This is a genomic window from Streptomyces sp. LX-29 (assembly GCF_029541745.1).
Lineage (GTDB): Bacteria > Actinomycetota > Actinomycetes > Streptomycetales > Streptomycetaceae > Streptomyces.
On record NZ_CP089746.1, the window covers coordinates 6,026,512 to 6,141,854 of the forward strand.

Sequence of the window (115,343 nt, forward strand, 5' to 3'; positions counted from 1 at the left end):
GGGCGCCCGCGCGATCTGGCGCAGGGCCGCAAGCTCATCGAGAGCGGCGCGGCGATCGACCGCACCGCCGCGGTGGATCCCTCCGTGGCGCTGAAGTCGGCGGTCCTGTGACCCCCGCGCCGCGCCGCGCCGTGACTCCCCGGGAGGCGGTGCGTTCGCCGAGTGTCAGTCCCAGATGGCAGGCTTGTTCCCGTGACCGAGATTGACACCAAGATCGATGCTCTCGTGCCCGCCTGGCTCAACGTCCCCGAGATCGCGGAGCGGCTCGGGGTCGAGGTGACCCGCGTCCGCCAGCTGATCAAGGAGGGCCAGCTGATCGCCGTGCGCCGCGGGGAGAACCGAGTGCTGATGGTCCCCGCCGACTTCATCGGCGATGGGAAGGTCGTCAAGGGGCTGGTGGGCACCCTGACGCTGCTGCGGGACGACGGCTTCACCGACGAGGAGATGCTCGAGTGGCTGTTCACGGCCGATGACACCCTGCCCGGCACCCCCGCGCAGGCGCTGCGCGAGAATCGCGGCACGGAGGTGAAGCGCCGCGCCCAGGCGCTCGCCGTCTGATCCAGCGAACCGCAACGGCGTACGGGCCGCGGACGGCCCGTACGCCGCCGACCTCGGGGGAAGCACCCATGGCCATCGACGCCGCCACCGCACGCCGGCAGCTCGCGGACGCCCGGCTGTACCTGTGCACCGACGCCCGCACCCGCCAGGGCGACCTGCCGGAGTTCCTGGACGCGGTGCTCACCGGCGGGGTCGACATCATCCAGCTGCGCGACAAGGGCATGGAGGCGGGCGCCGAGCTCGACCACCTCGCGGCCTTCGCGGACGCCTGCCGCCGGCACGGCAAGCTGCTCGCGGTCAACGACCGCGCGGACGTGGCGCACGCCATCGGCTCCGACGTGCTGCACCTGGGCCAGGGCGATCTGCCGGTCCCCGCGGCCCGCGCGATCCTCGGTGAATCCGTCCTCGTCGGGCGCTCCACGCATGCCGAGGCCGAGGTGGCCGCCGCCATCGCCGAGCCCGGCGTGGACTACTTCTGCACCGGCCCCTGCTGGCCCACCCCCACCAAGCCGGGGCGCCCGGCCCCCGGCCTCTCCCTGGTGCGCCACACGGCCGCGCTGGCGCCCGAGCGTCCCTGGTTCGCCATCGGCGGCATCGACGCCTCGAACCTGGACGAGGTGCTCGCCGCGGGTGCCCGTCGGGTCGTCGTGGTGCGGGCCGTCACCGAGGCGGAGGACCCCGGGGCGGCGGCGGCCGAACTGGCCAAGCGGATCCGCGCGGCCTGACCGCTCCGCGCGGCGCCCTGATCGGCTTCGTGACGGCAGTGTGTCCGGAGTGTGGACACGAGCCCGATAAAAGGTACATATCACCCACGTCCGCTGGGCCTGCACCATAGCGCTGGCTAACCTGCCGGTATGGCTCTTGGGACAGCTTCGACCAGGACAGATCGCGCCCGGACGGTGCGCGACCTGCTCGCCTCCGGTGAGCAGTCATATTCGTTCGAGTTCGCCGCGCCAAAGACCGAGAAGGGCGAGCGGACTCTCTGGAACGCCATTCGCCGGATCGAGGCGGTCTCACCCACCTTCGTCTCCGTGACCTACGGAGCGGGCGGCTCCTCACGCGACGGCACGGTGCGCGCCACCGAGCGCATCGCGACCGACACCACGCTCACCCCCGTCGCCCACCTCACGGCCGTCAACCACTCCGTCGCCGAACTGCGCAACATCATCGGCCAGTACGCCGACGCGGGCATCAGGAACATGCTGGCCGTGCGGGGCGACCCGCCCGGCGACCCGATGGGCGAGTGGGTGCGCCACCCGGAAGGAGTGCGCTACGCCGCGGAACTCGTTCAGCTGATCAAGGAGTCGGGCGACTTCTGCGTCGGTGTCGCGGCCTTCCCCGAGATGCACCCGCGCTCCACGGACTGGGAGACCGACGTCCGGCACTTCGTCGACAAGTGCCGCGCGGGCGCCGACTTCGCGATCACGCAGATGTTCTTCTACGCGGAGGACTATCTGCGGCTGCGCGACCGGGTCGCGGCGGCCGGCTGCGACACCCCGATCATCCCCGAGATCATGCCCGTCACCAACGTCCGGCAGATCGAGCGGTTCGCCCAGCTCAGCAACGCCGCCTTCCCTCCGGACCTGGCGGAACGGATCCTCGCGGTGCAGGACGATCCGGCGGCTGTACGCTCAATCGGAATCGACTACGCCACGAAGCTGTGCGCGCGGTTGATGGCCGAGGAGGTCCCCGGGCTGCACTTCATCACCCTGAACCACTCCACGGCGACTCTGGAAATCTACGAGAATCTCGGACTGCACCAGCGGTCCGGGTGACGCGGTCGACACGAGCGGCCGTACGAGAGGGGCGTAGATGGGCTGGACGGTCCTCTACATCGCGTTCGGCGTCGTGGCGCTGTGGCTGCTCGGTGAGGTGTTGCTGCAGTACAAGGCGCGGCTGCGCTGGCGGCTGCTCGCCTTCGTCGGATTCCTGGGCGTGGTGGCCGGGGTGCTCATCCCGTCCGTGCCGGTGATCGGGGTGGGCGCCGCCGCCTTCGCCGTGGGCCAGACCTACGTCACACTCTCCTTCCGGAGCGGCTTCGCCTCCGGTTGGGCGGTCGCCGGACGAGGCTCCACCGGCGGCGGCAGCAGCAAGCGGCGCAAGGCGACCCCGGCAGCGGAGCCCACCCTGGAGGTCTCCGACCTCCAGGCGGGGCCGCTCGCCGAGCAGCCGACGCCTCCCATGTACCACCCGGAGCCGCTGCCCGACGAGGACACCGGCGGCTACGCGGCGTACAAGCAGCCGGAGCCCGCCCAGGCCCCGTACGGGGACGAGGGGGCCGTCTACGGCGGATACCAGCCCTACGGCGGCTACCAGCAGCAGGAGGGCTACGACGCCGGCCAGTACGGCTACGGCGCCGAGGGGTACGCGGACGTCTACCCCGACCCGTACGGCAACGCCCAGCAGCCCGCCCAGCAGGCGTACGAGCCGTACGGGCAGCAGTCCTACGCCGGCTACGGCCAGCAGCAGTACGGTGCGGGCGTCGACGACCACTACGCCGCCGAGGCGAGCTACGACCCGGACGACGTCTGGGTCCCCCAGCAGCGCGACGGAAACCAGCCGCCCTACCCGTACCAGCCGGAACAGGGCACGGGCTACGGCGAGCAGTACCGCTACTGAGCGCGGCCCGGCCCCGGTGACGCGGTCGACGCCCGGTCCCGCTACTGGGAGCCCCGCCAGTCCGCCCCCTCCACCAGCAGCCCGGCGACCAGCGCCCCGGACATCCCGGCGTGCGCCAGCCCGCCCCCGGGGTGGGCCCAGCCGCCGGCCAGGTAGAGCCCCGGCAGCCGGGTGAGGTTGGCGGGCCGGAGGAAGCGGCCGTCCCCGCCCGCCAGCGCGGGACTCGGGACCGAGCCGTCCGGGACCCCGGTGTCCGCCGCGGTGTCGCGCGGTGTGCGCACCTCGCGCCACAGCATCCGCTCCCGCAGCCCGGGGATCGCCGCCTCGGCGGCCGCGACCAGCCGGTCCGCGGCGGCCGCGGCCACGCCGGGCTCGGACCAGTCGACCGGCCCCCGCGCGCCGTGGGGGGCCACGGTGGCGGTGAGGGTGACGGCCTCGTGGTCGTCGTCGGGGCGTGTGGCGGGATCGTCGGGGCGCAGCACCGTCACCGTGGGCCGCGCGACGCACGGCTCGGGCCGCCGCCCGGTGCCGTCCCCGCCCGGTCCGGTGTCGAAGATCGATGCCAGTTCGGCCGCGCGGTCGGCGGCGTGCACCACGGTCCGGTGCGCGGCGTCGGCGTCCCGACCGTCGCGCAGCGCCAGGAAGACGGTGAGCCGGCCGGCGGACGACGTGTCCGCGCCCCGGCCCGCCCCGGCGGCGGGCGGCTGGACGTCGCCGTCCCGCCAGGGCGACGAGTCGCCCAGCAGCGCCCGCAGCGCCATGGGGGAGACTCCCGCGACCACCGAGTCGGCCGCCACGGTCGTGCCGTCGGCCAGGGTCAGACCCGCCGCTCGCCCGTCCTTCTCCAGGATCGAGGTGACGTCGGCGTCGAAGTGGAACTCGACCCGCCGCGCCCGGCAGCGCTCGTACAGCGCGTCCGCCAGGGCCCGCAGCCCGCCGCCCACATACCAGCTGCCGAAGGTCTGCTCCAGGTACGGCAGCACGGTCGCGCCGGCGGGCGCGGTGCGCGGATCGAGGCTGTACGCCAGCGCGTGGCTCTCCAGCAGCGCGGTCAGACGCGCGTCCCGCAGCTCGCGCGAGGCGACCTCGGCGAGCGTCCCGGGCCCCTGGCGGCCGCGCCGGAACCAGCCGCGCCGCGGCGGCGCCGGGTACGGGTCCCGGCCGAGCGCGGACCAGTCGGCGGACAGCGGCTCTTCCAGCAGCGGCCGACGGGTGGCGTCCCACGCCTCGCGGGCCCGGTTGATCAGGTCGCTCCAGCGCTCGCCCGCCCCCGCGCCGACGGCCTCGTCCAGGGCGCGCACCACGCCCGCGCGGGACGCGTTGGGCAGCCGCAGGTCGGTGCCGTCGACGAACAGGTGCCGGCCGGCCGGGTCGACCTGGCGGAGCTCCACGCGGCTCTCCAGCGACTCCTTGCCGGTCTTGAGGAACAGGTCGCGGTAGACGGCCGGGAGGTGCAGCAGCCCCGGCCCGGTGTCGAAGGTGAAGCCGTCCCGCGCGAAGCGCCCGACACCGCCGCCGTGGCTGCTCCCACGCTCGTACACCGCCACCTGGTGGCCCGCGACGGCCAACCGGGCGGCCGCCGCCATGGCGCCCATCCCAGCGCCGATCACCGCAATCCGTGCCATGTCCGCGACTTTATCCGCCGTCACCGGCGGCGCCGGCCGGCAGGTGCGCCCCGCCGGCCGGGAGGGGCGTGGCTGGGGACGCGCACGGTGGCCTGAGTACCCGTACCTAGGCCCCGAGATGAGTAGCCGCACGGATGGGCCGGGACCCGCGCGAACGGAAGAGTGGTGGTCACGGAAGGGCGCGGCGCCCGCACCGCCGACACGGGGCGGCGGAGCGACGCGGTGCCCGGACGATCGGGGGAAGACCGCCGCCCGTGGGAGCGAAGGATGCTCTCACGAACGGCACGGGGGATATCGGGGGAACAGGGGGAAACGGGGTACGGGGAGCGCTGTTCCGGCGCGGGCCGGTCGGGGGACCGAGCCGCACCGGGACAGCGCGCTCTCCCGCCCACACCCGGCCGCGTCGAGGCGGTCGGTGTCTCGATGCCCTACACGTGTCGATGCCTCTGTGCGTATCGATGCGTCTGCGCCGGTCGATACGCCTGCGCGGGGCGACGCCTGTGCACATGTCGATGTATCGACACGGGCGCCCTACACCCCTTCCGGCTGCGGACGTCCGCTCACCCGGCCCTGCAACAGCCGGGAGAGGGCGGCGTGCACATCGTCGATGGAACGCTGCGGCTGGTACGACTGCCAGTCCAGCGCGGCCACCAGCACCATCCCGAAGAGCGCGGAGGCGGTCAGCGGGATGTCGATCTCGTCGCTCAGCTCGCCCTCGGCCACCGCCTCCCGCAGCACCGACTCCACCACGGCGAGCGCGTTGCGCCGCCCCACCATCAGCGTGGACTGCCAGGCCCGGTTGGTGCGCCACAACTCGGCCGCGTAGAGCTGGGTGAGCGCGTGGTAGCGGGAGACGAAGTACAGCCCGGCACGGATCATCGCGTCGAGGGCGTCCACCCTGCTGCCGCCTCGCTCGGCGGTCTCGTCGGCGGCGCGCTGGAGCGAGTCCGTGAGCAGTTCTATCCCGTGTCGCAGCAACTCCTCGAAGAGCACGGTCTTGCTGGCGAAGTTGTAGTACACCGTGCCCTTGGCCACCCCGGCCCGCTCGGCGATCTCGTCCACGGTGGTGCGGGAGAAGCCCTGCTCGGCGATGAGGGTGACCGCCGCGTCGAAGAGTTTCCGACGAGTGGCCTGACGGCGCGTGCTGCTGCTGTCCATGACGCTGATTCTGCCCGGTGAACGATCTCTCCCGCGCGGCCCCCCGTCTCCCGTCACAGGCTGAGCTCCGGGTGCAGCCGGTCCACCGACCACACCTGCCTGCGCCGCGCCGACAGGGCCGTGAGCACCAACGCCCCGACCGTGAAGGCCAGGAGCACCGCGCACCCCTGCCAGACCGGTCCGAGCCCGCCACCCGTGATCAGCCGCCGCAACCCGACCACCACGTGGCTCATCGGCAGGAAGGGGTGGACGGCGTTGAAGAACCCGGGGCTGGTCTGCACCGGATAGGTGCCGCCCGCCGAGGTCAGCTGGAGCATCAGCAGCGCCAGGACGAGAATCCGCCCGGCCGGCCCGAAGTGCGCGTTGAGCAGCTGCACGATCGCCGCGAAGCAGGCGGTGACCAGCACCAGGAAGCCGATCGTGCCCGCCGCGCGGGCGAGCCGTAGGCCCAGGCCCCAGTGCAGCACGGCCATCAGCGCGGCCGCCTGCGCCACCCCGATCGCGGCGACCGGCAGCCAGCCGGCGAGCGCGATCCGCCAGGCCGAGGCGCCGGTGGCGAGCGCACGCCGGTTCAGCGGCTGGACCAGCATGTAGGCGACCATCGCGCCGACCCACAGCGAGAGCGGGATGAAGTACGGCGCGAAACCGGTGCCGTAGTTGGGCGCCTTGTGCAGCGACTGGGCGGCGAGCCGCACCGGGTCGGCCATGACCTCGCTGCGCGCCTGACGGTCCCGCTTGTCGTGGTCGGGGATCCGCGCGGCGCCCTGGTGGAGCTTTCCGGAGAGCTTGCCCGAGCCGTCGACGAGCTTGAAGATGCCGCCGTCGAGCGTGTCGGCCCCGTCGTGGAGCGTGCCGACGCCGCTGTCGACGGATGTGGCGCCGTCCTTGGCGGTGCTCACTCCGGTGTGGACGCCGTCGGCGCCCCGGGCGACCTTGTGGGCCGCGGTGTTGAGGGCGTTGACGTTGTCGACCGCGGTGTCCAGGTCCGAGCTCAGACGGGGCGCGCTCCGCGCGAGCAGCAGCGCCTTGTCGTGCAGGTCGTCCAGGTGCCCGCCGAGAGCGCTGAGGCCGTCGGCGTTGTTCTCGACGAACCGGTCGAGGTCCTCGGCCACGCCGGCGGCGGTGGCCGCGGCCTCGGCCGACTTCCTCAGCGCGCCGCAGTCGGGTCCGGCCCCGGGTTCGGCTCCGCCCGTCGGGGCTCCGGTGGTCGGTGCGGACGGGGCGGGCCCATGCTGTCCGGGCGCACCGGACCCCTCGGGCTCACCGGGCTCATCCCCGGACCCCTCGGGCTCACCGGGCTGCTCGGACTTCTCGGGCCTACCGGGCTCCTCGGGCTCCTCGGACGGCGTGGGGGTGGGCGAGTCCGTGGGAGCGGGGTGCCGCGGGGCCGGCGGCACCGCGGCGCAGCGCTTCCGGTAGTCGGCGGCCAGCGTGTCGGACGCCTTGCGGGCCTGGGTCGCGGCCGTCGCCGCGGTCTCCGGAAGCTCGGTCAGGTTCCGGGACGCGGTCGAGGAGGCGTCGGCGACGAGCCGGGACATCTCGCCGATCTCCTTGCCGTTCTCCTTCAGGAACGGACCGGCCTTCTCGGCCATCCCGTTGACCTTGTCGGCCAGCGCCTGGGTGCCCTGGGCGACGCCGCCGGCGCCGGTGTGCAGGGTCTCGGCGCCCTTGTCGAGCCTGGTCAGGCCGGACGCGAGGGAGCTGCTGCCCTCCTTTGCCTCGGCCAGCCCCGAAGTGAGGCTTTCCGCGCCCTTCTTGGCCTTGCCGATGCCCTCGCCGAGCCGGTCCGCGCTCCTGGCGGCCTTCTCGGTCTGGCCGTGGATGTCGGAGAAGGAGATGAAGATCTTGTCGTAGAAGCCACGGGAGGTCTTGGCGGAGGCGGCGGCGCGCACCTCGGAGAAGACCGTTCGGGAGATCGATCCGACGATGTAGTTGTTGGCGTCGTTCGTCCGCACCTGGAGCGCGCCCGCCCGCGGGTCGTCGCCCGAACTGGACGCGATCCGCTCGCTGAAGTCCGCGGGCATGGTGAGCGACAGGTAGTACGTGCCGTTCTCGACCCCCGCGCGGGCGTCGGCGGCGCTCGTCTCGTGCCACTCGAAGGTGTCGCTGTCGAGCAGCTTCTTCGCGATGTCGTCGCCGGCCCTGAGCCGCTCGCCCTCGACTGTGGCGCCCTCGTCGGCGTTGACGAGGGCGACCGGCAACCTGTCCAGCCGGCCGTACGGATCCCAGAACGACCACAGGTAGAGCGCGCCGTACAGCAGCGGGAGCAGGAGCAGCGCGACGAGCGCCGCGCGGGGCAGCCGTCCCCTGCCGAAGCGCTTCAGCTCAAGCGCGGCCAGCCTCGGAGAACGCATCCCCCGCCCCTTCCTCGTCCGTTGACCCGTCGGATGCGGACTCCCGCGCTGGAGCGGTCTCCTGGCGCGTTCCGGTGGGGATGACCAGCGCCCCGCCGGGCGGCTCGCTGCACACGGCGAGCACGGTGGTGCCGTCGGCGGCGAGGCCGCGCAGCAGTGCCCACGCCTCGTCGCGCTCGGCGTCCGAGAGCTTGAGGTCGACGTCGTCGACGGCCAGCAGCCGGGGGCGTCCGATCAGGGCGAGGGCCACCGACAGCCGCAGCGCCTCCAGGCGCTCCAGGTCCCGTACGGCCGTGCGGTGCCCCTTGGGCAGTGCGGCCAGGTCGAGGCCGGCGGCGGCCACGGCCGCGTCGATCCGGGACCGTGTCTCGGCGGCGCGCTCCGCGCGGGGACGCAAGAACGCGAGCGGCGAGCCGGTGAACCGCCGCTCCAGCAGCGCGCGCTCGCGCAGGTGCTCGGCCACCGTCAGCGCCGGTTCCAGGTCGCTGACCCCGGGGACGTGGGCGAGGGCGCTGAGGCGTCGCACGGCCGACATGCCCTTCGGCAGCCGCGTTCCGGCCACCTCGGCGTGCCCGGCGGCGATGCGCATGCGGCCGGTGAGGGCGAGCAGCAGGCAGGTGCGGCCGGAGCCGGAGGGCCCCGCGACGGCGATCAACGAGCCGGGCTCGGCGGTGACCCGGGCGTCGCGGAAGGCCCACCCGCGTGGGCCCCGGACGCCGACTCCCTCGGCCAGGACCGCCGCGCCGCCCGCCGCGCGACCGGGAGAACCGCCGACGTCGGCCACGGTGGCGGCGCCTACGGCAGCCGCGGTGGGGGGTGTCGGCTCGGTCCTGGCGGCGGCCGCGGTCGCGGCACTCGCTCTGCCGGCCCGCCGCTCGGCGGCGTCGTTCCGCGAGCCTGATGAGGTGCTGTCCACGAGGCGAGAACCTCCCTTGAAGCCGAAGAAGCTGAAGCGTCAAGTTTTTGCACTGACCGGTCAGTCCAAATGGATTATGCAGCACCCTTCCACGCCCCGGAAGACGACCTTCGCGTTGCCCGTGCGATGCGGTATCCGTGCAGGTCGGCGGGATTGTCAGTGGTGTGTCCGACGATGGGTGCAGATGGCGGGCACACCCTCAGCCGGTGGGTCCCACACCCTCAGCCGGTGGGCCCGCCCCACGACGACAGGAGGTTCGTCATGGCCAGTACCGCCGCTGCGCGCCGGCACCGGGCCGCCGGCCCCACCCCTTCGTTGACCGGTCCCGCGAGCGATGTCCACCCCGTGCTGCGCCGGGCCACCGCCCCGGCCGCCGCGCTCGATCTGCTCGCCCAGGCCCATCAGGGGCTGGCGGAGGCCGTCACCCTGGAAACCGCCAACGAGCGCTTCGCCGCCGCCCACCTGGCCGCGCTGCGCACCGCCGCCGCCGTGCTCGCCGTGCGCGGCCGCCCCGAGCCCAGCGCGCGGCGCCGCGCCCGCATCCGCAGCGCCTGGGAGGTACTGCCCGAAGTCGCCCCCGAACTGGCCGAGTGGAGTGCCCTCTTCGCCTCCGGAGCCGAGCGTCGCGCCCGGGCGGAAGCGGGCATCCCGGGTGCCGCGAGCTGCCGCGACGCCGACGACCTGGCCCGCGACGTCGCCCTGTTCCTGCGGATCGTGGAGCGCATGCTGCTGCCGCAGCCCGCGGTCCCGCAGCCCGCGCTGCCGCGGTAACCGGCCGCCCACCGCGCGGCGTCGGACGCCTGATCGGCCGTGAGGCGCCCGTGCCCCGGCGGGGCGGGCGTCCTCCGCGCGGCCGCCCGCGCCGAGGCACGGCGCCCCGCGCGGCGGCGCCCCTCCGCCAAGGCAATAGGCTGGGGGCGTCACGTCAGTCATCGCCGCGACCGCCGCACGCGGTGGCGGCACCGCCGAGGAGCCATCCGCCGTGTCAGACCCGCTGCGCCCCCGCGCGTCCCTCCGTACCGCCGTGGTGTGGGAGGTCCTCAAAGACGCCCTGGACCGCCGGGTCAAGGCCGCCGACCCGGCGGCCGGGGGAGTCCTCGACGTGCTGGACACCGGCGGCGGCACGGGCAACTTCGCCGTCCCGGTCGCCCGCCTGGGACACCGGGTCACCGTGGTCGACCCGAGCCCCAACGCGCTCTTCGCGCTGGAGCGCCGCGCCGCCGAGGCCGGGGTCGCCGACCGGGTACGCGGCGTCCAGGGTGACGCCCACGGTCTCTTCGACGTGGTCGACCGCGCGGGATACGACGTCGTGCTGTGCCACGGCGTGCTGGAGTACGTCGACGATGCGGCCGAAGGTCTGGGCAACGCCGTCGCCGCGCTGCGCCCCCAGGGGACGCTCAGCCTGCTGGCCGCCGGGCTCGGCGGCGCCGTGCTCGCCCGCGCGCTCGCCGGACACTTCACCGAGGCCCGGCACGCCCTGACCGACCCGGCCGGGCGCTGGGGCGCCGGCGACCCCGTCCCGCGCCGCTTCACCGCCGAGCAGCTGACCGAACTGGTCACCCAGGCCGGCCTCGAGGTCGGCGCGGTGCACGGCGTGCGCGTCTTCGCCGACCTGGTGCCCGGCGTCCTGGTGGACACCGAGCCCGGTGCCGTGGAGGCCCTGCTTCAGCTGGAGGCTGCCGCCGCCGAGCTCCCCGCCTTCCACGCCGTGGCGACCCAGCTGCACGTTCTGGCCGAGCGCGACTGACCGACGACCGACCCGATCAGGGGCTTCGCCCCGTATGATCGGGGGACACCGTCCGGCATGGCGGATCGGCGGGTGGGGAATGCACGTCTCAGCACCGAATCCACCATGGCGGTAGCGGTGGGTGAATTGGCGCAGAGGGGCGGGTTTCATGGGGGCGATTCCCTGCCTATCCTGAAAGGGTCGCACCCCGGTCGCCCCCCGCGACCGACGAGTAGGAGGACTCCGTGCCGCTCTCGGAGCACGAGCAGCGCATGCTCGAGCAGATGGAGCGAGCGCTGTACGCCGAAGATCCCAAATTCGCCACAGCGCTTGAGGGCAGCGGCCTGCGCACGTACACCCGGCGACGGGTCTACCAGGCGGTCGCGGGTTTTCTGGTGGGCATCGCGCTCCTCATGGTCGGCGTCGCTGTCCAGCAGATCTGGGTCAGCGTGGTGGGCTTCCTCGTCATGCTCGGATGTGCCGTGCTCGCGGTGACCGGCTGGCGCAAGGCGCCCAAGCCCGGTGAGCAGCAGCCCGCCGGCAGGCGGGGCGGTGCGGTTCCGGGGCGTCGTCAGGGCCGTCAGCGACGTTCGATGATGAACCGGATCGAGGAGCGGTGGCAGCGCCGCCGCGATGAACAGGGTCACTGACCCGACACGACGTTTCCTGTGGGGCGGGCGCCGACCGGCGCCCGCCCCACACGCGTACCCGGCCTCCGCGCCCCTGCCCGGCGCGTGCATGTGCTGATGGCGTGCATGTGTTGATCGCGCGGGTAGGGGGCATCTCGCGCTCCGCTGCCCCACGGGCACGCCTCCGCGGTGCACGGGCATCGCTCCCGAGCGCGTGCGCGCCCTCTGCCCGTCGATGCCCAGGGCTTCCGCGCCGTCCACCCCAAGGCTTCCGCGGCTTCCGTGCCAAGGCTTCCGCGCCTCCACGTCCAGGGCTTCCGTGCCCGGGTCGGGCTCCTGCGCCCGCGTCGGCGCCCCTGCCCTAGTCGGTTCTGTGCGCGCCCGCGCGGCCGCCGCCCCGGGCACACGCCGCCCCGGAGCCGCCCGTGCCGCCGCCCCTGAGCGCCGCCCAGCGAACGCCCCGCGACTGAGAAAGCCCGGCCCGTCCGGAGGCGTGCGCCCTCCGGTCACTCCCGACGGCCGGACACCGGGCAGCGGGTGACACCCCGCCTTGCGCGTCGGGAAGCCGTCCCGCCTTGCGCGTCGGGAGGTCGTCGGATCCGGCAGGACGGCCGTCCGGCCCGACCTGGCCGCCCCGGAGAGCCGTAGAGCCGTGATCTGAGGAGGTGCGAACGGGGGCCTCGGGCGGCCGAGCACGAGGCCCGACCGCCCAGGACGGGGCACGCGACCAGGCACTTCCCCGGACACGCGCCCCGTTCTCAGCCTCGCTGACGACTCGGCCGCCGCAGGAGGGCGGTCAGCCGGGACCAGCGCGGCGCGCCCCAGCCCCAGCGCGCGATGAACGCGTGCCAGCGCAGCGAGTACGTCCAGACCACCCGCAAGGCCGAACGCGGGGCCAGAAGGGCGCCCAGCCGGGCACCCCGGCCCGCCGTGGCCCGCAGGCCCGCCGCCACCCGTCGCACATCGTCGGCGAGCCCCGTCACCGGGCGCGGTCGCGGCGCGTACAGCACCTGCTCGACCGCCTCGGCGACCCGGTGTGCGGCCTCCGCCGCCGCCGTGTCGAGCTTCCCGATCTGGACGATGCGTATGACGGTCATCCGCGAGGTCTGAGCGTCGTCGGGCGCGATGCCGTAGTCCCACGCCGTGTCGATGAGCTCACGCCAGGCGGCGAGGGTCCGCTCGGCGGCGTCCTCCGGGGTGCGCCCGCCGGAGCCCCCCAGCCGCCGGGATCGCGTCCGCAGTCGCCAGGCCATGGGCGACAGGGGAAGCACGACGATCAGCAGGACCAGCGCGCCGAGCCCGATGAGGGTGTGGACCTCCCAGCCGCCGCCGGCGGCCTCCTGCTCGGGCTCCTTCTTCGCCGGGGCCCCGCAGTCGCCCAGCTTCTTCGCCTGCGGCGAGCAGCTGTCCTTGGGGGCCGGCGTCGCCGGGACCTGCGCGGGAGAGGTCGGCTTCGCCGTCTCGCGCCGCCGCTCGTCGTCCTCGGAGGGGACCGGCCGGGTGGTGTAGTCCGGCTGGTTGCCGCGGGTCGGCGTGGGCTCGAAGCGCGTCCAGCCCACCCCTTCGAAGTACAGCTCGGGCCAGGCGTGCGCGTCCTTGACGCCGACCGAGTACGAGCCGCTCGCCTGCCGGACGCCCGGGGTGAAGCCGACCGCGACCCGGGCCGGGATGCCCAGCGTGCGGGCCATCGCCGCCATCGAGAACGAGTAGTGGACGCAGAAGCCCTCCTTCTGCTCCAGGAACGTGGCGATCGCCTGGGGGCCGCTGCCCGTCTCCACCTCGGTGTCGTAACGGAAGCCGCCGTTGACGGAGAACCAGTCCTGGAGTTTGACCGCCTTCTCGTAGGCGTTGCGGCCGCCGGCGGTCACCTCCCGCGCCCGCTCCGCGACGACGGGCGGCAGCGAGTCCGGGACCTCGGTGTACTCCCGCAGAAGCTGGGCGGGCGGTGCCGGAGCCTCGGCCAGCTGCGTGGCCGTGGGCTGCACCTGGAGGCTGGTGACGCGGTAGCTCGCGCCCTTGGTGGTCTGACCGCGGTCACCGACCAGCGTCCGGCCCTCGGGTTCGAACCGCCAGCGCCCCCGGATGTCGACCCGCGAGGCGGGGTACGGCAGCGGAAGCCAGGTCTGCGCGTAATTCTTGGCGGCGGACAGGGAGGTGGAGACCTCGGGCGCGAGCACGTCCTTGGCGAGCCCCGGCGGCTGCGGCAGCGTCGGTGGCACGTCCGTGACCCGCCGCTCCGAGGGCTTCCAGGACGCGCCGTCGAACTTGTCCAGCGCCACTATCCGCAGATACATGTCCTGCGGAGCCGGCGAGGAGGTGCTGTAGCGCAGCACCTCGCGGTTCTCCGGCTGGTTGAGGCTGTTCTGCAGCGAGACCAGCGGATTCACCGCGGAGATGGTGCCGCCCCCGTCGCCCTGCCCGGCGCCGGAACCCTGGCGGTCCAGCAGCCCGCCGCCCAGCGACGGCAGCATCGCGGGCACCGCGAGCGCGATGCCCAGCGCCAGCGCGCCGATCCTTCGACCGGTGCGCACCGGGGCGAGGGCCGGGCCGTCGGCTGCCGGCGCCAGACCGCCGTACGACCGGGCCGGCGCCTGGCCGCCGCCGAAGACCCGGCCCCACTGCGCGAGCCGGTCCCGGCCCTCGGCCAGCAGCAGGAGCAGATAGCCGGCCGCGGCGAACAGGAACCACAGCCAGTCCCTGCCGCCGTCGGCCAGCCCGGCCGCGACCGAGTAGAGGGCGAGCAGCGGAAGTCCGGCCGGCGCCGCGCTGCGGTAGGTCACCGCGAGCGCGTCCACCACCAGGCCGATCAGCAGCACCCCGCCGACGAGCATCAACCGGATACCGTCGGTCAGCGGCGCCGGGATGGCGTACAGCCCGACGTCGTCGCTGCCGTCGCCCAGCAGCTGGCCGAACTCCCGGAACACCCCCGGACCGGGGAGCACGCCGAGGAACGCCTCACGGCGCGCGAAGACGGCGGTCAGCATCAACAGCGCCACCAGCGCCTGCGCCGCCACGGTCAGCGGCCGTGCCAGCGGCACGCGGCGCGCCACGGCGCCCACCGCGCTCTGGATCGCGAGCAGGATCACCGCCTGCACCATCCAGCCGCGCGCGTCGACCAGCGGCAGCATCGCGGACGACGCCGCCAGCGTCGCCAGGGCCGCGCAGATCGTCAGCCGCACGCTTCCGCTCATGCCGCGCCCCGTTCCACCGGCCTCTGTGCCATGGTCATCGCATCGCCGTCCGCACCCGCATCGCTCACTGCCAGCCCCCCGTCATGCCGCTCACCGAGGGCGCTCCGGCCCCGGCCTCGGCCTGCCGCCACAGCGCCGTCAGCGGGGTGCCGGGGCCGACCCGCAGCGCCGTCCAACCCGCCTCGCGCAGCAGCTGAAGACGCCGCTGAAGGGGGTCGGAGGCCGTCCCGGCGCCACCTGCCCAGGCGGCGTTGTCCAGGAGGAACGCCACCGCGCCACCGCTGCGCTGACGCATCCGGGCGACCACGGCGGCCTGCTCCTCATCAAGATCGCCGAGGAACGCTACCAGCAGCCCCTCACCGCCTCCGCGCAGCAGGTCGTAGGCCGGCGACAGCCCGGGCTCCGCCGAGTGGTCCATGACCGCGAGGGCGTCCAGCAGCAGGCCGACGGTGTCCGCCGACTCCAGGACGGGGCCGGAGAAGCCGCTGCCGCCGTCGGTGCCGGGCACCGAGGCCCCGGTGTCCGTGAGCAGACGCACGGCGTATCCGCGCTGGAGGAGATGGACGGCGACCGAGGCGGCCCCGGAGACGGCCCACTCGAAGGCCGAGTCGGGCCCCGAGCCGAAGTGCGCCGTCTCCCGGGTGTCCAGCAGCACCGTGCAGCGGGCGCGCTGTGGCTGCTCCTCCCGGCGGACCATCAGCTCGCCGTAGCGCGCGGTGGACCGCCAGTGGACTCGGCGCAGGTCGTCGCCGTGGCGGTAGCCGCGCGGGATCACGTCGTCCTCGCCGGCCAGCGCCAGCGAGCGGTTGCGCCCGTCCCCGTAGCCCGCGGCCTCGCCCGCGAGGCGCACCGCGGGGAGCGGCTCCACCCGCGGCACCACCGTCAACAGGTCGTACGAGCTGAAACCGCGGGTCAGCTCGCACATACCGAACGGGTCGGTCAGCCGCAGCTGCAGCGGGCCCAGCGGATAGCGGCCGCGCAGGTCGGAGCGGACCCGGTAGGACACCTCGCGCCGGCCGCCGGGCTCCACCCGGTCCAGGACGAAGCGGGGGCGCGGACCGAGCACATAGGGCACCCGGTCCTGGAGCATCAGCAGCCCGGTGGGGAGCCGGGAGATGTTGTCGACGCGCAGGTGCACCCGTGCCTCAGAGCCCGCCGGCACCCGCGCGGGGCTGAGCCGCCGGCTGCCCGCCACGCGGCACCGGGTGCGGTAGACCACCGCCACGCACACCAGCGGCAGCGCGGCCAGCAGCAGCCCGACCCGCAGCAGGTCCCCCTGGCCCAGCACATAGCTGCACATCGCGGCCGCGATGCCCGCGGCCAGGAACGAGCGGCCGCGCGTGGTCAGCCCCGAGAGGGCGACCCGCACCGCACCCCTGTCGTCACCGCCCTCCGGCGGTGTCCCCCCTGCCGACATCACAGCCTCCGCGCGCCCGGCGGCTGTGTGCCGTACTCCACCGGCCCGGCGGGCGGCGGACCGGCCGGGGCGGCGGGCATCACCGGGGCGCCGACGGGCGGCGCGGCCAGGTGCGCACCGGCCATCGGCGGCGCGGCCATCGGCGGCTGCTGGCGCTGCGCCGCGCGGGAAGCGGAGCTGGGCACCGGCGTGCGGTGCAGGATCTCCGCGACGACCTGCTCGGAGGTGCGCCGGTTCAGCTGGGCCTGGGCGGTCGGCAGCAGCCGGTGCGCCAGCACCGGGACGGCCAGGCCCTGCACGTCGTCCGGCAGCGCGTACTCGCGCCCGGCGAGGGCGGCGGCGGCCTTCGCGGCGCGCAGCAGGTGCAGCGTCGCCCGCGGCGAGGCGCCCAGCCGCAGCTCGGGGTGGTTCCGGGTGGCGGCCACCAGGTCCACCACATACCGCCGGACCGAGTCGGCCACATGGACATGGCGCACCGCGTCCACGAGCTTGACGATGTCATCGGCGTGCGCGACCGGCTGCAGGTCGTCCAGCGGCGACAGGCCGCCGTGCACATCCAGCATCTGGAGCTCGGCCTCGGGGCTGGGATAGCCCATCGAGACGCGCGCCATGAAGCGGTCCCGCTGCGCCTCGGGCAGCGGGTAGGTCCCCTCCATCTCCACCGGGTTCTGCGTGGCGACCACCATGAAGGGGTTCGGCAGCTCGTAGGTCTGGCCGTCGATGGTGACCTGGCGCTCCTCCATCGACTCCAGCAGCGCCGACTGGGTCTTGGGCGAGGCGCGGTTGATCTCGTCGCCGATCACGACCTGGGCGAAGATCGCGCCCGGCTTGAACTCGAACTCCCTGCGCTGCTGGTCGTAGATGCTCACGCCGGTGATGTCCGAGGGCAGCAGGTCGGGCGTGAACTGGATGCGCCGCACCGAGCAGTCGATCGACCGGGCGAGCGCCTTGGCGAGCATGGTCTTCCCCACGCCCGGGACATCCTCGATCAGCAGATGCCCCTCCGCGAGCAGCACCGTCAGCGAAAGCCGCACGACCTCGGGCTTGCCCTCGATCACACCCTCCACCGACCGGCGGACCCGCTCCGCTGTGGTGGTCAGATCGCTGAGGCTCGCTCGCTCGTCATAGGTCGTCACCCGGCCCTCCTCGGCCCGTTCATCAGGGCCGTCTGCCTGTACCGACCCGGCCCACCCCGAAACGCCGACATGCGCCCCCGCGGTCGCGGGGGCGATGTCTCTCCGCATTCTGGCCGTCACCGCCGCATCTCGTCACTCGCCTGTGGATAACCCAGGGGAATCGTCGAGAGTGCCTCGGTCCGGTCAGCTCCTACTCCGTCACTCCTGCGCGTCGGTCGGCCCGGCGGGGTCGATCTCGCGCAGCAGGCCCGTCGTCACATCGAAGACGAAGCCTCGCACATCATCCTTGTGCAGCAGGAAGGGGGAGGTCCGCACCCGCTGCATGGACTGGCGGACGTCCCGGTCGAGGTCCTTGAACGCCTCGACCGCCCACGCCGGACGCTGGCCGACCTCCGCCTCCAGCTCATGCCGGAAGTCCTCGGTCAGGTTCAGCAGACCGCACCCGGTGTGGTGGATGAGCATCACGCTCCGGGTGCCCAGCGCGCGCTGGCTGATGGTGAGGGAACGAATGACGTCGTCGGTGACCACGCCGCCCGCGTTGCGGATGGTGTGGCAGTCGCCCAGTTCCAGCCCGAGTGCGGCGTGGAGGTCGAGACGGGCGTCCATGCAGGCGACCACGGCGACGCGCTGCACAGGGCGGGCGTCGACCCCGGGGTCGTGGAACTCGGTCGCGTATCGGGAGTTGGCTTCGACGAAACGGTCTATGACCGTGCCTTCCGTGGGGAATGTGCTCACACGGACATCGTCGCTGTCGGTGGAGTGGGGCAGCGGCTGAGGCGCGGATATCGACATGGTTCGAAGGTATGCGGCCAGGTGCGGTTCTGTCGGCTGTGAGGTCGGGCAAACATGGGCAACAAGACCTGTCAGCTCCAGGGTGTGACGTAACCCACACAGGTGGTAAGAGTTCCGCCGAGCGGGTGAGCCCCGGGGGCCACAAGGACGGAGAGACGCGCTGGCCAGTTGATTGACCGAGGGGACGAGTGGACTAAAGTGGCGCGAAGTGGGAGGCGTGACGCTCCCCTTGGATTCCGGAAACTCGACGCGCGCGGCGCGTACGTACCTCTCGGCCTCCTCCCGCTCCCGGCCGCCTGACGTCCCTTCCCCGGCGCCAGAACGCCACTTCCCCTTCAGAGCGGGCGGGGACCCGGCGGTACGTGCCGCCGCGCCGGACCCTCAGAAGGGCGCATGAGCAGCAACGCTCTCCACGTACCCGTCATGCTCCAGCGCTGTCTGGACATGCTGGCTCCCGCGCTCGTCCAGCCCGGAGCGGTCGTGGTCGACTGCACCCTGGGCCTGGGCGGGCACAGCGAGGCGCTGCTGGCCACCTTTCCCGACGTCCGGCTGATCGCGCTCGACCGCGACCCGGCCGCCCTCAAGCTCTCCGGCGAGCGGCTCGCGCCCTACGGCGACCGCGCCACCCTCGTGCACGCCGTCTACGACGAGCTCCCCGAGGTCCTCGACCGGCTCGGCGTGCCCAGCGTCCAGGGCGTCCTCTTCGACCTCGGCGTCTCCTCCATGCAGCTGGACGAGGCCGACCGCGGCTTCGCGTACGCGCAGGACGCGCCGCTGGACATGCGGATGGACCAGACGACCGGGATCAGCGCCGCCGAGGTGCTCAACACCTACCCGCCCGGCGAGCTGGTCCGCATCCTGCGCGCCTACGGCGAGGAGAAGTTCGCCAAGAAGATCGTCGACGCGGTGGTCAGGGAGCGGGCGAAGGAACCGTTCACCAACAGCGCCCGGCTGGTGGAGCTGATCCGCGCCGCGCTGCCGCAGGCCGCCAAGCGCACCGGGGGCAACCCCGCCAAGCGCACCTTCCAGGCGCTGCGCATCGAGGTCAACGGCGAGCTGGCGGTGCTGGAGCGCGCCATCCCGGCAGCCGTCTCGGCGCTCGCCCTGGGCGGTCGCATCGCCGTCCTCTCGTACCACTCGCTGGAGGACCGCCTGGTCAAGCAGGTCTTCGCGGCGGGCGCCAGCAACACGGCCCCGCCCGGCCTGCCCGTCGTCCCCGAGCGCTACCAGCCCCGTCTGAAGCTCCTCACGCGCGGCGCCGAGCTGCCCACCGAGGAGGAGGTCGCCGAGAACCGGCGCGCCGCCCCCGCGCGGCTGCGCGGCGCGCAGCGCATCCGCGAGGACGCCCCGTGACGGCGCCCCACCACGCGACCTCCCGCGGGGCCGCCGGCACCAGACGCCCCGCGGGTGCCCCGCACCGCGCGGCGGGGCCGCCCGCCCGCGCGGTGGGCCTCGCGGGTCGTGTTCGCCCCGTGGAGTCGCCTCTCGGTGTCGCGGTGGTGTCCGGCCGCCCCACGGAGGCGTCCGCCCGCGCGGCGGGTGTCTCCGTCGGCGCCCCCGCCCGCGCGGCGCGACAGCCCGCCTCCGCCGCCGGGACTTCCGCCCGCGCGGGCGGCGCAGCCGGGGCCCGCGCCCATACGCGGACACCGCACGCCCACGGGGCGGGGGAGACGCTGTGACGGCGCCCGGGGCCGCCGCGGCCAAGCGGACGCCGTTCGTGTTCCTGGTCGTGGTGCTGCTCGGCTCCGGGCTGATCGGCCTGCTGGTGCTCAACTCGGCGCTCAACCAGGGCTCCTTCGAGCTCAGCCGGCTGGAGCGGCAGGCGACCGAGCTCACCGACGAGCGGCAGGCGTTGCAGCAGGAGGTGGACGAGCTGTCGGCGCCGGACGCCCTGGAGCGCCGCGCCCGTGAGCTGGGCATGGTGCCCGGCGGCAACCCCGTCTTCCTCGAGCCCGACGGCACGGTCCGCGGCGTGCCCTCCCCGGCCGCCGGCGGCGGCCCCGCGGTGCTCGACGCCCCCGCCGCCGCGCTGCCCACGGCCCCCCCCCCCCCCCCCCCGCCCGCTGCCCGCCCCCAGCCCGGCCCCGTCCGCCGCCCCGACCTCGGCGAGCCCCGCCGCGCCACCGGCGGCCTCCGCGTCCGCGTCGCCGAACGCGCCCGTTCCGCTCCCCTCGCCGGCCGCGGCCCCCTCCGTCGCGCCGCTCGCCCCCGCCCCGGCCGCGCCCGGAGCCACCGCCCCCGCGAAGCCCACCCCGACATCCGGCAGGTGACCTCGTATGACGGCCCCGCGAGATCCTCGGCGCCGCGTGCCGCGCCCCGCCCGCCCGCGCGGTGAGGGCGGTGTGGGACGGCCCCGCCAGGGCGCCGCGGGCAAAGGCAGAGGCCCCGCACAGCGCTCCGGTGCGCGCCCCGCCGCCCGTCCCGACGCGCGCGCCGGCTCCCGTCCCGCGGCGCGCCCCGCGCGGGGCGGCCGAGGGAACCCGCCGCTGCGTCTGGGCAGCCCGCGCCCCCGGCTGCGGCTGGTGAGCCTCGGCCTGACCCTGGTCATGCTGGCCTTCGTGGTGCGGCTGCTCCAGGTGCAGGCGGTGGACGCCAGCACGTACGCGGCCAAGGCCAACGTCAACCGCTACATCCCGGTGCGGCTCGCCGCCGAGCGCGGCTCCATCACCGACCGGACGGGCGTCGACCTGGCCACCACGGTGGACGCCTACGACATCACCGCCGCCCCCGATCTGCTCACCCGCGAGACCACCAAGACCGACGACGCCCCGCGGCGGGCGGCGTCGCTGCTGGCGCCGATCCTGGGCGAGAACCAGGCCGCCCTGGAGGAGAAGCTCACCGCCAATCCGAAGTCCAAGTACGTCGTCCTGGCGCGCCAGCAGACCCCCCAGGTCTGGAAGCAGATCAAGGACCTCAAGAGCGCCCTCGCCGACAAGGAGAGCGAGCGCAAGGGCGTGAACGTGCTGGCCGGAATCAACCGGGAGGCGCACAGCAAGCGGGTGTACCCCAACGGCGACCTGGCCGCCGGGATACTGGGCTTCGTCAACGCCCAGGGCAAGGGCTCCGCGGGCGTCGAGCAGCTGCTCGACGCCCAGCTCGCGGGCAAGGACGGCAAGCGGGTCTACGCCCAGTCCGGCGGTCGCCAGGTCCCCACCGGAGACCTCGAGGAACAGCCCGCGGTCCCCGGCGCCGACGTCGAGCTGACGCTCGACCGCGACATCCAGTGGGCCGCCCAGAGCGCCATCAGCAAGCAGGTCGCCGACTCCCGCGCGGACCGCGGTTACGTCGTGGTCCAGGACACCCGCACCGGACAGATCCTGGCCCTGGCCAACGCCCCCGGGTTCGACCCCAACGAGATCCGGAAGGCCGACGCCGAGGCCCTGGGCAACGCGGCGCTCACCGACGCGTACGAGCCCGGCAGCGTCAGCAAGGTGATGTCGATGGCCGCCGTCCTGGAGGAGCGCGCCGCCACCTGGAACACCCCCGTCGTGGTGCCCAACCGGCTGCCCCGCGCGGACCGCGCCTTCGCCGACGACATCGACCACGCCACCTGGCACCTCACGCTCAACGGCGTGCTCGCGAAGTCCAGCAACATCGGCACGATCCTCGCCACCGAGCAGCTGGGCAAGACCCGCGGCCAGGCCAACCAGGTGCTCTACTCCTACCTGCGCAAGTTCGGCGTCGGCCGGCCGACCGGGCTCGACTTCCCGGGGGAGACCCCGGGCATCCTCGCCAAGCCCGGCGACTGGAGCGACTCCCAGCAGTACACGATCCCCTTCGGGCAGGGACTGTCGCTCAACGCCGTACAGGCGGCCTCCGTCTACTCCACCATCGCCAACGGCGGCGAGCGGGTGGCACCGAGCCTGGTGCGGGGCACCAGGGGCCCCGACGGCACCTTCAGGGCCGCTCCGGAGCCCGCCAGGAGCCGGGTGGTGAGCAAGGAGACCGCCGGGACGCTCGCCAAGATGCTGGAGTCCGTGGTCGACGACCGCGAGGGCACCGGCACCAAGGCCAAGATCCCCGGCTACCGCGTCGCCGGCAAGACCGGCACCTCCAACCGGGTGGACCCCAAGACCGGCCGCTACCACGGCTACACCGCTTCCTTCGCCGGCTTCGCCCCCGCCGACCAACCCCGGGTGACCGTCTACTGCGCGGTGCAGAACCCGACGAAGGGCAGCTACTTCGGCGGTCAGGTCTGTGGGCCGATCTTCAAACAGGTGATGGAGTTCGCTCTCAAGACGCTGCGGGTCGCGCCCTCCGGTAAGCCCCCGGCGCGGCTTCCGGTGAACTACACGCCCGGTGCCTGAGCGGATGCCGCCGTGACAACGATCACGCCGGATCCCTGGAACCACGGGGTCCGGCGCGCTCCCGCGCGGACCTTGTTTCGCCCGGACCCCGGTCCGCCCGGTACGCTCACCGCCGTGCCCCACGCTGATCAGTCCCAAACCACCCAGAAGGACGCCTCCCCGGCCTACCCGGGAGCGCCGCGTCCCCGCCAGGTCCGTTCCACCTCACTGGCGGAGCTCGCCGATCAGCTGGGCGTCAGGTCCCCAGAACCCGCCGGCGGGCCGATCACCGGCATCACCCACGACTCCCGCGCGGTGCGCCCCGGCGACCTGTACGCGGCGCTGCCCGGCGCCCGCATGCACGGCGCCGACTTCGCCACCCAGGCCGCCGACCTCGGCGCCGCGGCGATCCTGACCGACCCGGCGGGTGCCGACCGCGCGGCCGCCACCGGGCTGCCCGTCCTGGTCGTCGGCGACCCGCGCGGCCGCATGGGCGCCCTCGCCGTCACGATCTACGGCGCGCCCGGCCACGAGCTGCTCCAGATCGGGATCACCGGCACCTCCGGCAAGACCACCACCGCGTACCTCATCGAGGGCGGCCTGCGCGCCGCCGAGCGGGCGCGCGGCGCGGACGCCGGGATGACCGGGCTCATCGGCACCGTCGAGTCCCGCATCGGCGACGAGCGGCTGAAATCGGAGCGCACGACGCCCGAGGCCACCGATCTTCAGGCGCTGTTCGCGGTCATGCGCGAGCGCGGCGTCGGCTCGGTCGTCATGGAGGTCTCCAGCCACGCGCTGGTCCTCGGCCGGGTCGACGGCTGCGTCTTCGACGTCGCCGTCTTCAACAACCTCAGCCCGGAGCACATGGAGTTCCACTCCGGCATGGAGGACTACTTCCAGGCCAAGGCGCAGTTGTTCACCAAGGCCCGCAGCCAGGCCGGCGTGATCAACTACGACGACGAGTACGGCAAGCGTCTGGTCGGGATCTCCGAGGTCCCGGTCACCACCTTCTCCGCCGAGGGCCACCCGGACGCCGACTGGCGCGCCACCGACGTGGAGGTCGGCCCGCTCGGCTCCACCTTCACCGTCCTCGGCCCCGACGGCCGCTCTGTGCGCGCCGCCGCGCCGATCCCCGGGCCCTTCAACGTGGCCAACGCCCTCGCCGCGATCACCGCGCTGGTGGTCGCCGGGGTGGACCCGCAGACCGCCGCCGACGGCGTCGCCGCCGTGCCCGGCGTGCCCGGTCGCCTGGAGCGCGTCGACGCCGGCCAGCCGTACCTCGCCGTGGTGGACTACGCCCACAAGACCGACGCCGTCGAATCGGTCCTGCGCGCCCTGCGCAAGGTCACCAAGGGCCGGCTGCACGCCGTCCTGGGCTGCGGCGGCGACCGCGACCAGACCAAGCGCGCCCCCATGGGCGCCGCCCTCGCGCGGTACGCCGACACGGCCGTGCTGACCTCCGACAACCCCCGCTCCGAGGACCCGCTGGCGATCCTCGCCGCCATGCTCGCCGGCGCCGCCGAGGTGCCCGCCCACGAGCGCGGCGAGGTGCTGGTCGACGCCGACCGCGCGGCCGCCATCGCCGCCGCCGTGGCCCGTGCCCAGCCCGACGACACCGTCCTCGTAGCGGGCAAGGGGCACGAGCAGGGCCAGGACATCGCCGGGGTGGTCCGGCCCTTCGACGACCGCCAGGTGCTGCGGGACGCGATCGAGCGCTCCCGCGCGGGCACGGGGTCCGCCGACGCCGGCGCCGCCCCCGCTGCCGCCGAGTCGGCCGGCCCGGCCGACACCGCAGAGCCCCCCACCCCTTCCTCGCACCGTCACGACCAGGGATGACAGACCGACATGCGCGCACCAGCCGCCACCAGGCAGCTCCCGTGTACCGCCGGAGGTGACCAGTGATCGCACTGTCCCTCGCCGAGATCACCAGCCTCGTCGGCGGCCGGCCGTACGACATACCGGACCCGGAGGCGCAGGTCACCGGGCCGGTCGTCATCGACTCCCGCGAGGTGCGGCCGGGCAGCCTGTTCGCCGCCCTGCCCGGCGACCGCGTCGACGGCCATGACTTCGCCCGCCGCGCCGTCGAGGCGGGCGCGACGGCCGTGCTGGCCTCCCGCCCCGTCGGCGACGCGGAGCACCCCGTCCCGGTGATCGTCGTCGACGACGTCGTCGCGGCGCTGGGCGCGCTCGCGCGCGGCATCGTGGACCGCCTGGGCACCACCGTCGTCGCGCTCACCGGCTCGGCGGGCAAGACCAGCACCAAGGACCTCATCGCCCAGCTGCTGGAGCGTCTCGGCCCGACCGTGTGGCCGCCCGGCTCCTTCAACAACGAGATCGGCCTGCCGCTGACCGCGCTGCGCGCCGACGCCGGCACCCGGCACCTCGTGCTGGAGATGGGCGCCCGAGGCATCGGCCACATCGACTACCTCACGCGGCTCACCCCGCCGCGGATCGGCGTGGTGCTCAACGTGGGCACCGCGCACCTCGGGGAGTTCGGCGGCCGCGAGCAGATCGCCGCGGCCAAGGGCGAGCTGGTCGAGTCGCTGCCCGCCGCGGATGAGGGCGGGGTGGCCGTGCTCAACGCCGACGACCCGCTGGTCCGCGCCATGGCGTCCCGTACGAAGGCCCGTACCGTGCTCTTCGGTGAGGCCGAGGACGCCGCCGTGCGTGCCGAGAATGTCCGGCTCACGGCGGAAGGCCGGCCTGCCTTCACGCTTCACACCCCCACCGGGTGCAGCGACGTGACCTTGCGCCTGTACGGTGAGCACCACGTGTCGAACGCGCTCGCCGCGGCCGCCGTCGCCCATGAGTTGGGCATGCCCGTCGACGAGATCGCCAAGGCGCTCTCCGAGGCGGGGCAGCTCTCCCGCTGGCGTATGGAGGTCACCGAGCGCGCGGACGGCGTGACGGTCGTCAACGACGCCTACAACGCGAACCCCGACTCCATGCGAGCCGCGCTGCGCGCGCTGGTCGCCATGGGCAAGGCCGGCGAGGCCCGGGGGGGTCGTACGTGGGCGGTGCTGGGCCAGATGGCCGAGCTGGGCGAGGAGTCACTCGCCGAGCACGACGCGGTCGGGCGGCTGGCCGTCCGGCTCAACGTCAGCAAGCTCGTGGCGGTCGGCGGCCAGGAGGCCGCCTGGCTCGACATGGGCGCCAAGAACGAGGGTTCGTGGGGTGAGGAGTCGGTGCACGTGTCCGACGTGCGTGCGGCGGTCGACCTGTTGCGCAGTGAGCTGCGACCGGGGGACGTCGTGCTGGTGAAGGCATCCAGAGCGGTGGGTCTGGAGCGCGTCGCGCAGGCGCTGCTCGAAACTGAGGGCGAGGTCGCCGGCCGATGGGCATGAGGCAGATCCTCTTCTCCGGAGCCATCGGGCTCTTCCTGACCCTGATCGGCACGCCGCTGCTGATCAAGCTGCTGGCGCGCAAGGGGTACGGGCAGTTCATCCGCGACGACGGCCCGCGCACCCATGGCAGCAAGAAGGGGACGCCCACCATGGGTGGCATCGCCTTCATCCTGGCCACGATCATCGCCTACGCCCTGACGAAGGTGATCACCTCCAGCGAGCCCACCTTCTCCGGCGTGCTGGTGCTGTTCCTGTTCGCGGGCATGGGCCTGGTCGGCTTCCTGGACGACTACATCAAGATCGTCAAGCAGCGCAGCCTGGGCCTGCGGGCCAAGGCGAAGATGGCCGGACAGCTGATCGTCGGTATCGCCTTCGCGATCCTGTCGCTCAACTTCGCGGACAGCCGCAACCAGACTCCGGCCTCCGACCGGCTCTCCTTCACCCAGGACTTCGGCTGGCAGATCGGCCCGGTGATCTTCGCGATCTGGGCGCTGTTCATGATCCTGGCGATGTCCAACGGCGTGAACCTCACCGACGGCCTCGACGGCCTGGCCACCGGCGCCTCGGTGATGGTCTTCGGCGCGTACACCTTCATCGGCGTCTGGCAGTACCAGGAGTCCTGCGCCAACCAGATCACCGCCGGCCCCGGCTGTTACGAGGTGCGCGACCCGCTCGACCTGGCCGTGGTCGCCTCGGCCCTGATGGGTGCCTGCTTCGGCTTCCTGTGGTGGAACACCTCGCCCGCCAAGATCTTCATGGGCGACACCGGTTCGCTCGCGCTCGGCGGCGCGCTCGCGGGTCTGGCGATCTGCTCCCGCACCGAGCTGCTGCTGGCGATCCTGGGCGGTCTGTTCGTCCTGATCACCATGTCCGTGGTCATCCAGGTCGGCTCCTTCCGGCTCACCGGCCGACGGGTCTTCCGGATGGCGCCACTCCAGCACCACTTCGAGTTGAAGGGGTGGAGTGAGGTCCTGGTCGTGGTCAGATTCTGGATCATTCAGGGCATGTGCGTCATCGTGGGACTGGGCATCTTCTACGCGGGCTGGCGGGCCAACAAGTGACGCTGGACTTCACGGGCAAGCACGTCACGGTCGCCGGGCTCGGAGTCTCCGGGATCCCGGCGGCCCGGGTGCTGCACGACCTCGGCGCCGACGTGACGGTCGTCAACGACGGCGACGACGAGCGGGCGCGCGCCCAGGCCGCCGAGCTGACGGCCTGGGCCGCGGAGCGACGCTCCGGCGCGGACGGCGCTGGCGGCTCGGACCGGGCGGGCCTCACCGTCCGGCTCGGCGACGGCGACACCCTGCCCGAGGGCACCGACCTGGTCGTCACCACCCCGGGATGGCGGCCGGACAAGCCGCTGTTCCAGGCCGCCGCCGCGGCGGGCGTGGAGATCTGGGGCGACGTGGAGCTGGCCTGGCGGCTGCGGGGGGCCGACGCCGCCCCGTGGCTGGCGGTCACCGGCACCAACGGCAAGACCACCACCGTGCAGATGCTGGCCTCCATCCTGGAGGCCGCCGGGCTGCGCACCGCCGCGGTCGGCAACATCGGCGTCTCGCTGCTGGACGTGGTGCTCGGGGACACCCCGTACGACGTGCTGGCCGTGGAGCTGTCCAGCTACCAGCTGCACTGGGCGCCGTCGCTGCGCGCCCACTCCGCCGCCGTCCTCAACCTCGCCCCCGACCACCTCGACTGGCACGGCTCCATGGCGGCCTACGCCGCCGACAAGGGCCGGATCTACGAGGGCAACACGGTGGCGTGCGTCTACAACGTGGCCGACCCGGCCACCGAGGACCTGGTGCGCGAGGCCGACGTGGAGGAGGGCTGCCGGGCGATCGGCTTCACCCTCGGCCCGCCCGGCCTCTCCCAGCTGGGCGTCGTCGACGGCATCCTGGTCGACCGGGCCTTCGTCCCCAACCGCCAGAAGCAGGCGCAGGAGCTCGCCGAGGTCTCCGACGTGCAGCCGTCCGCGCCGCACAACATCGCCAACGCGCTGGCGGCGGCCGCCCTGGCGCGCGCCTTCGGCGTGCCCCCGACGGCCGTACGGGACGGGCTGCGGGCCTTCCGGCCCGACGCGCACCGCATCGCGCACGTCGCCGACGTGGACGGCGTCGCCTACGTCGACGACTCCAAGGCCACCAACACCCACGCCGCCCAGGCGTCGTTGGCCGCCTACGAGTCCATCGTGTGGATCGCCGGCGGCCTCGCCAAGGGCGCCACCTTCGACGAGCTCGTCACCGCCTCCGCGGGCCGGCTGCGCGGCGCCGTCCTCATGGGCGCCGACCGCGAGCTGATCCGCGAAGCGCTCGCGCGACACGCGCCGGATGTCCCGGTCGTGGACCTCGACCGGACCGACACTGGGGCGATGGCGGCGGCCGTCCGGGAGGCGGCTCGGCTCGCCGAGCGGGGCGACACGGTCCTCCTGGCCCCCGCCTGCGCCTCGATGGACATGTTCGTCAACTACAACGCGCGGGGCGACGCCTTCGCCGCGGCCGTTCGCGACCTGGCCCCCGGCCCGGCCACGGGCGGTAACTGACCCGCCGGCCCCGCGCGAGGACCGCTCGCGCGGGGATGCTGGAGGGATAGCCGACATGAGCCCTGAAGAGCCCGCGGCCGGCCCGGCCCGCGCTCCGCGCGGTGCGGGGGATCCCCCCGCACGGGAGCCGGGGCCCGGCGCCGCCGCGCGGGCGGCCCGTCGGGTGGGGGCCGACGTCCGGGGCGCCATGACACGACACCGCGCGGCCCTCCGCGGCTGGCCGGCCCCTCCGCTGCCCCAGCCCGCGCTGGCCGGCGGGGCCCCGGTCACCGGGGGGCCGGCGCGGCGCGAGAGCGCGGCGGTCGGAATCACGGCTCTACGGGAGCGACAGCGCTCACGCCCCGCGCGGGGCGGCGGCCCGCGCCGCGCCGGCGGGTCCAGCCGGATGCCCCGCCCCTCGCGCGGCAGCGTGCTCGGCGGGGCGCGGCGGCTGCACACCCGCGCCAGGCGCGCCTGGGACCGGCCGCTGACCGCGTACTACGTCATCCTCGGCGGCAGCCTGTTGATCATCGTGCTGGGCCTGGTGATGGTCTACTCGGCCTCGCAGATCAAGGCGCTGCAGTCCGGCCTGGCCCCGTCCTACTTCTTCCGCAAGCAGCTCTTCGCGGCCGCCCTGGGCGGGGCGCTGATGCTGCTGGCGGCTCGCACGTCGGTGAAGCTGCACCGCGCGTTGGCCTATCCGCTGCTCGCGGGTTCGGTCTTCCTCATGTGCCTGGTCCAGGTGCCGGGGATAGGCGTGGCGGTCAACGGCAACCAGAACTGGATCTCCTTCGGCGGCCCCTTCCTGCTCCAGCCGAGCGAGTTCGGAAAGCTGGCGCTGGTCCTGTGGGGCGCCGATCTGCTCGCCCGCAAACATGACAAACGCCTGCTCGCCCAGTGGAAGCACCTCCTGGTCCCGCTGGTGCCGGCCACCTTCATCCTGCTGGGGCTGATCATGCTCGGCGGCGACATGGGCACCGCGATCATCCTCACGGCGATCCTCTTCGGACTGCTCTGGCTGGCCGGCGCGCCCACCCGGCTCTTCGTGGGCGTGCTCGCCGTCGCCGGGCTGATCGGCACCCTGCTGGTGCGCACCAGCCCCAACCGGATGGCGCGGCTCGCCTGCCTCGGCGCCACCGAGCCCGGCCCGGGCGACCAGTGCTGGCAGGCCGTGCACGGCATCTACGCGCTCGCCAACGGCGGCTGGTTCGGCTCCGGCCTCGGCGCGAGCATGGAGAAATGGGGTGAACTCCCCGAACCGCACACCGACTTCATCTTCGCGATTACCGGGGAGGAACTCGGCCTGGCGGGGACGCTGTCGGTGCTCGCCCTCTTCGCGGCTCTAGGCTATGCGGGTATCCGCGTGGCCGGACGCACGGAGGACCCCTTCGTGAGGTATGCCGCGGGAGGAGTGACCACCTGGATCACGGCCCAGGCCGTGGTCAACATCGGCGCGGTGCTGGGCCTGCTGCCGATCGCCGGGGTCCCGCTCCCGCTGTTCTCCTACGGAGGGTCCGCCCTGCTGCCGACCATGTTCGCCATCGGCCTGCTGATCGCCTTCGCGCGAGCGGAACCCGGTGCGCGAGCGGCCCTGGCCATGCGGAAACCTGGGGCCAGATGGAAGACGATGAGACGGCGCGTCAAGAAGCGGTCGTCCGGAGAGCGGTGAATTTCGGTGCATGTCGTACTCGCCGGTGGGGGGACCGCCGGCCACATCGAGCCCGCGCTCGCCCTCGCGGACGCCCTGCGCAGGCAGGACCCGAGCGTGGGGATCACGGCGCTCGGCACCGAGCGGGGTCTTGAGACCCGACTCGTGCCCGAGCGGGGCTACGAACTCGGGCTGATCCCGGCCGTTCCGCTGCCCCGCAGGCCCACGCCCGAACTGATCACCGTCCCCGGACGACTGCGCGGCACCATCAAGGCCGCCGAGCAGATCCTGGAGCGCACCAAGGCCGACTGCGTGGTCGGCTTCGGCGGTTATGTGGCCCTGCCCGGCTATCTGGCCGCCAAGCGGCTCGGCGTGCCGATCGTGGTGCACGAGGCGAACGCCCGCCCCGGCCTGGCCAACAAGATCGGCTCGCGCTACGCCAAGCACGTCGCGGTCAGCACCCCGGACAGCAAGCTGCGCAACGCCCGCTACGTCGGCATCCCGCTGCGCCGCTCGATCGCCACCCTGGACCGCGCGGCGGTCCGCCCCGAGGCCCGCGCGGCCTTCGGCCTCGACCCCAACCTGCCCACGCTGCTCGTCTCCGGCGGCTCGCAGGGCGCCCGCAGACTCAACGAGGTCGTCCAGGCCGTCGCCCCCTTCCTTCAGCGCGCGGGAATCCAGATCCTGCACGCGGTCGGCCCCAAGAACGAACTGCCGCACGTCGACAACATGCCCGGAATGCCGCCGTACATCCCGGTATCGTACGTGGACCGTATGGACCTCGCGTATGCGGCGGCGGACATGATGCTCTGCCGCGCGGGCGCGATGACCGTCGCCGAACTGTCCGCCGTCGGGCTGCCGGCCGCCTATGTCCCGCTGCCGATCGGCAACGGCGAACAGCGGCTCAACGCCCAGCCGGTGGTCAAGGCGGGCGGCGGACTGCTGGTCGACGACGCCGAACTGACGCCCGAGTGGGTCCAGAACGAGGTGCTCCCGGTGCTCTCCGACCCGCACCGGCTGTACGAGATGTCCCGGCACGCCGCCGAGTTCGGTCGCCGGGACGCCGACGAGCTGCTCGTCGGCATGGTGTACGAGGCGATCGCCGCCCGCCGCCAGGGGTGAGCGGGCGGCTCGCCGCCAGGCGCGAGCAGGCGCGCGGAGCAGCGCGCGAGAAGGCAGGGATGCGTGGCCGGATCGACGACCGCCCGACGCGGTGACCGCAAGGCGTCGCCGTCCGGCCCGCGGCCGCGGGTGCTGCGCGCCCGCCGCCGGCTGCGGCTGCCACGGCGCCGCACCCTGGTGTTGACCGGCGTGGCCACCGTGCTGCTCGGCGCCGGCGTGGTCTGGGCGCTCTACGGCTCGGACTGGCTGCGGGCCGAACGGGTGAAAGTCAGCGGCACGGACGTCCTGTCATCCCATCAGGTGCGCGAGGCCGCGGACGTGCCGCTGGGCTCCCCGATGGTCTCCCTGGACACCGCGGCGATCGAGCGCAGGCTGCGGAAGCGGCTGCCCCGGATCGACGAGGTCGAGGTGGAGCGGTCATGGCCGCACACCATCAGTCTCAAAGTGACCGAACGACAACCGGAAGCGGTTATCAAGTCGGGCGGAAAGTTCATCGAAGTGGACGCCAAGGGTGTGCGATTCGCCACCGTGGCCCGCGCCCCCAAGGGGGTGCCCCGGCTGGAAATGGACATCCGGCCATCGCCGGGTTCCCGCCGTTTCGGCGCCGACCGGCTGCGCCGTGAGGCGATGCGCGCCGCCTCCCGCCTCCCCGCCGCGGTCGACCGGGACACCCGGGTGATCCGGGTGCGCTCGTACGACTCGATCACTCTGGAACTGACCGGGGGGCGCACGGTGGTGTGGGGGAGCGGGGAGCGCGGCGCGGCGAAGGCCGACGCGCTGACCGCGCTGATGAAGGCGGCGCCCGACGCGAAGCGGTTCGACGTCAGTGCCCCGAGCGCCCCCGCGGTGGCCGATAGTTGACGTGGGCGCACATCGCGACGGGCCGGCACCCTGGTTGGCTACCCTCAGGGGTGATCACATAGGGTGAAAAGAAAAACGGGAGGTTCGGCGTGTTCATTGAACGCGCGCCACTTGTCGACTTAGTGTCCTGTTCCGAAGAATCAAAGGAACAGCGGCACTAGTAACCCTAAACTTCAGCGTTAGGGTTGGGGTCGACTCAGAGGACCACCCCATTCGGCATCCGTCGGCGCACCGCAGCAACTGCGGCGTGGCGACACGTAATCGAGGCGAGAGGCCTTCGACGTGGCAGCACCGCAGAACTACCTCGCAGTCATCAAGGTCGTCGGCATCGGCGGCGGTGGCGTCAACGCCATCAACCGGATGATCGAGGTCGGGCTCAAGGGCGTCGAGTTCATCGCGATCAACACCGATGCGCAGGCCCTGCTGATGAGCGACGCGGACGTCAAGCTCGACGTCGGTCGCGAGCTCACCCGCGGCCTCGGCGCGGGAGCCAACCCCGAGGTCGGCCGGAAGGCGGCCGAGGACCACCGCGAGGAGATCGAGGAGGTCCTCAAGGGGGCCGACATGGTCTTCGTGACCGCGGGCGAGGGCGGCGGCACCGGCACCGGCGGCGCCCCCGTGGTCGCCAACATCGCCCGCTCGCTGGGCGCCCTGACGATCGGTGTGGTCACCCGACCGTTCACCTTCGAGGGCCGTCGCCGCGCCAACCAGGCCGAGGACGGCATCGCGCAGCTGCGCGACGAGGTCGACACCCTCATCGTGATCCCCAACGACCGGCTGCTCTCCATCTCGGACCGTCAGGTGAGCGTGCTCGACGCGTTCAAGTCGGCGGACCAGGTGCTGCTCTCCGGTGTCCAGGGCATCACCGACCTGATCACCACCCCGGGTCTGATCAACCTCGACTTCGCGGACGTCAAGTCCGTGATGTCCGAGGCCGGCTCGGCGCTGATGGGCATCGGCTCGGCGCGCGGCGACGACCGCGCGGTGGCCGCGGCCGAGATGGCGATCTCCTCGCCGCTGCTGGAGGCGTCCATCGACGGCGCCCGCGGCGTGCTGCTCTCCATCTCCGGCGGCTCCGACCTCGGTCTGTTCGAGATCAACGAGGCCGCGCAGCTGGTCAGCGAGGCCGCGCACCCCGAGGCGAACATCATCTTCGGTGCGGTCATCGACGACGCGCTCGGCGACGAGGTCCGCGTCACCGTCATCGCGGCCGGATTCGACGGCGGCCAGCCGCCCGCGAAGAACCGCGACAAGGTGCTCGGCTCCTACGGCGGCGGTGGCCGGGAGGAGTCCGGCAGCGGCACCGCGAGCCGGCCGTCCGCCCCGGTCGAGCCCGTCCGCCCGTCCTTCGGCGGCCTCGGCGGCGTCACCCCGCGCGAGGAGGAGGAGCCGGCTCCCGCCGAGCGCGCTCCGATCGCCGAGGTCCCGCCGCCCCCGGTGGCCACCCCGCAGGTCCCGGCCGCCCGTCCCTACCAGGACAGCCAGGCCGAGGAGCTGGACGTCCCGGACTTCCTCAAGTAAGACCGCGGATCCGACGGGACGACAGAGCGACATCGTGATAGTGACAGCGTGACGTGATAGGGCAACAGCACGAAGCGAGCGGCGCGCACTTCGCCTTCACCGACCGGTGGGGTGGGGTGAGCGCCGCTCCGTATGAGGCGCTCAACCTGGGCGGGGCGGTCGGCGACGACCCCGCCGCCGTACTGGCCAACCGCGAGCGGGTCGCGGTGGAGCTCGGCCTCGACCCGGCGTCGGTGGTCTGGATGAACCAGGTGCACGGTCGGGACGTCGCCGTCGTGGACGGTCCCTGGGGCACCGACGCGGTGCCCGCCGTGGACGCCGTGGTGACGGCGCGTCGGGGGTTGGCGCTCGCCGTGCTCACCGCCGACTGCACCCCGGTGCTGCTGGCCGACCCGGAGGCGGGCGTCGCCGGAGCGGCGCACTCCGGACGACCGGGGCTGGTGGCCGGGGTGGTGCCCGCGGTCGTGGCGGCGATGCTGGAGCTGGGTGCCGATCCCGCCCGGATCGTGGCGCACACCGGACCCGCGGTCTGCGGACGCTGCTACGAGGTCCCCGAGGCGATGCGGGCCGCGGTGGCCGAGGTCGTTCCGGAGGCATGGTCCGAGACCAGCTGGGGGACCCCGGCGGTGGATGTGACCGCGGGAGTGCACGCCCAACTTGCCCGACTTGGCATTGAAATCGGTGGACAATCTCACATCTGCACGCTGGAGTCGGCGGACCACTTCTCCTACCGACGCGAGCGCACCACCGGGCGGCTCGCCAGCTATGTCTGGTTGGACGGCTGAAACTGTGACGGATCTGACGGGTGTGACCGACCTGACGGGCCGCAAGGCCGAACTCGCCGCGAACCTGGCGCGGGTGGAGGAACGTATCTCTGCCGCCTGCGCCGCGGCCGGCCGCGATCGCGACGAGGTGACCCTGATCGTGGTCACCAAGACCTACCCGGCGAGCGATGTCCGACTGCTCGCGGAGTTGGGCGTCCGACAGGTGGCGGAGAACCGGGACCAGGAGGCTGCGGGCAAGGCCGCCGAGTGCGCTGATCTGTCCCTTAACTGGCACTTCGTCGGGCAATTGCAGACAAACAAGGTTCGTTCGGTGGCGAGTTATGCCGATGTGGTGCAGTCCGTCGACCGGAAGCGACTGGTTGAGGCGCTGTCCGCGGCGGCGGTCCGAGCCGGCCGCGAGCTGGACTGCCTGATCCAGGTGGCGTTTGACGCCGAGTCGGGCCAGCGCTCGGGGCGCGGCGGCGTCGCCCCCGACGGCGTGCCGGAGCTGGCCGAGGTGATCGCCGAGGCCCAAGGGCTGCGACCGGCCGGGCTCATGACGGTCGCGCCCCTGGTCGGAGAGTACGCGGGACGCCCCCGGGCGGCGTTCGATCGACTGTTGGAAATCTCATCCAGCCTGCGCATGGCTCATCCTGCTGCGAACATGGTCTCGGCAGGCATGAGCGCGGACCTCGAGGAAGCGGTGGCCGCGGGGGCGACACATGTGCGCGTCGGCACCGCGGTACTCGGAGTCCGACCCAGGCTCGGGTAACGTCGCCAAGAAGTCGGACCACAGCAGAAAATATGGTCATTACCGTCAAAAGACGGGCAGGCCGCGTGGATCCACGGCATCCGGTGGCGGAGCCGATCCACCACAGAGCGGAGGACGCAGAGCATGGCCGGCGCGATGCGCAAGATGGCGGTCTACCTCGGCCTCGTGGAGGACGATGGGTACGACGGCCGGGGCTTCGACCCCGACGACGACTTCGAGCCCGAACCGGAGCCCGAGCGGGACCGTCGACGGCACGAGACCACGCCCGAACGGCGCCCGGAACGGGACGAATCGGTACGGGTCGTCCATCCGCCCGCACAGCGTGAACCGGCTCCGCTCGTAGCGGAAAGCGGACGACCCGCCCGAATCGCACCCGTGGCGTCCATCACACCTGAACGTCAGAACCTGGAGAAGAACGCACCGGTGATCATGCCCAAGGTTGTGTCCGAGCGGGAGCCGTACCGCATCACCACGCTTCACCCCCGGACCTACAACGAAGCCCGTACCATCGGGGAACACTTCCGCGAGGGCACTCCGGTGATCATGAATCTGACGGAGATGGACGACACCGACGCGAAGCGACTTGTCGACTTTGCGGCCGGTCTGGTCTTCGGCCTCCACGGGAGTATTGAGCGGGTGACCCAGAAGGTGTTCCTGTTGTCTCCTGCTAACGTCGATGTCACGGCGGAGGACAAGGCCCGTATCGCAGAGGGCGGGTTCTTCAACCAAAGCTGAGACGCAGCACCGGTGGCACCGAGTCACAGACGGCCTTCAGGCCGCGTACGAGCAAGGGGAGAGGGAAGCGCGGGATGGACATCGCACTGCAGGTGATCTACATCGCGCTGTATTGCTTCCTGATCGTGCTGATCTTCCGACTGGTGATGGACTATGTCTTCCAGTTCGCCCGCTCGTGGCAACCCGGCAAGGCGATGGTGGTCGTTCTGGAGGCCGCCTACACTGTCACCGATCCGCCACTGAAGCTTCTGCGGCGGTTCATCCCGCCGCTGCGTCTCGGGGGCGTGGCGCTCGACCTGTCCTTCTTCGTACTGATGATCATCGTCTGGATTCTGATCACCGTCGTGAGCAACCTTGCGAGCAGCGTGTGAACGAGACGGTCTTGCCGATTGCCGACGACTACGTTGAGGTGAAGTAGAGATGCCGTTGACCCCCGAGGACGTGCGGAACAAGCAGTTCACGACCGTCCGCCTCCGAGAAGGCTATGACGAGGACGAGGTCGATGCGTTCCTCGACGAGGTCGAGGCCGAGCTGACCCGACTGCTGCGCGAGAACGAGGACCTGCGGGCCAAGCTGGCCGCGGCGACCCGTGCCGCCGCGCAGAACCAGCAGCAGGGTATGCGTAAACCGCCGGAGCCGCAGGATCGCCCCGGCGCTCCGGTGCCCGCCGCCATATCCGGACCGCAGCCGGTGCCGCCCCAGCAGCAGCAGATGGGCGGCCCGCCCCAACTGCCGGGTGGTGCCCCCCAGCTGCCCGCCGGCACCGGTGGTCCCGGTCCGATGGGCCAGCAGGGTCCGATGGGCGGCCCCGGTCCCATGGGTGGCCCCATGGGCGGCCCGATGGGCCCCGGCCCGATGGGTCAGCAGGGTCCGATGGGTCAGGGCCCGATGGGCCAGCAGGGTCCGATGGGTCAGCAGAGCCCGATGGGTCAGCAGGGTCCGATGGGCGGTCCCGGCCCGCAGCTGCCGCAGCCGGGCCAGGGCCCGGGCGGTGACAGCGCCGCGCGCGTGCTCTCCCTGGCGCAGCAGACCGCCGACCAGGCGATCGCGGAGGCCCGTTCCGAGGCCAACAAGATCGTCGGCGAGGCGCGCAGCCGTGCCGAGGGCCTGGAGCGCGACGCACGCGCCAAGGCGGACGCCCTGGAGCGGGACGCTCAGGAGAAGCACCGCGTCGCGATGGGCTCCCTGGAGTCCGCTCGCGCCACGCTGGAGCGCAAGGTCGAGGACCTGCGCGGCTTCGAGCGCGAGTACCGCACGCGACTGAAGTCGTACCTGGAGAGCCAGCTGCGTCAGCTGGAGAACCAGGCCGACGACTCGCTGGCCCCGCCGCGCACCCCGGCGACCGCCTCGCTGCCGCCGTCCCCGTCGATGGCCTCCGCCGGCGCCAGCCCGATGGGCGGCCACACCATGGGCGGCAACCAGTCCATGGGCGGCAACCAGCCGATGGGCGGCGCCCCGTCCTACGGTGGTCAGCAGCAGATGTCCCCGGCGATGACCCAGCCGATGGCACCGGTGCGGCCGCAGAGCCCGCAGCCGATGCAGCAGGCGCCGAGCCCGATGCGTGGCTTCCTCATCGACGAGGACGACAACTAGTCGCTGGGCGCTGAGCCGCAGCGGGTCTTTACGGGCCGGGGCCCCTGGGAGTGATCCCAGGGGCCCCGGCCCGTTGTGCGCGCCCTGGGCGGCCGCCGTTGGGCTCCTCGTCCCGACGACGACACCGCGCGTCGTCGGGCACCGCCGGGTCGCGGCGTCGTGGTCGCGCGCCGTTGCGGCGGGCTGCTTCCACCGCCGTGCGGAGGGCGGTCGGGGACCCGAGGGTCGGCCGGGAGGCACGTGGCCAGGGGGAATGCCCGGGGCCGGCCAGGAGAACGCCCGAGGGCCCGGCCGGAGGAAATCCGGCCGGGCCCTCGGGGGAGCGCCTCGCGGCAGCGGTTACGCCTTGCGGAGGCGGAAGGTCAGGCCCAGGGAGTCGTCGCTGAACTCCTGGCCGTACGAGTCGTCGGCCGCACCGCTCGCGAAGTCGGTCGCCAGGACCTCGTCCGCGATCAGACCCGCGTGCTCGCCCAGGGCGGTCGAGGTCTCCTCGTCCGTGGCCTGCCAGCGCAGCGCGATCCGGTCGGCGACGTCCAACCCGCTGGTCTTGCGCGCCTCCTGGATCAGCCGGATCGCGTCACGGGCGACACCCGCGCGGCGCAGCTCCTGGGTGATCTCCAGGTCGAGCGCGACCGTGGCGCCGGCGTCGGAGGCGACGGACCAGCCCTCGCGCGGGGTCTCGGTGATGATGACCTCGTCGGGGGAGAGCTCGACCGTCTCGTCGCCGACCACCACGGACGCCGTGCCGTCCCGCAGCGCCAGGGACAGCGCGGCGGCGTCGGCCCCGGCGATGGCCTTGGCCACGTCCTGCACGCCCTTGCCGAAGCGGCGGCCCAGGGCGCGGAAGTTGGCCTTGGCGGTGGTGTCGACCAGGGAGCCGCCGACCTCGCTCAGGGACGCCAGGGAGGAGATGTTGAGCTCCTCGGTGATCTGGGTGTGCAGCTCGGGCGAGAGCGCCTCGAAGCCCGCCGCGGCGACCAGCGCCCGGGACAGCGGCTGACGGGTCTTGACGCCGGACTCCGCGCGGGTGGCGCGGCCCAGCTCGACCAGCCGCCGGACCAGCACCATCTGCCGGGACAGCTCCGGGTCGATGGCGTCCAGGTCCGCCACCGGCCAGGTGGACAGGTGCACCGACTCCGGGGCGTCCGGGGTCACCGGGGCCACCAGGTCCTGCCAGACCCGCTCGGTGATGAACGGGACCAGCGGGGCCATCAGCCGGGTGACGGTCTCCACGACCTCGTGCAGGGTGCGCAGCGCGGCCGCGTCTCCCTGCCAGAAGCGACGCCGCGAGCGGCGCACGTACCAGTTGGACAGATCGTCGACGAAGGCCGACAGCAGCTTGCCGGCGCGCTGCGTGTCGTACGCCTCCATGGCCTGCGTGACCTGGTCGGTCAGCGCGTGCAGCTCGCTGAGCAGCCAGCGGTCCAGCAGCGGCCGCTCGGCCGGGGTCGGGTCGGCGGCGCTCGGCGCCCAGCCGGCGGTCCGGGCGTACAGCGCCTGGAAGGCGACGGTGTTCCAGTAGGTGAGGAGGGTCTTGCGGACGACCTCCTGGATGGTGCCGTGGCCGACGCGGCGCGCCGCCCACGGGGAGCCGCCGGCCGCCATGAACCAGCGGACCGCGTCCGCGCCGTGCTGGTCCATGAGCGGGATCGGCTGGAGGATGTTGCCCAGGTGCTTGGACATCTTCCGGCCGTCCTCGGCGAGGATGTGGCCCAGGCAGACCACGTTCTCGTAGGAGGACTTGTCGAAGACCAGGGTGCCGACGGCCATCAGGGTGTAGAACCAGCCACGGGTCTGGTCGATCGCCTCGGAGATGAACTGCGCCGGGTAGCGCTTCTCGAAGAGCTCCTTGTTGCGGTAGGGGTAGCCCCACTGCGCGAACGGCATCGAGCCCGAGTCGTACCAGGCGTCGATGACCTCCGGGACGCGCACCGCCTCCAGGGAGCAGCCCTCGGCGGTGCAGGTGAAGGTGACGTCGTCGATGAACGGGCGGTGCGGGTCCAGCCCGGACTGGTCGGTGCCGGTCAGCTCGGACAGCTCCGCCAGCGAGCCGACGCAGGTCAGGTGGGACTCCGCGCAGCGCCAGATGGGCAGCGGGGTGCCCCAGTAGCGGTTGCGCGACAGCGCCCAGTCGATGTTGTTGTTCAGCCAGTCGCCGAACCGGCCGTGCTTGACCGACTCCGGGAACCAGTTGGTGTTCTCGTTCTCCCGAAGCAGCTTGTCCTTGATCGCGGTGGTGCGGATGTACCAGGACGGCTGGGCGTAGTAGAGCAGCGCCGTGTGGCAGCGCCAGCAGTGCGGGTAGCTGTGCTCGTAGGGCACGTGTCGGAAGAGCAGCCCGCGCGCCTTGAGGTCGGCGGTGAGGGCCTCGTCGGCCTTCTTGAAGAACTGCCCGCCGACCAGCTCGACGTCCTCCGCGAAGGTGCCGTCCGGGCGGACCGGGTTGACCACCGGCAGCCCGTAGGCGCGGCAGGTCCTGAGGTCGTCCTCACCGAAGGCGGGCGCCTGGTGGACGAGGCCGGTGCCGTCCTCGGTGGTCACATAGTCGGCGTTGACGACGAAGTGGGCGTCCTCGATCTCCACCAGGGAGAACGGGCGCTGGTAGGTCCAGCGCTCCATCTCGCGACCGGTGAAGGTCTGCCCGGTGGCCTCCCAGCCCTCGCCGAGCGCCTTCTCCAGCAGCGGCTGGGCGACGACCAGCTTCCGCTCGCCGTCCGTGGCCACCACGTAGGTGACGTCCGGGTGCGCGGCCACCGCGGTGTTGGAGACCAGCGTCCACGGCGTGGTCGTCCACACCAGCAGGTCCGCCTCGCCGGCCAGCGGGCCGGAGGTCAGCGGGAAGCGCACGAAGACCGAGGGGTCGACGACCGTCTCGTAGCCCTGGGCCAGCTCGTGGTCGGACAGGCCGGTGCCGCAGCGCGGGCACCAGGGGGCGACCCGGTGGTCCTGGACCAGCAGCCCCTTGTTGAAGATCTCCTTCAGCGACCACCACACCGACTCGATGTACTCGGGGTTCATCGTGCGGTAGGCGTCGTCCAGGTCGACCCAGTAGCCCATACGGGTCGTGAGCTCGGCGAACGCGTCGGTGTGCCGGGTCACCGACTCGCGGCACCTGGCGTTGAAGGCGGCGATGCCGTACGCCTCGATGTCCTGCTTGCCGCTGAAGCCCAGCTCCTTCTCGACGGCGAGCTCGACCGGCAGCCCGTGGCAGTCCCAGCCGGCCTTGCGGCCGACGTGGTAGCCCTGCATGGTGCGGAAGCGCGGGAAGACGTCCTTGAAGACGCGGGCCTCGATGTGGTGGGCGCCGGGCATGCCGTTGGCGGTCGGCGGGCCCTCGTAGAAGACCCACTCGGGCCGGCCCTCGGACTGCTCCAGGCTGCGGCTGAAGATCTTGCCCTCACGCCAGAAGTCGAGCACGGCGTGCTCCAGGGCGGGCAGGTCTACCTGGGCTGGCACCTGGCGATACTGCGGCTGTGGACTCATCGAGGTCTTCCTCCGGCGGACACGTCGCTTCGGTTCCGTCGGAGGGACGAGAGCCTTGGCGCTCCCGCGGTACCACCCTCCTTGACCGTGAGCCGCACGGCTCCCGGTCCCCTCATTAGGGGCAGCGACGCCGGTTCTACTCGCCTCCGCGGGCTTTCTTCCGGCAGCTCAGGGGTGATGCTTCACGTCGCGCTCGCCCCCGGGCTCGCACCGTCCCCGGGTCGCTCATGGCTGCGTACGGCGCTACTCGTCCCCTTCCACGCCTTTCGCTGCGCCCAGTGTACGGGTCCCACCACGCGGTGGCCGACTGGATTACCGGCTGCGCCGACCGGGGTACGGGGGGCCACGGGGGCCGGGTCGTCCGGACGATGCGCCGGGTACCCCGGATTACCGGGCGGAGAGAGGGGCACAACGGTGAAGACCGGCTTCTCCTTCGGGCAAGCCGGGCGAATCGGGCGGCGTGCCCCGTTGCCGCGTGCCCGGAGTCGATTTATCGTTCCGGCACGATTCGCGAGCAAGATCACAATATGTGAAGGGGCCGCGGCCATGGTGGCAAGAAAGACCGCCGTCACGAAGACCACGGCGGCGAAGAAGGCCGCCAAGACCACATCGGCCACGGCGGTGGCCGGCACCCCGGCCAAGGCCCCCGCGAAGAAGACCGCACAGCAGACGGCCAAGAAGGTGGCGAAGCAGACGGCGACCAAGAAGACCGCCAAGAAGGCGACGGCGAAGGCAGGAGCCGCGACCGAGAGGAAGAACGCGACCGAGAGGAAGAACGCGACCGAGAGGAAGAACGCGACCGAGAGGAAGAACGCGACCGCGGCGAAGAACACGACCGCCGCCAAGGCCGCGCCCTCCCCCTCCGCGCGGAAGGCCGCCACCGGCAAGAACGCCACCAGCGGCAAGAACGCCACCGCGACCGCCCAGGCGGCCGCCAAGACCACGGGCAAGAAGAGCCCCGCCAAGACCGCGGCCAAGGTCACGGCGGGGAACGGCGCCGGCACCAAGGCCGCGGCGTCCCGAACGACGGCCCGGAAGCCCGCCGAGCGCAAGAACACAGCCCAGACCACAGCCCAGAAGGCCGCACCGGCCCCGAAGGCGGTGCCCGCGAAGAAGACAGGAGCCGAGAACATGGCTGCCAAGAAGACTCCGGGTGAGGCGTCGGCCGGCCAGAAGGCCACCGCGACGGCGACCGCCGTCCCCAAGGCGCGCACCGCCGCCCCCGGCGAGCTGGCCGTACGCCCTGGTGAAGAGCCCTGGTCGCCGGCCGAGGTCGCGGAGGCCCGCACCGAGCTGATGGACGAGACGCACCGGCTGCGCAGCGAGATCCTCGCCTCCGAGGAGGCGATCACCGGGCTGATGCGGGACTCCGGCGACGGCGCGGGCGACGACCAGGCCGACACCGGCACCAAGAACATCACGCGAGAGCACGAGCTGGCCCTGGCCAGCAACGCCCGCGAGATGCTGCTCCAGACCGAGCGCGCCCTCGATCGGCTGGACGCCGGGACGTACGGACTGTGCGAGAACTGCGGAAGCCCGATCGGCAAGGCGCGGATGCAGGCGTTTCCCCGCGCCACGCTGTGTGTGGAGTGCAAGCAGCGACAGGAGCGGCGCTGACCGTTCGTACGGACGTGCCGTAGTCTCGTCCTCAGCCAGGTGGGCGCCTTGGCGCCGGACGCAGACGTTGAGGGACTCACGTGACAGAGGCGGAGCAGGCCATCGGTACGCCGAACCCCGAGAGGGCCGAGAAGGGCGACGAGGCCCGGCCGGTCGGTGACGCCACGAGCGGCACCCCGGGCCGGGGCGCTCGGCGCATCGGCGTGCTGCTTGGCGTGGCCGCCTTCGCCTACCTCCTCGACCTGGTGAGCAAGGTGTTCGTGGTGGCGAATCTCGAGCACCACGCGCCGGTCGAGGTGGTCGGGGACTGGCTGCAGTTCGAGGTGGTCCGCAACCGCGGCGCCGCCTTCGGCTTCGGCGAGGCGATGACCATCGTCTTCACCGTGATCGCGGCGAGTGTGATCGTGGTCATCGCGCGGCTCGCCCGCAAGCTCTACAGCGTGCCGTGGGCGATCGCTCTCGGCCTGCTGCTGGGCGGCGCCTTCGGCAACCTCACCGACCGCGTCCTCCGCACCCCCGGCGGTCTCCAGGGCGCGGTGGTGGACTTCATCGCGCCCGCCCACTTCGCGGTCTTCAACCTGGCCGACTCGGCGATCGTCTGTGGCGGCTTCCTGATCGTGATCCTGTCCTTCCGTGGGCTGGATCCGGACGGAACGGTGCACAAGGACTGAAGTACGGGCCGTTCCCCGGGGTCCGGGGGCGCGGGCGGCGAGGACTGATGTACGAGGTGCCGGGCGCGGTCCGGCATACTCGACGGGTGAGCACGATTCCCGAGATCCGCACCCTGCCCGTGCCCGACGGCCTCGAAGGTGAGCGCGTCGACGCCGCCATCGCCCGTATGTTCGGGTTTTCCCGAACCAAGGCCGCAGAGCTCGCCGCGGCGGGCAAGGTCCAGCTCGACGGCAGCCTGGCCGGGAAGTCCGACCGGGTCTCCGGCGGCGCCTGGCTCGAAGTCGAGATGCCGCAGGCCGCGCCGGCGGTGCGGATCGTCGCCGAGCCCGTCGAGGGCATGGAGATCGTGCACGACGACGACGACATCGTCGTGATCGTCAAGCCGGTCGGCGTCGCCGCGCACCCGAGCCCCGGCTGGTCCGGTCCGACCGTGATCGGCGGCCTGGCCGCGGCCGGCTACCGCATCTCCACCTCCGGCGCCGCCGAGCGCCAGGGCATCGTGCACCGCCTGGACGTCGGCACCTCGGGGCTGATGGTCGTCGCCAAGTCCGAGCGCGCCTACTCCCTGCTCAAGCAGCAGTTCCGGGAGCGCACGGTCGACAAGCGCTACCACGCGCTGGTGCAGGGCCACCCGGACCCGCTCAGCGGCACCATCGACGCCCCCATCGGCCGCCACCCCACGCACGACTACAAGTGGGCGGTGACGGCCGAGGGCAAGCCCAGCGTCACCCACTACGACCTCATCGAGGCGTTCCGCGCCGCCAGCCTGCTGGACATCAAGCTGGAGACCGGCCGCACCCACCAGATCCGGGTGCACATGTCCGCCCACCGCCACCCCTGCGTCGGCGACCTCACCTACGGGGCCGACCCCACCCTGGCCAAGCGGCTGCGGGTGAGCCGGCAGTGGCTGCACGCGGTGCGGCTCGGCTTCGAGCACCCGGACGACCGCGGCTGGGTCGAGTTCGAGAGCGCCTACCCCGACGACCTCCAGGGCGCGCTGGACACCGTGCGGGCGGAGAGCTCGTGACCGAAGCCGCGGACGCGGCGGGCGGCGGACTCCGCCCGGGCCATGTGATCCGGCGCGTCGACGACGGCGACCTGGCCGGCTGCCACGCGGTGCGCCGGGAGGTCTTCGTCGTCGAGCAGCGGGTGCCCGAAGAGCTGGAGATGGACGCCTACGACACCGAGGCCGTCCATCTGCTGGCCACCGGGCCCGACGGACGCCCGGTGGGCACGATCCGCTTCCTGCACGGCGCGGCGGCGGACAGGAAGTACGGGCACACCGGCATCGACGGCGGGACCACCGCCGCCCTCGGCCGCCTCGCGGTCGGTCGCGCCGCGCGCGGCACCGGCCTGGGGGCGGCCCTGGTGCGCGCCGTCGAGGCCGAGGCCCGCAGGATCGGTCTCTCCGGCGTGTACCTGGAGGCCCAGACCCAGGCCGTGGGCTTCTACGAGCGGCTCGGCTACACCGCGCACGGCCCCGAGTTCCAGGACGCCGGCATCCCGCACCGGGCGATGCGGCGGGCGCTGTGACCCCCGCCGTCTGACCCCTCCGCGCGTCGTCACCCGGCACGGCGCGTCCCCACTGCCGGCGGCACGGGCGGCTCGCCGTCGGTGCCGGCTGGCACGATGGGAGTGGCCGCGATCTTTCGCGCGGCCGCGTACCGACGCGTAGCAACCCCGCACTCCATCGAACAGCTCTCGACCAGGGAAGTGGCAGCCGTGGCGCCCTCTTCGACGATTCTCCTCCTGCACTCGGCCTTCGGCCTGCGGCCCGCCGTGCACGCCGCCGCCGACCGGCTGCGCGCCGCCGGGCACGAGGTCCACGTGCCCGACCTCTACAGCGACCAGCCCGTGAAGACGGTGGAGTCCGTCGAGGAGGGCATGGAGATCAAGGACAGGATCGGCAAGGAGGAGCTGCTGCGCCGGGCCGTGGCCGCCGCCGCGCCGCTCTCCGACCGCGGCGTGGTCTACGCGGGCTTCTCCCTCGGCGGCTCGATCGCCCAGAACCTCGCCCTCGCCGACGACAAGGCCCGCGGCCTGTTGCTGCTGCACGGCACCTCGGACCTGGCGGAGGACGCGGCGACCGACGGGCTGCCGGTGCAGCTGCACGTCGCCGACCCGGACCCGTTCGAGCCGCACGACTGGCTGAACGCCTGGTATCTGCGGATGCAGCGGGCCGGCGCCGAGGTGGAGATCTACCGCTACCCGGGCGCCGGTCACCTCTACACCGACCCGGACCTGGCCGACTTCGACCCGGAGGCCGCCGAGGCCACCTGGAGGGTGGCGCTCGGCTTCCTCGCGGAGCTGTAGCCGGCCGCGGCCGACCTCACCCGGCGGCTTCGTCGCCCCGGTCACGAGCGCCGGCGGGTGCGGCCCCGGGCACCGGAGCCGCCCCGCTCCGCGTTCAGCGGACCGGCCGGTCCACCCGCTCCACCCGCTGGGTGCCCGATCGGGTGCGGTACGAGCGGGCCCACGAGGACGTGGCGCCGGGGTCGGTCCTGTCGGACAGCGTGTAGTAGTCCATCTGGGCCCGCTCGGCGGTGACGTCGAGCACGCCGTAGCCGTGCGAGTCCATGTCGACCCACTTCACATGGCGGTTGGCCGCCTTGATCGCGGTCGCGGCGACCAGCGACAGGGTGTGCGGCAGCACGTGCAGCAGGTCGTCGATGTTCTCCGAGGTCACCGAGGTGACCACGAACTCCGTGGCGGCCGACCGGGACAGCGGGTAGGTGGCGGCCTTCACCGGCACGTCGTTGGCCCATGCCATGTGGATGTCGCCGGTGAGGAAGACGGTGTTGTCGATGCCGCGGTCGGTGAGGTGGGCCAGCAGCTCACGCCGGTCGTCGGTGTAGCCGTCCCACTGGTCGACGTTGATCGTCAGGCCCTCCTTGGGCAGCCCGAGGAGCTCGGCCAGCGGCTCCAGCACCGCGGCCGGCACCGCGCCGAAGGCGACCGGCGAGATCATCACCGAGGTGCCGACCAGCTTCCAGGTGGCGTCGGAGCCGGCCAGCCCGCTCTTCAGCCAGTCCAGTTGAGCCCGGCCGGTGAGGGTGCGCTCCGGGTCGTCGACCTTGCCGCTGCCGGGGGACGCCTGCTGCGAGCGGAACGAGCGCAGGTCGAGCAGGTGCAGATCGGCGAGTGTGCCGAAGCGCAGCCGCCGGTAGGTGGTGCCCGCAACGGACGGCCGCACCGGCATCCACTCGAAGTACGCCTGCTTGGCGGCGGCCACCCGCTCCGCCCAGGCGCCCTCGACGCCCGGCGTGTGGTTCTCCGCCCCACCCGACCACGCGTCGTTGGCGAACTCGTGGTCGTCCCAGATGGCGATGATCGGGTGGGTGCCGTGCAGCGCCTGGAGGTCGGCGTCGGTCTTGTAGTGGCCGTGCCGGGTGCGGTAGTCGGCGAGGGTGGTGATCTCGTGGGCGGGGGAGTGGCGACGGACGGTGTACTTCTGCTCCGGGTACTCGCCCGTCCGGTACTCGTAGATGTAGTCGCCGAGGTGGAGCACGGCGTCCAGGTCGCGGCGCGCGGCGAGGTGGCGGTACGCGGAGAAGTAGCCGGCCTCCCAGTTGGCGCAGGAGACCACGCCGAACCGGACGGAGCTCGCGGCCGCGCCGTGCGCGGGGGCGGTGCGGGTGCGTCCCACCGGGGAGGTCACCCCGCCCGCGGCGAACCGGAAGTAGTAGGCGCTCGCCGGCCGCAGGCCCCGGACATCGGCCTTCACGGTGTGGTCGGCGGCGGCGGTCGCGGTCACGGTGCCGTGCGCGACGACGGTGCGGAACGCCTGGTCCTCGGCCACTTCCCAGGAGACCTCGGTGTCGGCTCCGATCCCGGAGCCGGGCTGCGCCCCCGGCTCGGGGGTGACCCGGGTCCACAGCAGGATCCCGTCCGGCAGCGGGTCGCCGGAGGCGACGCCGTGCAGGAAGGCGGGGCCGGAGCCCTCGGCGTGCGCGGTGCCGACGCCGGCGGCGAGGGGGAGCAGGGCGGCGGTGGCGGCGACGGCCGTGACCGCGGAGCGGCGTGATATGGGGTCAGGGGGGTTCACGGCCGCTGACCTTACTGGCAAGTAAGAAAAGAGAACAGACTTCGGGCGGGCGAACTCCAAGAGTTCGCCCGCCCGTCAACCGGCGGCCGCCGACGGCCGCCCGATGTGATCCGCTTTCAGGTGGTTACTTCTTGGGGAACTGCTTGTCGGTCACCTCGACGAACGACGGCAGGTCCAGGATCGCCCCGCCGCTCCGCTGGTCGCTGGACTCCAGGATCTTGCCGTTGTGCCGGAAGGTCGGGGTGCCCCGGACGCCGTTCTTGCCGAAGAGCTCGCCCATCTCCAGCGCCCACCGGTCGTAGGTGCCGTTCCGCACGTCCTTGTCGAACGCCTTGTTCTTCTTGAGCGCCTTCACCTGCTGCGCGATCTCGATCAGCCGGTCGTCGTCGGCGAAGGCGTCATCCCGCTCGGACGGGTGGTTCTCCTTGGAGAAGAGCGCCTTCTTGTACTCGATGAACGCCTCGGGGCTGACGTTCAGGGCGGCGCCCAGCGCGCTGACGGCGTTCTTGGAGCCGACGCCGCCGGCCATGTCGGGCGAGTCGATGAAGTTGAACAGGACGTACCGCACCTTGTAGCGACCGTCCTCGACGTCCTTGAGCATCTGCTCGCCGGCGGACTGCTCGAAGCCCGCGCAGGCCGGGCAGCGCGGGTCCTCGTAGACCTCCAGGGTCTCCTTGGCGTCCTTCTTCCCGATGACGATGTCGCCGTTCTTGCCCGTGGTGTTCGCGGGCTTGACGAACTTGGCGGTCTTGGCCTTGTCCCAGGCGCTGTCGGTGCTGCTCTTCTTGTTCATGTTCGACACGGCGACGCCGATGCCACCGGCCACCGCGAGGACGACGACGATCGCGCCGGCCACCGTCAACTGGCGACGGACCTTGTCCTTCTTGGCCTGGCGCTCCCGCTCGGCGCGCATCCGCTCGCGAGCCGCCTGCTTGTTGGCGTGGCTGTTCCGGTTACTCATGACTGTTTCTTCTCCGTCGGATGTCACGTGTGCGTGAGAATGCTGGGTGATTGCGGTGTCTGCGGCCGGAGCGGGTGCTCAGACGGCCGGAGTGGGGCACCGGGGCGGCCCACGACGCACGACGGAGTGCACCAGCAGGGGAAGCGCGGGGGCCGTACGGTCACGGTGGACCGGACGTACGGGCGGGCGCTCGGCGGACGTGGCCGCGGCTACCGCCGCCACCGCCATGAGGAGCGGCCGGAAGGCGAAGGTGGCGATCGCGCGGAGCAGCTGGCCCAGGGCGGCTTCGCCGCGTCGGAGCCAGGCCGCGGCGGCCAGGCCGACGGCGACGTGCGCCGTCAGCAGCAGCCAGGGCGAGACGCCGACGCCGTTCATCGGGGCGCCGCCGGACAGATGGGTGAGCGGGCTGCCGACACCGCCGCCGGCGCAGACGAAGTCCACCCCGACGACGCGCAGCGGCCCGGTCACCGGGCCTCCGGTGGGGCCGTAACAGGCGTGCTGCCCGCTGGTGAAGGCCGTGTCGGCGGCCAGCTCCAGCGGCACCATCAGCGCGGCGATCTGCCAGAAGCCGCGCTCGCGGCCGGCGAGCGCGTAGGCGATGGCGAAGACCGTGGCGCTGAGCGCGCCGACGACCGTGACCGGGATCGGCACACCGGACAGCAGGACGTGCGACGCGGCGGACAGCGTCACGCACAGCGCCGTGAAGAGCGCTGCGCGTGCCGCCCGCAGGTGAGTCGCTGAGATGTCCATCGGCGCGTAGTGTGCCATGCCGTGTGTAGGTCGCGCGTCAAGACCGCGCGATCGTGCGGGGCGCGGAGCGGTCGAGACCTGCCGGCGCCCGGTTCCCCCCGGCTCGGCCGAGCGTCAGAGCCCCGGGATCCGGCCGTTGCGGAACAGGTCGACGAAGATCTGGTGGTCGGCCCGGGCCCGCGCGCCGTAGGAGTGGGCGAAGTCCACCAGCATCGCGGCGAAGCCCTCCTCGTCGGCGGCGATGACCGCGTCGATGGCGCGCTCGGTGGAGTACGGCACCAGGGAGTGGCCGCTCTGGTCGTCGGCGGCCGCGTGCATGGTGGCCGTCGCCCGCCCCAGGTCCGCGACGACCGCGGCGATCTCGGCCGGGTCGTCCAGGTCGGACCAGTCCAGGTCCACCGCGTACGGCGACACCTCGGCGACCAGCTGCCCGGCGCCGTCCAGCTCGGTCCAGCCCAGCCACGGGTCGGCGTGCGCCTGGAGGGCGCGCTGCGAGATCACCGTGCGGTGGCCCTCGTGCTGGAAGTAGGAGCGCACCCGCGGGTCGGTGATGTGCCGGGAGACCGCGGGGGTCTGCCCCTGCTTCATGTAGATCACCACATCGTTCTCCAGGGCGTCGCTGTTGCCCTCGAGAAGGATGTTGTAGGAGGGAAGCCCGGCGCTGCCGATGCCGATGCCGCGGCGGCCGACGACGTCCTTGACCCGGTAGGAGTCGGGGCGGGTCAGGCTGGAGTCGGGGAGGGTCTCCAGATAGCCGTCGAAGGCGGCCAGGACCTTGTAGCGGGTGGCCGCGTCCAGCTCGATGGAGCCGCCGCCGGCCGAGAAGCGCCGCTCGTGGTCCCGGATCTCGGTCATCGACTCCAGCAGCCCGAAGCGGGTGCGGGAGCGGGCGGTGCGCAGCGCGGTCAGCAGCGGGCCCTCGGCGGTGTCCAGGGTGAAGGGCGGCTGCTCTCCGTCGAGGCCCTCCTGGATCCCGGAGGCCAGGGCGCGGACGCGCTCCCGGTAGGCGGCGGCGTAGGTCTCCACCAGGGTGGTGATCTGCTTGTCGCTGAGCGCCTTGGCGTAGCCGATGAGCGCCACGGAGCCGGCGAAGCGCTTGAGGTCCCAGGTGAAGGGGCCGACGTACGCCTCGTCGAAGTCGTTCACGTTGAAGATCAGCCGACCGTTGGCATCCATGTAGGTGCCGAAGTTCTCGGCGTGCAGATCGCCGTGGATCCACACCCGGCTGGTGCGCTCGTCCAGGTAGGGGCCGCGGTCGCGCTCGCCCTCCAGGTCGCTGTAGAAGAGGCACGCGGTGCCCCGGTAGAAGGCGAAGGCGGAGGCCGCCATCTTGCGGAACTTCACCCGGAAGGCCGCCGGGTCGGCGGCGAGCAGCTCACCGAAGGCGGTGGCGAAGACGGAGAGGATCCGCTCCCCCCGCTGCTCGACGTCCGTCACGGGGACGTGCTGATCCGACATCGCCGGGTGCCTCCTGGGTGCTGACACACAAGACAGGTGTTCCATCGCTGACAACGGCTGAGGCTACTCCTGAGTGCCCGGAGGCTGTCGGTGCGGAGGGGTACTCTTCAAAGCTGTCTCTCCCACCCGTCATCGAGCATTCGCCGGAGGTCTTCCGTCGTGGCCAAGCAGCCGTTCACGCACCTGCACGTGCACACCCAGTACTCGCTGCTGGACGGTGCGGCGCGGCTCAAGGACATGTTCCAGGCGTGCAACGACATGGGCATGACGCACATCGCCATGTCCGACCACGGCAACCTGCACGGCGCGTACGACTTCTTCCATTCCGCGCAGAAGGCCGGCGTGACGCCGATCATCGGCATCGAGGCGTATGTGGCGCCCGAGTCGCGGCGGACCAAGCGTAAGATCCAGTGGGGCCAGCCGCACCAGAAGCGCGACGACGTGTCCGGTTCCGGTGGTTATACCCACAAAACCATCTGGGCGGCCGACAAGACCGGTCTGCACAACCTCTTCCGGCTCTCCTCCGACGCGTATGCCGAGGGCTGGCTGCAGAAGTGGCCCCGGATGGACAAGGAGACCATCGCCCAGTGGTCCGAGGGGCTCATCGCCTCCACGGGCTGCCCCTCCGGCGAGCTCCAGACCCGGCTGCGCCTGGGCCAGTACGAGGAGGCCCGCAAGGCCGCGGGCGAGTACCAGGACATCTTCGGCAAGGACCGGTATTTCCTGGAGCTGATGGATCACGGCATCGAGATCGAGCGCCGGGTCCGCGAGGACCTGCTCAAGATCGGCAAAGAGCTGGGCATCCCGCCGCTGGTCACCAACGACTCGCACTACACCTACGCCCATGAGGCGACGGCGCACGACGCCCTGCTGTGCATCCAGACCGGCAAGAACCTCTCCGACCCGGACCGCTTCCGCTTCGACGGCACCGGCTACTACCTGAAGTCGACGGACGAGATGTACGCCATCGACTCCTCCGACGCCTGGCAGGAGGGCTGCCGCAACACGATCCTGGTCGCCGAGCAGGTCGACACCACCGGGATGTTCGAGAAGCGCGACCTGATGCCGAAGTTCGACATCCCGGAGGGCTACACCGAGATCACCTGGTTCCAGGAGGAGGTCCGGGCCGGCATGAACCGCCGCTACCCGGGCGGTGTCCCCGAGGACCGGCAGAAGCAGGCCGAGTACGAGATGGACGTCATCATCCAGATGGGGTTCCCCGGCTACTTCCTCGTCGTCGCCGACTTCATCATGTGGGCCAAGAACCAGGGCATCGCCGTCGGGCCGGGCCGAGGCTCCGCGGCCGGCTCGATCGTCGCGTACGCGATGGGCATCACCGACCTCGACCCCATCGAGCATGGCCTGATCTTCGAGCGGTTCCTCAACCCCGAGCGCGTGTCCATGCCCGATGTCGACATCGACTTCGACGAGCGCAGGCGCGTCGAAGTGATCCGGTATGTCACGGAAAAGTACGGTGCCGACAAGGTCGCCATGATCGGCACCTACGGCAAGATCAAGGCCAAGAACGCCATCAAGGACTCCGCGCGCGTCCTGGGATACCCCTACGCGATGGGTGACCGGCTCACCAAGGCCATGCCCGCCGACGTCCTGGGCAAGGGGATCGACCTCGACGGCATCACCAACCCCCAGCACCCGCGCTACAACGAGGCGGGCGAGATCCGGGGGATGTACGAGAACGAACCGGATGTGAAGAAGGTCATCGACACCGCCAAGGGTGTGGAGGGCCTGGTCCGGCAGATGGGTGTGCACGCGGCCGGCGTGATCATGTCCAGCGAGCCGATCATCGATCACGCCCCGATCTGGGTGCGGCACACCGACGGCGTGACCATCACACAGTGGGACTACCCCCAGTGTGAGTCGCTCGGCCTGCTCAAGATGGACTTCCTGGGCCTGCGCAACCTCACCATCATGGACGACGCCGTCAAGATGGTGGAGAAGAACAAGGGCGTCAAGCTGGAGCTGCTCTCCGTACCGCTGGACGACCCCAAGACCTACGAGATGCTCTGCCGCGGTGACACGCTCGGCGTCTTCCAGTTCGACGGCGGCCCGATGCGCTCGCTGCTGCGCCAGATGCAGCCCGACAACTTCGAGGACATCTCCGCTGTCTCGGCCCTGTACCGGCCGGGCCCGATGGGCATGAACTCGCACACGAACTACGCCGAGCGCAAGAACGGCCGCCAGGAGATCACCCCGATCCACCCGGAGCTGGAGGAGCCGCTCAAGGAGACCCTCGGCCTCACCTACGGCCTGATCGTCTACCAGGAGCAGGTGCAGAAGGCCGCCCAGATCGTCGCCGGCTACTCGCTCGGCGAGGCCGACATCCTGCGCCGCGTCATGGGCAAGAAGAAGCCCGAGGAGCTGGCGAAGAACTTCGACATCTTCCAGGCGGGCGCCCGCAAGAACGGCTATTCCGACGAGGCGATCCAGGCCCTGTGGGACGTGCTGGTCCCCTTCGCCGGATACGCGTTCAACAAGGCCCACTCCTCCGCGTACGGCCTCGTCACCTACTGGACCGCGTATCTGAAGGCCAACTTCCCGGCCGAGTACATGGCCGCGCTGCTCACCTCGGTGAAGGACGACAAGGACAAATCGGCCGTCTACCTCAACGAATGCCGCCGCATGGGCATCAAGGTCCTGCCGCCGAACGTCAACGAGTCCGAGCAGAACTTCGCCGCCCAGGGCGACGATGTGATCCTCTTCGGCCTCTCGGCCGTCCGCAACGTCGGTACGAACGTCGTCGAGGCGATCATCCGTTCCCGGAAGTCGAAGGGGAAGTACACCTCCTTCCCCGACTACCTCGACAAGGTCGAGGCGGTGGTCTGCAACAAGCGCACCACCGAGTCGCTGATCAAGGCCGGCGCCTTCGACGAGATGGGCCACACCCGCAAGGGCCTCATGGCGCACTACGAGCCGATGATCGACAACGTGGTCGCGGTGAAGCGCAAGGAGGCCGAGGGCCAGTTCGACCTCTTCGGCGGCATGGGCGGGGAGGACGGTGCCGACGACGGCCCGGCCTTCGGTCTCGACGTGGAGTTCTCCGACGTCGAGTGGGACAAGACCTATCTGCTCGCCCAGGAGCGGGAGATGCTCGGTCTCTACGTCTCCGACCACCCGCTCTTCGGTCTGGAGCACGTTCTCAACGACAAGACCGACGCCGCCATCGCCCAGCTCACCGGCGGTGAACACGCCGACGGCGCGATCGTGACCATCGGCGGCATCATCTCCGGCCTCCAGCGGAAGATGACCAAGCAGGGCAACGCCTGGGCGATCGCCACGGTGGAGGACCTGGCCGGCTCCATCGACTGCATGTTCTTCCCCGCCACCTACCAGCTGGTGTCCACCCAGTTGGTCGAGGACGCCGTGGTGTTCGTGAAGGGCCGGCTGGACAAGCGGGAGGACGTGCCCCGGCTGGTCGCCATGGAGCTGATGGTGCCGGACCTCTCGGAGGCGTCGGCCAACGCCCCGGTGACGATCACCATTCCGGCGCTGAAGGTCACCCCTCCGCTGGTGGAGAAGTTGGGTGAGGTGCTCTCCCACCACCGGGGCTCGACCGAGGTGCGGATCAGGCTGCAGGGCGCCCGGAAGACCACGGTGCTGCGGTTGGACCGGCACCGGGTCACCCCCGACCCGGCCCTGTTCGGCGATCTCAAGGTGCTGCTCGGGCCGTCCTGCCTGGGGGCTTAGCACTCCGCTTCGGAGATAGGTGTACGCGAGGGGCGCGCCCGGTGACGGGCGCGCCCCTCAAGCGCTGTGTGGCGCGGACGCGTTGTGGCCTAGTTGTGGCCGAAGCGCTTCTGGCGTCCCTTGTGGGCCACGCTGGTGGGCGAGGAGTGCTGCGACATCCCCTGCTCCGACGGGCTCTCCATCGAGGACGACGTGGTGTGCTCCGGCGAGTGCTGCGCCGCGCTGCGGGTCTGCTGCTGCCTGCGCTGCTGGTTCTTGTTCTTGGCCATGACTGTTCTGCCTCCAGTCGGGGTCGTTCCCCTGGAAAGACACCCTGTCACGGTGGGGCATATCGTGCATTTCGGGCAATTACCGTGAGTGAGAAGCGGGCTTGTGGGGGGTAGGCCGTATCCACCACGCCGTTGATCCAGTTCGAACTGATAACCCCCGTACGGTCGGGCAGACTCGGAGAGAGCCGAAGGCGACAGGGCACGGCGTGCCGGGGGGCGACCACACGTCCGTACTTCAGAAAGAGGGTGGAACGTGGACCGCTGCGTCGTCCTGGTGGACGCCGGGTACCTACTGGGCGCCGCGGCGAGCCTGCTCGCCGGAGAACCCGTCCGCTCCCGCATCTCCGTCGATCACGCGACCCTCATCCACGGCCTGCGCGAGCGCGCCGAGGCCGACACCGAACGCCCCTTGCTGCGCATCTACTGGTTCGACGGCGCCCCCGACCGGGTCCCCCAACCCGAGCACCGGCGGCTGCGGGTCATGCCCCGGGTCACCGTCCGGCTGGGCGCCCTGACCCGCAGCGACGGCCGGCTGGCGCAGAAGGGCGTCGACGCGGCGATGCACGCCGAGCTCACCGAACTCGCCCGTAACCGCGCCTGCTCCGACATCGTCCTGGTCACCGGCGACGGCGATCTGCTGCCCGGCCTGATGTCCGCCAAGGAGCACGGCGTCGCCGTCCACCTGTGGGCCGTCCAGGCCGCCGACGGCGACTACAACCAGTCCGAGGACCTCGTCGCCGAGGCCGACGAGCGCCGGGTGCTGGACCGGGCCTGGATCACCCAGGCGGTCCGCGCCAAGGAGCCCAGCGCGCCCTGCGCCCCCGCCCCCGGCACCCGGCCCGAGATCGCCGCCATCCTCGCCGCCCCACTGCCCGAGACCACCAGCGCGGCCGCCGCGGGTGCCGTCCCCGGCGACCGGCCCGCCTCCCGCAACGGGGGCGGCCGGTCCCCGGCCGTCGCGGAACGGGCCACGGACGCCACCGAAGAGGCCGCCTCCCGTCCCGCGGACAGCGCCGCCGAGGCGGGGGCGGGAACCGCCGGCCGAGGCGTGCCCACCCCCAAGGACCTCGCCGGCCTCGGCCGCGGACCGGCCGGCACCGCCGACCGCCAGCCCGTGCCCAGCGCCACCCTCCGCTGGTCCTCCGACAAGGGCTGGATCGAGCGCGGCACCGGCCTCGGCGAGCCGCCCGAGACCGCCTGCCTCCCGATGCTGGCCCAGCTCACCACCGCGGAACAGCGCTGGGCCGACCGGGAGGAGGACATCACCGCGGTCAGCGGCGACCCCTTCGAGGTCGGCCAGGTCTTCGCCCGCCGCTGGATCGAACGCCTCTCCGACCCCCAGCACCGGCAGCAGCTGTCCCACGAGTACCCCCGCATCCCGCACCGCATCGACGGCGAGCTGCTCCGCTACGCGGCCCGGTTCGGTCTGCTCGCCCACAAGGACGACCAGATCGACGAGCACGACCGCTATGCGATCCGGGCCGGCTTCTGGCGTGAGATCTCCCCCGCGGGGGAGTAGCCGGGACGCGCTCGCCCCGGGGTGCGACCCGCGGTGCGTCGCCCCCCGTAGGCCGCCGCGGGAAGCCCGAACGGCGTATCCGGCGGCGCCCGTCCGGCCGCGAGCGGCGGCCGGGGAGAGGGTCGCCCGGCGCGGCTCCCGCCGGGACGCGGTCGGCACCGTCGGCCTCCGCCGCCGTGGTGGTGCGCCCCCGGGGCGGGACGGAGGGACGGCCGGTGCTCGGGTCCGACGGGGCCGTCCGGGTTCGGAGCGCCCACGATCTTCCGTCACGGGGCGCGCCGAACTGTCACGAGGTGAGCCAAACCCGTGCCCCGAGGCCGAGCGCCGGGGCGAGGGCGCGTACCCTCGTAGCTCGTGAGGACGGGCGCGAAACAGGTGGCGGGCGGCGAAGCGGTGTGTACCGTGCGCGGCCTGGTCAAGACCTATCCAGCCGCGCGCTCGCGTCGGGGGGTGCCGGCGGCGCCGGCCGTACGAGCGAGCGACGGAGTGGACCTCACCGTCGAGCGGGGTGAGGTCTTCGGACTGCTGGGGCCCAACGGGGCCGGAAAGACGACGCTCGTACGGCAGCTGACGGGCCTCCTGCGGCCCGACGAGGGCAGCGTCGAGGTGCTCGGCCACGATCTCGTACGCCACCCGGAGCGGGCGGCGCGCCTGGTCGGCTACCTCGGACAGGAGTCCTCGGCGCTCGACGAGCTGACCGTGTCGCTGGCGGCCGAGACGACCGGACGACTGCGCGGCCTGGACGCGCGCGCGGCCCGCGCCGAGCGGGACGCGGTGCTGGACGAGCTGGGGCTGACGGAGATCGCCGGGCGGCCGCTGAAGAAGCTGTCCGGCGGCCAGCGACGGCTGGCGTGCGTGGCCGCGGCCCTGGTCGGCGAGCGGCCCCTGCTGGTGCTCGACGAGCCGACGAGCGGCATGGACCCCATCGCGCGGCGTGCGGTGTGGACCGCGATCGACCGACGCCGCGCCGAGCGCGGCACCACCGTCCTGCTCGTCACCCACAACGTCATCGAGGCCGAGACCGTTCTGGACCGGGTCGCGGTCATGGAGCGCGGCAAGGTCATCGCCTGCGACACCCCGGCCGGCCTCAAGGCGCTGGTCGCCGACGAGGTACGGGTCGAGCTGGTGTGGCGCACCGACGCCCCGCTGCATGTGCCGGAGGTCGCCGCGCTGCGTGACAGCGCGCGGGAGTCCGGCCGGCGCTGGCTGCTGCGGCTCGCCCCGGAGGAGGCGCGCGCCGCCGTCGCCGCGGTGACCGGCGGCCCGGCCTTCGCCGCGCTCGACGACTTCACCCTCGCCACGCCCAGCCTGGAGGACGTCTACCTGGCGCTGGGCGGCCACGCCGAGGGCAAGGAGGGGCTGGTGAAGGCATGACCCGCCGCCGTGCGGGCGGCCCGCGCCGCGCGCCCGCCGGCACCTCCGTGCCGGGTGCCCGGACGCGCCGGCCCCGCCCCGTCCGACCCCAGTGACCGCATCGAAGAGGAAGAACTGAAGAGGAGCCGCGCAACGTGACTGCCGTGCCTCTGGAGGCCCCGCCCCGCGACCGCACCCGTTCGCGGTCCGGCGCCGGCGCCGCCCGCGAAGCCGCCCCGCTCGCGGCGCGGGCGCGGCTGCTGCCCTCCCTCGCCGCCGTCTACCGGGCGCAGCTCTCACGGGCCCGGGTGGCCCGCATCCCGCTGCTGTTCGTGGCCACCTTCCAGTCCGTCGGGATCATGATCCTGATGCGCGGGGTGGTCGACGGCGGCAGCGAGGCACGCGCGGTGGTCGCCGGCTCCAGCGTGCTGGTGGTGGCGTTCGTGGCGCTCAACCTGTTGGCCCAGTACTTCGGCCAGCTGCGGGCCAGCGGTGGACTCGACCACTACGCGACGCTGCCGGTGCCGCCGGCCGCGGTGGTGCTCGGCGCGGCGGCGGCGTACGCCTCCTTCACCGTGCCCGGCACGGTGTTCACCGCGGTGGCGGGCAGCCTGCTCTTCGGGCTGCCGCTCGGCCACCTGTGGGTGCTCGCCGTGGTGATCCCGCTCTCCGGTGCCGCCCTGGCCGGGCTGGGCGCCGCGCTCGGCCTGTTCGCGCCACGGCCGGAACTGGCCACCCTCTGCGGCCAGCTGGGCATGTCCGCCGTGCTGCTGTTGGGGGTGCTGCCCGCGGAGCGGATGCCCGCGGTGGTGTCGTACGCGCGCGATCTGCTGCCGTCCACGTACGGTGTGGAGGCGCTGGCCCGGTCCTTCGACGCGCGGCCCGACTGGCTGCTGATCTGTGCCGATCTGGGCGTGTGCGCGGGGGTCGGTGTCGTCTCGCTCGCCGCCGCCACCTGGGCCTACCGCCGGGCTGCGGTGCGGTGATTCCGACACAGTGGCCCTCCTGCCGACATGCCCACGCCACTCACCTGGCACGATGACGGGGTGACCGCACCGTTGACGCCGCACGACGAACCCGCCCCCGGCCCGGAGTCCGCCGGGGACGAGACCCCGTACGCCGCCCATACCCCCGAGCCCGCCCCGGAGGACCAGGCCGCGGCGGAGGACGAGCGCGGGATGCGCGCCGAGGTGTTGGAAGCCGCGCTGGTCGGCCTGGCCGTCGCGGTCACCGGGGTGCTGCTGGGCCTGCTGTGGCTGTGGCTGGCGCCGCGCGTGCCGCTGTACACCGACGGCCAGAACATCTATCTGATGAACGCCGAGGGCGAGGAGCGGGTCGGCGCCGACGGCACCTTCGTGCTGCTCGGGCTCGGCATGGGCCTGGTGACCGCCGGGGCGGTCTTCTGGTTCCGGCGGCGTGGCGGCATTCCGCTGGTCGTCGGCCTGGCGGTCGGCTCGCTGATCGGCTCGTACCTCGCATGGAAGGTCGGCCTCTGGCTCGACCCGAACGCCGACATGGTGGAGAGCGCCAAGGAGGCCGGCAAGGGCGCGACCTTCGACGGCCCCCTCCAACTCCAGGCCAAGGGCGCGCTGCTCGCCTGGCCCGTCGCCGCCATGGGCGTCCACTTGGCCCTCACCGGCCTCTTCGGCCCGAGAGACCCGGAACCGGACCCGGACTGGTCCCACCAGCCCCAGGGCTAGCCCACTCTCACGACGACGGCCACCCCGTCCCGCCGCGACGGCGGGCCGGCCACTCTCCTTCCGCCGCGACGGCGGGGTCGCCCCCCCCATTCCGCCGCGATGGCGAGACGCTCAACGGTGGAGTCCGGCGGTGCCAGGCCGACACCAGCCCTCGTGCGCTCGGCGACTGACATCGGCCGAACCCGCCGGGCTCACCCCCTACCGCGGGCACCGGGCCCTACCGACCCGCTCGCGCGGAGCGGCCCGCGCGGCGAGCGCTACGCCGGGCGACGTCCGTGGTTGGCCCGGCCCTTCTTGAGGCGCCAGCGGCGTTTGCGGGTCTTCTTGGACATGACGGTCCTCCCCGGGTGGGACGCGCGGACGGCGTCCCCCTCTGCTACCTAGCCGAGCCGGGCGGAACCGTCCAGGGTCCGGGAGGGGGCGTTCAGAAGCGGGCGATGGGGGCGACCACCGCGTCGGTGAGGGCCGCGAGGTCGGCGGGGGAGAGCTCGACCTCCAGCCCGCGGCGGCCCGCCGAGACGCACACCGTGGGGTGCCCGGTCGCTGAGGCGTCGAGCGCGGTGGGCAGCCGCTTCCGTTGACCCAGGGGGGAGATCCCGCCCCGTACGTAGCCCGTGGTGCGCTCCGCGGCCGCCGGGTCGGCCATGGCGGCGCGCTTGCCGCCGACCGCCGCCGCCAGCGCCTTGAGGTCGAGCGAGGCGGAGACGGGCACGATCGCCACCGTCAGCGCGTCGTCGACGGAGGCGATCAGCGTCTTGAAGACCCGCGAGGGATCCACGCCCAACGCCTCGGCGGCCTCCTCGCCGTACGAGGGGGCGGCCGGGTCGTGGTCGTAGGCGCGCACCGTGAAGTCCGTGCCCGCCGCCGTCAGCGCGACCGTCGCCGGGGTCGAGCCGCCGGAGCCGGTGTTCTGCTTCCTGGACTTCCTGGCCACGGTGCGATCGCCTCCGGATGGTCGTCAGTTGGGGCTGGTGGGCTGCCGCGTCAGCTCCACGGCGGGCAGCGACGGGAGCTTACCGATCACCGCCGTCTCGGCGCGCAGCAGTTTCAGCTCCTCGGCCAGCCGGGAGGCGGTGTCCGGGGCCTGGAGCAGCCGCTGCTTGGCGGGGATGTCGAGCACCGCGGCGGCCGCGACCAGATAGGAGACCACCGACGGCTCGTCGGGCAGCTCCTGGGTGCCGGACAGGCTCAACTCGCGCGCCCCGGCCAGTCGCTTCTGGTAGGTGCGGAAGGCCCGCAGCACGCCGTTGGCCAGCGCCCCGGCGCCCTCGCCCGGCTCCTCCGGCAACTCCTCGACCTCCCCGGTCAGGTACGGACCGGAGGCGTCGACGGACAACAGCCGGAAGCGGGTGGTGCCGGTGGCGATGAGCTCGTAGGTGCCGTCGCGCTGCTCCCGGATGGTCGCCACGTCCGCCACACAGCCCACGGTGTGGAAGGCCAGCATGGGATCGGCGCCGAAGCCGGCCGCCGCGCCGCGGCGGGTGGGCGCGGTCGGGTCCGGTAGTCCGGGGGCGGTCGGGGCGACCTCCCGGCCGTCGCGGATGGCGATCACACCGAAGCGGCGCGGCGCCTCCTCGGGTAGCGCGGCGAGATCGCGCACCAGGGCGCGGTATCGCTCCTCGAAGACGTTGAGGGGCAGCACCAGACCCGGGAACAGCACGGTGTTCAGCGGGAAGAGCGGAAGGCGGGCGGACGTCACGACGCGTAAGCCTAATGGCCGTAGGCCCGCCCGGTCCTTCCTCGGCCGTCACAACCCGGCGGTAACGGCCGTCTCCCCGGCTACTGCCGGCGCAGCAGCCGCGAGGCGCCCGCCGCCACCGTCGTCGCCAGGATCCAGCCCAGCAGGACTAAGACCGCCGCCGCCCACTGGCCCAGCCCGTCCGGCCGCCAGTAGGTGTCCTGACCCAGGTCGATGACGGGCAGCAGCAGGTCCAGGGTGTAGAGGTACGCGTTCCAGTGCGGCGCCTCGCCCGGCTTGATCGCGTCCGGGCGGTGCCGGGTGAAGAAGACGGTGCTGATGGCCCACAGCACCGCCATCCACACCGCCGCCCGCCCGGGCCGGTAGCCGTACGCCACCGTCCAGTCCTGGAGGTAGCCCCAGAGCTTGCCGGCCACCGGGAGGGTCTCCCGGCGGCGGCGCTGCTTGGCCAGCAGCACCTCGCGCGCGTCGGCGTCCTCGCCGCTGGCCCGGAGGGCGTTCGCCAGCATCTCGTACGGGTCGGGGGCGTACTCGGGCGTGGCGGCGGCCACCCACTCCAGTCGGCGGGAGAGCGGGAAGTGGCCGCGCGGGATGAGGTTCTCGTAGCCGAAGCCGGCCATCGCCAGGCCGCCGGGCCCCGGCCAGCTGACCGAGCGGTCGACCAGGTTGACCACCTTCGCGCCGGAGAGGATCACCCGACCGCGCTGCGGCCGCTCGCCCAGGAACCGCAGCTCCGGGGTCTGCACCCGGCGCAGGGACAGCTCCTGGTCGTTCTCCAGGACGAAGCGGGCCTGGTCGAGGTCGATCGCGTCACCGAACCGGCCGTCGTCGAGCCGCACCCCGCCCTCGCACTCGAAGCGCTGGATGCGGGTGCCACGGGTGGGCGTGTTGGCGGTGCCGTACGGCGGGGTGGAGCCGGCGCCGCTGGAGAACGGCGAACCGCTCACCCCCGCGGCCGTCAGGTACAGGGTGCGCTCCACGGTCAGCTGCGGGGCGTTGAGCGCCCGCCGCCCGTACGGATTGCGCAGCTGGCTGCCGCGCAGGCTCAGCGACACCCCGATCTTCGCGCCGCGCAGGCTCAGCTCCCCGTAGGACTCGATCATCTCGGCCTGGAGGTCCTGGCCGACGGTGAGGCCGTCCGCGGTGATCGACCGGCCACGCCGGTCGCGCCGCACCACCAGCTGGTTCAGCAGCAGATCGGTGCCTATGTGCGCGTCGGTGAGCCGGATGCCCTGCTCGACCACGCAGCGCGGTAGATGCAGATCGCCCTCGGTGTGCAGCCGGGCCGCCTCGACCCGGGGGACGGCGCAGCCGACCAGCCGCAGCGTGGTGAAGCGGCTCTCGGGCAGCAGCAGCTCCTGCTCGAAGCGACAGTTGCGCAACTCGACGTAGGGCGCGATGGAGCCGCCGGCCAGGTCCAGGGTGCCGGTGATGTGCACCCCGTTCAGCTTCAGCGCGGAGACCCGGCCGGGCTGCGCCGGCGGGCTGCTCAGCAGCAGCAGCGCCACCACGCGGGCCCGCACGCTGCGCTCCGGGCCCCAGGCGTGTGGCCCGGCCGGGTCGTTGCGCTGGGGGTGCGGGGTGCGCAGATCGAGGGTGCTGCCGTTGCGGAACGCCTGCCACATGCCCCACTCCGGAGTGGTCAGATCCAGACCCGCCGGCGGGTCGCCGTCGTGTGGCTCGGTCACAGCCGTTTCCCCTCCCGGGCGCCGGTCCGCCGACCGGACGCCCGTCACCCGTCTCCGTACACCCGCACGGATCCCCATTCCCGCTGAGTAATCGGTTGAACGCCAGCGGTCAGGATCAACTTATGGGGTGCGTATCAATGAGTGATACGGGGGACCGGCCCGTGGAAGCGGTCTGAGACAATTGACCGCGTGATCTCCCGAATCGATCTGCGCGGCGACGCCTTCCCTCAGGACGGGATCGACCGCGACCTGCTGCCCCGTGCCGAGCTCGACGTCGAGGCCGCCCTGGAGAAGGTGCGGCCCATCTGCGACGACGTGCATCATCGCGGCACGGCGGCGCTGATCGAGTACGCGGAGCGCTTCGACGGCGTGACGATCGACCGGGTCCGGGTGCCGACCGAGGCGATCGAGCGCGCCCTGGAGGAGCTCGACCCGGCGGTGCGCGCCGCCCTGGAGGAGTCCATCCGGCGCGCCCGGCTGGTCCACCGGGCGCAGCGGCGCACCGACCACACCGTCACCGTCGTGCCCGGCGGCACGGTGACCGAGCGCTGGGTCCCGGTGCGGCGGGTCGGGTTGTACGTGCCGGGCGGCCGGTCCGTCTACCCCTCCTCCGTCGTCATGAACGTGGTCCCGGCCCAGGAGGCCGGCGTCGGCTCCATGGCCGTCTCCTCGCCCCCGCAGGCCGACTTCGGCGGCCTGCCGCACCCCACCATCCTGGCGGCCTGCGCGCTGCTGGGCGTGGACGAGGTGTACGCGGCGGGCGGCGCCCAGGCCATCGCCATGTTCGCGTACGGCACCGACGAGTGCCGCCCCGCCGACCTGGTCACCGGGCCCGGCAACATCTGGGTCGCGGCCGCCAAGCGGCTGCTCAAGGGCCGCATCGGCATCGACGCCGAGGCCGGCCCGACCGAGATCGCCATCCTCGCCGACGACACCGCCGACCCGGCGCACGTCGCCGCCGACCTGATCAGCCAGGCCGAGCACGACCCGCTCGCCGCCTCGGTGCTCGTCACCGACTCCGAGGAGCTCGCGGCGGCCGTGGAGAAGGAGCTGGCCGTCCAGGTCGCCGCCACCCGCCACGTCGAGGACCGGATCGTGCCCGCGCTGAGCGGTCGGCAGTCCGGCATCGTGCTGGTCGACGGCGTCGACGAGGGCCTCGCCGTCGTCGACGCCTACGCCGCCGAGCACCTGGAGATCCAGACCGCCGACGCCTCCGCCGTGGCCGCGCGGGTGCGCAACGCCGGCGCGATCTTCGTCGGCCCGTACTCCCCGGTGTCCCTCGGCGACTACGCCGCGGGCTCCAACCACGTGCTGCCCACCGGCGGTTGCGCCTGCCACTCCTCGGGCCTGTCGGTCCAGTCCTTCCTGCGCGGCATCCACGTCGTGGACTACTCACGGGAGGCGCTGGCGGAGGTCGCCGGACACGTGGTGACGCTGGCCGAGGCCGAGGACCTGCCCGCCCACGGCGCCGCGGTCAAGGCGAGGTTCGACGGGAAGGTTCCGCAGAGCAAGTGACCCGCAACCCATCCGCGTCCCCCTGGGACGCGCTCCCCATCCGGGACGAGCTGCGCGGCAAGTCCCCGTACGGCGCCCCCCAGCTCGACGTGCCCGTGCGCCTGAACACCAACGAGAACCCCTATCCGCTGCCCGAGCCGCTGGTGGCCCGGATCGCCGAGCGGGTCGCCGAGGCGGCCCGCCACCTCAACCGCTACCCCGACCGGGACGCGGTCGAGCTCCGCACCGAGCTGGCGAAGTACCTGAGCCGCACCGCCGGCCACCCGGTGGAGACCGCCAACGTCTGGGCGGCCAACGGCTCCAACGAGGTGCTCCAGCAGCTGCTGCAGACCTTCGGCGGGCCCGGCCGCACCGCGATCGGCTTCGAGCCCTCGTACTCCATGCACGCGCTGATCTCGCGCTCCACCGGCACCGGCTGGATCTCCGGGCCGCGCCACGAGGACTTCACCATCGACGTGAAGGCCGCGCGCGCCGCCCTCGCCGAGCACCGCCCCGACGTCGTCTTCATCACCTCGCCCAACAACCCCACCGGCACCGCCGTCGACGCCGAGACGGTGCTGGCGCTGTACGAGGCGGCGCAGGCGGCCAAGCCGTCGATGGTGATCGTGGACGAGGCGTACGGCGAGTTCAGCCACCGGCCCTCGCTGCTCCCGCTGATCGAGGGCCGGCCCCACCTCGTCGTCTCCCGCACCATGTCCAAGGCGTTCGGCGCGGCCGGACTCCGGCTCGGCTACCTGGCCGCCGACCCGGCGGTGGTCGACGCCGTCCAACTGGTGCGGCTGCCCTACCACCTGTCCGCCGTCACCCAGGCCACCGCGCTGGCGGCGCTGGAGCACACCGACACCCTGCTGGGCTACGTCCAGCAGCTCAAGGCGGAGCGCGACCGCCTGGTGACGGAGCTGCGCGCCCTCGGCTGCGAGGTCACCGACTCCGACGCCAACTTCGTGCAGTTCGGACGGTTCCCGGACGCCCACGCGGCCTGGCAGGGCCTGCTGGACCGGGGCGTCCTGGTCCGCGACAACGGAGTGCCGGGCCGGCTGCGGGTCACCGCCGGCACCCCGGCCGAGAACGACGCGTTCCTCGCCGCGGTGCGCGACCTGATGAAAGAGAGCACGTCATGAACCGCGTGGGTCGCGTGGAGCGCACCACCAAGGAAACCTCGGTGCTGGTCGAGATCGATCTCGACGGTACGGGCGAAGTGTCCGTGTCGACGGGAGTCGGCTTCTACGACCACATGCTCGACCAGCTCGGCCGACACGGCCTCTTCGACCTCACCGTCAAGACCGACGGCGACCTGCACATCGACACCCACCACACCATCGAGGACACCGCCCTCGCGCTCGGCGCCGCCTTCCGGCAGGCGCTCGGCGACAAGGTCGGGATCTACCGGTTCGGCAACTGCACGGTGCCGCTGGACGAGTCGCTCGCCCAGGTGACGGTGGACCTCTCCGGCCGCCCGTACCTGGTGCACAGCGAGCCGGAGAACATGGCGCCGATGATCGGCACCTACGACACCACGATGACCCGGCACATCCTGGAGTCCTTCGTCGCCCAGGCGCAGATCGCGCTGCACGTGCACGTCCCGTACGGGCGCAACGCCCACCACATCGTCGAATGCCAGTTCAAGGCGCTGGCCCGCGCGCTGCGCTACGCCAGCGAGCGGGACCCCCGCGCGGCCGGCATCCTCCCGTCCACGAAGGGCGCTCTGTAACCAGCATGAACGGCCTCTCCACCGCCTTCATCGTCCTCGGCATCTTCCTCCTCAGCGGCGTCTACTCCTTCGTCAAGCAGGGCATGCCCAAGAGTGTGATCGTCCTGCTCGGCATCGGCGGCGGCATGTCGCTCATCGCCGGCCTGCTGCGACTGGAGACGTTCCAGTGAGCAAGCGAGTCGTCGTCTTCGACTACGGATTCGGCAACGTCCGCTCCGCCGAGCGGGCCCTGGCGCACGTCGGCGCCGACGTCGAGATCACCCGTGACTACGACAAGGCCCTCGCCGCCGACGGACTGCTGGTCCCCGGTGTCGGCGCCTTCGCCGCCTGCATGAGCGGGCTGCGCGAGGCTCGCGGCGACTGGATCATCGGGCGCCGGCTCTCCGGCGGCCGGCCCGTCATGGGTATCTGCGTCGGCATGCAGATCCTCTTCGCCCGCGGCATCGAGCACGGCGTGGAGACCGACGGCCTCGACGAGTGGCCCGGCACGGTCGAGCCGCTGCGCGCCCCCGTCGTCCCCCACATGGGCTGGAACACCGTCAAGGCGGCCGAGGGCTCCTACCTCTTCGCCGGCCTGGACCCGGACACCCGCTACTACTTCGTGCACTCCTACGCGGTGCGCCAGTGGGAGCTGGAGGTCGGCAACCCGCACATCCGCGCCCCCAAGGTGACCTGGGCCACCCACGGCGAGCCCTTCGTGGCCGCCGTGGAGAACGGCCCGCTGTGGGCCACCCAGTTCCACCCCGAGAAGTCCGGCGACGCCGGAGCCCAGCTGCTGACCAACTGGATCGAGACCCTCTGATGCCCGAGACCTCCTCGCTGCCCACGCTCGAACTGCTCCCCGCCGTCGACGTCCGCGACGGCCAGGCCGTCCGCCTGGTGCACGGCGAGTCCGGCACCGAGACCTCCTACGGCTCCCCGCTGGAGGCCGCCCTGGCCTGGCAGCGCGCCGGCGCCGAGTGGCTGCACCTGGTCGACCTCGACGCCGCCTTCGGCACCGGCGACAACCGGAAGCTGATCGCCGAGGTCGCCGGCGCCATGGACATCAAGGTCGAGCTGTCCGGCGGCATCCGCGACGACGACACGCTGGAGGCCGCCCTGGCCACCGGCTGCACCCGGGTCAACCTCGGCACCGCGGCCCTGGAGACCCCGGAGTGGGTCGCCGACGTCATCGCCCGCCACGGCGACAGGATCGCGGTGGGTCTGGACGTCCGCGGCACCACGCTGCGCGGCCGCGGCTGGACCCGCGACGGCGGCGACCTCTACGAGACCCTGGCCCGGCTGGACTCCGAGGGCTGCGCCCGCTACGTGGTCACCGACATCAACAAGGACGGCACCCTCCAGGGCCCCAACCTGGAGCTGCTGCGCGACGTGTGCGCCGCGACCGACAAGCCGGTTGTCGCCTCCGGCGGCGTTTCGTCCCTTGACGATCTGCGTGCTCTTGCCACGCTGGTACCGGAGGGCGTGGAAGGCGCCATCGTCGGCAAGGCCCTCTACGCCAAGGCGTTCACCTTGGAGGAGGCGTTGGAGGCCGTGTCCCGATGACCGATGCCGTGCGGCGTGTGCAGAGCGACAGCCCCTGGGAGGAGGCGATCGGATCCGCGCGCGCCGTGGCGGCGGGCGACCGGGTCCTCGTCGCCGGCACGATGCCCTTCACCGGCAGCGTGCTGCACGGCGAGGGGGACCCGTACGAACAGGCGGTGGCGGCGTTCACCAACGCCCTGGACGCGCTCAAGGAGTTCGGCCTCGGCGCCGACTCCGTCATCCGTACCCGCATGTACCTCACCCACCTGCGCGACGTGGACGCGGTCAGCCGCGCCCACAAGGAGCTCTTCGGCGAGGTGCGCCCGGCCGCGACCCTGGTCGTGGTCTCGCGCTTCGCCGACTCGCGCGTGCTGGTGGAGGTCGAAGTAGAAGCGTTCCGCGACGTGGAGAAGATCCGCTGACGCGGGGAAGTTCCGCCGCGGCGGAGAAAGCGAGCCTGAACCTCATGACCCTGGCGGTCCGAGTCATCCCCTGCCTGGACGTGGACAACGGCCGGGTCGTCAAGGGGGTCAACTTCCAGAACCTGCGCGACGCCGGAGACCCCGTGGAGATGGCCAGGATCTACGGCGAGGAGGGCGCCGACGAGCTGACCTTCCTCGACATCACCGCCTCCTCCGGCAACCGCGAGACCACCTACGACGTGGTGCGCCGCACCGCCGAGCAGGTCTTCATCCCGCTGACCGTCGGCGGCGGCGTGCGCACCGCCGATGACGTGGACAAGCTGCTGCGCGCCGGAGCGGACAAGGTCGGCGTCAACACCGCCGCCATCGAGCGCCCGGAGCTGCTGCGCGAGATCGCCGAGCGCTTCGGCCGTCAGGTGCTGGTGCTCTCGGTCGACGCCCGGCGCTGCGCCGCCGGGCCCGACGGGGCTCCCGCCACCCCGTCCGGCTACGAGGTGACCACCCACGGCGGCCGCCGCGGCACCGGCCTGGACGCCGTCGAATGGGCACACCGCGCGGCCGAGCTGGGCGCCGGCGAGATCCTGCTGAACTCCATGGACGCCGACGGCACCAAGGACGGCTACGACATCGCGATGATCGAGGCCGTGCGCAAGCACGTCACCGTCCCGGTCATCGCCAGCGGCGGCGCCGGCGAGCTCGGCCACTTCGCCCCGGCGGTCGCCGCCGGCGCGGACGCGGTGCTCGCCGCCTCCGTCTTCCACTTCGGCGACCTGCGCATCTCCCAGGTCAAGGAGTCCCTGCGGGCGGCGGGCCACCCGGTCCGCTGACCGCGGCCGCGGGCGGGCGGCCTCCGGCGAAGAAGGGCCCGCCCGGGAGCCGCCGGCCGGCGCCGCGCGTCCCGCGCTCCCAAGGCTTCCGGACACGGAGCCCCCCGGAAGCCGGGCCGTGCCACGCGCCGGCAGGGCCCCGCTCAGAGCCCCAGCTCGGCCTCGTACAGCCGGGACACCGCCTCCTTGTCGCCGTCCACCTCGACATGGGCCGCGTTCTGCCGGCCGTACAGGAACAGCGCCAGCTCGCCGGGCTCGCCGCTGACCGTGACCACCGGGAGGCCGCGGTGGGCCACCACGGTGCGGCCGTCGGGGCGGCGCAGCACCAGGCCGACGGGGGAGCGGCGGCCGAACAGCCGGGCGATGCGCTCCACCCGCGCCCACAGGGCGTCGGCGAAGACCGGGTCGATCGCGCGGGTCTCCCAGCCGGCCTGGGCACGGCGGACGTCCTCCCCGTGCACATAGAACTCGATGGTGTTCGCCGCCTCGTCGACCGGCTTGAGGGCGAACGGGGACAGCCGCGACGGGCCGGTGCGGATGAGCTGGAGCAGCTCCTCGTACGGCTTCTCCGCGAACTCCTCGCGCACCTGCTCCGTGCGGGCCTTCAGCGCCTTGAACAGCATGCCCGGGGTGGCGTCCGCGCGGCGCTCCCGCACCACCACATGGGCCGCGAGGTCGCGCGCGGTCCAGCCCTCGCAGAGCGTCTGGGCCTCGGGCCCCACGCTCTCCAAGAGGTCGGCGAGGAGCAGACGTTCGCGCTTCGCGTGCGTCGACATACGGTCAGCGTACGGCCGCCCTCCCCGCCCTGCCACGGCGCCGCGGCTACCCGGGGAGCGGCTTGGACAGCTTCGGGCCGTCCACCTTGCCGCTGAGGGTGAGGGAGCAGGAGACCTGGTTCGAGCCCTGGAAGGTGTAGGTCGCCCGCGCCGGGTACAGCGCGTAGTAGTAGTACGTCGAGCTGTTCCGCGGAATGCTCTTCATCCGCTTCTCGGCGTCCACCCGGCACAGCGCGAGCGCCTTGTCCTGGATCTCCTTGTCGGTGGCGAAGGCGCCGGTCAGCGTCTCGTTGGCGATCACCTCGCCGTCGTGCGGGCTGTCGCACGACCGGATCTCGACCTTGGTCACGTCGCTGGAGAGCCCCGGGTGGTCGAAGCACTGGCCCGGCTTGAGGACCACATACGGCACCAGGTCGCTCGGCGAGGCGGAGGACGAGGGGGAGGGGGAGCCGCCCGGCGTGTCCGCGCCGCCGCCCACCGGGGCGCCCTTGCCGGGGTCCTCCGCGCCGGACGGGGAGGGGGCCGCGGACGAGGACGAGGGGCCGGCGGAGGGGGTGGGCGCGGCGGAGCCGGTCGTCGCGCCGGGCGTGCCCTGGGCCGCCTTCTTGTCGCCGTCGTCGTCGTCCCCGGTCATGGCCACCACCACGCCGCCGGCTATCAGCGCCACGGCCGCCGCCGCGCCGCCCACGAGGGCGAGCTTCCGCCCGCGACGGGCCGGGGGAGGCGGGGGACCGAAGGATCCCGGGCCACCCGGACCGGGCGGCACCGGCCCGTAGGGACCCGGCCCGCCCGGGGTCGGTCCACCCGGGCCCGAGCCGCTGGGGCCGAACGCGCCGAAGCCGCCCTGCGGGGCGGCCTGGGGGGTGCCCGGGGAGACGGGGGGCCCGAAGCCCTGCTGCGGCGGCCCGAACCCACCGCCGTTCGCGGAGGGGTCGGGCTGGTTCGGCGGAGGCGGAAAGGTCATGGCCGAAGCATGCCGCATGCCGCCGACAGTCCAGCCATCGGGCTGACGCTCCATCGGCGCCGCGGTGCGAGGCAGAATGGGCGCATGACCGGCACCGACCGCCCCGCAGACCGCCGCGCCGACCGCCCCTCGGCCCTGGACGCGGCCCTCGCCGCCCGCCTCAAGCGCAACGCCGACGGGCTCGTTCCCGCCATCGCCCAGCAGTACGACACCGGTGAGGTGCTGATGCTCGGCTGGATGGACGACGAGGCGCTGCACCGCACCCTCACCACCGGCCGCTGCACGTACTGGAGCCGCAGCCGCGGGGAGTACTGGGTCAAGGGCGACACCTCGGGCCATGTGCAGTACGTGAAGTCGGTGGCGCTCGACTGCGACGCCGACACCCTCCTGGTCAAGGTCGACCAGGTCGGCGCGGCCTGCCACACCGGCGACCGCACCTGTTTCGATTCCGACCGACTGCCGCTGGGGCAGTAGGCTCCGCTGCCATGAAGGCGACGACCACGGGGGCAGCCACCATGGACCTTGAGACCTTCCGGAAGCTGGCGGCCGACCGCCGCGTGATCCCGGTCAGCCGACGGCTGCTCGCCGACGGCGACACGCCGGTCGGCCTCTACCGCAAGCTCGCCGCCGAGCGCCCGGGCACCTTCCTCCTGGAGTCCGCCGAGAACGGCCGCGCGGACTTCAGTTGGGCTCGCTACTCCTTCATCGGGGTGCGCAGCGCCGCCGCCCTCACCGAGCGCGACGGGCGGACCCACTGGCTGGGCACCCCGCCGGTCGGCGTGCCCACCGACGGGGACCCGCTGGAGGCGCTCCGCGCGACCGTGGAGACCCTGCACACCCCGCGTGACCTCGCGGGCGGGCTGCCGCCCTTCACCGGCGGCATGGTCGGCTATCTGGGCTACGACATCGTGCGCCGGCTGGAGAGGATCGACGAGCACGGCCGGGACGACCTGCGCCTCCCCGAGCTGACCATGCTGCTCACCTCGGACCTGGCCGTCCTCGACCACTGGGACGGCACCGTCCTGCTGATCGCCAACGCCATCAACCACAACGACCTGGACACCGGCGTCGACGAGGCGTACGCGGACGCGGTGGCGCGGCTGGACGCGATGACCGCCGACCTGGCGCGTCCGGTCGCCACCGAGCCCACCGCGCTGCCCCCCTCCGAACTCCCCTCCTACACCGCGCTGTGGGGCGGAGAGGACTTCAAGGAGGCCGTCGAGGACATCAAGGAGCGCATCCGCGCGGGCGAGGCGTTCCAGGTCGTCCCCTCGCAGCGCTTCGAGACGCCCTGCACGGCGAGCGCCCTGGACGTCTACCGGGTGCTGCGGGCCACCAACCCCAGCCCGTACATGTACCTCTTCCGGTTCCCCAGCGGGGACGGCGAGGCCTTCGACGTGGTCGGCTCCAGCCCCGAGGCGCTGGTCAAGGTCGAGGACGGGCGTGCCCTGCTGCACCCGATCGCCGGCACCCGCCCGCGCGGCGCCACGCCGCGGGAGGACCACGCGCTCGCCGAGGAGTTGCTGGCCGACCCCAAGGAGCGGGCCGAGCACCTGATGCTCGTCGACCTGGGCCGCAACGACCTCGGCCGGGTCTGCCAGCCCGGCAGCGTCGAGGTGGTCGACTTCATGTCGATCGAGCGCTACAGCCACGTGATGCACATCGTCTCCACCGTCACCGGACGGATCGCCCCGGGCCGCACCGCCTTCGACGTGCTCACCGCGTGCTTCCCCGCGGGCACCCTCTCCGGTGCCCCCAAGCCGCGCGCCATGCAGATCATCGAGGAGCTGGAGCCCTCCCGGCGCGGCCTGTACGGCGGCTGCGTCGGCTACCTCGACTTCGCCGGCGACTCCGACACCGCCATCGCCATCCGCACCGCCCTGCTGCGCGACGGCACCGCCTACGTCCAGGCGGGCGCGGGCATCGTCGCCGACTCCGACCCCTCGGCCGAGGACGACGAGTGCCGCAACAAGGCGGCGGCGGTACTCCGGGCCGTCCACACGGCGGGCCGCCTGGGGCGCTAGCCCGGCCGTCGGCCCGCCGTCGCGACGCCTCGCGCGGTGGCGCGGCGCGCCGATGTCGCGGGCGTGCCGATGTCGCGGGCGTGCCGCTCAAGGGACCCCGCGCGACGGGGCCGGTCCGACCGTAGGGGATAGTGGTACGCGTGAGTGCAGCAGCCGTACCCCAGCCCCGCGCGGAGCGCGGACCCGCCGTCAAGGCCCAGCGCGGCGGCAGGCGGAGCCTCGCCATCGCCCTGCTGTGCGGCGCCCTCGGCGCCGCACTCGTCCTGCTGGCCACCAGCCGCACCTGGGCGGAGGGCACCGCCGCCGTCGCCCAGGGAGCCCTACCGCAACACGCGGACGGCGACGACATCACCGGGCTGCCGGGCGCGCTCGCGGTCGTCGGCCTCGCCGCCATGGTCGCGGTCTTCGCGGTGCGCCGCACGGGCCGCGTGTTCGTCGCCGGGCTCCTCGCCCTGTGCGGCGCGGGCATCGCCGTCAGCGCCGTGATGGGCGCCTCGGACACCGCCGCGCTGGAGGAGAAGGCGTCCAAGGCCACCGGGCTGACGGACAGCTCCATCCAGGACGTGGCGCACACCGCCTGGCCGTGGGTGGCGCTGGCCGGTGGCGTCCTGCTGCTGATCGCCGGCGCCCTGGCCCTCGGCTACGGCCGCCGGTGGCCCGCGATGTCCGGCCGCTACGAGCGGTCGGGCGGCGCCGCCCGACCCCGTCCGCACCGCTCCCGCCCCGCCCCGGACCCGGACCGCCCCGAGGAGCTCTGGAAGGCCCTGGACCGCGGCGAGGACCCGACGGGCCGCGAGGGCGGCCCCGCGCGGTCCTGACCGCTCGCGCGGCCGCACGACCCGTCCCATCCCGCCCAGCCACGGCACCTCGCCCGGTGTGACCCCGTCGCCGGCACGGCGACGACATCACACCGACCCCCGGGCACAGCAGTCTCTCGCGTCGGGGACAATGGGCGGGGAGCGTTCGCCCCGCGCCCAGACCCTGGCGCCAGCACAGCAACGAGGAGTACTCATGTCGGGTAGCAACCACGCTCAGGACCACGGGCACACCCCGGCCGCGTGGACCGGCGTCACCATCGCCTTCATCGGCTTCTGCATGTCCGCCGCGTTCACCGTGCTGGCCAACCCGATCGGCTTCGTGGCCGGAATGGTGGTCGTCGTGCTCGGTGGCGTCGTGGGCGCGGCCATGCGCGCCGCGGGGCTGGGCGCCACCCCGCGCCGCACCTCGGCGGCGAAGGTGAAGGCGGAGCCGCAGCCGCAGCAGGGCTGAACCGGCGCGCGGCACCGACGCGCGCACCCGGGCTGACCCGCGGGACGACGAGGCGCGGCTCGGGCCCCTCCGACGGAGCATCCGTCCACAGGGCCTGAGCTGCGCCTTCGCCTGTTCACGGGGAGACTGGGGAAGGTGACAGACGACACAGCCGCCGGCCTCCAGGGGCCGTCAGCGCCCGACCGCCGCTGTGTGCGTCGCTCCCGGGTCCGTCGCCTGGCCGCCCCGCTGGGCGCCCTCGCCGGGATCGGCGCGGCCTTCGCCGTCGTCGGCGCCGTCGACCCCAACGAGCCGGGCCACTACCCGGTGTGCCCGCTGTGGCGGGCCACCGGGCTGCTGTGCCCCGGCTGCGGCGGCCTGCGCAGCGCGTACGCCGTCGCCCACGGGGACCTGGCCGGCGCGCTGGGCGCCAACGCCCTCGCGGTCGCCGGGTACGCCGTCTGCGTGCTCCTGTGGGCCCGCTGGCTGCTCCGCGCGGCGGGGGTGCCACCCGGTGTGGCCCCCTCCGCGTACCCCGGCACCGCGCGGCCGGCCGCGGTTCCGCGCGGAGGGCGGACTCTGGCGCTGGCCGCGCTGGTGATGGCCTTCACGGTGGTGCGTAACCTGCCGTTCGGAGGTGTACTGGCGCCATAGCCATGGGAACAACCGTCCATGGTGTGGGACCGCCGCCCACCGGATGCGGGAGCTCCGGTGCTGGGCGGATACCATCAAAGTTGTCTGGTGACCGTGGCGCGACCACGGCACCGGGGCCGACAGAAGCTGCATCCCCGTCCCGGAAGGGGGCCGCTCGCGTGAGTGTGCTCGACGAGATCATCGACGGAGTCCGTGCCGACCTCGCGGAGCGGCAGGCGCGCGTCACGCTCGACGAGCTCAAGGAGCGGGCCGCCAAGGCACCGCAGGCCAAGGACGGCGTGGCGGCCCTCAAGGGCGACGGCGTCAAGGTGATCTGCGAGGTCAAGCGCTCCAGCCCGTCCAAGGGCGCGCTCGCCGCGATCGCCGACCCGGCCGGCCTCGCCGCCGACTACGAGGCGGGGGGCGCGGCGGTCATCAGCGTGCTCACCGAGCAGCGCCGCTTCGGCGGATCCCTCGCCGACCTGGAGGCGGTGCGCGCCCGGGTCGACATCCCCGTGCTGCGCAAGGACTTCATCGTCACCGCCTACCAGCTGTGGGAGGCCCGTGCCTACGGTGCGGACCTCGCCCTGCTCATCGTCGCGGCGCTGGAGCAGCCCGCCCTGGTCTCGCTCATCGAGCGGGCCGAGTCGATCGGGCTCACCCCGCTCGTCGAGGTGCACGACGAGGAGGAGGTCGCGCGAGCCGTGGACGCGGGCGCGCGCATCATCGGGGTCAACGCCCGCAACCTGAAGACCCTCGAGGTGGACCGCGGGACCTTCGCGCACGTCGCGCCGGAGATCCCGGACCACATCGTGAAGATCGCCGAGTCCGGAGTGCGTGGCCCGCACGACCTGATCGCGTACGCCAACGAGGGCGCGGACGCCGTCCTGGTGGGCGAGTCGCTGGTCACCGGGCGGGACCCGAAGGGCGCCGTCGCCGACCTGGTGGCGGCCGGCGCGCACCCGGCCCTGCGGCACGGCAGGAGCTGAACCGGTCATGAGGGCGTACGCGCGTCTGGCCCGGGGGTGCCGCCCCCGGGGCTGCCGTGCGCCCGCGCGGCGCGTGCGTGGGCGCCGCGTGCGGTACCACATCGGCTGTGAGCCGGGGCAGATCAACGGGCGCCGATGGCGTCCGACGCCGCGCGGCTGACCCCGTCTTCGGGTGCGGCTCCGTCGCGCCCGCGGTGTCTCTCCCACCCACCCCCCGTTCACCCCGGCCCTTCAAGCCGGCCACCGGTCGCCTGGTCGACCCGGTCGGATCCGGTGGCTCCGGAAGCGGCTCATGCCCGGTCGGGCCCATGGCGGCCCCGACGCGTCGGCTCGGGCCACCGGTTCGCCGACCGGCGGTCCAGGGGCGGAGCCCCTGCCACGCGGCGTAGCCGCGATCCGGGCAGCGGGCGGGAGCGGGTCGGGGAACGACACTCCGCGGGCGTCGCGACCGCCGAACCCCCTCCGGGCGGACCATGTCGGCTCGTAGCGGCGCCGTCGCGCCCGCCGCGGGCGGCCTCCCACCGCTCACCCACCCATCACCTGTGAACCCGGCCCGCCGGCCGGGGGCAGGTCGTCGCGTGGGGAGCCGGCGGGCCGCCGACCGGTGCGGGCTGGAGACGGAACGTCGCGCCCGCGCGGGAAACGGCACGCGGTTCAGGTACGAAAGACCTTCATCATCACGACTTCGAGGGCGACAGCCCTCCCTGAGGAGTACGTCGGATGTCCTCTGACTTCTTCATCCCGGACCCGGACGGTCTGGTGCCCAGCGCCGAGGGGTACTTCGGCGCGTTCGGCGGCAAGTTCATCCCCGAGGCGCTCGTCGCCGCTGTGGACGAGGTGGCCGCGGAGTACGAGAAGGCGAAGGCGGATCCCGCGTTCGCCGCCGAGCTGGACGACCTGCTGGTCAACTACACCGGCCGCCCGAGCTCGCTGACCGAGGTGCCGCGGTTCGCGGAGCACGCGGGCGGCGCCCGGGTGTTCCTCAAGCGCGAGGACCTCAACCACACCGGCTCGCACAAGATCAACAACGTGCTCGGCCAGGCCCTGCTCACCAAGCGGATGGGCAAGACCCGGGTCATCGCCGAGACCGGCGCCGGCCAGCACGGCGTGGCCACCGCCACCGCCTGCGCGCTGTTCGGGCTCGACTGCACCATCTACATGGGCGAGATCGACACCCAGCGGCAGGCCCTCAACGTCGCCCGGATGCGGATGCTCGGCGCCGAGGTCGTCGCCGTGAAGTCCGGCAGCCGCACGCTGAAGGACGCCATCAACGAGGCGTTCCGGGACTGGGTCGCCAACGTCGACCACACCCACTACCTCTTCGGGACCGTCGCCGGCCCGCACCCGTTCCCCGCGATGGTCCGGGACTTCCACCGGGTGATCGGCGTCGAGGCGCGCCGGCAGATCCTGGAGCGGGCCGGCCGGCTGCCGGACGCCGTGGTGGCGTGCGTGGGCGGCGGCTCCAACGCCATCGGGCTGTTCCACGCCTTCATCCCGGACGCGAAGGTCCGGCTGGTGGGCTGCGAGCCCGCCGGGCACGGGCTGGAGACCGGTGAGCACGCCGCCACGCTGACCGCGGGCGAGCCGGGCATCCTGCACGGCTCCCGCTCTTACGTCCTCCAGGACGAGGAGGGCCAGATCACCGAGCCGTACTCGATCTCGGCCGGCCTCGACTACCCGGGCATCGGCCCCGAGCACGCGTACCTCAAGGACAGCGGCCGCGGCGAGTACCGCGCCGTCACCGACGACGCCGCGATGCAGGCGCTGCGCCTGCTGTCCCGCACCGAGGGCATCATCCCGGCCATCGAGTCGGCGCACGCGCTCGCCGGCGCGCTGGAGCTGGGCGCGGAGCTCGGCCCGGACGGACTGATCGTCGTCAACCTCTCGGGGCGCGGCGACAAGGACATGGACACCGCGGCCCGCTACTTCGGGCTGTACGACACGGACGCCGTGGTGGCGGCGGACGCGGCCGGCGAGGTCGCCGAGATCGAGGGGGACGCCGAGTGAGCGGCAACATCCAGCTGCTGAGCGACACCCTGGCGGCGGCCGAGGCCGAGAACCGGGCCGCGCTCATCGCCTACCTGCCGGCCGGGTTCCCGACCGTGGACGGCGGCATCGAGGCGGTGAAGGCGGCGTTCGCGGGCGGCGCCGACGTGGTCGAGGTCGGGCTGCCGCACAGCGACCCGGTGCTGGACGGGCCGGTCATCCAGACCGCCGACGACATCGCGCTGCGCGGCGGGGTGAAGATCGCCGACGTGATGCGCACGGTGCGCGAGGCGCACACCGCCACCGGCAAGCCGGTGCTGGTGATGACCTACTGGAACCCGATCGACCGCTACGGCGTCGAGCGCTTCACCGCCGAGCTCGCAGAGGCCGGCGGCGCCGGCTGCATCCTGCCCGACCTGCCGGTCCAGGAGTCCGCGCTGTGGCGCGAGCACGCCGAGAAGCACGGGCTCGCCACGGTCTTCGTGGTCGCGCCCAGCAGCAAGGACGAGCGGCTGGCGGAGATCACGGCGGCCGGCTCCGGCTTCGTCTACGCGGCGTCGCTGATGGGGGTCACCGGCACCCGGGAGTCGGTCGGCGCGCAGGCCGAGGACCTGGTGCGGCGCACCCGCGCCGCCGCTGCCGCCCGTCACGGGCTGCCCGTCTGCGTGGGCCTGGGCGTCTCCAACGCCACCCAGGCGGCCGAGGTCGCGGCCTTCGCCGACGGCGTCATCGTCGGCTCCGCCTTCGTCCAGCGACTGCTGGACGCCCCCGACCTGGAGCAGGGGCTCACCGCCGTGCGATCGCTCGCCGGCGAGCTGGCCGAGGGCGTCCGGAGCCGTTCGTAAGACCTGGTCCAGGGTCCGCCGCCCGGGTACGCCCCGCGTGGCGTACCCGGGCCGGGCCCCGGTGGTGGCGCCCCCGTAGCGGGGATGTCCGTAAAGCCGGAACAGTGTGGAATGTCCCTCGATCGGGGGAATAGCGGGCGGAGGGGCGCAGCGGCGCCCCTCCGCCTCGTTGTACGGGGGCGTGAACCAGAGAAACGCCGATGGACAGCGCAGCGCCCGCGACCGGATGCGCCAGCAGCGCGAGAAGGACAGAGCGCGCGAGAAGCGCCAGCGAACCCTGGTGGTCGCCGTGACGGCGGTGGCCGTCCTGGGCATCGCCACGGCGGTGGGTGTGCTGGTGTCCAAGAACAACCAGGGCGACTCCTCCGGCCCGGTCACCGCGCCCAAGGGCGCGACCGGCGAGGACGACCTGGTGATCCAGACCGGCCGGGCCTCCGCACCCGCCACCCTCACCGTCTACGAGGACTTCCGCTGCCCCGCCTGCAAGCAGTTCGAGGACGTCTACCGCGACACCATCCACCAGCTCCAGGACGATGTGAAGCTCAAGACGGACTACCACCTCGTCACGATCATCGACGGCAACCTGGGCGGCTCCGGCTCGCTGAACGCGGCCAACGCGGCCGCGTGCGCCCAGGACGCCGGGAAGTTCACCGCGTACCACGATGTGCTCTACGCCAACCAGCCCGAGGAGACCGATGACGCCTTCGCCGACAAGAAGCACCTGATCGAGCTGGCGGGGAAGGTCGAGGGGCTGGACACGCCGGCCTTCCGCGACTGCGTCGACAAGGGCACCCACGACGGCTGGGTGAAGGCGTCCGGCCGTGAGTTCGCCGCGTCCGGCTTCGGCTCCACGCCGACCGTGCTGCTGGACGGCGAGAACATCTACGGCGACCAGCAGAACCCGCTCACCCCCGACCGGCTGAAGCAGCTGGTCGACGAGGCCGCCAAGAACTGACCATGCCGCCCTTGTTACTCAGCCGTTGCCCCGAGTGGGTTGTCCGGATCGCCGCCGGGCAGGGTAGCGTCGACCCTGTCATGGACCTCGCTTACATTCCCAGCCCGTCGTCCGGCGTGATCTATCTCGGCCCGATCCCGCTGCGCGGCTACGCGTTCTGCATCATCATCGGCGTCTTTCTCGCGGTCTGGCTCGGCGGCCGGCGATGGGTCGCCCGGGGCGGCAAGGTCGGCACCGTCGCCGACATCGCCGTCTGGGCGGTGCCCTTCGGTCTGGTCGGTGGCCGGCTCTACCACGTCATCACCGACTACGAGCTGTACTTCGGTGAGGGACAGGACTGGGTCGACGCCTTCAAGATCTGGGAAGGCGGCCTCGGTATCTGGGGCGCCATCGCGCTCGGCGCGCTCGGCGCCTGGATCGGCTGTCGGCGTCGGGGCATCCCGCTCCCGGCGTACGCGGACGCCATCGCGCCGGGCATCGCCTTCGCCCAGGCGATCGGCCGCTGGGGCAACTGGTTCAACCAGGAGCTGTACGGCAAGGCCACCGACGTTCCGTGGGCGCTGAAGATCGACGCGGACACCGCCGCCGGGCATGTCGCCGGTACCTACCACCCGACCTTCCTGTACGAGTCGCTGTGGTGCGTCGGCGTCGGCCTGCTGGTGATCTGGGCCGACCGGCGCTTCACGCTGGGCCACGGCCGGGCGTTCGCGCTCTACGTCGCCGCCTACACCGTCGGACGGTTCTGGGTGGAGTACCTGCGGGTGGACGACGCCCACCATGTGCTCGGGATGCGCCTCAACAACTGGACCGCGATCATCGTCTTCGTGGCCGCGGTGGCGTACATGGTGATCTCCGCCAAGCGGGTCCCCGGCCGGGAGACCGTGGTGGAGCCGGACGCCACGACCGAGGCGATCGACGCCGCCGACGACAAGGCGGCGAACGACGAGGGCGGCGCGTCCGCCAAGGCGAGCACGTCCTCCAAGGCGCCCACGGCCGCCAAGGCGACCAGGACCGCCGCTCCGCGCACCCCGGCGTCGCCGCGCACTCCCGCCTCCCCGCGGACCCCGCGCACCCCGCCGAAGTAAGCCTTCCCTGAGGTCCCGACCTCGGTGGCACACCGTGACGGCCGCCCCACTCTATGGGGCGGCCGTTGACGTTTCCGCAGGTCAGCGAGGTAAGTTCGGCCTTCCTTGCTGGCGGGCCGGGGCTGTTCGTGCGTACCGTCGAAGGGGTGGGGACCCAGGCGTCAGGCCGGACCCCAGGGGAAGGGAGCGCCATAGCCATGTCCGTCATCGAGACCACCGCACCACTGCACATCGCCCACCGTGACAACCACACGCACCGTGATGTGAACGGCGGCTGGCTGCGCCCGGCGGTGTTCGGCGCGATGGACGGACTCGTCTCCAACCTGGCGCTGATGACCGGCGTCGCGGGCGGCTCGGTGTCCCCGCAGACCATCGTGATCACCGGTCTCGCGGGCCTGGCGGCCGGCGCCTTCTCGATGGCGGCGGGGGAGTACACCTCGGTCGCCTCGCAGCGCGAGCTGGTGCTGGCCGAGCTGGAGGTGGAGCGGCGCGAGCTGCGCAGGCACCCCAAGGACGAGCTCAGGGAGCTGGCGGCGCTGTACGAGTCGCGGGGCGTGGAGCCGAAGCTCGCCCATGAGGTGGCCGAGCAGCTGTCCCGGGACCCGGACCAGGCGCTGGAGATCCACGCCCGCGAGGAGCTCGGGGTGGACCCGGACGACCTGCCCTCGCCGCTGGTCGCCGCGGTCTCCTCGTTCGGCTCCTTCGCGCTGGGCGCGCTGCTGCCGGTGCTGCCGTACCTGCTCGGCGCCACCGCGCTGTGGCCGGCCGTGCTGCTGGCGCTGCTCGGCCTCTTCGTCTGCGGCGCGATCGTGGCCCGGGTGACGGCCCGCACCTGGTGGTACAGCGGGCTGCGGCAGCTCGCCCTGGGTGGGGCGGCGGCGGGTGTGACGTACGCCCTGGGCACACTCTTCGGTACCGCCGTAGGCTGACCGGCGACGCCGCGCGAGCCGCGCCGCACCCCGGCCCGCTCGTCGCACGTCCCCCGTGAGATTCCGCGGACTCCGCCGACCGGTGCCCACCCGGCCCGGTCGGCTCGCGGCCCCGGCCGTCGGCCGTACCCCCGTCGACGCCCGTGTGGCCGCCGCGCCGTGGTGGACGTCCGGCGGCCCCCGAGCCGTCCCGGTCGTCGCCCGTCACTCGGCGTCACCGCCGTAACTCGGCGGTTTCACGCCGTTTACCGGAGGGCATAACACCGGGACGCGCGGGCAATGTCGCCCGTTTCGTCCATGTCGGCGGGGGCCGTTCCGCTCCCTGGCCTCCCGATCGACCCTCGTGCGGCTGTCCGCATACTGAAATGGTGTATCCGCTTCCCGAGAACCGGGCCATCATGTAACCTGCACGAAAATTTAGCGGAGGGCCAACGTCGTCCCTCGGCATTCATTGCCATGACGACGACGGGAGAGCCGATGCGAGCCGCGTCCTCTGCGTCCTACCCCGCCCGACAGGGGCTCTACGACCCGCGCAACGAGCACGACGCCTGCGGCGTGGGCTTCGTGGCCACGCTGACCGGCACGGCGGACCACACGCTGGTCGAGCAGGCCCTCACGGTTTTGCGGAACCTGGAGCACCGCGGCGCCACCGGCTCCGAGCCCGACTCGGGCGACGGCGCGGGCATCCTGGTGCAGGTCCCGGACGCGTTCCTCCGCGAGGTGGCCGGATTCGACCTCCCCGAGGCCGGCGGCTACGCCGTGGGAACCGCCTTCCTGCCCGAGGACGAGCGGGAGCGCGCCGAGGCCGTCGAGCGCATCGAGGCGCTCGCCGCCGAGGAGGCGCTGACCGTCCTGGGGTGGCGCGAGGTCCCGGTCTGTCCCGACCTGCTCGGCAACGGCGCCCGCGCCACCATGCCGGCCTTCGCCCAGCTCTTCGTGGCGGACGGCGAGAGCACCGGACTGGTGCTGGACCGCAAGGCGTTCGTGCTGCGCAAGCGCGCCGAGCGGGAGGCGGGCGTGTACTTCCCCTCGCTCTCCGCGCGGACCCTGGTCTACAAGGGCATGCTCACCACCGGTCAGCTGGAGCCCTTCTTCCCCGACCTGTCCGACCGGCGCTTCGCCTCCGCCATCGCCCTGGTCCACTCCCGGTTCTCCACCAACACCTTCCCGAGCTGGCCGCTGGCCCACCCGTACCGCTTCGTGGCGCACAACGGTGAGATCAACACCGTCAAGGGCAACCGCAACTGGATGCGCGCGCGGGAATCCCAGCTGGCCAGCGAGGTGTTCGGGGAGAAGGCCCTGGAGCGGATCTTCCCGATCTGCACCCCGGACGCCTCCGACTCGGCCACCTTCGACGAGGTCCTGGAGCTGCTCCACCTCGGCGGCCGCTCGCTGCCGCACAGCGTGCTGATGATGGTCCCCGAGGCGTGGGAGAACCACGCCTCCATGGACCCGGCCCGGCGCGCCTTCTACCAGTACCACTCCACGATGATGGAGCCCTGGGACGGCCCGGCCTGCGTCACCTTCACCGACGGCACCCAGGTCGGCGCGGTCCTGGACCGCAACGGTCTGCGGCCCGGCCGCTACTGGGTCACCGACGAGGGCCTCGTGGTGCTCTCCTCCGAGGTCGGCGTGCTGGAGATCGACCCGGCCCGGGTGGTCCGCAAGGGGCGGCTCCAGCCCGGCCGGATGTTCCTGGTCGACACCGCCGAGCGCCGCATCATCGAGGACGACGAGATCAAGTCCGCGCTGGCCGCCGAGAAGCCGTACGGCGACTGGCTGGAGTCCGGGCTGATCGAGCTCGCCGACCTTCCGGAACGTGAGCACATCGTGCACACGCACGCCTCGGTGACCCGCCGTCAGCAGACCTTCGGCTACACCGAGGAGGAGCTGCGCGTCCTGCTCGCCCCGATGGCCAGGACCGGCGCCGAGCCGATCGGCTCCATGGGCACCGACTCGCCCATCGCCGCGCTCTCCGAGCGGCCGCGGCTGCTGTTCGACTACTTCACCCAGCTGTTCGCGCAGGTCACCAACCCGCCGCTGGACGCCATCCGCGAGGAGCTGGTCACCTCGCTGATCTCCTCGCTGGGCCCGCAGGGCAATCTGCTCGACCCGACGCCGGCCTCCTGCCGCAGCGTCACGCTGCCCTTCCCGGTGATCGACAACGATGAGCTGGCCAAGCTCATCCACATCAACGCCGACGGCGACATGGCCGGCCTGAAGGCCGCCACCCTCTCCGGCCTGTACCGGGTCGCCGGGGGCGGCGACGCGCTGGCCGCGCGACTGGCCGAGATCTGCGCCGAGGCGGACGCCGCCATCGACAACGGCGCCCGGCTCATCGTGCTCTCCGACCGGCACTCGGACGCCGAGCACGCCCCGATCCCCTCGCTGCTGCTCACCTCCGCGGTCCACCACCACCTGATCCGCACCAAGCAGCGCACCCATGTGGGGCTGCTCGTCGAGGCGGGCGACGTGCGCGAGGTGCACCACGTCGCGCTGCTCATCGGCTACGGCGCCGCGGCCGTCAACCCCTACCTGGCGATGGAGTCGGTGGAGGACCTGCTGCGCGCGGGCACCTTCCTCTCCGACCTGGAGCCCGAGCAGGCCATCAGGAACCTCATCAAGGCGCTCGGCAAGGGCGTGCTGAAGGTGATGTCCAAGATGGGCATCTCCACCGTGGCCTCCTACCGCGGCGCGCAGGTCTTCGAGGCCATCGGCCTGGAGGAGGGCTTCGTCGACAGCTACTTCCACGGCACCGCCACCAAGATCGGCGGCGCCGGCCTGGACGTCGTCGCCGCCGAGGTCGCCGCCCGGCACGCCAAGGCGTACCCGCCCTCCGGCATCCCCTCCGCCCACCGGGCGCTGGAGATCGGCGGCGAGTACCAGTGGCGCCGCGAGGGCGAGCCGCACCTGTTCGACCCGGACACGGTCTTCCGGCTCCAGCACTCCACCCGCGCCCGCCGGTACGACATCTTCAAGAAGTACACCGAGCGCGTGAACGAGCAGTCCGAGCGGCTGATGACGCTGCGCGGCCTCTTCGGCCTCGCCACGGACCGGCCGTCGATCCCCCTGGAGGAGGTCGAGCCGGTCTCCGAGATCGTCAAGCGCTTCTCCACCGGCGCCATGTCGTACGGCTCCATCTCCAAGGAGGCGCACGAGACCCTCGCCATCGCCATGAACCAGCTGGGCGGCAAGTCCAACACCGGCGAGGGCGGCGAGGACCCGGAGCGGCTGTACGACCCGGCCCGCCGGTCCTCCATCAAGCAGGTCGCGTCCGGCCGCTTCGGCGTGACCAGCGAATACCTGGTCAACGCCGATGACATCCAGATCAAGATGGCGCAGGGCGCCAAGCCCGGCGAGGGCGGCCAGCTGCCCGGCCACAAGGTCTACCCGTGGGTGGCGAAGACCCGTCACTCGACGCCCGGCGTCGGCCTGATCTCCCCGCCGCCGCACCACGACATCTACTCCATCGAGGATCTCGCCCAGCTGATCCACGACCTGAAGAACGCCAACCCGGCCGCCCGCATCCATGTGAAGCTGGTGTCCGAGGTCGGCGTCGGGACCGTGGCCGCGGGCGTCTCCAAGGCGCACGCGGACGTCGTGCTCATCTCCGGCCACGACGGCGGCACGGGCGCCTCGCCGCTCACCTCGCTCAAGCACGCCGGTGGTCCGTGGGAGCTCGGCCTCGCCGAGACCCAGCAGACGCTGCTCCTCAACGGCCTGCGCGACCGCATCGTCGTGCAGACCGACGGCCAGCTGAAGACCGGTCGCGACGTGGTGATCGCCGCGCTGCTCGGCGCCGAGGAGTTCGGCTTCGCCACCGCCCCGCTGGTGGTCTCCGGCTGCGTGATGATGCGCGTCTGCCACCTGGACACCTGCCCGGTCGGCATCGCCACGCAGAACCCGGTGCTGCGCGAGCGGTTCAGCGGCAAGGCCGAGTTCGTGGTGAACTTCTTCGAGTTCATCGCCGAGGAGGTCCGCGAGCTCCTGGCCGAGCTGGGCTTCCGCACCCTCCAGGAGGCCGTCGGCCACGCCGAGCTGCTCGACGTCTCCCGCGCCGTCGACCACTGGAAGGCGCAGGGCCTGGACCTGGCCCCGCTGCTGCACGTCCCCGAGCTGCCCGAGGGCGCCGTCCGCCACCAGATCACCACCCAGGACCACGGCCTGGAGAAGGCGCTCGACAACGAGCTGATCGAACTGGCGGCGGACGCGCTGAACGCGGAGAGCGCCGATGCCGCCCAGCCGGTCCGTGCCCAGGTCGCCATCCGCAACATCAACCGCACCGTCGGCACCATGCTCGGCCACGAGGTGACCAGGCGGTTCGGCGGCGCCGGGCTGCCGGACGACACCATCGACATCACCTTCACCGGCTCCGCGGGCCAGTCCTTCGGCGCCTTCGTGCCGCGCGGCGTCACCCTGCGGCTGGAGGGCGACGCCAACGACTACGTCGGCAAGGGCCTCTCCGGCGGCCGCGTGATCGTCCGTCCGGACCGGGGTGCCGACCACCTCGCCGAGTACTCCACCATCGCCGGCAACACCCTCGCCTACGGCGCCACCGGCGGCGAGATGTTCCTGCGCGGCCGCACCGGCGAGCGGTTCTGCGTCCGCAACTCCGGCGCGCTGGTCGTCTCGGAGGGCGTGGGCGACCACGGCTGCGAGTACATGACCGGCGGTACGGCGGTCGTCCTCGGCGAGACCGGCCGCAACTTCGCGGCCGGCATGTCCGGCGGCGTCGCGTACGTCGTCGACCTCGACCGGGACAACGTCAACTCCGGCAACCTGGAGGCGATCGAGGCCCCGTCGGCCTCCGACAAGCAGTGGCTGCACGACGTCGTGCGCCGCCACCACGAGGAGACCGGCTCGACGGTCGCCGAGAAGCTGCTCGCCGACTGGTCCGTGAACGCGGACCGCTTCAGCAAGATCATCCCGACCACGTACAAGGCAGTGCTCGCCGCCAAGGACGCCGCTGAGCTCGCCGGTCTCTCCGAGCAGGAGACCACCGAGAAGATGATGGAGGCGGCGACCCATGGCTGACCCCAAGGGCTTCCTGACCACCGGGCGCGAGGTCGCCGAGACCCGTCCGGTGAGCGAGCGCGTCAAGGACTACAACGAGGTCTACGTCCCCGGCTCCCTGCTGCCGATCATCAGCAAGCAGGCCGGCCGGTGCATGGACTGCGGCATCCCGTTCTGCCACAACGGCTGTCCGCTCGGAAACCTCATCCCCGAGTGGAACGACTACGCCTACCGCGACGACTGGCAGGCCGCCAGCGAGCGGCTGCACGCCACCAACAACTTCCCGGAGTTCACCGGGCGGCTGTGCCCGGCGCCGTGCGAGGCCGCCTGTGTGCTGGGCATCAACCAGCCCGCGGTGACCATCAAGAACGTCGAGGTCACCATCATCGACAAGGCGTGGGAGTCCGGGGACGTCACCCCGCAGCCGCCGGAGCGGCTCAGCGGCAAGACGGTCGCCGTCATCGGCTCGGGCCCCGCCGGGCTCGCCGCCGCCCAGCAGCTCACCCGGGCCGGCCACACGGTCGCCGTCTACGAGCGCGCCGACCGCATCGGCGGGCTGCTGCGCTACGGCATCCCCGAGTTCAAGATGGAGAAGCGGCACATCAACCGGCGCATCGAGCAGATGCGCGCGGAGGGCACCAAGTTCCGCACCGGCGTGGAGGTCGGCCGCGACATCGACGCGGCCAAGCTGCGCCGCCGGTACGACGCGGTGGTCATCGCCGCCGGCGCCACCACCGCCCGCGACCTGCCGGTGCCCGGCCGCGAGCTGAAGGGCATCCACCAGGCGATGGAGTACCTGCCGCTCGCCAACAAGGTGCAGGAGGGCGACTACGTCACCGCCCCGATCAGCGCCGAGGGCAAGCACGTGGTGGTGATCGGCGGCGGCGACACCGGCGCGGACTGCGTGGGCACCGCCCACCGCCAGGGCGCCGCCTCGGTCACCCAGCTGGAGATCATGCCCCGGCCGACGGACGAGCGCCCCGCGCACCAGCCCTGGCCGACCTTCCCCATGACCTACAAGGTCACCTCCGCCCACGAGGAGGGCGGCGAGCGCGTCTACGCCGTCTCCACCACCCACTTCGAGGGCGACGAGGACGGGAACGTGCAGTTCCTGCACCTCGTGGAAGTCGAGTTCAAGGACGGGAAGTTCGAGCGGAAGCCCGGCAGCGAGCGGAAGATCCCCGCCCAGCTGGTCACCCTCGCCATGGGCTTCACCGGCACCGACCGCGAGAACGGGCTGGTCGAGCAGTTCGGCCTGGAGCTGGACGAACGCGGTAACATCGCGCGGGACGCCGACTTCGCCACCAACGTCGATGGCGTGTTCGTCGCGGGCGACGCGGGCCGCGGCCAGTCGCTGATCGTGTGGGCCATCGCCGAGGGTCGCTCCGCGGCGCGCGGCGTGGACCGCTACCTCTCCGGAAGCAGCGCGCTGCCGGCCCCGATCCGGCCGACGGACCGCGCACTGACGGTGTGACCCCGCGGACCGGCACCGTCCCGCCGGTCCGCACCCGACCGAAGCGGCCCACCAGCCGTAGCGGCCGTACAGACTCCGCCGTACAGCGTCGTACGGAGAGGAAGCGCGGCGCCCGCCCTCATCCCCGACCCGAGGGCGGGCGCCGCGTGTTGTTCTCCGCCCCGGTTATCCACAGGCGAAGCTCCCTCATCATGCGATCACGGAGAGTTATGTATCGTTGCGGAGCATGAGCAACGCAGCCGTCGTCCCTCCGGAAGCATCCGCCGACGCCGAGGGTTTCGTCCGGATCTCCGCCGACCTCACCGGATTCCGCCCCTTCGACCTGCACGCCACCGGCATGGCGCGCCCGTACCTGGACACCGTGCTCGCCCAGGTCGGCCGCCCGCACTTCGACCGCTTCGTCCGCGCTCTCGTCGACGCGGGCCGGGATCCCGCGCGGATCGAGGACGAGACCTGCCGCGAGATCGCCCGTGCCATCACCTACCTGTGGTACCTGGGCTCCTGGCCCCGACTGCCCCGGCGCGTCCACACCGCCCTCGGGCGCGAGGTGGCGAACGTGGAGTTCGTCGTCTCCCCGCAGGCGTACACCGAGGGCCTGGTCTGGCGCACCTTCGGCGGCCACCCGCCGGGCGCCAAGCCACCGGGCTTCGGGACCTGGGCCGATCCACCCCGTCTGGAAGCCCCTGGGCCCGACGACCCGAGCCGGCCCCCGGCAGCGGCCCCGGCCCCGGCAGCGGCCCCGGCCCCGCCACCGCCACCGGACGGAGGCGCGGCATGATCTTCCGACGCCACCCGGACGGGCACCGCCATGACGTGATCATCGTCGGTGGCGGCATGGCGGGCAGCCTCGTCGCCAAGGAACTGGGCGACCACGGCTGGCGGGTGCTGCTCCTGGAGGCCGGCACCGGCACCCTCGCCACCTGGCAGGGCCACCTCGACGCGATGGACACCTTCTACGGCGCGGTCGCCAAGGTGCCCAACGCGCCCTACCGTCCCAACGCGGCCGCGCCCTCGCCCGACGTCCTCCACCTGGAAGGGCTCCCCCAGGGCGGCTACCGCGCCACCGGCTACTTCGTCCAGAACGGGCCGCTGCCGTACGGCAGCGACTACCTGCGCGCCTCCGGCGGCGCCGGCATGCACTGGCTGGGGCTCACCCCCCGAATGCTGCCCGAGGACTTCGCCACCCGGACCCGCTACGGATACGGCCGCGACTGGCCGATCGGCTACGACACCCTGCGGCCCTACTACGAGGCGGCCGAGCGGGCCATCGGCGTGGCCGGCGACGCCGACGAGCAGAACGCGGCGGACATCCCCGTGGGCGCGGACTACGTCTTCCCCATGGAGAAGATCCCGCGGAGCTACGTCGACAGGTGCTTCGCCGTCAGGCTGGACGGCAGGACCGTCGAGGACCCGGTCGCCGGCGGCACCGACTTCACCCTGAAGGTCGTCACCACGCCACACGGCCGCAACAGCACCCCCAACCCCTCCTACGACGGTGGCAGGGGATACCGCCCGGCCGAGTCGCCCGGCCTGCCCAACTACGGCGAGCGCTGCGTCGGCAACGCCAGCTGCACACCCATCTGTCCCGTGCACGCGAAGTACAACCCGCTCAAGACCCAGGCGCGGTTCGGCCGCACCGTCACCCTCGTCACCCGGGCGGTGGTCAGCCGGGTGCTGTCGGGCACGGGCGGCCGCATCCTGGGCGTGCAGTACCAGGCGTACGACGACCCGGCGGCGCCGGTCGCCGAGACCCGCACCGCCGAGGCGGACCTGGTGGTGCTGGCCGCCCATGCCATCGAGAACGCCCGGCTGCTGCTCGCCTCCGGGCTGGCCAACAGCAGCGACCAGGTCGGTCGCAACCTCATGGACCACCCGGTGCTGCTCGCCTGGGCGCTCATGCGCCAGCAGGTCGGGCCGTTCCGAGGCCCCGGCTCCACCTCCGCGCTGGAGTGTTTCCGCTTCGGCGCGGCGCGCGGGGAGCGCGCCCCCTTCCGGGCCGTCATCTCCAACTGGGGTTGGAGCTGGGCGACCGGATCGCCCGGCAGCGACGTCGCCCAGCTGTTGCGCGAGGGCCCGGCGCCCGGCGGGAAGGGCCTGTTCGGCAGGGAGCTGCGGGCCGCCCTGGGGGACCGGATCGGCCGTCAGATCGCCCTGCAGTTCGAGATCGAGCAGAGCGCCGACCCGTCCAACCGCGTCACCGTCGACCCCGGGATCCGCGACCGGCTCGGCGATCCGCGTCCCGTCCTCACCTACGACCTGTCCGACCACATCAAGGAGAGCATGGTCTCGGCCTCCGCACTGGCAAGGAAGATCTTCGGGATGTTGGGCGCGACGGACCACACCTCGCACAAGCCCGGGCCGTTCCAACCCGGCTACTTCCGCTACCGGCAGCACGAGTTCAGCTTCCACGGCGCGGGCCACGGTGCCGGGACCCATGTCATGGGAAGCGACCCGAGCTCCTCGGTCGTCGACGAGTGGCAGCGCTGCTGGGACCACCCCAACCTGTACGCCGTCGGCTGCGGCAGCATGCCCTCCATCGGCACCTCCAACCCCTCGATCACCATGGCCGCACTGGCGCTGCGCAGCGCCGAGGCCATCCATCGCGACCTCAGCGCGATGCACCGTCCCGTCAGGCTCTCCGCCGCCGGTGTGGCGGGTCGTGAGCAGCCGGTCGCCGCGGAGGCAGGCCCGTGACCGAGCCCCCCACCGACCCCGCCCCCACCGACCCCGCCCCCACCGACCCCGTCCTCGCCGACCCCGCCCCCACCGACACCCTCCCCTTCACCCCCGAAGCGCCCTCGGAGTTCGCCGACATCGACCTGGACGCGGCGGGCCCCGCGAGCGCGCTCTCCCGACTGGCGGAGCCGCCCTACAAGGTGCCGGAGACCTTGACCGAGCTACGGCACTTCCTCCAGGCCGCGCTGACCCTCGAGCACCTGACCATCCCGCCGTACATGACCGCGATGTACACCCTGACGCCGGGCGCCAACCGGGAGGCACACTTCGCGATCCGCGGCGTGGTGTTGGAGGAGATGCTCCACATGGCGCTGGTGGGCAACCTGCTCAACGCCGTCGGCGGCACCCCGAAGGTGGCCGGTTCGAGCTTCATCAGGAACTATCCGGCCAGGCTGCCCTACGCCAGGGACGACGTCCCCGTCGCGCTGTGGCACTTCTCGCCCTGGGCGCTGCTCACCTTCCTCTTCATCGAGCGGCCCGAGTACGTCGCCGAACCGCCCCGCGCGGGCTCCGGTGGCTCCACCGGGTCCGGCTGGACCTCCATCGGCCAGTTCTACGCGACCCTTCGCCAGGGCCTGACGGGCTTGGTGGACAAGCTGGGGGAGGCGAAGGTCTTCTCCGGCGCGGGGGAGCGCCAGGTCGGGCCCGAGGACTTCTACAACTCCGGCGGTGAGATCTTCGAGGTCGACGACCTGGAGACCGCCCTGAAGGCCCTCACGTGCATCTCCGACCAGGGCGAAGGCGTATCGCACACCATCTGGAACGCCGACGACCGACTCTTCGGCGAGACCCGTCAGCCCGCCCACTACTTCCGCTTCAACGAGATCCTGTGGCAGCGCCGCTACGGACCGCACGACACCCCGAAGTCCAGCCCCAGCGGCCCCACGCTTCCGGTCGACTGGAGCGCCGCCTACGCGATCGACCCGCGGGCGAGGGTGGCCGACTTCCGCGGGGACGCGGCGGTGCACCAGGCGGCGCGGGACTTCAACCTCTGCTACGCCACCCTTCTGGTCGCCCTGGAGCGCGCCTTCCAGGAGCACCCCGGCTGGATGCGGACCACGATCCCCCTCATGCTGCGGCTGCGCGACCTCTCCCAGCGGCTCTACCGCAATCCGCACCCGGACCCGGCCAAGCGCGCCCGCGGGCTGCATGCCAGCGCGACGTTCGAGGTCACGGACGAGACGCTGCGGCGGGCCAGGGCGGAGCTGGCCCGGGCGCCGGGCGTGGCGGCGCTGCCGGAGGGGCTGGTGCCCTGAGCGACGGCTGATACCTCGCGAGGGCCTCGTCGAACCGCGCCCGGGCCTGGGCATCTTCGTGCGTCGCTCGCCGGCGCGACCCGAGGCGGCCGCCGGCTCGCCACTGCGGGTCGAGCTGGCGGCCGGGGTCGAGGGGGCGGCCGCGGTCGACCGGGGAGAGGGGACCGGGTAGCGCGGCCCAGACCACAGCGGACGAACCGAACGGGGGAGAAGAACGGTTGACCGACCAGTCAGGCGCTTCGCGCACGGCCGCCGTGGCGGCGGCCGGACCGGGCGAGCGATACCGGCGCGGCCGTGTTCCGTGCGACCGGGCAGGTGCTGACGGCCGTGCGACCCCGGCCCGGATCCGGTGGATCCTCCGGCGGTCCTGGGAGACTACGGAGGGCACCGGAGGCAGGAGGACGGCACTCATGCGACTGCACACCCGCGAATGGGGCACGGGCGACCGGATCGCGCTGCTGGTGCACGGCCTGATGTCGGACCACCGCACCTGGCACCGGGTCGCCCCCGCGCTGGTCGACCGGGGCTATCGCGTCATCGGTGTCGACCTGCGCGGCCACGGCGCCAGCGAGCGCGGCGATTACCGCATCGAGCTGTTCGCCGACGACCTCGTCGAGACGCTGCCGACCGGCGCCGAGCTCGCGCTCGGACACTCGATCGGCGCGCTCTCCCTCTCGCTGGCCGTGGACCGGCTGCGGCCCGCCCGAGCGGTCTACGCGGACCCGGCGTGGGCCTTCGACGGGTCCGCCCAGATGTTGGATCCGACGATCTTCGCGCAGATCAAGACGGTGTCGCGGCGACTGCTCTGGTCGTTCAACCCGCGCTGGGACGAGGCCGACGTGGACATCGAGGTCGCCACGCTCGCCGACTGGGATCCGGCCACCGTGCACACCCTGCCACTGAGCGAGCGGACCGACTGGACGCCGGAGCGGCCCGTCGTGCCCTCGCTGGTGCTGGCCGCCGACCCGAGCCGGCTGGTCTCCGAGGGGCTGAAGAAGGAGCTGGCGTCGCGCGGCTTCGAGGTTCGTACCGTCCTGGGCGCCGGCCACACGCTGCACCGCGACGACTTCGACGGCTTCATGGAGGCCCTCGACGGCTGGGCGTGAGCCGCGTACGTCCCACCCGACGGCCGGCGCCGGGAACGCCGGCGGTCGGACGACGTCGGGGCGGCGTCCGGGCTGGCGACGCGAGGGCGACGCCACCCGGTCCGACGGGCGCACACCGTGTCAGGTGTCGCACTCCAGCACCGTGCGGCACAGCCCGCACCGGGCCCGCACCCTGCCGCGCACCGGGACCCTGATCCGCTGGTGGCAGGTCGGGCAGGGAAAGGAGACCCGCAGCGGCGCGGGGCCCTCGAAGGCGTAGTCCCCGCCGAAGGCGCGGCCGGTGCCCGGCCCACCGCCCGTGCGGGTGCCCGGCCGTGGGGGATCCGCCTGGGCGTGCCGGCGGTCCCGGGCGTACCGACGGCGCCCCGACCAGCCGCAGCCGACCAGCGGCGGCTGCCGCGCGTCGTCGCGGGCCTGCGCCCTGCCTCGCACATACGCCTCGTACGCCTGGGGGCTGGTGAACCGGGGCGCCGGGTCGTCGTCGAACACCAGCGCCCGCTTGGCCAGGACGTATCCGAACTCCTCCGGGGTCAGATAGCCCAGCTTCTGGCTGGAGACGGAGGACTCGCGGTAGGCGTCGAGCAGCAGCCAGCCCGCGCCCAGATACGCGGCGGCGGTGTCGGTGAGGATCTCGTTGTCCCGGGTGCCCGGGAGCTCCAGGCCCAGCCGGTGCAGATAGACGTGCGTCACCTCATGGGCCAGGGCCGCGCCGATGTCCCGCCGGTGCTCCTTGAAGCGCGAGTTGAGCTCGATGAAGTACTCGGGACCGGCGGCGAGCTCCACGTTGCCGGCGTGCCGCATCTCCCGGAAGCTCACGATCATGCGGGCGTCGGGCAGCCGGAGGTGCTGGACCATGACCCGGGCGACGCGCTGCACCCCGAGATACAGGTCCTCGTCCTCGGGAAAGGCCACCTCGGCGGCGGACACGCTGATCGGAAAGGTGCGCACGGTGTCGTAGGACAGGCGGCGGTAGAGCGCGGTGAGTGCCGCGCGCACGGTCGCGAGGTGCGGGAACCCGTGCTCGACGGCGATGCCCGGGGCGGTCACGCACTCCACTGTAGGGCGGGGAGCGCCGCCCGTCTCCGCCCCGGACGGCCTGGGCCGCCCGCCGCGGCCGGCACCCGGGCCATGGGATGGCATGACATGGCCGGAACGCCACCCTTGCCACGCCATTACTACGTCCACATAATCACACCCACTGGTTGGCATGTGCGTGCCAATCATGCGCTCAACCCCCCACGAAAGGACGTCCGTTGCGGAACATCCTGAAGCACGTCAAGAGATCTCTCGCAGCCGGAGCGGTCGGGCTCGCCGCGGTCAGCCTGTTCCCCGGCACCGCCCTCGCCCACTCCGACGGAGCCACCGGCGCCAAGGCGACCCCACCCGCCACCAGCGCCCAGACGGCCCCGCCCGTCGTCGGCGGCACGCGCGCCGCACAGGGCGAGTACCCCTTCATGGTGCGGCTGTCCATGGGGTGCGGCGGCGCGCTCTACTCCAAGACGCTCGTGCTCACCGCCGCCCACTGCGTCGACGGCAGCGGCGGCAACACCTCCATCACCGCGACCGCCGGCGTGGTCGACCTGCAGAGCCCCAGCGCCATCAAGGTCAAGTCCACCCGCGTCCTCCAGGCCCCCGGCTACAACGGCCAGGGCAAGGACTGGGCGCTGATCAAGCTCGCCAAGCCCGTCGACCAGCCCACCCTCAAGATCGCTGAGACCAAGGAGTTCGACAACGGCAACTTCCAGGTCGCCGGCTGGGGAGCGGCGCGCGAGGGCGGCAGCCAGCAGCGCTATCTGCTGAAGGCCACCGTCCCCTTCGTCGACGACGCCAGCTGCCAGCGCTCCTACGGCAACAGCCTGGTCCCGGCCGAAGAGATCTGCGCCGGCTACGCCCAGGGCGGCGTGGACACCTGCCAGGGCGACTCCGGCGGCCCGATGTTCCGCAAGGACAACGCCGGCCAGTGGATACAGGTCGGCATCGTCAGCTGGGGTCAGGGCTGCGCCCGGCCCAACTACCCCGGCGTCTACGCCGAGGTGAGCACCTTCGCCAAGGACATCAAGGCGGCGGCGGCCCAACTCGGCGGTTGATTCCCCACCCGACGCACACCGCGCGGCGGGCCCGGCGCCAACCGGGCCCGCCCGACCCACCGACCCGACTCACACCCCACCCCGCACAACCCCCCACTCGCGGCACACTCACCGCACGCGGGCAGCCGCCCCCGGCCGGGCCTTCCTCCCGGTCGGGGGCGGCGCCGCGACACGTTCGCCCTCGGCGTGTTCGCGGCCGGCTGAGCGCCCTCGTGCGGCCCGCCCCGCCCTCCCTACAGTCGGCCCCATGAAGATCACACAGGTCACCGACGCCGTATGGATGCTGCACTTCGGAGTCGGACAGGCGTACGCCATACGACTCCCCGAGGGCTTCGCCCTCGTCGACGCGGGCTGGGCGGGGCACGAGCGTCAGATCCTCGACGCGCTCGCCGGGCTCGGTGCCGGCCCCCGCGACCTCCGCGACATCGTCATCACCCACTGCCACAAGGACCACTACGGCTCCGCCGCCGCGCTGGCCGCCGCCACCGGGGCCCGGGTGCTGGCCGGGGCCGCCGACGCGCCGGTGATCGACGGCTCCGCGCCGCTGCCCGAGCCCAAGCTGGCCGACTGGGAGGTGCCCCTGTACGAGGCGCACAGCCCGCAGGTGCCGCCGGCCCCGCCGGTCCGGGTCGACCGCGAGCTGACCGACGGGGACACCCTCGACTGGGGCGAGCAGGCGCGCGTCATCCATGTGCCCGGCCACACCCACGGCAGCATCGCCCTCCATCTGCCCGCCTCCGGCGTGCTGTTCACCGGCGACACCATCGCCAACGTCCAGTCGCTGATGCCCGGCGTCTTCAACGTGGAGCCGGAGCGGATGGCGGCCGCCTTCCGCACCCAGGCCGCCCTGGACGTGGAGACCGCCTGCTTCGGCCACGGCGATCCGATCACCTCCGGCGCGGGGGCGACGCTGCGCGCGGCCGCCGACCGACTCCCCTGAGAACTCCCGCCGACCGACTCCTCTGAGAGCTCCGGCCGACCGACTTCCCTGAGAGCTCCGGCCGACCGACTTCCCTGAGAGCTCCCGCCGACCGGCCCCGGGGGAGCGGCACCGGCCGACATGAGTCCAACACCCGCCGCACCTCCGTCCATGGCCCCCACGCCGCCTCCGCCCCACTGTGTGCAGTCGACACACCCGGCGGCGAGACGGAGGAGCGGGCACGGTGAGCGGATACCGGGAACCGGAGCAGCGGCGGGAGCGAGCGGGCGAACGGGACCGGCCGCCGAGCCGCAGGGCGGTCGTCGCCACGACGGCACTGGCCGGACTGGGCGCCCTCGCGCCGCACGACGACGCCTTCGCGGCCGGCCGCGAAGGCCCAGTCCCCGGACCCGGCCAGGGCCGCGCGGCCGCGCGCCCCGCGCCCGGCGGCCAGGCGGTGATCCGTTCCCGGCGGCTGGAGGTCCGGGTCGACCGGGGCTTCCCCCGCGTCCTGTCGTACACCGACCGCACCACCGGCGCGACGCTGTACGGCCAGTCGGAGCCGGTCCGCTCGGTGCTCATCGACGACGTCGAGCTGACTCCGCGGGTCACCGCCACCGCCCGCGCGGACCGCGTCACCCACACCCTCGCCTTCGACGGCGGTACCGAGATCGTCGTGGAGATCCGGGTGCGCGGCGACCGGCTGCACTGGCGGGTCACCCGCGTCACCGACACCGAGGCGCTGCGCGTCGGCACCCTGCGCTTCCCCGGACTCGCGCTGCTCAGCGTGCGCGACGACCAACCCGGCGCCACGCTCCACGCCGCCCGCGTCGAACTGGACAAGGCGAAGAACGGCGACACCCTCGTCTCCGTGGCCGACGCCGGGTCGCCCGGGCGGCCGCCCGCCCCCGACCCGGCACCCCTCGGCTGCGCGTACGCCGTCGTCGCCACCGACCTGCTCGCCGCGGCCGTCGAGACCAACACCGTCTGGGACAGGCCGTCCTCCGCCGCCGGCACCACCTGGGAGAACGGACGGCTGTGGCGGCAGACCAGCGTCGTCGACGGCCACACCGTCGCCCGCCTGGGACCCGGCCAGTGGACCCACCGGGCCGCCGGCTCGCCCGTCGACGCGACCGAACCGCTCCCGTACGCCACCGTCATCATCACCGGCGACCGCAACGGCGACGGCGTCATCGACTGGCAGGACGCCGCCATCGCGCTGCGCGACATCATGATCGACCCGTTGGGCGCCGACGACCAGCACCTGCGGGTCGTCCCCCACATCCCCTTCAACTTCGCCAGCCAGGCCACCAACCCGTTCCTGGCCACCCTCGACAACGTCAAACGGATCTGCCTGGCCACCGACGGCCTGCGGCAGTACACCCTGCTCAAGGGCTACCAGTCGGAGGGCCACGACTCCGCCCACCCCGACTACGCCGGCAACTACAACCGGCGCGCCGGCGGCCTCGCCGACCTCAACACCCTGCTCCGCGAGGGCCGCGCCTGGCACAGCGACTTCGGCGTGCACGTCAACGCCACCGAGTCCTACCCCGTCGCCCACGCCTTCTCCGAGACGCTCGTGGACCGGACCGACGCACAGTGGGACTGGCTGGACCAGTCCTACCGCATCGACCAGCGCCGCGACCTGGTCTCCGGCGACATCATCCGCAGGTTCGCCGACCTGCGCGCCCAGACCGATCCCGCCCTGAACACCCTCTACATCGACGTCTTCCGCGAGTCCGGCTGGACCTCCGACCGCCTCCAGCGCGCCCTGCGCGCACAGGGCTGGCGCGTCACCACCGAATGGGGACACGGCCTGGAGCGCTCCGCGCTGTGGTCCCACTGGGCCACCGAGACCGACTACGGCCCCGACACCTCACGCGGCGTCAACTCCCGCCTCATCCGCTTCCTCCGCAACCACCAGAAGGACGTCTTCGCCGACAAGTGGCCCACCCTGCTGGGCATCGCCCGCACCGGCAACTTCGAGGGCTGGGTCGGCAAGACCGACTGGACCGCCTTCTACCGCCTCATCTGGACCGACAGCCTGCCCGCCAAGTACCTCCAGGCGTATCCGATCCGCACCTGGCGCGACCACGAGATCACCTTCGAGGGCCCCACCCGCACCACGGTCGGCGACGCGGACGGAGTCCGGCGCATCACCACCGACGGACGACTCGTCTACGACGGCGGCCGCTACCTGCTGCCCTGGGAGCCCCGCCGAGCCACCGACCCCGCCAAGCTGTACCACTACCACCCGACGGGCGGCACCACCAGCTGGCGGCTGCCGCGCGGCTGGGCCGGCCGGCGCACCGTCACGCTCTACCGGCTGACCGATCAGGGCCGGGAACACATCGCCGAACTGCCCGTCCGGTCCGACACCGTGACCATCGACGCCGACGCCGACCAGCCGTACGTGATCTACCCCGAGCCGGCCCCCGCCCAGCCCGCGCCGCGCTGGGGGCAGGGCACCCCACTCCACGACCCCGGCTTCCACTCGGGAACGCTCGCCGGCTGGCAGGTCCGCGGCCCGGCCGCGGTACACCGCAGCGAGCTGGGCGACTACGAGCTGGTCGTCGACGCCGGAGTGGCCGCCGAGGTCGGCCAGCGCGTGGCCCGCCTCGCCCCCGGCGACTACGCGGCCTCGGTACAGGTCGAGGTCGGCGCCACCGCCGGGCAACGGCGCCGCGCCACGCTCGCCGTCCACACCGCCGACGGCATCACCGCCGAGAACTGGACCGAGACCTCCACCGCCGTCAACCACGTCGCCGCCGACCGCAAACACGGCACCCGCTTCCAGCGCCTGACCACCTGGTTCACCGTCCCCGCCGGCGGCGGCCCGGTGACCCTCACCCTCCGCACGGCACCCGGCGAGGCCCGCGTCCGCTTCGACAACCTGCGCATCGTCCCCGCCCCACGCCCCACCCGGCCCGGCGCCCTGGTCTGGGAGGACTTCGAACACGTGCCGCAGGGCTGGGGGCCCTTCGTCAAGGGGGACGCGGGCGGCGCCACCGACCCGCGCACCCACATCGCCCAGCGCCACGCGCCGTACACCCAGCGCGGCTGGAACGGCAAGGCCGTCGACGACGTCATCGACGGCCGCGAATCGCTCAAGTCACGAGGTGAGAACACCGGCGTGGTCTACCGCACCGTCCCGCACACCGTCCGCTTCCGCCCCGGCCACCGCTACCGGGTGAGCTTCCGCTACGAGAACGAGACCGCCGGCCAGTACGCCTGGATCACCGCCGTCGACGAACCCGCCCCCCGCGAACTGCTGCGCACCCCGCTCCCGGTGGCCACCGCCCCGACCACCCACGCCTACGAGTTCACCGCACCGCCCGACGGGGAGGCATGGGTGGGCCTCCGGAAGACCGGCGACAGCGGCACCGCCGAGTTCACCCTGGACGCCTTCCTCGTGGCGGAGGTGCCGTAGCCGGCGAAACGGGGCATCCCGGACTCCTCCCTCTGGCGGCGCGCCGACCCATGGATGAAGATCGGCGTGGCGCCAGCAGGAGGGAGCGCGCGTGTACCACACCTGGATGCGGTACTTCACGCCCGGACCGGTCCACCACCGGCTCGGCCTCGTCTGCCTCGGCGTGGGACTCCAACACGGCACCCTGCCCGCCGTCGGCCCGCGCACCCTCGACCACCACGTCGCCGTGGTGATCAGCGCGGGCACCGGCTGGTTCCGCGGCCCCGCCGGCCCCCGCCGGCCCGTGGCCGCCCCCGCCCTGCTCTGGCTCACCCCCGGCGTACCGCACCACTACGCCCCCGACCCCTGCTGGGACGAGAGCTTCGTCGACTTCACCGGACCCGCCACCGCGAGCTACACCGAACTCGGCTACATCGACCCCGACCACCCCGTCGTCCCCCTCAGCGACACGGCCACCGCCCGCGCCGCCATCGGCCGCATCGTCCGCGCCGCCCGCCACGGCAACCCCTACCTGGAGGTCGAGACCGCCGCCGCCGTCCACGAACTCCTCGTCGCCCTGCGCCGCGCCCGCGCCGACACCGGCACCGACGCCGTACTGGCCGCCCTCGCCCGCGACGCCTGCCAACCCCTCTCCGTCACCGAACACGCCGCCCGCCACGGCATGACCCCCGCCGAACTGCGCACCGCCGTGCGCCGCGGCGCCGGCTGCGGCCCCAAGGACTACCTCCTCGGCATCCGCCTCGGCCGCGCCAAGGAACTCCTCATCGGCACCGAACTCCCCATCGCCGCCGTCGCCCGCCGCGTCGGCTACGACGACCCCGCCTACTTCAGCCGCCTCTTCACCCGCCGCGTCGGCACCGCCCCCGCCCGCTTCCGCGCCCAACAGGGCCAGGCCGTCCCCGGCGGCTTCACCGACCGCGTCCCCGACCCCGACCACCCGCCCACCATCCGGTCACACTCCGCGACCGACGGTCGTTCCCCCTAGGCTCTGCGCATGAACAACAGCGAGACCGACACCGACCGCCCCGGCATCGACGAGCAGGTGACCGCCGAACTCAGCCGGCTGCGCGACAGCATCGACAACATCGACGCCGCCGTCGTCCACATGCTCGCCGAGCGCTTCAAGTGCACCCAGCAGGTCGGCCGGCTCAAGGCCACCCACAAGCTCCCCCCGGCCGACCCCGCCCGCGAGGCCCGCCAGATCACCCGCCTCCGCCAGCTCGCCGAAAGCGCCAAGCTCGACCCCGCCTTCGCGGAGAAGCTCCTCAACTTCATCATCGCCGAGGTCATCCGCCACCACGAGACCCTCGCGAACCCGACCGCCACCGAAGACGACACGAGCCCCGCCACCGGCGCCTGACGACGCACCCGGCCCCACCCCTCCGCGCGCCCGCGCGCCCCGGACCCGCCGCTTCGCCCACAGGGCAATCCCATGCGTCGCCCGCGGGCCGTACGGCAGCATGGGCCCATGTCCGTACTGACGCGCGACGAAGCGCAGAACCGAGCCCGGCACCTCACCGTCGACCGCTACCTCATCGACCTCGATCTGACGCGCGGCGACGAGGTCTTCGGATCCGTCACCACCCTCCGCTTCACCGCGCGCGAGGACGGCGTGGACACCTTCGTCGAGCTCGACCCCGCCGTGCTGCACCGAGCCACCCTCGACGGGCGGGACCTGGACACCGCGTCGCTGGCGGACGGACGGCTGCCGCTCCACGGACTGGCCGAAGGGGCGCACGAACTGCGCGTCGAAGCCGACATGCGGTACTCCCACACGGGGGAGGGGATGCACCGCTTCACCGACCCCGCCGACGGGGAAACGTATCTCTACACCATGTGCTGCATGGCGGACGCGAAAACCGTCTTCGCCGCCTTCGACCAGCCCGACCTGAAAGCCGTCTTCGAGGTGACGGTCACCGCCCCACCCCGGTGGACCGTCCTCGGCAACGGAACCGCCCAGCGCATCGGACCGCCCACCAGCGGACACTGGCGGCTCGCCCCCACCCCGCCCATCAGCACCTACCTGATGGCCGTCGCCGCCGGACCGTACCACTCCGTACGCACCGAACACCGCGGACTGCCCTTCGGCCTGCACGTCCGCCGCTCCCTCGCGCCCTACCTGGACGCCGACGCCGACGAACTGTTCGACATCACCAAGCGCTGCTTCGACCGCTACCACGAGATCTTCGCCGAGCCCTACCCCTTCGACTCCTACGACCAGGCCTTCGTCCCCGAGTTCAACTCCGGCGCCATGGAGAACCCCGGCCTCGTCACCTTCCGCGACGAGTTCGTCTACCGCTCCGCCGTCACCGAAGCCGAACGACAGACCCGCGCCATGGTCATCGCCCACGAGATGGCCCACATGTGGTTCGGCGACCTCGTCACCATGGAATGGTGGGACGACATCTGGCTCAACGAGTCCTTCGCCGAATACATGGGCTTCCAGATCCTCACCGAAGCCACCCGCTACACCGCCACCTGGGCCGACTTCGGCGTCCGCCGCAAAAGCTGGGGATACGACGCCGACCAGCGCGGCTCCACCCACCCCGTCGCCCCCGCCCCCGACGCCGTCCCCGACACCGCCGCCGCCCGGCTCAACTTCGACGGCATCTCCTACGCCAAGGGCGCCTCCGCGCTGCGCCAGCTCGTCGCCTGGCTCGGCGAGAAGGACTTCCTCGCCGGCATCAACGACCACTTCGCCCGCCACCGCTTCGGCAACGCCACCCTCACCGACTTCATCGACTCCCTCGCCCGCGCCTCCGGCCGCGACGTCCACGCCTGGGCCGACCGCTGGCTCCGCACCACCGGAGTCGACACCCTCACCCCCCACATCGACGTCGACGGCAACCACTGGACCGCCGCCATCCACCACCAGGGCAGCGCCGACGGAGCCCGCCCCCACCGCGTCTCCATCGGCCTCTACGACCACCGGCCCGCCGCCCCACACCGGCTCGTCCGCCGCGACCGCATCGAGGCCGACCTCGGCGCCGACGCCGCCACCGTGACCCTCTCCTTCACCGGCCCCCGCCCCGACCTGCTGCTCCTCAACGACGCCGACCTCAGCTACGCCAAGATCAGGCTCGACCCGACCTCCTGGAACACCGCCGTACGCGCCCTGTCCGGCCTCCCCGACCCCCTCACCCGCGCGGTCGTCTGGAACGCCGCCCGCGACATGGTGCGCGACGCCCACCTACCGCCCACCACCTACCTCGACGCCGTCCGCGCCCACCTACCCCACGAGACGGACATCGCCATCGTCGAAGGCGTCCTCGCCTTCGCCCGCACCCAGATCGCCGACCGCTACCTGCCCCCCGCACAGCGCCCCGCCGCCCTCGCCACCCTCGCCGACACCTGCCGCGACCTGCTGCGCCGCACCGAAGACGGCACAGGCCACGGACTCCGCCTCGCCGCCGTCCGCACCTTCGTCGACACCGCCACCGGCCCCGCCGAGCTCCACCACTGGCTCACCGGAGACGCCGTCCCCGGCGGCCCCACCCTCGACCCCGAACTCCGCTGGCGCATCCTCGCCCGACTCTGCGTCCTCGGCGCCGCCACCCCCGCCGACATCGACGCGGAACTCGCCCGCGACTCCAGCGCCACCGGCCAGGAAGGCGCCGCCCGCTGCCGTGCAGCCCTCCCCGACGCCGACGCCAAGAGCACCGCCTGGGCCGCCCTCTTCGACACCGACGAACTCTCCAACTACCTCTTCACCGCCACCGCCGAAGGCTTCTGGCAACCCGAGCAGCACGACCTGCTCGCCCCCTACGTCCCCCGCTACTACCCCGCCGCCGTCACCCTCGCCGCCCGCCGCGGCCCGGCCATCGCCGAAGCCGTCGGCCGCTTCGCCTTCCCCACCACCGTCGACGAGCAGACCCTGCGACTGGGGGAGACCTGCCTGGCCGCCCCCGAAACCGACCCCGCAGCCGGCACCGAGACCGCCCCCGACGGCGACCCCACCCCCACCCCCACACCGGCGCTGCGCCGGCGCCTCGCCGACCAACTCGACGACCTGCGCCGCGCCCTCCGCGTACGCGCCGCCGCGACACCCGACACGGCGGCCTAGGACCCGCGGCCGAGACGACAAAGGGCGGTGGTACGGGTCAACCGACCCACACCACCGCCCCTGGCGCCACACACAGCGCCCCGCGCGGCAGCCGCCGCACGCGACCGCTCAGCGCCCGCCGCTCAGGCCCGATCCCTGGCGAAGTCATCCAACGGCTCACCGACGATCTTGCCGGCCAGCTGCGTCGCCAACACCGTGACCTCCGCGCGCAGCGCGGCCTCCGCCAGCGCCCGGTCCGCCGCGATCTGCTCCCGCGCGGAGACCAGCATCTCCTCACGCTGCCGCTGACCCTCGGCCCGCAGCTGCGCCAGCAGCTCCGCACCCTGCTCCTGCGACTCCTGACGCAGCCGCGCCGCCTCGTGACGCGCCTCCGCCAGCAGCTCCTGGTACTCGGCGTGCGCCTTCTCGGCCTCCGCCCGCGTCTCGTCCGCCTTGCGCTGGCGTCCGTCGATCGCCGACTCGCGCTCCCGCAGAACCCGCACGATCCTCGGCAGCACCACCCCTGCGAGCAGCGCGAAGGTCACGCCGAAGCAGAGGAAGGCAATGATCAGGTCGTGCCACTCGGGCTTCAACGGGCCCAGTTCCAACGCTAGTTTCATGCGCACAAGGGTACGGCGCCGCTCCTAGCAGATCCAAGCCGCGCCATCCTCGAGGCCGTACCACGTACGAGTGGACTCCGCGCCAGGCGGAACGGCGGCGAACTGCGGAGAAGTACGTTAGCGCTCCCTCCCCGCACCGCCCGCAGCCCCACCCCGAAACGCCCGACCCGCCACGTCCGACCCTCGAAGAAGAGGGGCACAACCATGCCGGTGCCCGCACCCGGAGCCGACGACCTCCTCGCCGGGGGCCCCACCGGCCCGCGCGCACTCCGCCCACTCCTCGACACCGTCCTCGACGCCCTCGCCACCGGCGCCGCCGAGCGGTCCGGGCCCCTCCCCGCCGGCGGCCCCCACGCCCTCGCCCAGCACGTCCGCGCCCTCGCCGAACCCGCCCTCCCGGACACCGGCACCGGCGCGCCCGAAGCCCTGCACACCCTCGTCCGCGCCCTCGCCGCCGGCGCCGCCGACCCCGCCGAACCGCACTGCGCCGCCCACCTGCACTGCCCACCGCTGGCCGTCGCGGCCGCCGCCGACCTCGCCGTCAGCGCCCTCAACCCCTCCCTCGACTCCTGGGACCAGGCACCCGCCGCCTCCGAGCTGGAGACCCTCACCTGCCGCGCCCTCGCCACCCTCGCCTACGGACACCGGCCCGCCGAGGACGACCGGCCCCGCCACGAGGGCCGGCCCGCCCAGGGCGACCGGTCCACCCACGAAGGCCGGCCCGCCCAGGGAAGCCCGCCCGCCCACGGTGACCGGCCCGCACACCAGGGCCAGCCCCCCACCCCCGACGCCCTCGTCACCACCGGCGGCACCGAAGCCAACCAGCTCGCCCTCCTCCTCGCCCGCGAAGCACACCCCGGACCCACCCCCCTCCAGGTCATCTGCGGCGCCAACGCCCACCACAGCATCCACCGCGCCGCCTGGCTCCTCGGCCTCCCCACCCCCCACACCCTCCCCACCCCCACCGGCCGCCTCGACCCCGACCGCCTCGCCGCCGCACTCCACACCCGAGCCGACCACCCCACCCTCGTCATCGCCACCGCCGGCACCACCGACACCGGAGCCATCGACCCGCTCCCCGCCATCGCCGACCTCTGCGCCGCCCACCACGCCACCCTCCACATCGACGCCTCCTACGGCGGCGCACTCCTCTTCAGCGACACCCTCCGCGACCGCCTCCACGGCCTCGACCGCGCCCACAGCATCGCCCTCGACCTCCACAAACTCGGCTGGCAACCCATCGCCGCCGGACTCCTCGCCGTCCCCGACCACACCGCACTCACCCCCCTCGACCACCACGTCGACTACCTCAACGCCGCCGACGACACCGAAGCCGGCCTCCCCGACCTGCTCGGCCGCTCCCTCCGCACCTCCCGCCGCCCCGACATCCTCAAAATCGCCGTCACCCTGCGCGCCCTCGGCCGCCACGGCCTCGGCCGACTCGTCGAACGCTGCTGCGCCACCGCCCACCACCTCGCCGAACTCATCGACGCCCACCCCCGCCTGGAACTGCACGCCCCACCCGCCATCAGCACCGTGCTGTTCCGCCCCACCGGCGCCGACGACACCACCGTCGCCGCCGTCCGCCGCCGCCTCATCCGCGCAGGACACGCCGTCCTCGGCCGGGCCCACACCGCCGACGGCCTCTGGCTCAAAGCCACCCTCCTCAACCCCCACACCCGCCCCAGCGACCTGCACGCCCTGTTGAGACTCGTGGAAGGCAGCACGGCCCCATGACACCCGCCCCAGACCCCACCACCACGCCCGCCCCCACCACCCCCGGCGACGACACCGAGACCACCGAGAGCGCCGACCCCACCGGCGGCGACACCCCCCTCGACCTCCTCGGCATCGGCATCGGCCCCTCCAACCTCTCCCTCGCCGCCCTCGCCTCCACCATCCCCGGCCTCCGCACCGCCTTCTACGAACAACACCCCGCCTTCCACTGGCACCCCGGCCTGCTCATCGAAGGCACCACCCTGCAAGTGCCCTTCCTCGCCGACCTCGTCACCCTCGCCGACCCCGGCAACCCCTGGACCTTCCTCAACTACCTCAAAGCCAGCGAACGCCTCTACCCCTTCTACTTCGCCCAGCGCTTCCACATCCACCGCGCCGAATACGACGCCTACTGCCGCTGGGTCAGCCAACAACTCCCCACCCTCCACTTCGGCCACCACATCGACGCCGTCCGCTGGAACCCCGAACGCGCGCTCTTCGAAATCGACCTCACCCAGACCGGCGCCGACGGCGAAGCCGAAGCACTCTGCCGCACCTACGCCCGCAACCTCGTCCTCGGCATCGGCACCGAACCCCACATCCCCGACCCCCTGCGCCCCCTCACCGACGCCCCCGCCGTCCCCGTCCTGCACTCCGCCGACTACCTACGCCACCGCGCCCACCTCCACGCCGCCGACCACGTCACCGTCATCGGCGCCGGCCAATCCGGAGCCGAAGTCTTCCTCGACCTGCTCCGCCACCGGCCCGCCGGCCGCGAAGGACTCCACTGGCTCGCCCGCACCCCCGCCTTCGCACCCATGGAACACAGCAAACTCGGCCTGGAACAGTTCACCCCCGACTACACCCGCTACTTCCACGCCCTCCCCGAACCCGTACGCGACGCCCTCCTCCCCCAGCAATGGCAGCTCTACAAAGGCATCGACCGGGACACCATCGCCGCCATCCACGACGAGCTCTACCAACGCACCCTCCACGGCGGCTGGCCCGACACCGTCCTCACCCCCGGAGTCGTCGTCCGCACCGCCGGACGCGTCGCCACCACCCGCGTCGAACTCCACCTCGAACACGTACAGCAAGGCACCCGCAGCCGCCTCACCACCGACGCCGTCGTCCTCGCCACCGGCTACCGCGAACGCCGCACCGACATCCTCCTCGCCGCCCTCGCCCCCTACATCCGCCGCGACAGCTCCGACCGCCCCCGCATCGACGAACACCACCGGCTCGTCCTCGACCCCAGCGTCAAAGGAACCGTCTACGTCCAGAACGCCGAACTCCACACCCACGGCATCGGCGCCCCCGACCTCGGACTCGCCGCCTGGCGCAGCGCCACCATCCTCAACTCACTGACCGGAACGACCACCTTTCCGCTTCCGGCCCGGACCGCGTTCACCACCTTCGGCCTCGACCCCACCCCCGGCCGACAACTCCCCGACCAGCGCGACCGACTCGCCCGAACGCGGACATGACCACACCGCCACCCCACCCCTGACCACCGGATCCAACGGATGGGAATCAGGATGGGCCGGACACTCCGGCCACACAGCGGGCCGCGACGCCGCACACAACGCCTCCACCGCCCAATCCCGCACCTGATCGGCCACATGGGCGACCCGCTCCGCAGAGCCGCCCCCCTCCCACAGCCCCACCCCCGCCCCACTCCCGTCCGGCTCGTACAGCATCAGGTAGCGCTCTCCGTGATGCTCCTCCTCGACCACCCTCGGCCGAACAGCACAGGTGGCGGCCAGATCCCGGCGCACCGGCTCCCACGCGGCGATCAACTCGTCCATGCCGCCAGTCTGCCGGGCCCCACCGGAACCCGCCGCCACCTCCGCGTCAAGAAACCGCTCAGAAGACCGGCACGCCGTCCCGCGTCAGCCTCCAGTCCACCGACGCGAACCGAGCCGGGTCCACCGTCCCCTTCGCCTTCACCCACGAGATGATCGTGTTGCGGATCTCGTCCGAGTTCGCCCACAGCTGCTTCGCCTGCGGCACGTGCGGGAAGTTGCCGCCACCCGACGCCCGGTAGTTGTTCACCGCCAGCACGAACTCGGCCGCCGGGTCGACCGGCCGCCCCCCGAACGACAGGTTCACGATCCGCGAGCCCTTCGGCTGCGCGATGTCGACGTCGTACGCCAGGCCGTACACCGCGTCGTAGTTGTAGTCCGGCGTACCGTCCGCGTTCGTCAGCTTCGCCGGGTCCACCACCCCACCCGGCGCGGTCTGCACGTAGTACTTCGCCGAGTACTCCAGGTAGTCCTTCAGCTGGGCACCCGTCACCAGACGCGCCTCCAGCGTGTTCTCGAACGGGTACAACCCCGCCGCGTCCCGGATCGTCACCTCCCCGGCCGGGATCGCCGCCGTCCGAGAGAAGCACGAGGCCTGCGACAGCACCGGCAGCGCCGCGTACGCGGTGCCCGCCAGCGCCGCCTTCACCGTCTCCACCTGCACATGGTTGATCAGGTCGATGATCGGCACGTCCTTCACCGGACCCTCCGCCGACGACATCGCCGCCGTCGACGTACCGATCACCTGGTTGACGTACGCCACCACCTTGCGGTGCTCGTCCACCAGCAGGTCCGTGATCTTCGGGTCCTCCGGCACGGTGTTGGAGTTCAGCACCTTCGCCGAGACCTTCTCCACCGACCAACGGCCCCGCACGAAGACCAGCTCGAAGTCGAACAGCGTCAGCCGCTGACCCCACTTCAGCGGCTCGGACAGCACCACGTCCTTGCCGGTCGACCTGTTCTTCACCCGGTACTCGGGGATCTCCGTGTGCGCGTGACCCACCAGGATCGCGTCGATCCCCGGCACCTGCTCCGCCACCAACCCCGCCGCGTTCTCGACGTACGGCAGCTGGTCACCGTACGACGACGTGCCGCTGGAACCCGAGTGCGCCGAGACGATCACCACGTCCGCGCCCATCGACCGCAGCCGCGGCACGTACTTCGCCGACTGCTCCTCCAGACCCGGGAACGTCATCTTCCCCTGGACGTTCTGCTTGTCCCACAGCGCGATGCCCGGATTCGTCAGACCCAGCACCGCCACCTTCACGTCCCGCCCACACGGCGTGCGCAGCCGGTGCATGCTGTACGGCGGGAACGCCGGCCGCAGCGTCTTCGCGTCCAGCGCGTTCGCACCCAGCAGCGGGAAATCGCACTGCTCCTCGAACTTCCGCAGCACCGGTATGCCGTAGTTGAACTCGTGGTTGCCCAGCGCCGCCGCGTCGTACCCGATCGCGTTCATCGCCTGCGCCATCGGGTGCACCGGACCGCGACGCGCCGTGATCGGGTCCACCTTGGCGTAGTAGTACGACAGCTGCGTGCCCTGGATGGTGTCACCCGCGTCGATCAGCAGGGTGTTCTCGCGGCCCTTCTCGGCACGCACCCGCTCCACCAGCGTCGAGATCTTCGCCAGACCCACATCGTTGTGAGCCTTGTCGTCGAACTCCGCATCCGTGAAGTAGTCCCAGTTGAAGACGTTGCCATGCAGATCCGTCGTCCCCATCACGGTGAAGGAGTACCGCCGCTCACGCCGCCTCCCCGCGGCCCCCTCCGCGCCCTCCGCCGCCTGCGCCGAACCGGCGGCCGCGCCGCCCGCCAGCGCCACCCCCGCCCCCGTCACAGCCGAACGCCCCAGAAAATTCCTACGGTTGAGCGGCATTCTCTACTCCCCTGTAGTCAACAGATGCCGAACGAACACACGTCGAACACATGCCAAGTGCATGCATAACGCGCGTAGATTCTGGCGCACCGCCCCACCCCGCGACACCCTCGAAAGGTCTCGATCAGATAGCCGTCACGCCATCCCTCGTCGACACCGCCCTCGCCCTGCACATCCGACACCCCGCAGACACCCCGCCTGAGCCCTCCCGCACACCTACGCACCCCCCCACGGACGCCACACGAAGGAGCCACCACCCATGACCCAGCCCCCACACCCGCCCACCACCCCGCCCTACGGCACCCCCGACACCCCCCGCCTCACCGTCCGCGGCGAAGCCCACCTCGACGTCGACCCCGAAATCGCCCGCATCCAGATCACCGTCACCGCCCGCGGCACCGACCGCCGCACCACACTCGACGACCTCACCCGACGCAACCAGGACACCCAACAACTCCTCGACACCTACGCCCAAGCCATCCACACCCGAGAAACCAGCGCCTTCACCCTCACCCCCCACCTCACCACCAAAGGCCGCCACGAACGCGTCCGCGCCTACCACGGCACCGTCCACACCACCGCCACCCTCACCGACTTCACCGCACTCGGCGAACTCACCACCCGCCTCGCCGACCAGGAACTCACCCGCGTCGACGGACCCTGGTGGGCACTCCGCCCCGACTCACCCGCCCACCGCGCCGCACGCCGGCAAGCCGTCCACGACGCCGTGCAACGAGCCCGCGAATACGCCGAAGCCCTCGGCGCCCGCCTCCTCGCCCTCGTCGAACTCGCCGACCAGGATGTGGACGGCTACGCCCCCTTCCCCGCCGCACGCGCCGCCGCCTCCGCCCGCATGGCCTTCGCCGGCGCCACCACCCCCGAAACCGCGCCCGCACTCGACCTCGAACCCCAGCGACAGCAGGTATACGCCCAGGTCAACGCCCGCTTCACGATGACCCCACCGCAGCTGTGAGACAACCGTGAGCGAGGGCGGACCACCGCCCTCGCCCCCTCCATCATGTGCTCATCGGAGCACCCCCACGCACGTTTCATTAGTTGTCAATATCCCTTCACGCAAAGGCCGTTGGGCAGTAGGCGCCACACGGTTCTCTACCAGCCGGTAAGTCATAGGCTCGACCCATGCGCCGAGCAAAAATCGTCTGCACCCTGGGCCCCGCCACCGACTCGTACGAGCAGATCAAGGCACTGGTCGAAGCCGGCATGGACGTCGCCCGCTTCAACCTCAGCCACGGCACCTACGTCGAACACGAAGAGCGCTACCGGCGGGTGCGCAAGGCAGGCAACGAGACCGGCCGCAGCGTCGGAATCCTCGTAGACCTTCAAGGCCCGAAGATCCGCCTCGGCCGATTCCGCGAAGGCCCCGTACTCCTTGAACGCGGCGACGAATTCACCATCACCGTCGAACACACCGAAGGCGACCGCCACGGCTGCGGCACCACCTACGAAGGACTCGCCACCGACGTACGCAAAGGCGAACGCATCCTCGTCGACGACGGCCGCGTCACCCTCGAAGTCACCGACGTCGAAGGCCCCCGCGTCCACACCATCGTCATCGAAGGCGGCCTCGTCTCCGACAACAAGGGCCTCAACCTCCCCGGCGTCGCCGTCTCCGTCCCCGCCCTCTCCTACAAAGACGTCGAAGACCTACGCTGGGCGCTCCGCACCGGCGCCGACATGATCGCCCTCTCCTTCGTCCGCAACGCCGACGACATCGTCGACGTCCACCGCGTCATGCGCGACGAAGGCCGCCACGTCCCCGTCATCGCCAAGATCGAAAAACCCCAGGCGGTACGGAACCTCGACGCCATCGTCGACGCCTTCGACGGCCTCATGGTCGCCCGCGGCGACCTCGGCGTCGAGATGCCCCTCGAACAGGTCCCCATCGTCCAGAAGCGCGCCATCAAACTCGCCCGACGCAACGCCAAACCCGTCATCGTCGCCACCCAGATGCTCGACTCGATGATCGAGAACTCTCGCCCCACCCGCGCGGAAGCCTCCGACGTCGCCAACGCCGTCATCGACGGCACCGACGCCGTGATGCTCTCCGGCGAGACCAGCGTCGGCAAACACCCCGTCGAGACCGTCAAGACCATGGGCCGCATCGTCGCCGCCGCCGAAGAGGACATCCTCGCCAAGGGCCTGCCCCCGCTCACCGAACGCAGCAAGCCCCGAACCCAGGGCGGCGCCGTCGCCCGCGCCGCCGCCGAGATGGGCGACTTCCTCGGCGCCAGGTTCCTCGTCGCCTTCACCCAGAGCGGCGACACCGTCCGCCGCCTCTCCCGCTACCGCTCACCCATCCCCCTCCTCGCCTTCACCCCCGAACCCGCCACCCGCGCCCAGCTCAACCTCACCTGGGGCGTCGAAACCCTCCTGGGCCCCAAGGTCGACACCACCGACGAGATGGTCGACCAGGTCGACGAGGAACTCCTCCGCATCGGCCGCTGCCGCAAGGGCGACACGGTCATCATCACGGCCGGCTCCCCACCCGGCATGTCGGGCACGACCAACCTGGTACGGGTGCACCACATCGGCGAGGACGACACCCCGCGGTAGCCCTCCGGGCGGGTCGGTGGGCAGGCGGGTCGGTGGACGGGCGGGTCAGTGCTTGGGCCCGATGTGCTCGTCCATGAGGGCGACGGAGTCGCGGCGGGCGACCGAGATGTTGAAGGGGTCCTTCCCACGGCGGGTCACCGTCCACTCGACGCCGACCGCGTCCAGGGCATCCGCGTAGAGCCGCAGGATGTCCTCCGACTTGTTGGTGAAGAAGTACCGGGGGTACTCGTACCGCTTGCGCTCCCCTCCGACCATGCGCGTGGTCCAGTTGGTGATCCGGCAGCCGTCGGAGTGGACGAGCCCCCGGATGAACTCCCAGGGGTGCGCGTCGACGATGCGCTGCTGCCAGGGCTCCAGCGCGATCTCCCGCTCGTGCTTCTTGCCGGGGCCGTGTTGGGGGAAGAGGCACGGCCAATGGCGGCTGTAGCTGGTCACCATCACGCAGCCTTGCTTGTGGGCCAGGCAGACCCTGTTCTGCGGCCGCACCTTTCTGACCGCCTCGCGGCAGGCCTCGATGAGCCCCGGCCACGCGTTCGCGCACGCGATGCGCAGGGCATAGCAGCCGTTCGGCTGTCTGCTGAGGCAGCCGTCGCCGAGGTAGAGACCGAGGAGATAGGCGTATGCCTCGATCTCCGTGGGTGGGCGCGGGACGGGCGTGCACATCGAGCATTCATCAGTGCGGGCGGCGGGCTCGATCCTGATGCGCCAGGCGCGTATGGCGGACCGGGATATGCCGGTCTCCTTGCTCACGAAATTGAGACTGTGGCCCTGCCGGACGAGCGCAAGCGCGTGCTTGCGCGTCTGGATGTCGTACATGGGTCCGAGCATGGTCGGATTCCTGGGGCCTGGCACCCAGTCGAAAGTCTGTTCACCGTAATGGGTGAAGGTCTGCGAGATTCGCGCGACCTTGAAAAGGAAGGGAAAGTACCCCGGGTGGGATTCGAACCCACACTGTCGGCTGTTTGAGAGCCGCCTCTCTAACCAGTTGGAGTACCGGGGCCTTAGAAAGGGAGGTCACAAGGTGACCTCTGTGCACCAACCTTACAACAGCTAGGTAGGCTCATGGTGCCCCACCTGCCCAATAGCGAGGAGCACAGTGAGCGCCGCTGACGCCCCCGACGCACAGTCGCACGTCCCCCCGCAGACCACCCGCGTCGTCATCGCCGAGGACGAGGCCCTGATCCGCCTCGACCTCAAAGAGATGCTCGAAGAAGAGGGGTACTCCGTCGTCGGCGAGGCGGGCGACGGGGAGACGGCCGTCGCGCTCGCCCGGGAGCACCGGCCCGACCTGGTCATTCTCGACGTCAAGATGCCCGTCCTGGACGGGATCTCGGCCGCCGAGCGCATCGCGGCCGACAGCATCGCCCCCGTGCTGATGCTCACCGCCTTCTCGCAGCGCGAGCTGGTGGAGCGGGCGCGGGACGCCGGTGCGATGGCGTATCTGGTGAAGCCGTTCAGCAAGAGCGACGTGGTGCCGGCGATCGAGATGGCCGTGTCCCGGTTCGCGGAGCTGAGGGCGCTGGAGCAGGAGGTCGCCGACCTCGCGCAGCGGCTGGAGACGCGGAAGCTGGTCGACCGGGCGAAGAGCGTTCTGCAGACGCAGTACGGGCTGACCGAGCCGGCCGCGTTCCGTTGGATCCAGAAGACGTCGATGGATCGCCGGCTGTCGATGCAGCAGGTGGCCGAGGCGGTCATCGAGGACGCGGAGGAGAAGAAGGCGGCGGAGAAGAAGGCCGCGAAGGAGCAGTAGCCGACGTGGGCGGGGGCCCGCACCGTGCGCCGTGGCGTGTGGTGCGGGCCCCCGCCCGTTTCCGTGTCGGCCGGGTCAGTCCTCGCCGAGGTACGCCTTGCGTACGGACTCGTCGTGGAGCAGGGAGGCCCCGCTGCCCGAGAGGACGATCTTGCCGATCTCCATCACATGGCCCTGGTCGGCCAGGGAGAGGGCGGCCTGGGCGTTCTGCTCGACGAGCAGGATGGTGGTGCCCTGGGCCTTGAGCTCGGCGATGGTCTCCATGATCTTCTGCATCATGATCGGGGAGAGGCCCATGGAGGGTTCGTCGAGCATGAGCAGCTTGGGCCGGGACATGAGCGCTCGGCCCATGGCGAGCATCTGCTGTTCGCCGCCGGAGAGGGTGCCGGCGGCCTGGCTGCGGCGTTCGCCGAGGATGGGGAAGAGCTCGTAGGCCCGTTCCATGTCCTGGGCGATGCCTGGGGCGTCCTTTCTGAGGAAGGCGCCGAGCTGGAGGTTCTCGGCGATGGAGAGCCGGGGGAAGATGTGGCGGCCCTCGGGGGAGTGGGCCAGGCCCAGTGAGACGATCTTGTGCGCGGGGACTCCGGAGAGCGGTTTGCCGTCGAAGAGGATGCGGCCGCTGAGTGGCTTGAGGAGGCCGGAGAGGGTGCGCAGGGTGGTGGTCTTTCCGGCGCCGTTGGTGCCGATGAGGGTGACGACCTGGCCGGCGTCGACGCTGAACGAGATGCCCTTGACGGCCTCGATCTTGCCGTAGGCGACGCGGAGGTCCTCGACCTCGAGCAGTGCGGTCACTGTCCGTCCTCCGTCTGTGGGGTGGTGCTGTCGTGCTGCGCCTCGTTCGGTGGCGTCTCGTCCGGTGGCGTGTCGTCCTCCCGGGGCTCCTTCTGCGGCGCCTCGGGCTTCGCCTCGGCGGCGGTCTCGTGGGCGGTGGCTTCGGCGGCTTCGACCTCGGCGACCTCTTCCGCGCCCGGCGCGCCTTCGAAGGGTGTGCCGAGGTAGGCGGCGATGACGCGTTCGTCGGCCTGGACGACCTCGGCGGTGCCTTCGATGAGCTTCTGGCCTTGGACGAGGCAGGCGACGCGGTCGCTGAGGTTGAAGATGAAGCGCATGTCGTGCTCGATGACGAGGACGGCGATGCCTCGGTCGCGGATGGCGAAGACGAGTTCTTCGGTGGCGCGGGTCTCCTGGGGGTTCATGCCGGCGGTGGGCTCGTCGAGGAGGAGGAGTCCGGGGTCGCTGGCGAGGGCGCGGGCGATCTCCAGCTTGCGTTGTTCGCCGTAGGGGAGGTTGCGGGCCAGGTGGTCGGCTTTGCCGGCGAGTCCGATGAACTCGAGGAGTTCCATGGCGCGTTCGGTGGAGGCGGCTTCGGCGCGCTTGAAGCCGGGGCCGCGGAGGAGGGCGGACCAGAGCCCTTCCTTGGTGCGGGTGTGGCGGCCGACGAGGACGTTTTCCAGGACGGTCATGTTGGCGAAGAGCCGGATGTTCTGGAAGGTGCGGGCGATGCCGGCCTGGGTGACGAGGTGGGGCTTGGGGGGGAGGACGGTGCCGCGGTAGCTGACCTGGCCTTCGGTGGGGACGTAGAGCCCGGTGAGGCAGTTGAAGAAGGTGGTCTTACCGGCGCCGTTGGGTCCGATGAGGCCGACGATCTCGCCGGTGTTGACGGTGAGGTCGACGCCGCGTACGGCGGTGAGTCCGCCGAAGCGCATGGTGACGCCGGCTGCCTGGAGGACCTGGGTGGTGTTCTTGTCGGTCATCGGGGTCACGCCTCCGCCTTGGTGACGCTGACGGTTCCTTCGGGGAGGCCGTTCTCGGGCACGTCGAGCTGGTCGGTCTCGTGGTATTCGAGTTGCTGTCGCCGGTTGGCGATCAGTCCTTCGGGGCGGAAGCGCATCAGGAGGATGAGCGCGAGTCCGAAGGCGAGCAGCTGGTAGTCCGCGAGGAAGGTCAGCTTTTCGGGGATGAGGAAGAGCAGTGCGGCGCCGAGGAGGGGTCCGCCGATGGTGCCCATGCCGCCGAGGATGACGGCGGCGAGGAGGAAGGCGGAGTTGGGGGCGACGGGGCCGGTGAAGACGTACTGCTCGGGGACGACGGTGTAGGAGACGTGGGCCCAGACGGTGCCGGCGACGCCGGCGAGGGTGGCGCCGAGGGCGAAGGCGATGAGCTTGAGGCGGAAGCCGTTGATGCCCATGGCGGTGGCGGCGGTCTCGTCTTCACGGATGGCGACCCAGGCGCGGCCGATGCGGCTGTTGCCGGCGCGGCTGAACACGAGGACGACGAGGATCGTGAAGAGGAGCATCAGCAGGTA

At 72.4% G+C, this 115,343-nt stretch carries 97 protein-coding genes, 1 tRNA gene and 1 pseudogene (2 of these 99 only partly in view); 72 read left to right on the plus strand and 27 right to left on the minus strand.

Annotated elements, in window-relative coordinates:
- The 5 genes from LRS74_RS25410 to LRS74_RS25430 all read left to right on the plus strand — a co-directional run.
- Positions 1 to 111: the 3' portion of an FAD-dependent oxidoreductase gene (locus tag LRS74_RS25410; RefSeq protein WP_277744928.1), read on the plus strand. Its footprint begins 1,068 nt before the window's first position; only the last 111 of its 1,179 coding nucleotides appear in the window; the start codon falls outside the window, past its left edge; the stop codon is at positions 109 to 111.
- Positions 112 to 192: 81 nt separating this feature from the next.
- Complete coding sequence (locus tag LRS74_RS25415) at positions 193 to 558, plus strand: Rv2175c family DNA-binding protein (protein WP_144384727.1); 366 nt, start codon at positions 193 to 195, stop codon at positions 556 to 558.
- Positions 559 to 626: 68 nt separating this feature from the next.
- Complete coding sequence (gene thiE, locus LRS74_RS25420) at positions 627 to 1,283, plus strand: thiamine phosphate synthase (RefSeq protein ID WP_277743177.1); 657 nt, start codon at positions 627 to 629, stop codon at positions 1,281 to 1,283.
- Positions 1,284 to 1,412: 129 nt separating this feature from the next.
- Entirely contained in the window at positions 1,413 to 2,333 is a 921-nt protein-coding gene (gene metF, locus LRS74_RS25425) for a methylenetetrahydrofolate reductase [NAD(P)H] (protein WP_144384725.1), read from the plus strand.
- A gap of 37 nt (positions 2,334 to 2,370) precedes the next feature.
- Positions 2,371 to 3,177 (plus strand): hypothetical protein, encoded by an 807-nt coding sequence (locus tag LRS74_RS25430; protein ID WP_277743178.1) that lies wholly within the window; start codon positions 2,371 to 2,373, stop codon positions 3,175 to 3,177.
- A gap of 41 nt (positions 3,178 to 3,218) precedes the next feature.
- Here the strand turns inward: LRS74_RS25430 and LRS74_RS25435 are convergent, their stop codons facing one another.
- From LRS74_RS25435 to LRS74_RS25450, 4 genes are all read right to left on the minus strand, one after another.
- Positions 3,219 to 4,802 (minus strand): NAD(P)/FAD-dependent oxidoreductase, encoded by a 1,584-nt coding sequence (locus LRS74_RS25435; protein WP_277743179.1) that lies wholly within the window; start codon positions 4,800 to 4,802, stop codon positions 3,219 to 3,221.
- 531 nt (positions 4,803 to 5,333) lie between these two features.
- A complete protein-coding gene (locus LRS74_RS25440; RefSeq protein WP_277743180.1) occupies positions 5,334 to 5,960 on the minus strand; it encodes a TetR/AcrR family transcriptional regulator in 627 nt (208 codons plus the stop codon).
- A gap of 53 nt (positions 5,961 to 6,013) precedes the next feature.
- Complete coding sequence (locus LRS74_RS25445; RefSeq protein ID WP_277743181.1) at positions 6,014 to 8,314, minus strand: YhgE/Pip domain-containing protein; 2,301 nt, start codon at positions 8,312 to 8,314, stop codon at positions 6,014 to 6,016.
- Entirely contained in the window at positions 8,286 to 9,098 is an 813-nt protein-coding gene (locus LRS74_RS25450) for an ATP-binding cassette domain-containing protein (protein ID WP_277744929.1), read from the minus strand. The genes LRS74_RS25445 and LRS74_RS25450 overlap by 29 nt, the downstream gene beginning before the upstream one ends.
- 393 nt (positions 9,099 to 9,491) lie before the next feature.
- Here LRS74_RS25450 and LRS74_RS25455 point away from each other — a divergent pair, with 393 nt between their 5' ends.
- The 3 genes from LRS74_RS25455 (at position 9,492) to LRS74_RS25465 (ending at position 11,606) form a co-directional block, all read left to right on the plus strand.
- Positions 9,492 to 10,001, plus strand: a complete 510-nt coding sequence (locus LRS74_RS25455) for an SAV_6107 family HEPN domain-containing protein (protein WP_277743182.1) — start codon at positions 9,492 to 9,494, stop codon at positions 9,999 to 10,001.
- Between the two features lie 211 nt (positions 10,002 to 10,212).
- On the plus strand, positions 10,213 to 10,977 hold the full coding sequence (locus LRS74_RS25460; RefSeq protein ID WP_277743183.1) for a methyltransferase: 765 nt from the start codon (positions 10,213 to 10,215) through the stop codon (positions 10,975 to 10,977).
- A 224-nt stretch (positions 10,978 to 11,201) separates the two neighbouring features.
- Positions 11,202 to 11,606 (plus strand): DUF3040 domain-containing protein, encoded by a 405-nt coding sequence (locus LRS74_RS25465; protein WP_277743184.1) that lies wholly within the window; start codon positions 11,202 to 11,204, stop codon positions 11,604 to 11,606.
- A gap of 737 nt (positions 11,607 to 12,343) precedes the next feature.
- Here the strand turns inward: LRS74_RS25465 and LRS74_RS25470 are convergent.
- The 4 genes from LRS74_RS25470 to LRS74_RS25485 form a co-directional block, all read right to left on the minus strand.
- On the minus strand, positions 12,344 to 14,776 hold the full coding sequence (locus tag LRS74_RS25470) for a DUF3488 and transglutaminase-like domain-containing protein (RefSeq protein WP_277743185.1): 2,433 nt from the start codon (positions 14,774 to 14,776) through the stop codon (positions 12,344 to 12,346).
- Positions 14,777 to 14,840: 64 nt separating this feature from the next.
- On the minus strand, positions 14,841 to 16,193 hold the full coding sequence (locus LRS74_RS25475) for a DUF58 domain-containing protein (RefSeq protein WP_277743186.1): 1,353 nt from the start codon (positions 16,191 to 16,193) through the stop codon (positions 14,841 to 14,843).
- Complete coding sequence (locus LRS74_RS25480; protein ID WP_277743187.1) at positions 16,193 to 17,329, minus strand: MoxR family ATPase; 1,137 nt, start codon at positions 17,327 to 17,329, stop codon at positions 16,193 to 16,195. Before LRS74_RS25480 ends, LRS74_RS25475 begins: the two co-directional genes overlap by 1 nt.
- Before the next feature lie 198 nt (positions 17,330 to 17,527).
- Positions 17,528 to 18,121, minus strand: a complete 594-nt coding sequence (locus LRS74_RS25485; protein ID WP_277743188.1) for a carbonic anhydrase — start codon at positions 18,119 to 18,121, stop codon at positions 17,528 to 17,530.
- A 393-nt stretch (positions 18,122 to 18,514) separates the two neighbouring features.
- On the opposite strand from LRS74_RS25485, the gene rsmH reads away from it, so the two are divergent.
- The 17 genes from rsmH to LRS74_RS25570 all read left to right on the plus strand — a co-directional run bounded on the left by rsmH (position 18,515) and on the right by LRS74_RS25570 (position 37,282).
- Positions 18,515 to 19,474, plus strand: coding sequence for a 16S rRNA (cytosine(1402)-N(4))-methyltransferase RsmH (rsmH, locus tag LRS74_RS25490; protein WP_277743189.1), 960 nt, complete (start codon positions 18,515 to 18,517; stop codon positions 19,472 to 19,474).
- Positions 19,475 to 19,593: 119 nt separating this feature from the next.
- Positions 19,594 to 19,800 (plus strand): hypothetical protein, encoded by a 207-nt coding sequence (locus LRS74_RS25495; RefSeq protein ID WP_277743190.1) that lies wholly within the window; start codon positions 19,594 to 19,596, stop codon positions 19,798 to 19,800.
- Entirely contained in the window at positions 19,797 to 20,456 is a 660-nt protein-coding gene (locus tag LRS74_RS25500; RefSeq protein ID WP_277743191.1) for a septum formation initiator family protein, read from the plus strand. Before LRS74_RS25495 ends, LRS74_RS25500 begins: the two co-directional genes overlap by 4 nt.
- Positions 20,398 to 22,428: a penicillin-binding protein 2 gene (locus LRS74_RS25505; protein WP_277743192.1), complete on the plus strand. Its 2,031-nt coding sequence runs from the start codon at positions 20,398 to 20,400 to the stop codon at positions 22,426 to 22,428. The genes LRS74_RS25500 and LRS74_RS25505 overlap by 59 nt, the downstream gene beginning before the upstream one ends.
- Before the next feature lie 114 nt (positions 22,429 to 22,542).
- On the plus strand, positions 22,543 to 24,243 hold the full coding sequence (locus tag LRS74_RS25510; protein WP_277743193.1) for a UDP-N-acetylmuramoyl-L-alanyl-D-glutamate--2,6-diaminopimelate ligase: 1,701 nt from the start codon (positions 22,543 to 22,545) through the stop codon (positions 24,241 to 24,243).
- 62 nt (positions 24,244 to 24,305) lie between these two features.
- Positions 24,306 to 25,751 carry a UDP-N-acetylmuramoyl-tripeptide--D-alanyl-D-alanine ligase gene (gene murF / locus LRS74_RS25515; protein WP_277743194.1) on the plus strand — a complete coding sequence of 482 codons (1,446 nt, stop codon included), beginning with the start codon at positions 24,306 to 24,308 and terminating at the stop codon, positions 25,749 to 25,751.
- On the plus strand, positions 25,748 to 26,812 hold the full coding sequence (gene mraY, locus LRS74_RS25520) for a phospho-N-acetylmuramoyl-pentapeptide-transferase (RefSeq protein WP_144384822.1): 1,065 nt from the start codon (positions 25,748 to 25,750) through the stop codon (positions 26,810 to 26,812). The genes murF and mraY overlap by 4 nt, the downstream gene beginning before the upstream one ends.
- Positions 26,813 to 26,814: 2 nt before the next feature.
- On the plus strand, positions 26,815 to 28,287 hold the full coding sequence (gene murD / locus LRS74_RS25525; protein ID WP_277744930.1) for a UDP-N-acetylmuramoyl-L-alanine--D-glutamate ligase: 1,473 nt from the start codon (positions 26,815 to 26,817) through the stop codon (positions 28,285 to 28,287).
- A 163-nt stretch (positions 28,288 to 28,450) separates the two neighbouring features.
- Positions 28,451 to 29,935, plus strand: a complete 1,485-nt coding sequence (ftsW, locus tag LRS74_RS25530) for a putative lipid II flippase FtsW (protein ID WP_277744931.1) — start codon at positions 28,451 to 28,453, stop codon at positions 29,933 to 29,935.
- Between the two features lie 6 nt (positions 29,936 to 29,941).
- Positions 29,942 to 31,036: an undecaprenyldiphospho-muramoylpentapeptide beta-N-acetylglucosaminyltransferase gene (gene murG / locus LRS74_RS25535; RefSeq protein WP_277743195.1), complete on the plus strand. Its 1,095-nt coding sequence runs from the start codon at positions 29,942 to 29,944 to the stop codon at positions 31,034 to 31,036.
- A gap of 63 nt (positions 31,037 to 31,099) precedes the next feature.
- On the plus strand, positions 31,100 to 31,897 hold the full coding sequence (locus tag LRS74_RS25540) for an FtsQ-type POTRA domain-containing protein (protein ID WP_277743196.1): 798 nt from the start codon (positions 31,100 to 31,102) through the stop codon (positions 31,895 to 31,897).
- 282 nt (positions 31,898 to 32,179) lie between these two features.
- Positions 32,180 to 33,418 (plus strand): cell division protein FtsZ, encoded by a 1,239-nt coding sequence (ftsZ, locus tag LRS74_RS25545; protein WP_277743197.1) that lies wholly within the window; start codon positions 32,180 to 32,182, stop codon positions 33,416 to 33,418.
- Positions 33,419 to 33,471: 53 nt separating this feature from the next.
- The gene (gene pgeF / locus LRS74_RS25550) at positions 33,472 to 34,203 is read left to right on the plus strand and encodes a peptidoglycan editing factor PgeF (protein WP_277743198.1); all 732 of its coding nucleotides are present in this window, start codon (positions 33,472 to 33,474) and stop codon (positions 34,201 to 34,203) included.
- Between the two features lie 31 nt (positions 34,204 to 34,234).
- The gene (locus LRS74_RS25555) at positions 34,235 to 34,954 is read left to right on the plus strand and encodes a YggS family pyridoxal phosphate-dependent enzyme (RefSeq protein ID WP_277744932.1); all 720 of its coding nucleotides are present in this window, start codon (positions 34,235 to 34,237) and stop codon (positions 34,952 to 34,954) included.
- A 123-nt stretch (positions 34,955 to 35,077) separates the two neighbouring features.
- On the plus strand, positions 35,078 to 35,689 hold the full coding sequence (gene sepF, locus LRS74_RS25560) for a cell division protein SepF (RefSeq protein ID WP_277743199.1): 612 nt from the start codon (positions 35,078 to 35,080) through the stop codon (positions 35,687 to 35,689).
- 74 nt (positions 35,690 to 35,763) lie between these two features.
- The gene (locus LRS74_RS25565) at positions 35,764 to 36,060 is read left to right on the plus strand and encodes a YggT family protein (protein WP_144384703.1); all 297 of its coding nucleotides are present in this window, start codon (positions 35,764 to 35,766) and stop codon (positions 36,058 to 36,060) included.
- Between the two features lie 49 nt (positions 36,061 to 36,109).
- A complete protein-coding gene (locus LRS74_RS25570) occupies positions 36,110 to 37,282 on the plus strand; it encodes a DivIVA domain-containing protein (protein ID WP_277743200.1) in 1,173 nt (390 codons plus the stop codon).
- A gap of 339 nt (positions 37,283 to 37,621) precedes the next feature.
- Here LRS74_RS25570 and ileS read toward each other — a convergent pair whose 3' ends face one another.
- Positions 37,622 to 40,765, minus strand: coding sequence for an isoleucine--tRNA ligase (gene ileS, locus LRS74_RS25575; RefSeq protein ID WP_277743201.1), 3,144 nt, complete (start codon positions 40,763 to 40,765; stop codon positions 37,622 to 37,624).
- Between the two features lie 546 nt (positions 40,766 to 41,311).
- On the opposite strand from ileS, the gene LRS74_RS25580 reads away from it, so the two are divergent.
- The 5 genes from LRS74_RS25580 to LRS74_RS25600 all read left to right on the plus strand — a co-directional run bounded on the left by LRS74_RS25580 (position 41,312) and on the right by LRS74_RS25600 (position 45,367).
- Entirely contained in the window at positions 41,312 to 42,382 is a 1,071-nt protein-coding gene (locus LRS74_RS25580) for a TraR/DksA C4-type zinc finger protein (protein WP_277743202.1), read from the plus strand.
- Positions 42,383 to 42,462: 80 nt separating this feature from the next.
- Entirely contained in the window at positions 42,463 to 43,053 is a 591-nt protein-coding gene (locus LRS74_RS25585; RefSeq protein WP_277743203.1) for a signal peptidase II, read from the plus strand.
- Positions 43,054 to 43,139: 86 nt separating this feature from the next.
- Positions 43,140 to 44,081, plus strand: coding sequence for an RluA family pseudouridine synthase (locus LRS74_RS25590; protein ID WP_277743204.1), 942 nt, complete (start codon positions 43,140 to 43,142; stop codon positions 44,079 to 44,081).
- A 44-nt stretch (positions 44,082 to 44,125) separates the two neighbouring features.
- Positions 44,126 to 44,587 carry a GNAT family N-acetyltransferase gene (locus LRS74_RS25595; RefSeq protein WP_277744933.1) on the plus strand — a complete coding sequence of 154 codons (462 nt, stop codon included), beginning with the start codon at positions 44,126 to 44,128 and terminating at the stop codon, positions 44,585 to 44,587.
- 189 nt (positions 44,588 to 44,776) lie between these two features.
- Positions 44,777 to 45,367 carry a dienelactone hydrolase family protein gene (locus tag LRS74_RS25600; RefSeq protein ID WP_277743205.1) on the plus strand — a complete coding sequence of 197 codons (591 nt, stop codon included), beginning with the start codon at positions 44,777 to 44,779 and terminating at the stop codon, positions 45,365 to 45,367.
- Between the two features lie 94 nt (positions 45,368 to 45,461).
- Here LRS74_RS25600 and LRS74_RS25605 read toward each other — a convergent pair whose 3' ends face one another.
- The 4 genes from LRS74_RS25605 to LRS74_RS25620 form a co-directional block, all read right to left on the minus strand.
- Positions 45,462 to 47,099 (minus strand): alkaline phosphatase D family protein, encoded by a 1,638-nt coding sequence (locus tag LRS74_RS25605; RefSeq protein WP_277743206.1) that lies wholly within the window; start codon positions 47,097 to 47,099, stop codon positions 45,462 to 45,464.
- A gap of 124 nt (positions 47,100 to 47,223) precedes the next feature.
- Complete coding sequence (locus tag LRS74_RS25610; protein WP_277743207.1) at positions 47,224 to 48,060, minus strand: thioredoxin domain-containing protein; 837 nt, start codon at positions 48,058 to 48,060, stop codon at positions 47,224 to 47,226.
- Positions 48,061 to 48,138: 78 nt separating this feature from the next.
- Entirely contained in the window at positions 48,139 to 48,810 is a 672-nt protein-coding gene (locus LRS74_RS25615; protein WP_277743208.1) for a hypothetical protein, read from the minus strand.
- 114 nt (positions 48,811 to 48,924) lie between these two features.
- Positions 48,925 to 50,268, minus strand: a complete 1,344-nt coding sequence (locus LRS74_RS25620) for a DUF2252 domain-containing protein (protein ID WP_277743209.1) — start codon at positions 50,266 to 50,268, stop codon at positions 48,925 to 48,927.
- Between the two features lie 159 nt (positions 50,269 to 50,427).
- Here LRS74_RS25620 and dnaE point away from each other — a divergent pair, with 159 nt between their 5' ends.
- Entirely contained in the window at positions 50,428 to 53,973 is a 3,546-nt protein-coding gene (gene dnaE / locus LRS74_RS25625) for a DNA polymerase III subunit alpha (protein WP_277743210.1), read from the plus strand.
- 89 nt (positions 53,974 to 54,062) lie between these two features.
- Here the strand turns inward: dnaE and LRS74_RS25630 are convergent, their stop codons facing one another.
- Positions 54,063 to 54,242, minus strand: coding sequence for a hypothetical protein (locus tag LRS74_RS25630; RefSeq protein ID WP_277743211.1), 180 nt, complete (start codon positions 54,240 to 54,242; stop codon positions 54,063 to 54,065).
- A 253-nt stretch (positions 54,243 to 54,495) separates the two neighbouring features.
- Between LRS74_RS25630 and LRS74_RS25635 the strand changes: the two genes are divergently transcribed.
- From LRS74_RS25635 to LRS74_RS25650, 4 genes are all read left to right on the plus strand, one after another.
- Positions 54,496 to 55,761, plus strand: coding sequence for an NYN domain-containing protein (locus LRS74_RS25635; protein ID WP_277743212.1), 1,266 nt, complete (start codon positions 54,496 to 54,498; stop codon positions 55,759 to 55,761).
- 393 nt (positions 55,762 to 56,154) lie between these two features.
- Positions 56,155 to 57,135 (plus strand): ABC transporter ATP-binding protein, encoded by a 981-nt coding sequence (locus tag LRS74_RS25640; protein ID WP_277744934.1) that lies wholly within the window; start codon positions 56,155 to 56,157, stop codon positions 57,133 to 57,135.
- Between the two features lie 149 nt (positions 57,136 to 57,284).
- The gene (locus LRS74_RS25645; RefSeq protein ID WP_260867735.1) at positions 57,285 to 58,100 is read left to right on the plus strand and encodes an ABC transporter permease; all 816 of its coding nucleotides are present in this window, start codon (positions 57,285 to 57,287) and stop codon (positions 58,098 to 58,100) included.
- Between the two features lie 60 nt (positions 58,101 to 58,160).
- Complete coding sequence (locus LRS74_RS25650; RefSeq protein WP_277743213.1) at positions 58,161 to 58,814, plus strand: hypothetical protein; 654 nt, start codon at positions 58,161 to 58,163, stop codon at positions 58,812 to 58,814.
- 424 nt (positions 58,815 to 59,238) lie between these two features.
- Here the strand turns inward: LRS74_RS25650 and ybaK are convergent, their stop codons facing one another.
- From ybaK to LRS74_RS25665, 3 genes are all read right to left on the minus strand, one after another.
- Positions 59,239 to 59,748, minus strand: coding sequence for a Cys-tRNA(Pro) deacylase (ybaK, locus tag LRS74_RS25655; protein WP_277743214.1), 510 nt, complete (start codon positions 59,746 to 59,748; stop codon positions 59,239 to 59,241).
- A 24-nt stretch (positions 59,749 to 59,772) separates the two neighbouring features.
- Positions 59,773 to 60,513 (minus strand): LON peptidase substrate-binding domain-containing protein, encoded by a 741-nt coding sequence (locus tag LRS74_RS25660; RefSeq protein ID WP_277743215.1) that lies wholly within the window; start codon positions 60,511 to 60,513, stop codon positions 59,773 to 59,775.
- An 80-nt stretch (positions 60,514 to 60,593) separates the two neighbouring features.
- On the minus strand, positions 60,594 to 62,201 hold the full coding sequence (locus LRS74_RS25665; protein ID WP_277743216.1) for an oxidoreductase: 1,608 nt from the start codon (positions 62,199 to 62,201) through the stop codon (positions 60,594 to 60,596).
- A 189-nt stretch (positions 62,202 to 62,390) separates the two neighbouring features.
- Here LRS74_RS25665 and hisD point away from each other — a divergent pair, with 189 nt between their 5' ends.
- Genes hisD through hisF form a run of 8 tightly spaced genes read left to right on the plus strand, consistent with a single transcriptional unit; the run spans position 62,391 to position 68,200 of the window.
- Positions 62,391 to 63,716, plus strand: a complete 1,326-nt coding sequence (hisD, locus tag LRS74_RS25670) for a histidinol dehydrogenase (RefSeq protein ID WP_277743217.1) — start codon at positions 62,391 to 62,393, stop codon at positions 63,714 to 63,716.
- Entirely contained in the window at positions 63,713 to 64,837 is a 1,125-nt protein-coding gene (locus LRS74_RS25675) for a histidinol-phosphate transaminase (RefSeq protein ID WP_277743218.1), read from the plus strand. Before hisD ends, LRS74_RS25675 begins: the two co-directional genes overlap by 4 nt.
- Positions 64,834 to 65,427: an imidazoleglycerol-phosphate dehydratase HisB gene (gene hisB, locus LRS74_RS25680; RefSeq protein ID WP_144384682.1), complete on the plus strand. Its 594-nt coding sequence runs from the start codon at positions 64,834 to 64,836 to the stop codon at positions 65,425 to 65,427. The genes LRS74_RS25675 and hisB overlap by 4 nt, the downstream gene beginning before the upstream one ends.
- Positions 65,428 to 65,432: 5 nt before the next feature.
- Positions 65,433 to 65,597, plus strand: a complete 165-nt coding sequence (locus tag LRS74_RS25685; RefSeq protein ID WP_277743219.1) for a hypothetical protein — start codon at positions 65,433 to 65,435, stop codon at positions 65,595 to 65,597.
- Positions 65,594 to 66,229, plus strand: a complete 636-nt coding sequence (gene hisH / locus LRS74_RS25690; RefSeq protein ID WP_277743220.1) for an imidazole glycerol phosphate synthase subunit HisH — start codon at positions 65,594 to 65,596, stop codon at positions 66,227 to 66,229. Before LRS74_RS25685 ends, hisH begins: the two co-directional genes overlap by 4 nt.
- Positions 66,230 to 66,246: 17 nt before the next feature.
- A complete protein-coding gene (gene priA / locus LRS74_RS25695) occupies positions 66,247 to 66,972 on the plus strand; it encodes a bifunctional 1-(5-phosphoribosyl)-5-((5-phosphoribosylamino)methylideneamino)imidazole-4-carboxamide isomerase/phosphoribosylanthranilate isomerase PriA (protein ID WP_277744935.1) in 726 nt (241 codons plus the stop codon).
- Positions 66,969 to 67,373: a RidA family protein gene (locus LRS74_RS25700; protein WP_277743221.1), complete on the plus strand. Its 405-nt coding sequence runs from the start codon at positions 66,969 to 66,971 to the stop codon at positions 67,371 to 67,373. The genes priA and LRS74_RS25700 overlap by 4 nt, the downstream gene beginning before the upstream one ends.
- A 44-nt stretch (positions 67,374 to 67,417) precedes the next feature.
- Positions 67,418 to 68,200 (plus strand): imidazole glycerol phosphate synthase subunit HisF, encoded by a 783-nt coding sequence (gene hisF, locus LRS74_RS25705; protein WP_277743222.1) that lies wholly within the window; start codon positions 67,418 to 67,420, stop codon positions 68,198 to 68,200.
- Between the two features lie 143 nt (positions 68,201 to 68,343).
- On the opposite strand, the gene LRS74_RS25710 is transcribed toward hisF, so the two are convergent.
- On the minus strand, positions 68,344 to 68,976 hold the full coding sequence (locus tag LRS74_RS25710) for a TIGR03085 family metal-binding protein (RefSeq protein WP_277743223.1): 633 nt from the start codon (positions 68,974 to 68,976) through the stop codon (positions 68,344 to 68,346).
- Between the two features lie 46 nt (positions 68,977 to 69,022).
- Positions 69,023 to 69,940, minus strand: a complete 918-nt coding sequence (locus tag LRS74_RS25715; RefSeq protein ID WP_277743224.1) for a hypothetical protein — start codon at positions 69,938 to 69,940, stop codon at positions 69,023 to 69,025.
- 84 nt (positions 69,941 to 70,024) lie between these two features.
- Between LRS74_RS25715 and hisI the strand changes: the two genes are divergently transcribed.
- From hisI to LRS74_RS25805, 18 genes and pseudogenes are all read left to right on the plus strand, one after another.
- Positions 70,025 to 70,414 (plus strand): phosphoribosyl-AMP cyclohydrolase, encoded by a 390-nt coding sequence (hisI, locus tag LRS74_RS25720; RefSeq protein WP_144384675.1) that lies wholly within the window; start codon positions 70,025 to 70,027, stop codon positions 70,412 to 70,414.
- A gap of 11 nt (positions 70,415 to 70,425) precedes the next feature.
- Positions 70,426 to 71,964, plus strand: coding sequence for an anthranilate synthase component I (locus LRS74_RS25725; RefSeq protein ID WP_277743225.1), 1,539 nt, complete (start codon positions 70,426 to 70,428; stop codon positions 71,962 to 71,964).
- Between the two features lie 140 nt (positions 71,965 to 72,104).
- The gene (locus LRS74_RS25730; protein WP_277743226.1) at positions 72,105 to 72,782 is read left to right on the plus strand and encodes a TIGR02234 family membrane protein; all 678 of its coding nucleotides are present in this window, start codon (positions 72,105 to 72,107) and stop codon (positions 72,780 to 72,782) included.
- Between the two features lie 193 nt (positions 72,783 to 72,975).
- Positions 72,976 to 73,233 (plus strand): HGxxPAAW family protein, encoded by a 258-nt coding sequence (locus tag LRS74_RS25735; RefSeq protein ID WP_144384672.1) that lies wholly within the window; start codon positions 72,976 to 72,978, stop codon positions 73,231 to 73,233.
- A gap of 192 nt (positions 73,234 to 73,425) precedes the next feature.
- Positions 73,426 to 73,866 (plus strand): DUF2752 domain-containing protein, encoded by a 441-nt coding sequence (locus tag LRS74_RS25740; RefSeq protein ID WP_277744936.1) that lies wholly within the window; start codon positions 73,426 to 73,428, stop codon positions 73,864 to 73,866.
- Positions 73,867 to 74,024: 158 nt separating this feature from the next.
- Positions 74,025 to 74,834, plus strand: a complete 810-nt coding sequence (gene trpC / locus LRS74_RS25745; RefSeq protein ID WP_277743227.1) for an indole-3-glycerol phosphate synthase TrpC — start codon at positions 74,025 to 74,027, stop codon at positions 74,832 to 74,834.
- 720 nt (positions 74,835 to 75,554) lie between these two features.
- On the plus strand, positions 75,555 to 76,841 hold the full coding sequence (trpB, locus tag LRS74_RS25750; RefSeq protein WP_277743228.1) for a tryptophan synthase subunit beta: 1,287 nt from the start codon (positions 75,555 to 75,557) through the stop codon (positions 76,839 to 76,841).
- Positions 76,838 to 77,665, plus strand: a complete 828-nt coding sequence (gene trpA / locus LRS74_RS25755; RefSeq protein WP_277743229.1) for a tryptophan synthase subunit alpha — start codon at positions 76,838 to 76,840, stop codon at positions 77,663 to 77,665. Before trpB ends, trpA begins: the two co-directional genes overlap by 4 nt.
- A gap of 181 nt (positions 77,666 to 77,846) precedes the next feature.
- The gene (locus LRS74_RS25760; protein ID WP_277743230.1) at positions 77,847 to 78,620 is read left to right on the plus strand and encodes a thioredoxin domain-containing protein; all 774 of its coding nucleotides are present in this window, start codon (positions 77,847 to 77,849) and stop codon (positions 78,618 to 78,620) included.
- A gap of 80 nt (positions 78,621 to 78,700) precedes the next feature.
- Complete coding sequence (gene lgt / locus LRS74_RS25765; RefSeq protein WP_277743231.1) at positions 78,701 to 79,705, plus strand: prolipoprotein diacylglyceryl transferase; 1,005 nt, start codon at positions 78,701 to 78,703, stop codon at positions 79,703 to 79,705.
- A 197-nt stretch (positions 79,706 to 79,902) separates the two neighbouring features.
- Positions 79,903 to 80,634 (plus strand): VIT1/CCC1 transporter family protein, encoded by a 732-nt coding sequence (locus LRS74_RS25770; RefSeq protein WP_277743232.1) that lies wholly within the window; start codon positions 79,903 to 79,905, stop codon positions 80,632 to 80,634.
- A gap of 477 nt (positions 80,635 to 81,111) precedes the next feature.
- A complete protein-coding gene (gltB, locus tag LRS74_RS25775; RefSeq protein ID WP_277744937.1) occupies positions 81,112 to 85,668 on the plus strand; it encodes a glutamate synthase large subunit in 4,557 nt (1,518 codons plus the stop codon).
- A complete protein-coding gene (locus tag LRS74_RS25780) occupies positions 85,661 to 87,121 on the plus strand; it encodes a glutamate synthase subunit beta (RefSeq protein WP_277743233.1) in 1,461 nt (486 codons plus the stop codon). The genes gltB and LRS74_RS25780 overlap by 8 nt, the downstream gene beginning before the upstream one ends.
- Positions 87,122 to 87,347: 226 nt before the next feature.
- Positions 87,348 to 87,899: a hypothetical protein gene (locus tag LRS74_RS25785; RefSeq protein WP_277743234.1), complete on the plus strand. Its 552-nt coding sequence runs from the start codon at positions 87,348 to 87,350 to the stop codon at positions 87,897 to 87,899.
- The gene (locus LRS74_RS25790; RefSeq protein ID WP_277743235.1) at positions 87,896 to 89,815 is read left to right on the plus strand and encodes a GMC family oxidoreductase; all 1,920 of its coding nucleotides are present in this window, start codon (positions 87,896 to 87,898) and stop codon (positions 89,813 to 89,815) included. Before LRS74_RS25785 ends, LRS74_RS25790 begins: the two co-directional genes overlap by 4 nt.
- Positions 89,812 to 91,113: a ferritin-like protein gene (locus LRS74_RS25795; protein ID WP_277743236.1), complete on the plus strand. Its 1,302-nt coding sequence runs from the start codon at positions 89,812 to 89,814 to the stop codon at positions 91,111 to 91,113. The genes LRS74_RS25790 and LRS74_RS25795 overlap by 4 nt, the downstream gene beginning before the upstream one ends.
- A 4-nt stretch (positions 91,114 to 91,117) precedes the next feature.
- Positions 91,118 to 91,285 (plus strand): annotated as a pseudogene (locus LRS74_RS25800) (GntR family transcriptional regulator); the annotation flags it as partial.
- Positions 91,286 to 91,523: 238 nt separating this feature from the next.
- Positions 91,524 to 92,219: an alpha/beta hydrolase gene (locus tag LRS74_RS25805; RefSeq protein WP_277743237.1), complete on the plus strand. Its 696-nt coding sequence runs from the start codon at positions 91,524 to 91,526 to the stop codon at positions 92,217 to 92,219.
- A gap of 120 nt (positions 92,220 to 92,339) precedes the next feature.
- On the opposite strand, the gene LRS74_RS25810 is transcribed toward LRS74_RS25805, so the two are convergent.
- A complete protein-coding gene (locus tag LRS74_RS25810; protein WP_277743238.1) occupies positions 92,340 to 93,266 on the minus strand; it encodes a hypothetical protein in 927 nt (308 codons plus the stop codon).
- Between the two features lie 206 nt (positions 93,267 to 93,472).
- On the opposite strand from LRS74_RS25810, the gene LRS74_RS25815 reads away from it, so the two are divergent.
- The 6 genes from LRS74_RS25815 to pepN all read left to right on the plus strand — a co-directional run bounded on the left by LRS74_RS25815 (position 93,473) and on the right by pepN (position 102,718).
- On the plus strand, positions 93,473 to 94,306 hold the full coding sequence (locus tag LRS74_RS25815; RefSeq protein ID WP_277743239.1) for a serine protease: 834 nt from the start codon (positions 93,473 to 93,475) through the stop codon (positions 94,304 to 94,306).
- Between the two features lie 247 nt (positions 94,307 to 94,553).
- On the plus strand, positions 94,554 to 95,246 hold the full coding sequence (locus LRS74_RS25820; protein ID WP_277743240.1) for an MBL fold metallo-hydrolase: 693 nt from the start codon (positions 94,554 to 94,556) through the stop codon (positions 95,244 to 95,246).
- A gap of 223 nt (positions 95,247 to 95,469) precedes the next feature.
- Complete coding sequence (locus LRS74_RS25825; protein ID WP_277743241.1) at positions 95,470 to 98,655, plus strand: endo-alpha-N-acetylgalactosaminidase family protein; 3,186 nt, start codon at positions 95,470 to 95,472, stop codon at positions 98,653 to 98,655.
- A gap of 91 nt (positions 98,656 to 98,746) precedes the next feature.
- Positions 98,747 to 99,640, plus strand: coding sequence for an AraC family transcriptional regulator (locus LRS74_RS25830; protein ID WP_277743242.1), 894 nt, complete (start codon positions 98,747 to 98,749; stop codon positions 99,638 to 99,640).
- A 9-nt stretch (positions 99,641 to 99,649) separates the two neighbouring features.
- A complete protein-coding gene (locus LRS74_RS25835) occupies positions 99,650 to 100,015 on the plus strand; it encodes a chorismate mutase (protein ID WP_277743243.1) in 366 nt (121 codons plus the stop codon).
- A gap of 108 nt (positions 100,016 to 100,123) precedes the next feature.
- On the plus strand, positions 100,124 to 102,718 hold the full coding sequence (gene pepN / locus LRS74_RS25840; RefSeq protein WP_277743244.1) for an aminopeptidase N: 2,595 nt from the start codon (positions 100,124 to 100,126) through the stop codon (positions 102,716 to 102,718).
- Between the two features lie 122 nt (positions 102,719 to 102,840).
- Here pepN and atpF read toward each other — a convergent pair whose 3' ends face one another.
- Positions 102,841 to 103,317 carry a F0F1 ATP synthase subunit B gene (gene atpF, locus LRS74_RS25845; RefSeq protein WP_277743245.1) on the minus strand — a complete coding sequence of 159 codons (477 nt, stop codon included), beginning with the start codon at positions 103,315 to 103,317 and terminating at the stop codon, positions 102,841 to 102,843.
- Positions 103,318 to 103,521: 204 nt separating this feature from the next.
- Here atpF and LRS74_RS25850 point away from each other — a divergent pair, with 204 nt between their 5' ends.
- Positions 103,522 to 105,054 carry an aminotransferase class V-fold PLP-dependent enzyme gene (locus LRS74_RS25850; protein WP_277743246.1) on the plus strand — a complete coding sequence of 511 codons (1,533 nt, stop codon included), beginning with the start codon at positions 103,522 to 103,524 and terminating at the stop codon, positions 105,052 to 105,054.
- Positions 105,051 to 106,520, plus strand: a complete 1,470-nt coding sequence (locus LRS74_RS25855; protein WP_277743247.1) for a SidA/IucD/PvdA family monooxygenase — start codon at positions 105,051 to 105,053, stop codon at positions 106,518 to 106,520. Before LRS74_RS25850 ends, LRS74_RS25855 begins: the two co-directional genes overlap by 4 nt.
- Positions 106,521 to 106,899: 379 nt before the next feature.
- Here LRS74_RS25855 and LRS74_RS25860 read toward each other — a convergent pair whose 3' ends face one another.
- Positions 106,900 to 108,714: a 5'-nucleotidase C-terminal domain-containing protein gene (locus LRS74_RS25860; protein ID WP_277743248.1), complete on the minus strand. Its 1,815-nt coding sequence runs from the start codon at positions 108,712 to 108,714 to the stop codon at positions 106,900 to 106,902.
- A 259-nt stretch (positions 108,715 to 108,973) separates the two neighbouring features.
- Between LRS74_RS25860 and LRS74_RS25865 the strand changes: the two genes are divergently transcribed.
- A complete protein-coding gene (locus LRS74_RS25865; RefSeq protein WP_277743249.1) occupies positions 108,974 to 109,687 on the plus strand; it encodes an SIMPL domain-containing protein in 714 nt (237 codons plus the stop codon).
- A 167-nt stretch (positions 109,688 to 109,854) separates the two neighbouring features.
- Positions 109,855 to 111,288 (plus strand): pyruvate kinase, encoded by a 1,434-nt coding sequence (gene pyk / locus LRS74_RS25870; RefSeq protein WP_277743250.1) that lies wholly within the window; start codon positions 109,855 to 109,857, stop codon positions 111,286 to 111,288.
- Positions 111,289 to 111,333: 45 nt separating this feature from the next.
- Here pyk and LRS74_RS25875 read toward each other — a convergent pair whose 3' ends face one another.
- Both LRS74_RS25875 and LRS74_RS25880 read right to left on the minus strand, forming a co-directional pair.
- Positions 111,334 to 112,104 (minus strand): transcriptional regulator, encoded by a 771-nt coding sequence (locus LRS74_RS25875; RefSeq protein WP_277744938.1) that lies wholly within the window; start codon positions 112,102 to 112,104, stop codon positions 111,334 to 111,336.
- Between the two features lie 109 nt (positions 112,105 to 112,213).
- A tRNA-Leu gene (locus LRS74_RS25880) sits at positions 112,214 to 112,288 on the minus strand.
- 96 nt (positions 112,289 to 112,384) lie between these two features.
- Here LRS74_RS25880 and LRS74_RS25885 point away from each other — a divergent pair.
- On the plus strand, positions 112,385 to 113,038 hold the full coding sequence (locus LRS74_RS25885; protein ID WP_277743251.1) for a response regulator: 654 nt from the start codon (positions 112,385 to 112,387) through the stop codon (positions 113,036 to 113,038).
- A gap of 75 nt (positions 113,039 to 113,113) precedes the next feature.
- On the opposite strand, the gene LRS74_RS25890 is transcribed toward LRS74_RS25885, so the two are convergent.
- The 3 genes in view from LRS74_RS25890 to LRS74_RS25900 are tightly spaced (at most 5 nt apart) and all read right to left on the minus strand, a layout consistent with a single transcriptional unit that may run on beyond the window.
- The gene (locus LRS74_RS25890; RefSeq protein ID WP_277743252.1) at positions 113,114 to 113,830 is read right to left on the minus strand and encodes an ABC transporter ATP-binding protein; all 717 of its coding nucleotides are present in this window, start codon (positions 113,828 to 113,830) and stop codon (positions 113,114 to 113,116) included.
- A complete protein-coding gene (locus LRS74_RS25895; protein WP_277743253.1) occupies positions 113,827 to 114,792 on the minus strand; it encodes an ABC transporter ATP-binding protein in 966 nt (321 codons plus the stop codon). Before LRS74_RS25895 ends, LRS74_RS25890 begins: the two co-directional genes overlap by 4 nt.
- A gap of 5 nt (positions 114,793 to 114,797) precedes the next feature.
- Positions 114,798 to 115,343, minus strand: partial view of a branched-chain amino acid ABC transporter permease gene (locus LRS74_RS25900; protein ID WP_277743254.1) — the 3' portion only. The gene runs 1,194 nt beyond the window's last position; the window shows 546 of its 1,740 coding nt (coding positions 1,195-1,740); the start codon falls outside the window, past its right edge — the gene reads right to left on this strand; it ends in the stop codon at positions 114,798 to 114,800.

Bases quoted from the DNA above. Each gene is read 5' to 3' on its own strand.
- thiE (WP_277743177.1), top strand. From the start codon at position 627: ATGGCCATCGACGCCGCCACCGCACGCCGGCAGCTCGCGGACGCCCGG.
- metF (WP_144384725.1), top strand. From the start codon at position 1,413: ATGGCTCTTGGGACAGCTTCGACCAGGACAGATCGCGCCCGGACGGTG.
- LRS74_RS25430 (WP_277743178.1), top strand. From the start codon at position 2,371: ATGGGCTGGACGGTCCTCTACATCGCGTTCGGCGTCGTGGCGCTGTGG.
- LRS74_RS25435 (WP_277743179.1), bottom strand. From the start codon at position 4,802: ATGGCACGGATTGCGGTGATCGGCGCTGGGATGGGCGCCATGGCGGCG.
- LRS74_RS25440 (WP_277743180.1), bottom strand. From the start codon at position 5,960: ATGGACAGCAGCAGCACGCGCCGTCAGGCCACTCGTCGGAAACTCTTC.
- LRS74_RS25445 (WP_277743181.1), bottom strand. From the start codon at position 8,314: ATGCGTTCTCCGAGGCTGGCCGCGCTTGAGCTGAAGCGCTTCGGCAGG.
- LRS74_RS25455 (WP_277743182.1), top strand. From the start codon at position 9,492: ATGGCCAGTACCGCCGCTGCGCGCCGGCACCGGGCCGCCGGCCCCACC.
- LRS74_RS25470 (WP_277743185.1), bottom strand. From the start codon at position 14,776: ATGAGCGGAAGCGTGCGGCTGACGATCTGCGCGGCCCTGGCGACGCTG.
- LRS74_RS25475 (WP_277743186.1), bottom strand. From the start codon at position 16,193: ATGTCGGCAGGGGGGACACCGCCGGAGGGCGGTGACGACAGGGGTGCG.
- LRS74_RS25485 (WP_277743188.1), bottom strand. From the start codon at position 18,121: ATGTCGATATCCGCGCCTCAGCCGCTGCCCCACTCCACCGACAGCGAC.
- rsmH (WP_277743189.1), top strand. From the start codon at position 18,515: ATGAGCAGCAACGCTCTCCACGTACCCGTCATGCTCCAGCGCTGTCTG.
- LRS74_RS25505 (WP_277743192.1), top strand. From the start codon at position 20,398: ATGACGGCCCCGCGAGATCCTCGGCGCCGCGTGCCGCGCCCCGCCCGC.
- mraY (WP_144384822.1), top strand. From the start codon at position 25,748: ATGAGGCAGATCCTCTTCTCCGGAGCCATCGGGCTCTTCCTGACCCTG.
- sepF (WP_277743199.1), top strand. From the start codon at position 35,078: ATGGCCGGCGCGATGCGCAAGATGGCGGTCTACCTCGGCCTCGTGGAG.
- LRS74_RS25565 (WP_144384703.1), top strand. From the start codon at position 35,764: ATGGACATCGCACTGCAGGTGATCTACATCGCGCTGTATTGCTTCCTG.
- LRS74_RS25570 (WP_277743200.1), top strand. From the start codon at position 36,110: ATGCCGTTGACCCCCGAGGACGTGCGGAACAAGCAGTTCACGACCGTC.
- ileS (WP_277743201.1), bottom strand. From the start codon at position 40,765: ATGAGTCCACAGCCGCAGTATCGCCAGGTGCCAGCCCAGGTAGACCTG.
- LRS74_RS25580 (WP_277743202.1), top strand. From the start codon at position 41,312: ATGGTGGCAAGAAAGACCGCCGTCACGAAGACCACGGCGGCGAAGAAG.
- LRS74_RS25610 (WP_277743207.1), bottom strand. From the start codon at position 48,060: ATGAGTAACCGGAACAGCCACGCCAACAAGCAGGCGGCTCGCGAGCGG.
- LRS74_RS25615 (WP_277743208.1), bottom strand. From the start codon at position 48,810: ATGGACATCTCAGCGACTCACCTGCGGGCGGCACGCGCAGCGCTCTTC.
- LRS74_RS25620 (WP_277743209.1), bottom strand. From the start codon at position 50,268: ATGTCGGATCAGCACGTCCCCGTGACGGACGTCGAGCAGCGGGGGGAG.
- LRS74_RS25630 (WP_277743211.1), bottom strand. From the start codon at position 54,242: ATGGCCAAGAACAAGAACCAGCAGCGCAGGCAGCAGCAGACCCGCAGC.
- hisB (WP_144384682.1), top strand. From the start codon at position 64,834: ATGAACCGCGTGGGTCGCGTGGAGCGCACCACCAAGGAAACCTCGGTG.
- LRS74_RS25685 (WP_277743219.1), top strand. From the start codon at position 65,433: ATGAACGGCCTCTCCACCGCCTTCATCGTCCTCGGCATCTTCCTCCTC.
- LRS74_RS25700 (WP_277743221.1), top strand. From the start codon at position 66,969: ATGACCGATGCCGTGCGGCGTGTGCAGAGCGACAGCCCCTGGGAGGAG.
- hisF (WP_277743222.1), top strand. From the start codon at position 67,418: ATGACCCTGGCGGTCCGAGTCATCCCCTGCCTGGACGTGGACAACGGC.
- LRS74_RS25710 (WP_277743223.1), bottom strand. From the start codon at position 68,976: ATGTCGACGCACGCGAAGCGCGAACGTCTGCTCCTCGCCGACCTCTTG.
- LRS74_RS25715 (WP_277743224.1), bottom strand. From the start codon at position 69,940: ATGACCTTTCCGCCTCCGCCGAACCAGCCCGACCCCTCCGCGAACGGC.
- hisI (WP_144384675.1), top strand. From the start codon at position 70,025: ATGACCGGCACCGACCGCCCCGCAGACCGCCGCGCCGACCGCCCCTCG.
- LRS74_RS25725 (WP_277743225.1), top strand. From the start codon at position 70,426: ATGAAGGCGACGACCACGGGGGCAGCCACCATGGACCTTGAGACCTTC.
- LRS74_RS25735 (WP_144384672.1), top strand. From the start codon at position 72,976: ATGTCGGGTAGCAACCACGCTCAGGACCACGGGCACACCCCGGCCGCG.
- trpB (WP_277743228.1), top strand. From the start codon at position 75,555: ATGTCCTCTGACTTCTTCATCCCGGACCCGGACGGTCTGGTGCCCAGC.
- lgt (WP_277743231.1), top strand. From the start codon at position 78,701: ATGGACCTCGCTTACATTCCCAGCCCGTCGTCCGGCGTGATCTATCTC.
- LRS74_RS25770 (WP_277743232.1), top strand. From the start codon at position 79,903: ATGTCCGTCATCGAGACCACCGCACCACTGCACATCGCCCACCGTGAC.
- gltB (WP_277744937.1), top strand. From the start codon at position 81,112: ATGCGAGCCGCGTCCTCTGCGTCCTACCCCGCCCGACAGGGGCTCTAC.
- LRS74_RS25780 (WP_277743233.1), top strand. From the start codon at position 85,661: ATGGCTGACCCCAAGGGCTTCCTGACCACCGGGCGCGAGGTCGCCGAG.
- LRS74_RS25785 (WP_277743234.1), top strand. From the start codon at position 87,348: ATGAGCAACGCAGCCGTCGTCCCTCCGGAAGCATCCGCCGACGCCGAG.
- LRS74_RS25790 (WP_277743235.1), top strand. From the start codon at position 87,896: ATGATCTTCCGACGCCACCCGGACGGGCACCGCCATGACGTGATCATC.
- LRS74_RS25805 (WP_277743237.1), top strand. From the start codon at position 91,524: ATGCGACTGCACACCCGCGAATGGGGCACGGGCGACCGGATCGCGCTG.
- LRS74_RS25820 (WP_277743240.1), top strand. From the start codon at position 94,554: ATGAAGATCACACAGGTCACCGACGCCGTATGGATGCTGCACTTCGGA.
- LRS74_RS25835 (WP_277743243.1), top strand. From the start codon at position 99,650: ATGAACAACAGCGAGACCGACACCGACCGCCCCGGCATCGACGAGCAG.
- pepN (WP_277743244.1), top strand. From the start codon at position 100,124: ATGTCCGTACTGACGCGCGACGAAGCGCAGAACCGAGCCCGGCACCTC.
- atpF (WP_277743245.1), bottom strand. From the start codon at position 103,317: ATGAAACTAGCGTTGGAACTGGGCCCGTTGAAGCCCGAGTGGCACGAC.
- LRS74_RS25850 (WP_277743246.1), top strand. From the start codon at position 103,522: ATGCCGGTGCCCGCACCCGGAGCCGACGACCTCCTCGCCGGGGGCCCC.
- LRS74_RS25855 (WP_277743247.1), top strand. From the start codon at position 105,051: ATGACACCCGCCCCAGACCCCACCACCACGCCCGCCCCCACCACCCCC.
- LRS74_RS25860 (WP_277743248.1), bottom strand. From the start codon at position 108,714: ATGCCGCTCAACCGTAGGAATTTTCTGGGGCGTTCGGCTGTGACGGGG.
- LRS74_RS25865 (WP_277743249.1), top strand. From the start codon at position 108,974: ATGACCCAGCCCCCACACCCGCCCACCACCCCGCCCTACGGCACCCCC.
- pyk (WP_277743250.1), top strand. From the start codon at position 109,855: ATGCGCCGAGCAAAAATCGTCTGCACCCTGGGCCCCGCCACCGACTCG.
- LRS74_RS25875 (WP_277744938.1), bottom strand. From the start codon at position 112,104: ATGTACGACATCCAGACGCGCAAGCACGCGCTTGCGCTCGTCCGGCAG.
- LRS74_RS25895 (WP_277743253.1), bottom strand. From the start codon at position 114,792: ATGACCGACAAGAACACCACCCAGGTCCTCCAGGCAGCCGGCGTCACC.